Genomic DNA, 113,126 nt, shown 5'->3' on the forward strand with positions numbered 1-113,126 from the left:
CGGTCCGAAAGCGGTGCTGGTCAAGCACCTGGACTATCCAGGCAAATCGGCAGAGGCCTTTGAGATGCTGCTGGTGACGGCCGAGGGCAGCTGGCATTTGCAGCGCCCGTTGCTGGCGTTCCCCCGTCAGCCGGTGGGCGTGGGCGATCTGACGTCCGGTCTGTTCCTGGCGCGTGTGCTGTTGGGCGACAGCCTGGTGGCCGCTTTCGAGTTCACGGCGTCGGCGGTGCATGAAGTGCTGCTGGAAACCCAGGCCTGTGCCAGCTACGAGTTGGAACTGGTACGGGCTCAGGACCGGATTGCCCATCCGCGGGTGCGGTTCGAAGCTACACCAATCAGTCTCTGATTCAGCGCTGCCCCCATCGCGAGCAGGCTCGCTCCCACAAGGTTAATGCTGTACCTGTGGGAGCGAGCCTGCTCGCGATAGCGGTCCGAAGATCGCGCAAGAGCGACCGGCCTTAGGCGTCGCCCTTGATGTCCTGATAACGCTTTTCCAGCTCCTGACGAATCTGCCGGCGCTGCTGGGCCTGCATGTAACGACGCTTGTCTTCGCTATTCTGCGGTTGCAACGGTGGTACGGAGGCGGGTTTACGCTGGTCATCCACCGCGACCATGGTGAAGAAGCAGCTATTGGTGTGACGCACCGAGCGTTCGCGGATGTTCTCGGTCACCACTTTGATGCCGACCTCCATGGAGGTGTTGCCGGTGTAGTTGACCGAGGCGAGAAAGGTCACCAGTTCGCCGACATGGATCGGCTCACGGAAAATGACCTGATCCACCGACAGGGTCACCACATAGCGGCCGGCATAACGGCTGGCGCAGGCATAGGCCACTTCGTCGAGGTATTTGAGCAGGGTGCCGCCGTGGACATTGCCAGAGAAGTTGGCCATGTCGGGGGTCATCAATACCGTCATCGACAGCTGGGCGTTTCCGGGTTCCATAGCATTCTCACGGGTCAAGGCCAGGTTTGAGGGATGCACCTCTGCGGGTGCCTCGGCGGTTTTTTCAAACCAACAGTTATCGGGACGCCGGGTGCGGGGTCGCCGTCACGCCGGATCGATCTGTTTCCATATATTGCACCGCCTTTCTGCCAGAAGTCGCGGTGTTACCCTGCAAAAAGCCCAGCCTCAAGGGCATTTCCTACGTGCAATTCCGATTTTTGTTCTGCTTGATCAGGCTTTTCCTGCGTCCGGGGATCGAGCAATGCCATCCAGGGAGTCTCACGCCATGCATGCCATCAGTTTCATTCAGGATCTGGCAGTGATCATGTTGATCGCAGGTGTGGTCACCGTGGTTTTCCATCGCCTGAAACAACCGGTGGTGCTGGGATACATCGTCGCCGGATTCATCATTGGTCCGCACACCCCGCCGTTCGGCCTGATCCACGACGAAGAAACCATCAAGACCCTGGCCGAGCTCGGTGTGATATTCCTGATGTTCTGCCTGGGCCTGGAATTCAGCCTGCGCAAGTTGTTCAAGGTCGGTGCCACGGCATTCATCGCGGCATTCCTGGAAATCGTGCTGATGATCTGGATCGGCTACGAGATTGGTCGCTGGTTCGACTGGAACACCATGGATTCACTGTTCCTCGGCGCGATCCTGGCGATTTCCTCGACCACCATCATCGTCAAGGCGCTCAACGATCTGAAGTTGAAGAACGAGCGATTTGCCCAGTTGATATTCGGTGTGCTGATCGTCGAAGACATTCTGGGCATCGGCATCATCGCGCTACTGTCCAGCATCGCGGTCAGCGGTACGGTCAGCTCCGGCGAAGTGTTTTCCACGGTCGGCAAACTGTCGCTGTTCATGATCGTCGCGTTGGTCATCGGCATCCTGATGGTGCCGCGGCTGCTGGCCTACGTCGCCAGATTCGAAAGCAACGAAATGCTGCTGATCACGGTGCTGGGCCTGTGTTTTGGCTTCTGCCTGCTGGTGGTCAAGCTTGAATACAGCATGGTCCTCGGGGCATTCCTGATCGGCGCGATCATGGCTGAGTCCCGGCAACTGCTGAAAATTGAACAACTGATTGAACCGGTTCGCGATCTTTTCAGTGCGATTTTCTTTGTGGCCATCGGGCTGATGCTCGATCCGGCGATCCTGCTTCAGTACGCCTGGCCAATCGCCGTAATCACCGTAGCCGTGGTGCTCGGCAAGATGTTGTCCTGCGGCCTTGGCGCATTTATCGCCGGCAATGACGGACGTACCTCGCTGCGGGTCGGGATGGGTCTTTCACAGATTGGCGAATTCTCTTTCATCATCGCGGCACTGGGCATGACGTTGCAGGTCACCAGTAACTTTTTATACCCCGTGGCTGTGGCGGTTTCGGTGATCACGACCTTGCTGACGCCTTATCTGATCCGTGCGGCTGATCCATTGTCGATAAAGCTCGCCGGCGCCATGCCAGAACGCCTGGGACGGGTGTTGAGGATGTACGGCGAATGGCTGCGCAGCATCCAGCCTCAGGGTGAGGGCGCGTTACTGGCATCCATGATTCGCAGGATTTTGCTGCAGGTGGGAGTCAATCTGGCGCTCGTGATCGCAATCTTCTTCTCGGGCGCGTACTTCGCCGAACGCATGTCGGCTTACCTGCAAGGCTGGATCAGCGATCCGAGCTGGCAAAAGGCATTGATCTGGGGTGGGGCGCTTTTGTTGTCGCTGCCTTTTTTGATTGCGGCGTACCGCAAGCTAAAGGCACTGTCGATGTTGCTGGCGGAAATGGGCGTGAAGCCGGAGATGGCCGGGCGCCACACGCAGCGAGTGCGCCGGGTGATCGCCGAAGTGATCCCGATCCTGTCGCTACTGGTGATCTTTTTGCTGCTGGCAGCCTTGTCGGCCAGTATTCTGCCGACCAACAAGTTGCTGGTGCTGATCGCCGTGGTCGCGGCCGCCGTGGCGGCGCTGCTGTGGCGCTGGTTCATTCGTGTGCATACGCGGATGCAGGTGGCGTTGCTGGAAACCCTCGACAATCACAAGGAGTCGTCCGGGCATTGACCACCCCCGTGGCGTCGACTGGATCAGCTTTCCAGCCAGACGTCCCGCGCCCAGTGCCATACCGACTCCCAGGTTTCTTCGGCGATCAGCTCCTCTTCGGCCTGCCAAAGCACCACGGTGCCGTCTTCTTCGACCAGATAGTAGTCGTCACCGACCTGGCAGATCGGGATCAGGCTGCGATCGACGCCGGCATCCCAGGCGTTGGCGGCAACGTCGGGCAGGTAGGTGTGGGATTGCGGGTCGGTCACGGTGACCGGTTCCAGGCTGCCGTAGACCACGTCGCTGACGGTCAGCAGAAACTCTCTGAAGACGAAGGGTATGTCGATGAACAGTTGTTCTTCGATTTCGACCAGCAGGTCTTCGTCGGGCAATTCCAAGGGGACCGGTACCGGTTCGTTGGCTTCACGCAGTTGTTCGATGATTTCTTCCACGTCCGGGATCCTCTTGCTTGTATGGCGCGGTTTATATGGGGCGGTTTATACAGTAGCTTGCTATAGATGCAACCGCGAAATAGAAAACCCCAGCCAGGGCTGGGGTTTTGTTTACAGCAGGTGAAGTTCTACGCGGGATCAGCCGTTCTGGCGGATACCTGCCACCAGCCAAGGCTGGTTTTCGCCCTGTGCACGTTCCATGTTCCAGCTTTCGCTGAAGACTTCGCCTTGGTCGAAACGCGAGGTTTTCGACACGCCAGTGAAGGTCAGGGTGGCGATGGTCTTGTCGGCGCGATCGTCCACACCGTCCAGCTGTACATTGAGGTTATCGATGTAGGTGGACTGGAAACCGTCGCCCAGGTCAGCACGCTCACGCTTGAGGAACTCCAGCATTTGCGGGGTCACGAACTCGGCGATCTTGTCCATTTCGTTGGCGTCCCAGTGCTGTTGCAGGGACTGGAAGTGATTGCGCGCCGCTTCGACGAAGTTACTTTCGTTGAACCAGACTGGCGCGTTGATCACTGGACGAGCGGCAACAGGCGCTGGCGAACCACCGAAGATCGAACCGCCGGCAGGCTTTTGTTCGAACGCCTCACGTTGCATCGGCGCGTGGCCGGCCGGAGCGTAGTGCTCCTGCTGCTTGCGACGACGGGCGGCGATAAAGCGGAAGACCAGGAACGCAATGACGGCCATGATCAGGATGTCGAAGATCTGCATGCCCTGGAAGCCGTCACCCATGAACATGGAGGCCAGCAGGCCACCGGCCGCGATACCGGCCAGTGGGCCGAGCCAGCGCGAAGCGCCACCGGCCTTGGCAGCGGCGCCAGCGGCACCGGCAGCACCAGCGGTCGCCGCAGCGCCGCCCATGCCTGGAGAAGAAGGAGCCATCTGGCTGGTCTGGTGAGTCGGCGCAGCGCCTGCGCTTTTGCCACCACCGAAGCGCTTGGCGGCATTGACGTCGAGACTCATCGTCAGGCCGATGCACAACGCCATGGCGATGCTAAGAAAACGTTTCATAAAGGGAATTCCCATTTGTGGAAGGCACGCGCGCCATGTTGCACAGCTGAAGTGTTACTGGCTAGCGGCAGAGTGTTTCGGGCTTTTGCCTGACAGGTCGTGTTCAGCTTCAGTCAGTGCAAGAAGGCCTTTTGACTTTGATCTGTCAGATGAGTGGACAGGGTTTGTAGGACGGTCACCTAGCGTCGCAGAGCCAGCATGACCACCCCGGCCGTGATCAGGCCGATTCCGCCCCATTGGCGCAGGTCGAGTTTTTCACCCAGCAGGACAACGCCAAGAACAGCCACCAGCACCACGCTGAGCTTGTCCACTGGAGCGACCAGTGACGCCGGGCCGACTTTGAGTGCACGGAAATAACAAATCCACGATGCACCGGTGGCAAGGCCCGACAACAGCAGGAAAAGATAGCTCTTCGCAGAGATCGATCCCAAAGACTGATATTGGCCCGTTGCGTACAAAATCAAGGCCAGGCTGACCAATACCACTATCGTACGTAGCAGGGTGGCGAAGTCGGAGTTGACGTTTTCGATGCCGACTTTCGCGAAAATGGCGGTCATTGCCGCGAATGCCGCCGATAACAGGGCCCAGAATGTCCAGGAGGAAAAGAAACCTGAGCCCATGCTTTTTGCACCTTATTCAGAACAATTTCTGTAAGTCCACACGGAACCCTGTGGGAGCGGGCTTGCTCGCGAATGGGCGCATCGCGGTCATTCAGTCATACCGCGTTATCGTTTTTCGCGAGCAAGCCCGCTCCCACAGAAAGGCTAGATCGCTTCCAGCTTGGCGTAACCCAACATCAGCCACTTGCTGCCTTCGCTGAAGTTCACCTGTACCCGAGCCTGAGCCCCGGCGCCTTCGAAGTTGAGGATCACGCCATCGCCGAACACCGAGTGCCGTACGGTCTGGCCGAGGCTGAAGCCGGTCTGCGGAATCTCGCTGCCGCTGAACAGGTTGCTGCCACTCATCGATTGGTTGCCACCAAACGGACGGCTGACACTGTTGGACAGCCGCACCTCCTGAATCAGGCCTTTCGGAACTTCGCGTACGAAGCGCGACACCTTGTTGTAGGTCTCGCTGCCATAAAGGCGTCGGGTTTCGGCATAGGTCATTACCAGATTCTGCATGGCCCGGGTGATGCCTACGTAGGCCAGACGCCTCTCTTCCTCAAGGCGGCCGGGTTCTTCCAGGCTCATCTTGTGCGGGAACAGGCCTTCTTCCATGCCCACCAGGAACACGTAAGGGAACTCCAGGCCTTTGGCGCTGTGCAGGGTCATCAGTTGAATGCTGTCTTCGTGCTCGTCGGCCTGCGTATCACCGGCCTCCAGCGACGCGTGACCGAGGAATGCTGCCAATGGCGTCAGGTCTTCGTCTTCTTCGCTGTTTTCGAAGTTGCGCGCGGCGCTGACCAGTTCCTCAAGGTTTTCTACCCGTGCCTGGCCTTTCTCGCCTTTTTCCGCTTCGTGATAGGCGATCAGCCCCGACTGCTCGATGACGGTCTGGGTCATCAAGTGCAGTGGCATTTCCATGCACTTGGCGGCGAGGTTCTCGATCAACTCGATAAACGCGCCAAGGGCACCGGCCGCACGCCCGGTCAGGCCTTTGTTGGCCACCAGTTGGCGCATCGCTTCCCACATCGACACATCGCTGTGGCGCGCATGGTCGCGGATCGCTTCGACGGTTTTCTCGCCGATGCCACGGGCCGGCACGTTGATCACCCGCTCAAGCGCGGCATCGTTACCGCGGCCTTCGAGCAACCGCAGGTAAGCCATGGCGTTCTTGATTTCGGCGCGTTCGAAGAAGCGCTGACCGCCATAGATGCGGTAGGGAATGCGTTCGCGCAGCAAGGCTTCTTCCAGAACCCGCGATTGGGCGTTGGAGCGGTACAGAATCGCGATATCGCTGCGAGATAAGCCGGTTTTCAGCGCACTTTCGATGGTTTCGACAACGTAGCGTGCTTCGTCGTGCTCGTTGAAGGCGGCGTACAGGTTGATCGCTTCGCCGTCGCCGCCGTCTGTCCACAGCTCTTTGCCCAGGCGCCCGGTGTTGTTGGCGATCAAGGCGTTGGCAGCCTTCAGGATGCCGGCGGTGGAGCGATAGTTCTGCTCCAGGCGAATGGTTTCGGCGTCCGGGAAGTCTTCGGAATACTGGTAGATGTTCTCGATTTTCGCGCCGCGCCAGCCGTAGATCGACTGGTCATCGTCGCCTACGACCATCAGGCTGTCGCCACCCTTGGCCAGCAGGCGCAACCAGGCGTATTGCACGGCGTTGGTGTCCTGGAACTCGTCCACCAGGATGTGCCGGAAGCGCTTTTGATAGTGAGCGAGCAGGCCAGGGTGATCGCGCCACAGATCGAGGGCGCGCAGCAGCAATTCGGAGAAGTCGATGACGCCCGCACGCAGGCAGGCGGCCTCGTAGGCTTCATAGATGCCGCGCATGGTCGCCAGGAACAGGTCACCGCTGGCTTGAATGTGTTGCGGGCGCAGACCTTCGTCTTTCTGGCCGTTGATGAACCATTGGGCCTGACGGGCCGGCCAGCGCTGTTCGTCCAGGCCGAGTTCGCGGATCACCCGCTTGACTAACCGCTGCTGGTCATCGCTGTCGAGAATCTGGAAGGTCTGGCTTAAGCCCGCTTCCTGCCAGTGTGCCCGCAGAAGGCGGTGTGCCAGGCCGTGGAAGGTACCGACCCACATGCCGGCCGGGTTGATCCCCATCAGCTGCTCGATACGCTGGCGCATTTCGGCAGCGGCCTTGTTGGTGAAAGTCACCGACAGGATGGAGTGGGGCGAGGCGTTTTCGACCTGGATCAGCCAGGCGATACGGTGCACCAGCACTCGGGTTTTACCGGAACCAGCACCGGCCAGGACCAACTGACGACCCACGGGGGCTGCTACAGCCTGGCGTTGGGCATCGTTGAGGGAGTTCAGCAGAAGGGAGAGATCATCGCGCATCGGGGCATTCTAGGGGGCCGCGTCACACCGGGCAAACCCCGCTTTGCTTTAACCGATGAAAGTTATGCGAAGGACGACCGGTCAGTCATCGGCTGCGGGCGTTGGCGGGGCGTGCCTCTCGCGTTTTCGGGGGCATCGACGGCTGAAATATTTGGCGATTTATTGATCAGCAGCAGTTTGGTCCGGGCAATTGCTTGTGTATGCTCCGAGCAGTTTCGGGCACATGCTCATCATTATAAGAACAAGAACATCGCCTATGACCCTCAGCTTCGACCTGTCGGGCCCCACTGTGGAGCCCCGGGAGATCCGTAAACATTACGCCATGGAAATGGCGGTCGAACGCACGCGCCTGTTGTATCAAGGCTCGCTGCTGCCCACGTTGTTCATGCTGATCAATGGCCTGGTCTGTGCCGGTTTGCTCTGGAGTCCGCAGCGTTATTTCCTGGTCAGTGTCTGGCTGGTGTGGTTGTTGTCATTGGTGGCATTGCGGGTGATTCAGGTCGCAGCCTTCGATTCGGCCATTCCCAATCGTCAGGCCCATCCCATTTGGCGGCGGATGTTTTTGCTGGGCTCCGGCCTCACCGGTCTGACCCTGGCAGGTGCCGGCATCGCCCTGGTTCCTGCCGATAACTTCATTCAGCAAGCCTGGGTCTTCGGCCTCATCGGTGCCGCGGCGCTCTCGGCCAGCGTGGCTTATGCGGTCAGTTTGCCGGCCTTTTTGTCATTCACCTTGCCCTGCCTGTTGCCGGCCATCGCCTATATGTTTTGGGGAGCTGACGAACAGCAGCAAGGTTGGGGTTGGTTCGGGCTGATCCTGCTCGGTGCATTGAGCGTGGTTGCCTGGCAAGTCAATCGATTGATCGATCGGGGCTTGATGCGACGCTTTCAGAATCAGGCATTGATCGAGCATCTACAGCAAGCGCAAAGCTGCAGTGATCAGCTCAATCAGAAGCTGGCCAAGGAGATTGAACAGCGCCGGCGAGCCGAAACCGAATTGCGAGAAATCCAGATCGACCTGGAAAACCGTGTTGCTCAGCGCAGCCTGGAACTGGATGCCGCCAACCAGGCACTGAGCAAGAGTGAGGCGCGTCTGGCGCTGGCATTGAAGGCCAGCGAGTTGGGGTTGTGGGACTGGAATCTGCAAACCGACGAAGTCCATCACACGCAGATTCAGGAATTGTTCGGCCTGGAGCCGGAACAGGTCACGGCGATATTGCGTCACCTCAAGCCGCGCCTTCACCCCGAGGATCTTCCTGCGCTGAAAAGGGCGCTGGTCGAGCATTTGAAGGGCCGCACCGAGGACTATCAAATCGAGTATCGCGTGCGGCATGGCGACGGGCACTGGGTCTGGATCGAGGACCGCGGGCGGGCGGTCGAGCGCGCCAAGAACGGTCGGGTGATTCGCATGGTCGGCACTCGCCGCGACATCAGCGCCAGCAAAGGCCTGGAAGAGCAGCGGCAACTGGCGGCGACCGTGTTCGAGGCGGCCAGCGAAGGGATCGTGATTTTCGATCCGAACTACGTCCTGATCGCGATCAATCAGGCCTTCAGTCGGGTGACCGGCTATGACATCGAGGACATGATCGGGCGCAATGTCATTGAGTTGCCTTGCAGTCGCGATGCGCGTCGGCATTACGCCGCAATACATCAGGCGCTGGAGCAGCAAGGCAGCTGGCAGGGCGAATTGGTGGAAACCCGCAAGAACGGCGAGATGTATCCGCAATGGCTGCAACTGAATGCCGTGCGCGATCCCCGGGGAAATGTGAGCCATATTGTGGGCTTTTTCGCTGATCTCTCGGCCCGCCGAGAATCCGAAGAGCGCATGCGCTATCTGACTCATTACGATGAACTTACCGGTCTAGCCAACCGCTCGATGTTCCGCGAACGACTCAGCGAGGCTCATCAACGAGTGCGACAGGGCGGTTATCGCAGCCTGGCGTTGCTGCACATCAATCTCGATCGGTTCAAGCAACTAAACGACAGCCTGGGGCATGAAGTCGCCGACCAGTTGTTGCAGAAAATGTCCCGGCGACTGGTGAATGCGTTGCCTGAAGCAGACACCATCGCGCGCCTTTCTGGTGATGAGTTTGCCGTGCTGTTCAACTCATACGGCAACCTTTCGAGCCTGGCCCGGGTGGCGACTCGTCTGGCGAACAAGTTGCGTCTGCCGGTTACCATTGAGGGGCATGAGCTGGTGGTCAGCGTGTCGATGGGCATCAGCTTGTTGCCGGACAGCGCCCGGGAAATTTCTGCACTGGTCAGTCAGTCGAACATGGCGATGCAGCACGCCAAACACCTGGGTGGTAATAATTTCCAGTTTTACACCGACAGTTTGCAAGCCAGCACGCTGGAGCGTTTACAGCTGGAAAACCACTTGCGCAAAGCCATCGAAGACAGGCAACTGAAGGTGTTTTACCAACCGAAACTGTGCCTGGCCACTGGCAAATTGAATGCCGCCGAAGCCTTGGTGCGTTGGGATCATCCGACCATGGGCCGCGTGCCGCCGGGGGATTTCATCGGCCTGGCTGAAGAAACCGGATTGATCGGCCCGATCGGTGAGTTCGTACTGCGTCAGGCCTGCTGGCAAGCCTGTGAGTGGCAACGGCAGGGGCTCGAAGCGATTCGGGTGTCGGTCAATCTGTCGGTGCATCAATTGCGCCAGGGCAAATTGGTCAGCCTGGTGCGGCAGGTGCTGGAAGAGACCGGGCTGGCGCCGCAACTGCTGGAGCTGGAACTCACCGAAAGCCAGTTGCTGGACAGCGTCGAACACATCATCGCGACGTTCCAGCAGTTGCGTGATCTCGGGGTGAAACTGGCCATTGACGATTTTGGCACCGGTTACTCATCCCTGAGCTATCTCAAGCGCATCCCGGTGGATTACGTGAAGATTGATCAGGCGTTTATCCGTGGCTTGGGAGAGGGTACCGAGGATGCGGCGATCACACGGGCGATCATTGCCATGGCCCATGGTTTGTCATTGAAGGTAGTGGCTGAAGGTGTGGAGCGAAGCGAACAACTTGAGTTTCTCAAGAATGAGCACTGCGATGAGGTTCAGGGCTACCTGATCAGTCGGCCGGTGGAGGCACAAGGCTTGGCAGGTCTGCTAAGAGAGCAGAGCATCGAATGAATTGTTATCGCAATGTCGTGCCTCCCGACGGTAATAGTTGCCCGGCGGGAGGCCCGGTAATACGTAAGGATTACAAGTTATTAGTCGGTTATTAGAATTTCATCAATGTGGTGCAATAATCCGCCGTCGTAAAAGATGCCAACACTGGTTATGGCGTGGTTTCCAGGTATTTTATATTCTACAACTTTGTCTGTTAAAACCGGCAGTGAAACACCATCGGCAGGTTCAAGAACCAGCTCCAGAGGCAAGAAGGGAGTGTCTTGAATCTGGCTTGGCACCAGCTTGGGCGTAATGCCGGAGTTTGCAACAGTTACTGTACCAAACACTCGGAAAGAAGCGGCGCCTGGCATGCGGTCAATTTGTACGGTCCAGTTTTTTGTTTGAATGCTCATTGTATTTAATTCCTTTTGGCTAAGTTGTTTTGCTCCTGCGCAATTAATTTAGCAACGTTGACTTTGTTGTTGGTGATATTTATCGGTGAACTATGTAAGTTTGTATGTTTGATGTTATTTGTTATTTGATTGTTGTCTGAGCTTCCAGTGGCTGGATCGGAGACTGTCGTTTTTTGTGGGCTGTTCGATCACGGGTTTACATCTGTCAACGAGGGCTACATGTGGTGCTCGCACCTGAAATCGAGGGATTCGGTAACGCATTGAGCAGGCAAAAAGCCGATTCATGTAGTATAACTACAAGCGTGCTACATCCCCGGCGCCTGCCAATAACAAAGAGTCCAGCCCCTTGAATCTGCTGCAACACATCGCCCAGTCTCGCCACCTGTTACGCAAGTCGGAGCTCAAGGTCGCCGACCACGTGCTGCTTGATCCTGCGGCCGTGATGCACAGCTCCATGGCCGACCTGGCCCACAGCGTGGGCATCAGCGAACCGACCATCGTGCGTTTTTGCCGTGCCATCGGTTGTTCCGGCTTTCAGGACCTGAAGTTGAAGCTGGCCCAGAGCCTGGCGGCAGGTGCGAGTTTCGGCCAGTTTGCGATCCATGAGGATGATTCGGTCGCCGACTACAGCTTGAAAATCTTCGACACCACCCTGCATACGCTGATGGAGGTTCGCGAGAAGCTCGATCCGCTGGAATTGCAGCGGGCGGTGACATTGATGTCCCAGGCCCAGCGTGTCGAGTTCTACGGCTTCGGCGCCTCGGGTGCGGTCGCAGCGGACGCCCAGCACAAGTTCTTCCGCTTGCTGCTCACTGCTGCGGCGTATTCCGACCCGCACATGCAGGCAATGTCGGCTGTGACGCTAAAGCCAACCGACGTGGCGATCTGCATTTCCCAGTCCGGGCGTTCCAAGGACCTGCTGATCACCGCCAACCTGGTGCGCGAAAGCGGTGCCTCGTTGATCACCTTGTGCCCGAGCCAGACGCCGTTGGCCGAGTTGTCTACGGTCAATCTGGCGATCGATGTGCATGAAGACACTGAAATCTATACACCGCTGACTTCGCGTATCGCCCACCTGGTGGTGATCGACGTGCTGGCGATGGGCGTGGCCATGGCGCGTGGCCCGAGCCTGGTCAACCACCTCAAGAGCGTCAAGCGCAGCCTGCGCAGCTTGCGGTTGTCGCCCAAGTCGGTGAAAGCGCTGGATGATTGATCTGTAGGCCAACCCGGACTCTGTGGCGATCCGACAAGCCCCCGCGCCACAGGTGCAGTGGGCACCCAACCAACATTCATCGGTCTGTAACCATCGAGCCGCCAAACCGTCATCCCCCGCGCCTATCTTGAAACTCCCGTACTCGCCTTGGGAGACTCGAAATGGCCATGCCCTACGAAGAACGCAACAGCGCTGTCAAAACCCGTCGTCAGCAAGAAGATCAGCGCCGCATGGAATTCCGCCGCGCCATCGAAGATCGCTGCGAACGCCGTCAGCTTCTGGCCGAAATCGGTGATTTTCCAGAATTGGAACTCAACTTCTGGCAGGCATCTCCCTCGGCGTCCCGTCGAAACGCTCAACCAGCGCGCTGATCTGAAGCCGTTCGCTACGGATAAACGCCAGGAAGGCGTGAGCCACCGGTGACAGGCGTTTCGCCTTGGCCTGCACCAGGCACCAACTGCGAAACAGTGGCAGCTCTTCGACCGGTAGCTCGATCAGCCCACCGGTTGCCAGCTCAAGGCTCAGGGCGTGGCGCGTCAACAGCGCAACGCCCAGGCCTGCCAGTACACATTCACGCTGAGCTTCGGCAGACGAGACCTCCTGGGTCTGGTTGAAGTGCACGCGCTTCTCTTTGAAGTATTCTTCGCACGCCAGCCGCGTCCCTGAGCCCGGCTCACGCAGCAGCAGTGTGTAAGGCTCGAGATCCTGCAGGCGCAGCGGCCCCATATGACACAGCGGGTGATCCGGTGGCGCCACGGCGACGATTGGGTTGTTCAGGAACGGCAGGAATTCCAGGCCCATGTCCTGAGGCACCATGGACATGATCACCAGGTCGTCGCGGTTGTCCGACAGGCGCCGAATGACCTGGCCGCGATTGACCACCGTCAGTTGCAGGTTCACTTCCGGGTGCTGGCGTTTGAACGCGGCAAACAGATGCGGCACGAAGTATTTGGCGCTGGATTCAATCGCCAGTTTCAGTTGCCCCTGCAACGAGCCCTGCATGTCCGACAGTTGCATGTCGAGGTTTTCCAGGCGCCCGAAAATATCCCGACTGGCCCGCTGTAACGCTTCAGCCGCTTCGGTCATGTAGAGTTTTTTGCCGACGTAATCGAACAAAGGCTGGCCAATCAGCTCTTCAAGTTGACGAATCTGTAGGCTGACGGCAGGTTGTGTGAGCGACATTTCCTCGGCCGCGCGGCTGTAGGAGCGCAAATCACAGACCTCATTGAAGATCTGCAGTTGACGCAAAGTCATACGCATCAATGACTTACGCATTATATGGTCGCTCTCGTCGCTGGCTGGTGAATCAACTATAAGTCTTTACTTATGCGTGACCCAATAATTATTCATTTTTGTTAATCCCTTGTGGGCGCTAGTGTGGACCTGCGACCAAACTGAAACATTTGGTCACTCGTCGACCTGGTCTAGCAGGTCGTGGGTACCACCGGCTCAAGGGAAACTCCAAGTGATAACAAAGATCCTGATCGCCAACCGTGGTGAGATTGCCGTACGAATCGTACGTGCCTGCGCCGAAATGGGCATTCGCTCGGTCGCGATCTACTCCGATGCCGACCGTCATGCCTTGCACGTCAAGCGTGCGGACGAGGCCCACAGCATTGGTGCCGAACCTCTGGCCGGTTACCTGAACCCGCGCAAGCTGGTGAACCTGGCTGTGGAAACCGGTTGCGATGCACTGCACCCCGGCTATGGCTTCCTTTCGGAAAACGCCGAACTGGCGGAGATCTGCGCCGAACGCGGGATCAAATTCATCGGCCCGTCGGCTGAAGTCATTCGCCGCATGGGCGACAAGACCGAAGCTCGCCGCAGCATGATCAAGGCCGGCGTACCGGTGACCCCGGGCACTGAAGGCAACGTGTCGGGCATCGAAGAAGCCCTGACCGAAGGCGATCGCATCGGCTACCCGGTGATGCTCAAGGCCACTTCCGGTGGTGGCGGCCGCGGTATTCGTCGCTGCAACAGCCGCGAAGAACTCGAACAGGCTTTCCCGCGCGTCATTTCCGAAGCCACCAAGGCTTTTGGGTCGGCGGAAGTGTTCCTGGAAAAATGCATCGTCAATCCGAAGCACATCGAAGCGCAGATTCTTGGCGACAGCTTCGGCAATGTGGTGCACCTGTTCGAGCGTGACTGCTCGATCCAGCGCCGCAACCAGAAGCTGATCGAGATCGCCCCGAGCCCGCAACTGACCCCGGAACAGCGCGCCTACATCGGCGACCTGTCAGTGCGCGCAGCCAAGGCCGTGGGTTACGAGAATGCCGGCACGGTGGAGTTCCTGCTCGCCGAGGGCGAGGTGTACTTCATGGAGATGAACACCCGGGTGCAGGTGGAACACACCATCACCGAAGAAATCACCGGCATCGACATTGTCCGTGAGCAGATTCGCATTGCCTCCGGCCTGCCGCTTTCGGTGAAACAGGAAGACATCCAGCACCGTGGTTTCGCCCTGCAGTTCCGGATCAACGCCGAAGACCCGAAGAACAACTTCCTGCCGAGCTTCGGCAAGATCACGCGTTACTACGCTCCCGGCGGCCCCGGCGTGCGGACCGACACGGCGATCTACACCGGCTACACCATCCCGCCGTACTACGACTCCATGTGCCTGAAACTGGTGGTGTGGGCGTTGACCTGGGAAGAGGCGATGGACCGTGGCTTGCGCGCCCTGGACGACATGCGTCTGCAAGGGGTCAAGACCACCGCCGCGTACTACCAGGAAATCCTGCGTAACCCGGAATTCCGTAGCGGCCAGTTCAACACCAGCTTCGTTGAAAGCCACCCTGAACTGACCAACTACTCGATCAAGCGCAAACCCGAAGAGCTGGCCCTGGCCATCGCCGCCGCCATCGCCGCCCACGCAGGCCTGTGAGGAATAGAACAATGAGCAAACAAATCCACGTTACCGACACGATCCTGCGCGACGCCCACCAATCGCTGCTCGCGACCCGCATGCGCACCGAAGACATGCTGCCGATCTGCGACAAGCTCGACAAAGTCGGCTACTGGTCGCTGGAGTGCTGGGGCGGCGCGACGTTCGACGCCTGCGTACGTTTCCTGAAAGAAGATCCGTGGGAGCGTCTGCGCCAGTTGCGCGCCGCGCTGCCTAATACCCGCCTGCAAATGCTGTTGCGCGGCCAGAACCTGCTGGGCTACCGCCACTACAGCGACGACGTGGTCAAGGCCTTCGTCGCCAAGGCCGCGGTCAACGGCATCGACGTGTTCCGCATCTTCGACGCCATGAACGACGTGCGTAACCTGCGCGTGGCCATCGAGGCGGTGAAAGCCTCCGGCAAACACGCCCAGGGCACCATCGCCTACACCACCAGCCCGGTGCACACCATCGAGGCCTTCGTGAACCAGGCCAAGCAAATGGAAGCCATGGGTTGCGACTCGGTGGCGATCAAGGACATGGCCGGCCTGCTGACCCCGTACGCCACCGGCGAACTGGTCAAGGCATTGAAAGCCGAGCAATCGCTGCCAGTATTCATTCACTCCCACGACACCGCTGGCCTGGCCGCGATGTGCCAAATGAAGGCCATCGAAAACGGCGCCGATCACATCGACACCGCGATCTCCAGCTTTGCCTGGGGCACCAGCCACCCGGGCACCGAGTCGATGGTCGCCGCCCTTAAAGGCAGCGAGTTCGACACCGGCCTGAACCTGGAGCTGCTGCAGGAGATCGGTCTGTACTTCTACGCCGTGCGCAAGAAGTACCACCAGTTCGAAAGCGAGTTCACCGCCGTCGACACCCGTGTTCAAGTCAACCAGGTACCGGGCGGGATGATTTCCAACCTGGCCAACCAGTTGAAAGAGCAGGGCGCACTGAATCGCATGAGCGAAGTGCTGGCCGAAATTCCGCGGGTTCGTGAAGACCTCGGCTTCCCGCCGCTGGTGACCCCGACTTCGCAGATCGTCGGCACCCAGGCGTTCTTCAACGTGCTGGCCGGCGAGCGCTACAAGACCATCACCAACGAAGTGAAGCTGTACCTGCAAGGCGGCTACGGCAAGGCGCCGGGCACCGTGAACGAACAACTGCGTCGCCAGGCCATCGGCAGCGAAGAAGTGATCGACGTTCGCCCGGCTGACCTGCTCAAGCCGGAAATGGCCAAGCTGCGTGCCGATATCGGTGCACTGGCCAAGTCTGAAGAAGACGTACTGACCTTCGCCATGTTCCCGGACATCGGTCGCAAGTTCCTCGAAGAACGTGCTGCCGGGACTCTGACACCTGAAGTGTTGCTGCCGATTCCTGAAGCCGGCGGCGTCACTTCTGTTGGTGGGGAAGGCGTGCCGACCGAGTTCGTCATTGACGTTCACGGCGAAACCTACCGCGTCGACATCACCGGTGTCGGTGTCAAGGCCGAAGGCAAGCGTCACTTCTACCTGTCCATCGACGGCATGCCGGAAGAGGTGGTGTTCGAGCCACTCAACGAATTCGTTGGCGGCGGCAGCAGCAAGCGCAAGCAAGCCACTGCGCCGGGTCATGTCAGCACCACCATGCCGGGCAACATCGTCGACGTGCTGATCAAGGAGGGCGACACCGTCAAGGCAGGCCAGGCCGTGTTGATCACCGAAGCGATGAAGATGGAAACCGAAGTCCAGGCGGCCATCGCCGGTAAAGTCACCGCCATTCACGTGGCCAAGGGCGACCGGGTGAACCCGGGCGAGATCCTGATCGAGATCGAAGGCTGAGTTAACAGCCGCGATACAACGCTTTATACCTCGGGGGAGCATGTGCTCCCCTTTTTTTCGCCCAGCGTTTGATGGTTAGAAGGTCATCCGCCACTGCGCTGTCGCGCCATGGTTTCGGCTGTCGGTGCCCATCTCGCCATTTATGCCGACGCCCAGCGTGTGCTGCGCCGAAAGCCCCAGCTCCAGACCCGCATCCACCATCAGACTGTCGCGATCCAGCGGCGCACCGGAAACGGTGTCTTTACCGCCACCGGTGATCAGCCGTTGGCGGGTTTCCGTGGCGATCTCCCCGTAGGTATGTTTCCAGCTGGCACTGAACCGTGGCGTCAGTTGCATGCCGTTATCCAGCGTATTGATCTTCGCCAGTCGCAGGCCAAAAGTGCTGTTGAGATTGTTCTGCTCCTGGCCCTCGACCTTTAACGCCGCAGCGCCTCCTTTTTCCGTGAAGCCATCGCGCTGATAACGTTGGTAGCCAAGGCCGGCGAATGGCTCGATGTTGATGTTGGCGCGGCCGAGGTTGTATCCGACTTCGGCAAACGCCTGTTGGGTGTTGGCGTCGTACCTGCCTTTGGGGCGGTCACTGAAACCATTGAAGGCCACCTGGCGTTGAGTGCTGCCGTCGTGATTGCTGTAGCTGGCGCCAAGGCGCAAAGACATGGAGCCGCTCTGGCGCAGGGCATAAGCCCCCAAATGCCAGCTATCGAGATCGCCGTCGAGGTCACGGCTGTCCAGGCGAGTCTGTGATTTACCCCCCATCATGCCGATGCGCCATTCTTCGTCAACTGGCCAATCCGCCCCCAGAACCAGACCTTGGGTCGAGTACTTCAAGGCATCGTAGTCGCGATCCAGTGTGCCGCCGTACCCCAATGCCTGTAGCCAGACTCGGCTAGCGCTATTGTCGGCCGCTGCCGGGCGCGATGCTCTCTTTTGACTGCTGAAACCTGAGGCACTGCCTGACTGGCGCATCGCCGAGAGCATCGCGGCGCTCACGGAGCGGTCACTGTTCAACGTCGCGTTGGCCAGGTTGGCGATAGTACCTGCGGCCAGTTGCTCGATGGCGTCAGACGCGTTCTCTGGGCTGGGTGGCGCCGGTTGTTGGGCGGATGCAACGTCAGCGCAACCCAGGACAAGTGCAATCGCCAAGGTGAGTTGTTGGGGTCGGTATTTGTGTTGAACAGGCATCGAGTTTGGCCTCTTTGTCAGAAGACCAAACTCTAAAAGGAAGGCTATCGGTACCGATGTCAGGCGGTTCCTGCGGTGGTGCGGGGAGTCTCAGATTGTCATGTAGTCAATGGCTGACTGTTCGACGGAGACAGTTTTTGCCCCTTCGAACTGACGTCTTTTCTTACAAGAAGTCGGGACATGGCCGGCTATCGCGATGCCTGGAAGCACTTTACGCGCGACACTCTACCAACCCTTTAACCTGCCCCGAAGCCGTCTGGTTCTCATCGCTCAGCCACTTCTCGAACCCCGCGCCAATCTCCGGCCATTCCGAGTCCAGGATCGAGTACCACGCGGTGTCCCGATTTTGCCCTTTGACCACCATGTGCTGACGGAACACACCTTCAAAACTGAAGCCCAGGCGCTCGGCCGCGTATTTGGAGCGGGCGTTGGCGTTATTGCATTTCCATTCCAGGCGGCGGTAGCCCAGGGCAAAGGATTCCTTGGCCAACAGGTAAACCGCCTCGGTGCTTTTCGGCGAGCGCTGCATCGGCGCGCCGAAGGTGACGTGGCCGATTTCGATGCGGCCCTGGGCCGGGACGATGGACATCAGGCTGAGAAGGCCCTGGACCTCGCCGCTGGCGCGGTCGATCACGCTGAAGAAATACGGGTCGCTGCTGGCCGCGTGGTTGTTCAGCCAGTCGTTGAAGACGCTGCGCTCCGGGAAGGGGCCGTAAGGCAGATAGTCCCAGAGTTTCGGGTCGGCGCCGGGGCCTTGCAGGGCGTTGAACAGGTCGTCGCCGTGGCGCGCCGGGTCGAGTTTTTCCAGGCGGATGTAACGCCCTTCGATCAATTGAGTCGTGGGGGCCGGGACGCCTTTCCAGTCGGTGAGTGAAATCGACATGTTGTTCTCCTTGAACCTAGGGGGCTTTCTCAATTAGTTTTCACGACGGGAAAACTAATTGAGAACGCCCCCTATGGCTTTGCGAAACTGGATGAAACCGGGGCGTTCGGCGATGCGCTCGTAGAGCTGGATCGCGGTGGCGTTGGTTTCGTGGGTCAGCCAGTGGACCTTGTTGCAGCCGTCAGCCTTGGCCGTGGTGTAGACGAATTCGATCAACTGCCGGCCGACGCCGGTGCCGCGGGTTTCCGGTGCTACCAACAAGTCTTGCAGGTAGCAGGAGTTTTCGATGGCCCAGTTCGAACGATGGTAGATGAAATGCACCATGCCCACCGCTTTGCCGTCGGCCCAGGCGAGGGCGGCGTGGGTTGGTTCGCTCGGGTCGAGCATGCGCTGCCAAGTGCTATGGGTAACGGCCTCCGGTAATTCGGTTTTGTAGAAGCGCAGGTAGGCCTGCCACAGCGGCAACCAGGCCGCGTGATCACCGGCGGTGACTTGGCGAATGTCGATTTGACTCATGGTGACTTCCTTAGCGCATTAATTGGGCGAGAGTTTGGTCGTTGACGTCGGGGCTGGCGGCCAGGCCTTTGCGCACGCCGGCGATGTCGGCGGGGCTGCGGTTCTGGCTGAGCTTGCGCTTGCCTTCCAGACGGTCGATGGGAATGGCGAAACCGACAATGGCCTTGAGCATGCCGTCGATGTAATCGGCGGGGGCATCGGCCACTGACCACGGTTGGGCGCGGCCAGCTTCATGACGATCGGTGAGGGTGCTGACGATGTCGAGCAGCCGCCCGCCATCGCTGAAGGTTTCGGCTCGGCCATAGGCGTGTACGGCGACGTAGTTCCAGGTTGGCACGACTTTGCCGTGTTCGGCCTTGCTCGGGTAGAAGCCAGGGCTGACGTAGGCGTCGGCACCGGCAAAAATCAGCAGGGCTTCGGCGCCGTCGCGCAGGTCTTTCCACTGTGGATTGGCTTTGGCCAGATGCCCGTACAACGTGCCGTTCGAGCCTTGTTCGCAATGCAGCAGCACTGGTACATGGCTGGCTTGCAGGCCGCTTTCACCGTGGGTCACCAATATGGCGAGACGGGTGGCTAGGATCAGTTCATGCAGTTGGGACAACTCGTCGATGGCAAAAGCACGTGGCGTGTACATGGAGATATTTTCCTTGGCGAATGTCTGCATCCTAGGCAGGCTATTGGTCTGTTGTAAGAGCCATTAATGACCAATTTCATGGGTCCATTGCGATGACTAGCGAACCACTGTCCCTGACCTTCAACCCGGCGGGTATCGAACTTGATCGTCGCCAGGGGCTGAGTCGTCAGCTCTACCAGGCATTGCGTACGCGTGTGTTGGACGGGCGACTGGCCAGCGGTACGCGTCTGCCTGCCAGTCGTGATCTGGCAGCAGCGCTGGCGATTTCCCGCAACAGTGTGGTGCGTGCCTACGATCAGCTGTACGCCGAAGGGTTTATCGAAGGGCGGGTAGGCGACGGGACTTATGTCGCGCAATTGCCCCAGGCAACCATACCGGCGAAAAAACTATCCACAAAAGTATCCACAGGCTTTTCAACAGGGTTACCCACAGCCTTATCCACAAATTGGCTCGATTTACCTGTGGATTCATCCAGCAAAGTTATCCACAACGACCCGTTGACTCGGGTCAAAAACAACCATTTGGCCACTCCGCCGAGCGGTCCGCCCCGGGCATTTCGGGTCGGTGTTCCGGCGTTCGATCTGTTTCCATTCGAGGTCTGGGCCAAGCTGAATGCGGCTTTCTGGCGCAAGCCGGATTTTCAACAGCTGTGCTACGGCGATCCGGCAGGCGATGCACGCTTACGCGGGATGATCGCCGCGTATTTACGCAGTTCCCGTGGCATGCAGTGCACAGCTGAACAAATTCTGATCACCAGTGGCGCGCAGCAGGGAATCAGCCTTTGTGCACAGTTGCTGGTGGAGCCCGGTGACGGGGTGGCGATTGAAAATCCGGGGTATCGGGCGGCAGGTCATGCCTTCGCTGTGGCGGGCGCGCGGCTGCACGGGGTGGCGGTGGACAGCGAGGGCATCAATTGCAGCGAACTGTCGGCACTCGATGATTGTCGGCTGACCTACGTCACGCCGTCACACCAGTATCCCACCGGCGTGGTCATGAGCCTGGCGCGACGCCTGGAGCTGCTGGCCTGGGCCGAGCGCACTCAGGGCTGGATCGTCGAGGATGACTATGATGGCGAGTACCGATACAGCGGCGCGCCACTGGCGCCTTTGGCAGCGCTCGATCGTCACGGACGGGTGTTGTATGTCGGCACGTTCGGCAAGGTCGCGTTTCCGGCGTTGCGTCTTGGTTATCTGGTGCTGCCGCCGGGGCTGGTGCAGGCCTTTGCGCAGCGACGTGCGGTGGACGTGCGGCACTCCGAAGTCAGCACCCAGGCGGTGATGGCCGAGTTCATGGCGGCCGGGCATTTCCAGCGTCACATCCGGCGTATGCGACGTGCGGCGCTGAGTCGGCGCAATACTTTGCTCAATGGTTGGCCACTGGATATTCCAGGCATCGGCAAGCTGCCCACCGTCGCCGCGGGATTGCACATGACGGTGCCGGTCGACAGCGTGGCCCGTGAACGCGAGCTGATTGAGTTGGCGAGCAGTGTCGATGTCGAGGTCAACGGCTTGAGCAGTTATTGGCTGCCGGAGTCCGCAACCCCGATGGATCAACGCGCCGGTCTGGTACTGGGTTTTGCCGCAGTGCCCGAAAAGGCAATCGAGGCGGCGCTGCAACGGTTACGGGCAGTGTGGCGTATTGGCTGAAGCGCGCGGATTGGCAGTCCGCGCTTACGGGCTTCCCGGTGTTGTTCCAGAAGGCCAATTGGCGCTCCGGGTTTACGAGAAGAACAGCGCACGTGCCAGTTGCGGGCTGATCTCGCTGCGATAGATTGCAATCACTTGCGGGTTGGTGGTGGCCGAGCGCAGGTCGAATGCACCCGCCAGCAGTCGTTGATCCCGCAGTTTCAGATGGGCAACGGTGAAGGCGTCGACCGGCGCATCCTGGCTGGCATAGTGGAAATGCGCATACCACAGCACTTGCTGGTTTCGGCGCTCGCGAATTTCATATTCCTGCATGTAATCCTTGCGCGGGCCCTTGAGCCGGCGTCGATCACCGCTGCGCACGATGTCGATTTCATTTTTGCTTCGCAGCCACTGGACGCGGGCGGCCGTGGGTGGCTGCTGTTTGGTCATATCGATGCGTATCCGTTGACCCTCGGCGTACAGTCGATCACGCGCCTCGTTCAACTCTGCGCCCAGTTCCGTCGCGGTAACTGTGGGTCCATCGATGCTGTTAGAGTTGATCAGGGATTGCTCAAGGGTCCTGGCACTCTGGTCGAAATGGTCGGCTTTTTGCTGGAACAGTTCCTCGATTTCCACCGGGATGCGGCCGGGCTTTTTTGCGCTCGCTTCGGTTTGCTGGATAAAGCTTTCCAGGCCATCGAGCAGTGTCCGGCCATGGGCAATTTGCGTGTCGAGTGCCGGTGCTGGAACCGTCGGACGGCGACGTCTGGCCGGAACCCGTTCAAGCCAGACCCCGGGTGTTTTTTCGTGAAAGGTGGCGATGACTTTGCCGGTCATGGGTGCGCGCACATCAAGCAGAACCGGCTCTCCCGGTGCAGCGGAACGTACTTCGCCCACGACTGTGCCATTGAAGCGTGTTTTCACCACTCGTTTGCGCGATGCCGGTACAGACCTGGAAGGTCCTGGGCGGAGTTCTTTGGGTAGTTCCTCTCGTAGCAACTGTGCCAGGTAACCCTCGGTGTCCTGCTGGAATTCGTTGACCCGTTTGCGCAAGTGCTTGAGCGGTTGTTCCTGTACTGCATCCTTGTGGTTGACGGCGAAGTCCTCGAAGGATTGTTCAATGGCCACGAACTGTTCGAGCATGCCACTGAGTGCTTCGATGCGTTCACCTGCCCCCCAGGCGCTTTCTTGCAGCATCAGCTCTTGCGAGGTCTGGATAACCAGATTGGTCGTGTCGAGCAGGCGTGCGAATTCGCTTCGTGCTTCATTCAGGGCAACGCTGTCACCCTCATTGAGGCAAACCTCGCGGGCCAGGGAAACCTGGAGCGCCTTGAGATCGTTCAGGCTGTAAGCCGGCAGTTTGGCTTTGTAGGTGCTGACCATCTCCGCAGCACTTCTACCCAGTCGACTCAACTCCTGGAAACGTGAATGAGCAAACTCGATTTTGCCGATCATGCCCTCGGTCAGGCCGATCATTTTTTGATAGGTCGTACGGTCGCCAGCCCCGCCTGCCGTTTCTTCAGCTTCCAGCAGCGTCAGGGTCTCCTGCAGGGTTTCGGTGAAGGCTGGACTTTTTTGATCGAGCCATGTCTGGTTGAAAAACAGCTGGGTGCCGAGCATCTCGACCATGTCGGTGCGGAAACTGGAAACCGTTTCGAGCAGGTTCAATGATTTCAATTGTTCAATGGGAGCCGCGTATTGGCTGGTGCGCTGGTCGAGTTTATCGAGGAACTGCTGTTGAATGGCAGGCCGTATCTCGTCGCTGGCGACTTTCATTTTGTTGAATGCATCCGTCAGCTCTGTGCGTGCGCTTTCACGTTGGTTATTGAATTCGGCCAACTGCTGTTTGAGCTCGGTGACGCGCTGTCGATTTTGTTGTTTCAACGCCTTGCGTCGACTCGACAAACCACCGCCCCGCAGACGCAGGCGCGTATCGACAAACCAATCACCCCGTTGATTGCTGATCAATGCAGGGCCGCTGCGTAGGGGCTGTTGCCGTGAGTCGATAATCGATACCTCACCGGTTTCCTCAACGGCCACTTCGAACCAGCGCTCACCGACCGGGGCGTAGTACCGGGTCCCGTGGCGATAGAGGTGGCGGTAGACACCGTTGTTGCTGTCGGGTGGGGTGAGTGGTTCGGGTCTGGTGATGTTGAAGCGGTCCAGGGTTTTCGCCAGGCTCAGGGCGGCACCTGTCAGCACGGATATTCGATGCTGTGAAGAGGCAGGCTCGCCGACGGTATCGGGCAACTGAACAACCACAACAGGGGGGGATGCCGGTTTCTCCTCAACTTCGGTCGCTACCGTTGGCGAGGGCCTTTCCTCAATTCTGCGGGCAGTCGCATGGCGCGTGCTGGCGTGATGGGCGAGCACCATGGCCAGGGTCAGCAACAGGTCGGTCATTGCGGTTTTCTGTTGTTGTCGGTCACCGGTCTCGTCGGCGTCCACGGTTTGTTGCAGGTCATCCAGTACCTGCCAGATCCAGGCGGCCGTTCCGACGGTGCGGCCAAGAAAGGGCAGCGCCGCGTTTAGAATCATCCACGCCGCTTGCTTGAAGGTCGCCCAGCGATTCTGTGCATTGGACACCGATTGCTGTTGCGCCAGCTCGACCAGCGCGTTGACGTTGGCCTTGAACAAGTTGGCCAGATAATCAGCGGCGACGACCCCGGTACCCAGGGAAAGCGTACCGCCCATTTGCAGCGGGGTCAGTGGGTCAGCCAGGAGTTGCGAGAGGGACCAGACCGAAGGTCGGTCGCCGGTGAACACGTAGTTCGCGTAATTGGCGCGCACTCTGTCCGGCAACCAGGCGAGCACCGATTGACGCAATTTCGGCGTGTGTTTGATGGCATAGACCAGGTTGGCCGTTGTCGGGTACTGGCTCAATGGCTGATCGAGCAGGGGTCGGTAGAGCAGGCAGGGGCCTTTGTCCATCTGCCGTGGGCCGATCACGAACATGTTGGCCACTTCGTCCGCAGTGGCACTCAGGCGCCAGCCGGGATTGAGCGCCAGTGGGCGAATGACAATTTCCTGGCCATCCACCCAGCGGTTGGCATCAAGCGCTTGAACCACGGCCGCGACATAGCGGTAACCCCGTTCATCAATCCCGCCCTGTGCGCGAATCTTTTGCTGCAACGCCAGGAGCGGCAGCTCGACCCGCAAGTGGCTGGTGAACAAATTCTGGCGCCGCAGGCTCTCAAGGGGATCGTCGAGCAGTTTGCTTTTGATCAGCGTCGGATAGGTCTTGCCGATGTCGACGCTGGTGATCAGCGCCTCCAGGTAACTCACCGTCAACCATGCCGGCAGTGCTGTGGCGCTGGTGCTGCGCACGGTTTTGTCGCCCAGCGGCAGGGCAATCAGGTTTTGCAGTGCCAGGTCGACCAGGCTCAGCGTGGTGCGCTCGGGCTTGACCAGCGGCACGAAGGCGCCCCAGACCACCACGCTATCGACCACGATCTCGATGTCCGCCAGATTCAGTTGTGCGGCATCGGCGTGCTCTTTGAGCATGGCATCGCGCAGTTGATCCAGGGTGAACTCGCGGATTGGCTTGATCCCGTCTTGAAACGACTGACCGGCGTTCTGATTCTGTATTTGTGCCAGATCCATCAGGTGACGGCTGTAAGCGGTGAGATCGCTGGCTGAAGCGCTGGCCATCCAGTCCGGCAATACTTGCTCGACCCGATTGAATCGAGAGGGTTTTTGCTTGTCCTTTGGGTAGAGTTCGTTCGTTGAACGGCTGATGTGCGGTGCCAGGTCGGGATTCACCGCGCCGGTATCGTTCGCCAGGGCGCCAATCGAGTCCGCTTGCAGGGCAATCAGGTTGCACGCCAGATGGTCGAAGTAATTGCCCTCCGGCTCGATCAGGCGCCATTGCAAGGTGCTGCCGGTTGCCTGCCCATCTGAATACGTCAGCAAGGATTCTCCCAGTCCCTGTAACGAGTCGTAGGCCTGAAAGCCGCGGGTAATGGTGTGAGTAATGATGAGGCTGCGGGTGCCTTGGGTTCCGATCAGTACCGCCATGTCGAGGATGTTGAGGTGAGTCGAGACGCCCTCGCTCAAGCCGTCGAGGTCGATCAGGCATGCCCGCGAATGATAGGGGTCGTGAGGCTCGCGCGTGCTTTTTTCCGGGTAAGCGAACAGATTGCGGGCCATGGCGTAACGGTCGGTGTCCCAGTTCGAGTTCGAGTTCGATTCGATGTTCCACAGTTCGCGTAGCGAGTTGGACAGGCTTTTCCACCGTGGCGCGGACGCTCGGGTGTACTGGTTCCAGTAGTCGACCTGTTGCTCTTGAAACGCAACAAACAGCAGCGGCGCCAGCTCGTTGAGCAGTCGCCCGATGGCATCGATTCTGACGGGCAGTTGCGCCGGAGTGGATTTCAGCGGTTGCAGCGTGAGGTAGTGCTCGCCATCGAGGTAGACCACGGGGGTGGCCGCTACACCATGGCGTACCAGCGCGTCGGTCAACGATTCAAAGCGGCGTGGTCCTGGGACGACACGCTGTTCGTGAAGGGTCCAGGTCGGGGTAACCACCATGGCCAGGCGCGGGTCGATGTGCAGGTCCGGGTACAGCGCTTTCAGGGCCGGTTGCAATGCATGGGTGGCGACCTCCCTGATCGAGGGGCCGGCCACCAATTGGGTAAGCAAGGCGTCTTGATCAGCTGAGAGATCGGGAGCGGAAAGGGAGGTGGAAGTTTCGGGCATGGGTCACATCCTTTGTGGGGGCTGGCACCGTTGAACGTTCGGTGTGCGATCCCCGCAAGGTAGTGACGGGCAAGACGGCATTGGCGGTAAATAATTATTGCGGGCAAAAAAAGACCTGCGCAAAACGCAGGTCTTGATGGCGACGGGAACGACGCGGTTATCAGGTACCGGACTTGATCTTGGTCCAGGCCCGGGTTCGTGCACGTTCGGCATCGCGCGGCAGCGGTTGCAGGGTGTAGAGCGTGCCCATCGCCGCGTCAGTTGGGTACAGGTTGGGATTGTTGCGGATCGCCGGGTCGACCAGTTCCGTGGCGTCCTTGTTCGGGTTCGGATAACCCACGAAGTCGCTGACCGGTGCAATCACTTGCGGCTGCAGCAGGTAGTTGATGAAGGTGTAGGCGTCTTCGGGGTTTTTCGCCCCTTTCGGAATCGCCAGCATGTCGAACCAGATCGGCGCGCCTTCCTTCGGCAAACGCATGTCGACGACCACACCGTTCTTGGCTTCCTTGGCGCGGTTGGCGGCTTGCGAGAAGCTGCCGGAATAGCCGACCGCGACGCAGATGTCACCGTTGGCGATATCGGCCATGTACTTGGACGAGTGGAAGTAGGTGATATACGGACGGATCTTCATCAGCAGTGCTTCAGCCTTGTCGTAGTCCGCAGGCTTCTTGCTGTTGGGGTCCAGGCCGAGGTGTTGCAGAGCCAGTGGCAGTATCTCCGAGGGCGAGTCGAGCAGGGCGACGCCGCACTGCTTGAGCTTGCTGATGTTTTCTTCCTTGAAGATCAGGTCCCAGCTATCCACGGGTGCGTTGTCGCCGAGCGCGGCCTTGACCTTGTCCGGGTTGAAGCCGATCAGGATGGTCCCGTACATGTACGGCACGGCGAACCTGTTGCCCGGGTCGTTGGCTTCGATCAGCTTCATCAGCTTGGGATCGAGGTGGTTCCAGTTCGGCAGCTTGCTGCGGTCCAGGGGCTGGAACACCCCGGCTTCGATTTGCTTGGCGAGGAACACGTTGGACGGCACCACCACGTCGTAGCCGGAGTTGCCGGTCAGCAGCTTGGCCTCCAGCGCTTCGTTGGTGTCGAAGATGTCATAGACCAGTTTGGTCTGGGTGTTCTGGGTCTTGAAGTCTTCCAGGGCCTTGGGCGTGATGTAGTCGAACCAGTTGTAGACGCGCAACGTTCGCTCTTCAGCGTGTGCAGTGCCGCTGAGCAGCATGGCGCACAGGGCTGGAAAAATAAAACGCTTAAGACTTTTCATTCTTCTACTTCCTCATTAAGCGCTTTCAAAGCCTTCGAGAACGTTTACGGCATTGATGCCGATTTCTTCCACGGCATAGCCGCCTTCCATGACAAACAGCGTGGGTTTGCCGAGCGCTGCGATGCGCTTGCCCATGGCCAGGTAATCCGGGCTGTCGAGTTTGAATTGCGAGATTGGATCGTCCTTGAAGGTGTCGACGCCCAGGGACACCACGACGATGTCGGCGCCGTAGCTTTCGATCTCTTTACAGGCCTGTTCCAGCCCTGCGCTCCAGGTGTCCCAGCCTGAACCGGCGGCCAACGGATAGTTGAAGTTGAACCCTTCGCCGGCGCCTTCGCCGCGTTCATCTTCATAGCCGAGGAAGAACGGGAACTCGGCTTCCGGGTGGCCGTGGATCGAGGTGAACAGCACGTCGCTGCGTTCATAGAAAATCGACTGGGTGCCGTTGCCGTGGTGGTAGTCGACGTCGAGGATCGCGACCTTTTCATGGCCTTGATCGAGGAACGCCTGGGCGGCGATGGCAGCGTTGTTGAGGTAGCAATAACCACCCATCAAATCGCTGGCGGCGTGGTGTCCCGGTGGACGGCACAGGGCGAAAGCAGAACGGGCGCCGCGCTGGATTTCAGCTTGGGCGGTGAGGGCAACTTGTGCTGCGCTGTACGCCGCTTGCCAGGTGCCGGCGGTGATCGGGGCGCCGCCATCGAAGCTGTAGTAACCGAGTTCACCATGCAAGCTGGAGGGTTTGATGCGGCGCAGGGTGCGGGCTGGCCAAGTGTAGGGCAGCAAGTCACCGTCGGTGTTGTACTCGGTCCAGCGTGCCCAGGCGTCCTTGAAGAAGTCGAGGTAGTCTCGGCTGTGAATGCGCTCGATCGGCCCGAGGCCGAAATCCTTTGGCGCTTCGACAGGGCCCAGATTTTGATTTTGCACCCGTGCCAGCACGTGGTCGGCACGCGAAGGCATTTCGAAGCAGGGCTTGAGTTGCCCGTCTATCAATTCGCAACGGCCGTGGTGCAGGTGGTGATCATCCGAGTAGATTGTCAGCATTTCTTGTTCTCCGCAGGCTGGTTCGGTTGCACACAGTCTTGCGGCGCAGACGATTTTGGAGAACGGCAGGAAAGGCCAAAAGGGGATCGATACGGCCAAAACATTTGACCGAAATTCGCCCCTTGCTCGTACCGCCGCTCCCACAGGGTTATCCGTGTGGCCGAAACTGGCTGGGCGCCACACCACTCCAGCGCACAAACGCATGGCGAAAACTCGCGGTCTCGCTGAAGCCCAGGGCTTCGGCAATCTGATAGATCGGCAATTGATCCTCGCAAAGCATTTGCTTTGCCTGCTCGAAGCGCAGTTCGTCGAGCAGTTCCTGATAGCTGCAACCCATGTCCTTGAGATGCCGGCGCAAGGTCCGCGCCGAACAGTTCATTTGCTCGGCCAGCCCCTCCAGCCCGGGCGCGGCATTCAGTTGCGCGCTGAGCAATTGGCGGATCCGTCCCAGCCACGCCTGTCGCCCGGTGAACTCGATGTTCTGTTTGCGGCAGCGTTCGGCCATGGCTTGATGGGTGATGACATCGGCCAGCGGCAGTGGCTGGTCGAGCCAGCGCTTGTCGAAGGCGAAGGCATTGTTCCGCGCGCTGAAGTGCACTGGGCAGTTGAAGTGTTCGGCGTAGGTCGCTTCGTAGTCGGGCGCGGCATGTTCGAAGCGTGCGCCGAGCAAGGGCAGGGAATGGCCGAGCAGGTCGTCGCAGGTGACTTTCAGCGACACCAGGCAGAACTCGGCGTTGAACACCGCCATGGCCGGGCTCTCGCGGTAATCGGCGGCGGCGAACCAGATGCGCTCGCCATCGTCTTCAAGGCTCAGTTCGAAAAGTGTTCCCAGCAGCGCCGGATAGCGCATCGCCAGACGCAAAGCGTCACCGAAGGTGGCACTGGTGAGCAGGGCGTAACCGAGCATGCCATAGCAGGAAACGTGCATCCGCCGGCCCAGCTCCAGGCCGATGTCACGCTTGAGGGCAACGGCGTTGGCGCAGACCTGCATTTCCTGATTGGTGGTGATGCGCGTGTCGGTACGGTTCAGATCCGCCGCACAGATGCCGCTGCCGGCCAGCAGCGCTTCGCTGGACAAGCCTTGTGCCTTGAAGGCATCGAGTACCAGGGAGACCGCGTTGAGCGTGGTGAGGTGGGAGTGGAGCATGAGGACTTCCAGCCTTGGGATAGCTGGAGCGCAGCAAGTTGTATGCCGGGTGATGTCCCCTGTGGGAGCGAGCCTGCTCGCGATAGCGGTCTACCATTCACATTGATGTGACTAATCCACCGTCATCGCGAGCAGGCACGCTCCCACAAGGGTGATGTGGTGTCAGCTTAGTTCGCCGCACAGGTCGAGTTCGACGAGCCGACGGACTTCGCCCGCCTCAAGCCCCGCCCCCAACAACCCATGCAACTTACCGAACGCCGCCTCACGGGTCATGCCGCCACCGGACAACACGCCCACACCGCGCAAGCGACTGCCGGCTTCATAGACGTCCAGTTCAACTCCGCCTTCGTGGCATTGCGTGACTGCTACCACGACCACGCCGTTGTCCCGCGCACGTGCGAGGCTGGCGAGAAACCCGGGGTTGTCGCTCGGACCGGTGCCGCTGCCGTAGCACTCCAGCACCAGGCCCTGAATGCCGCTGTCGAGCAAACCATCCAGCACCTCGGCGCCGATGCCGGGAAACAGCGGCAGCACCGCGACGTTCGCCAATTGTTTGGGCTGGTTGTAATTCAGCTGCGACGGAACCGAAGTCGCCTTCACACCGCCGCCCTGACGCTCCAGTCGCTTGAACGGATGACGGCCGAAACTGCGTACCTTGGCGCAACGGGTCGGGTCCAGCCGTTCGCCATGGAAGTACAGATGCACGCCCGGCGCCAAGCCCTGGCCCAGTGCAACCAGCGCACCGCCGAGGTTTTCCCAGGCGTCGCTGTCAGTCACACCGGCCGGCAGCATCGAGCCGGTGAAGCACACGCGGGCATGCAGTCCGAGCAACTGGAAACTCATGGCCGCCGCGCTGTAGGCCAAGGTGTCGGTGCCGTGCAGGATCAGCACGCTGTCGCAGGCCTGAACATCCACCGCATCGACCACGGCTTCACGCAGCTGCTGCCAATACGTCGGGGTCATGTTGGCGCTGTCGATCAGCGGCGACATTTCACGGAAGCGCCACTGCGGCACCACCAGCTCAGGCTGGCTGTGCAGGTAGTCACGCATCCGCGCTTCGAAACCGGACGCCGGGGCCAGGCCATGGGCGCTGGCCTGCATGCCGATGGTGCCGCCGGTGTAGAGCACCATGACGTGCTGGGCGGCAGGGTAGTTATTGGCAACCATGGAGTTGTCTCCGCAAGAGATGACCTGTGGGAGCGAGCCTGCTCGCGATAGCGTGCTGTCAGTCACATCGCTTTCGGATGTGCCGCAATCATCGCGAGCAGGCTCGCTCCCACCCGTTATGCACTTTAACTGACGGGCGCAGAGGATGCGCCCGTCGTCTACCGATCAGCGTTGCGCTGCGGGTACACCTTGCGGCTCAACTTCAGCCTTGCCGACAGCGGCAGGCGGATTGGCCGGCCACGCCTGGCGATCCAGATCCAGGTCCGGGAACTTGGCAGAGTCGAACACCGGCGTCTTGATGCCAGAGGCGCGCTGGTCATCGTAGTCACGCAGGATGCGCATGCCGACCTTGAACAGCAGGAACAGCGCGATCAGGTTGACGAACGCGAGCATGGTCATGGTGATGTCGGCGAAGGCAAATACGGTGCCGAGGTTTTCGATGGCGCCCCAGAAAATCAGCACCAGTACCAGCGCGCGATAGCCCATCAGCGCCTTGCGGTTTTCACCGATCAAAAAGCGCAGGTTGCTCTCGCCCAGGTAGTAGTTGTAGAGGATCGAGGTGAACACGAACAAGGCCAGGGCCACGGAGATGAACATCCTGCCCCAGTCACCGACCACGGCGGCCAGCGAGTTCTGGGTCAGGGCAATGCCGTCGCCTTCGAAGCCCGGGGTGTAGAAGCCGGAGAGCAGGATCAGCAGCGCAGTGCAGGTGCAGATCACGAAGGTATCGAGGAACACACTGAACGCCTGAACCACGCCTTGCGCCACCGGGTGCTCGACCGCCGCAACCGCCGCCACGTTCGGCGCACTGCCCAGGCCTGCTTCGTTGGCGAACACGCCACGCTTCACGCCCATGACAATGGCGCTGCCGATCAGACCGCCGAAGGCCTGGTCCAGACCGAAGGCGCTCTTGACGATGGTCATCAGCATGCCCGGCACATGGTCGAACTGCAGCACGATCACGTAGAGGGTCACGCCGATGTACACCAGGGTTTTCACCGGCACCAACAGGTCGGCGACCTTGGCGATGCGCTTGATCCCGCCGATGAACACCAGGCCCAGCAGCACGGCCAGGCCGATGCCGGTGTAAGTGGTATCGAGACCGAACGCGTTGTTCAACGAGTGCGTCACGGCATGGGCTTGCAGGCCATTGAAGGCGAAGCCGAAGGTCACCAGCAACAGGAACGCCATCACCATGCCAAGCCAGCGTTTTTGCAGGCCGTGCTGGATGTAATAGGACGGGCCGCCACGGAAGGTGCCGTCGGAGTCGCAGCGCTTGTAGAGCTGGCCGAGGGAGCATTCGAAGAAGCTGCTGGACATGCCGACCAGCGCGGTCACCCACATCCAGAACACGGCACCGGGGCCACCGAGGGTCACGGCAATGCCGACACCGGCGATGTTGCCGGCTCCGACGCGGCCGGCGAGGCTGAGCATCAGGGCCTGGAACGAACTGAGTTGCCCGGCGCTGCTTTTGAGGCTGTCGCGGAACACCGCGAACATGTGGAAGAAGTGACGCAATTGAACGAAACGCGAGCGGATCGTGAAGTAGCTACCGAGCCCGACTATGAGCACGATCAGTACTTTCCCTGAGAGGAAGTCGTTAATGACTTCGAGCATGGATTATTCCTCGCTGTTTTTTGTGTAGGCAACAATGCTGGCCGGACAGACACATCGAGTTACACCGCTTGGCGCACGGCACAATGGGCGGTTCGAAGTTCGTCCCGGTTTCATATCGCGGGTTTGTTATTAGTTCGGGTTTCGCATGGGTTGTGGCCTCGCTACCGACGACCGCTCACGCGAAGAGGGGCGGCACTATACCGATGACGGTGCCGTCCGTCTGCACGGTTGTGGTGCATGCGGTGAAGCGAAGCCTTTGAAACACCTGACATTTTTGCTGTCAGGCTCTTGTGGGTGCGAGCCTGCTCGCCCCCCACAGAAGACGTTTGTCCTTTCAAACAGTTAAAAAAAAGGGCCTGGAGATTGATCTCCAAGCCCTCAAAAGGTGAGAGGTGTCTAGTCCCTCGACCTGGTGAGCGGTGCTACAAGTAACGCGTCGGGTTATGCCTTCAGAGGCACCAGACGCGGAGCAATCATGTTTTCCGGGCGCAGGATGTCGGCGAGCATGGCTTCGTCTAGCAAACCTTCTTCGCGCACCAGTTCCAGCACGCCGCGGCCGCTTTCAAGGGCGAGGCCGGCGATGCGGGTGGCATTTTTGTAGCCGATGTACGGGTTCAGCGCGGTGACCAGGCCGATCGAGTGCTCGACCAGTTCACGGCAGCGGGCTTCGTTGGCGGTGATGCCGACGATGCAGTGCTCGCGCAGCATGTCCATGGCGCGTTGCAGCAGGCGGATCGAGTCGAAGATCTTGAAGGCGATCAGCGGCTCCATCACGTTCAGTTGCAGCTGGCCGCCTTCGGCCGCGATGGTCAGGGCCAGGTCGTTGCCGATGATCTGGAACGCCACCTGGTTGACCGCTTCCGGAATAACCGGGTTGACCTTGCCTGGCATGATGGAGCTGCCTGGCTGACGTGCCGGCAGGTTGATCTCGTTGATGCCGGTACGTGGGCCGCTGGACAGCAGGCGCAGGTCGTTGCAGATCTTCGACAGCTTGACCGCGGTGCGCTTGAGCATGCCGGAGAACAGCACGAAGGCGCCCATGTCGGAGGTGGCTTCGATCAGGTCGGCGGCCGGTACCAGTGGTTGACCGCTGATCACGGCCAGACGCTGAACGGCCAGGTGCTGGTAACGCGGGTCGGCGTTGATGCCGGTGCCGATCGCGGTGCCGCCCAGGTTCACTTCGGTCAGTACTTCCGGAGCCAGAGTCTTCAGGCGTGCCAGGTCTTCGCCCAGGGTGGTGGCGAACGCACGGAATTCCTGACCCAGGGTCATCGGAACGGCGTCTTGCAGCTGGGTACGACCCATCTTCAGGACGTGGTTGAATTCTTCACCCTTGGCCGCGAACGCCTGAATCAGGCTGTCGAGGCTGGCGAGCAGGGCGTCGTGACCGAGCAACAGACCCAGACGGATTGCCGTCGGGTAGGCATCGTTGGTCGACTGCGCCATGTTCACGTCATCGTTCGGGTGCAGGTACTGGTACTCGCCTTTCTGGTGACCCATGGCCTCCAGTGCGATGTTGGCGATGACTTCGTTGGCATTCATGTTGGTCGAAGTGCCAGCGCCGCCTTGAATCATGTCCACCACGAACTCTTCGTGGAAGTCACCGCGGATCAAACGTGCACAGGCTTCGCTGATGGCGGCGTGCTTGGCTTCGCTCAGGTGACCCAACTCACGGTTGGCGTCAGCAGCGGCCTGTTTAACCATGGCCAAGCCGACAACCAGTTTCGGGTAGTGCGAAATCGGAACGCCCGAAAGGCGGAAGTTATTCACCGCTCGCAGGGTCTGGATACCGTAATACGCTTGAGCCGGTACTTCGAGGGCGCCAAGCAGGTCATTTTCTGTGCGGAATGATGCAGCGGAGGACATGATAGAAATCATCTCAATATGGACCCGGTCTGTGCCGGAACGCTGCGAATGCTAGGCCTGTGGAGAATTTTGGGCCAATGCTGTTAAACACTAGGCTATGCATATTCGGCATAATGCCCGTGTGACGCCGGCTTGACGGCGAACGTGTGACCTAAATTGGTGCGTGTCCGGGAGGACGTGATGAATCTGGAAAGCAAATGGCTGGAGGACTTCAGTGCCCTGGCCGCCACCCGCAGTTTCTCCCAGGCCGCCGAGCGGCGTTTCGTGACGCAGCCAGCGTTCAGCCGGCGAATCCGCAGCCTTGAGGCCGCGTTGGGGCTAACCTTGGTCAACCGTTCGCGCACGCCGGTGGAACTGACGGCGGCGGGGCAATTGTTTCTGGTCACCGCGCGCACCGTGGTCGAACAGCTCGGCGAAGTGCTGCGCCATCTGCATCACCTGGAAGGCGGGCAGGGCGAAGTGATGCAAGTTGCTGCCGCGCACTCCCTGGCGCTCGGTTTCTTTCCGCGCTGGATCGCGCAGTTGCGCAACGAAGGCCTGAACATCGCCACGCGGCTGGTGGCGACCAACGTCGGCGACGCGGTGCATGCCTTGCGCGAAGGCGGCTGCGATCTGATGCTGGCGTTCTACGACCCGGACGCCGCCATGCAGATGGACCCGGAAATCTTCCCGTCGCTGCACCTTGGCCACACCGAGATGTTGCCGGTGTGTGCCGCCGACGCCGACGGCAAACCGCTGTTCGATCTGGAAGGCGAAGGCAGCGTGCCGCTACTGGCGTACAGCGCCGGAGCGTTTCTCGGCCGGTCGGTGAACATGCTGCTGCGTCAACGGGCGCTACGCTTCACCACCATCTACGAAACAGCCATGGCCGACAGCCTGAAAAGCATGGCCCTTGAAGGCCTGGGCATCGCCTGGGTGCCGCAACTGAGCGTGCGCGCCGAGCTGGCGCGGGGTGAGCTGGTGGTCTGCGGTGGGCCGCAATGGCATGTGCCGCTGGAGATTCGGTTGTATCGCTGCGCTCTGGTACGCAAGGCCAACGTGCGGTTGCTTTGGCGCAAGCTTGAGGGTGGCGCGGCGAGTTCTGCTGCTTGAAGGCAAAATGTGATCAAGGCCGACGGAGTTGGCCTTGATCCGCTGAAAGGGTGTCGTTCACTGTTAGCCATACCGTTTGAGGTAGTTGCGAATATTCTCCTGATTTTTACTGCTGAAGCTGAACGCAGCAGTTTTCTCTGTAGTTGCATACATGACCGACTTGGCGTGACCCCAGTAAGTTCTAACGTCGCCACTGTCTTGATGCGTTGCATTGAACATGTGACCGAACTCGTGGGCTGCAGTGGATTTCGGATCGAACGAGGCGATTCCCAAGTTGCCCGGGGTATAGGCAACACCTAAAGTTGTTTTATTAATGCTGTCGCGCGTTAAGAGTAAACATTTGTAAATGCTGTTGTCGTGAATAGCGGATTTTGCGCTGTTAATGTATTTCAAAAGTCCAGCCTCTAGCGACACAAACAGGTCGTCCAGATCTTCGGTTTTATAGTCCAGGCTGCTCAAGGCCGGTGCATCTGAAGGTTGCACGAAGGTAACGTCGGTGATACGGCCTGAAATTCGTGCAATTTCATCTGCCAGCCAATCGAAGTGGTCTTGGTAGAGCAGGTCTTCGTTAGTTCCTTCCAAGTCATTGTGTATGAATACGATCAGCATAATTGGTCGCTTTGCCATAGGTGGTTCCTTTTAAAATGCGTGATTTTTAGTCTTGATCAAGTTGTGTGGGAATGTAAAATCTTGAATGCCGATCATTGGAGAAATTTCGCTTTTGTTCGATAGGCTTTCAACTCGATGGTGTTGAGAGCTTATATATAATTGATATTTTGTTTGAATGTTTGGTAGTGTTTTAAAAGTTGTTGCTGTGCACTTTTAGAGATTAATTTTTTTAGATGGATTTGGTGTTTGAGTAGAGCCATTGGTGCGGGAATTTTCTTGATCCTTAAGTCAATAAAATTGCCGATTTGCATCCGATGACAGATGGTCGCAACAGGGGCTGTTTATCTGCCTCATTGAGGTATACTGCGCGGCCTTCGGCCGGTTACGACCGGCCATAATTCGTACAATCAAGCCACGCATCCTGCGTGGCTTGTTGTTTTTTGACGCGCCTGCGGGCGCCCAGAGAGAAGAGGCACGACGATGAGTGCACTGGTTGGCGTGATCATGGGCTCCAAGTCCGATTGGTCCACCCTTAGCCACACCGCCGATATGCTGGAAAAGCTCGGCATCCCTTACGAGGTGAAAGTGGTCTCTGCCCACCGTACCCCGGACCTGCTGTTCCAGTACGCTGAAGAAGCCGAGGCGCGTGGCATCGAGGTGATCATCGCCGGTGCCGGTGGCGCGGCCCACTTGCCAGGCATGTGTGCGGCCAAGACCCACCTGCCGGTGCTGGGCGTACCAGTACAATCCGCAATGCTGTCGGGCGTTGATTCGCTGCTTTCCATTGTGCAGATGCCAGCGGGCATTCCGGTCGCCACCCTGGCCATCGGCAAGGCGGGCGCGATCAACGCAGCCCTGCTGTCGGCGAGTATCCTTGGCGCCAAGCACCCGCAGTTCCATACGGTGCTGAAAACCTTCCGTGCTGAGCAGACAGACAGCGTCCTGGACAATCCAGACCCACGCATCGCCTGAGGTTGTTGACGATGAAGATCGGTGTAATCGGTGGCGGCCAGTTGGGTCGCATGTTGGCACTGGCGGGCACTCCGCTGGGCATGAACTTCGCTTTCCTGGACCCGGCGCCGGATGCTTGCGCAGCCGCGTTGGGCGAACACCTGCGAGCCGATTACGGCGATCAGGATCACCTGCGTCAGTTGGCCGATGAAGTCGATCTGGTGACCTTCGAGTTCGAAAGCGTTCCGGCCGAGACCGTGGCCTTCCTGTCGCAATTCGTTCCGGTCTATCCGAGCGCCGAAGCCCTGCGCATCGCCCGCGATCGCTGGTTCGAGAAGAGCATGTTCAAGGACCTGGGGATTCCTACCCCGGCGTTCGCCGACATTCAGTCCCAGGCTGATCTGGACGCTGCCGTGGCTTCCATCGGTCTGCCGGCGGTGCTGAAGACCCGTACTCTGGGTTACGACGGCAAGGGTCAGAAAGTCCTGCGCACCCCTGAAGATTTGGCTGGCACTTTTGCCGAGCTGGGCAGCGTGACCTGTCTGCTGGAAGGCTTCGTGCCGTTCACCGGTGAAGTCTCGCTGATCGCCGTGCGTGCCCGCGATGGTGAAACCCGCTTCTATCCGCTGGTACATAACACCCACGAAAGCGGCATCCTCAAGCTGTCCGTGGCGAGCACCGATCACCCGTTGCAAGCCCTGGCCGAAGACTACTCCAGCCGTGTGCTCAAGCAGCTGGATTACGTCGGCGTGATGGCGTTCGAGTTCTTTGAAGTCGACGGTGGCCTCAAGGCCAACGAAATTGCCCCGCGGGTGCACAACTCAGGGCACTGGACCACCGAAGGCGCCGAGTGCAGCCAATTCGAAAACCACCTGCGGGCCGTTGCCGGTCTGCCGTTGGGTTCGACGGCCAAAGTTGGCGAGAGCGCGATGCTCAACTTCATCGGCAAAGTGCCGGACACCGAGAAGGTCGTGGCCATCGCCGATTGCCATCTGCATCACTACGGCAAGGCCTTCAAGGTCGGCCGCAAGGTCGGTCACGCCAACCTGCGTTGTGCAGATCGCGAAACGCTGACCGCGCAGATCCTCAAGGTCGAAGCGCTGATCGCCGAATAGTTTCATGTGGCTGCGGCGGAACCATTCAGGGACCGCCGTTCTCTCATGGCAGGATGCCAAAGTCTGACTAGGCTTTGGCTAGGTGTCCTGTCTCACCAATACTGTTCCTTTTTGACGGTGTCTGTTGCCGTCATGCTGCGTTGCCGCTCCTCGCCATAGCCAGCTATGACTCGTCGCGGCGCCTTGCCTGACAACAACAGTCACTCGTCAAAAGAGGAACATTATTGGTGAGACAGGACACATCTACCAAATCAGAGGGAAATGCCATGGGAATCATCGGAACCATCTTTATCGGCTTGATTGTCGGCCTGCTGGCGCGGTTCCTCAAACCGGGCGATGACAGCATGGGCTGGATCATGACCATCCTGCTCGGTATCGGCGGTTCGCTGGCGGCCACTTACGGCGGTCAAGCCCTGGGCATCTATCAGGCTGGCCAGGGCGCAGGCTTCATCGGTGCACTGGTAGGCGCCGTTGTGTTGCTGGTGATCTACGGACTGATCAAAAAGAACTGAACCAAGTGACAAAGTCCTCTCGGCCGCACAAGCCGGGAGGGCTAGAATGCTCGGCGTTTCCTGATCCTTCCTATACCGAGCTCCTTCATGCGCCGTCTTCTGCTGACTCTACTTTTATTGGGAACGGGCCTTGCCCATGCCGGCGAACTGCCGGAAACCGACTGGCTCGAACTGATGCCCAAGTCGGACCAGAAGGCCCTCGAGGCCATGCCTGAAATCGACCACAACTCCCCTGAAGCCAATGGCACTTTCACCGACAAGGGTGGGATGAAGCAGGCCAAAGGCTTGCCGGCGGTGATGTACTCGACCAAGACCGTTGCGTCGATGAACGACAAGAATATCCGCATTGGCGGTTACCCGGTGCCGCTGGAGTCCGACGCCAAGGGCCGCAGTACGTTGTTCTTCCTGGTGCCGTACCCGGGCGCCTGCATCCACGTGCCACCACCGCCACCCAATCAACTGGTGCTGGTGCGCTATCCCAAGGGCCTGAAGCTGAACGATATCTACACGCCGCTGTGGGTTACTGGCACGCTGAAAGTCGAGAAGGTCAGCAATGACTTGGCCGATGCGGCGTATGCGCTGGATGCGCAGACGGTGCGGGTAGTGAAAGAGTCGGATCTTTAAGGACAGCACCAAACCAATGTGGGAGCGAGCTCGCTCCCACAGGGATTTATTGCGTTTGTTAGAGCGGCTTGCTACCGACGCTCACACCCAGGGTGTGGCTTGCCCCTGGTTTCAGGTTCACCACATCGCCCATCACGTTCGCCGTCTCGATGCACAGAATGTGCTGCCAGCCATCGTCGGCCATGTCGCTGAACGCGGCGGCGCGGTCGATCCATGGGTTCCAGATCACCGCGGTGCGCGAGCCAATGCTGGTCAGTTCGATGCGTCGCTCCCAAGCTGGATCGACGATGCTCAACTGCGACGGGACGTCCAGGTAGATGCGATCTGTCTCGCCGGTAAAACGCAAATCACCGGTCTGGGTAACGGTTTTCCAGTTGTCCAGCGTTTCGATGTAGCTCAGGCCATCCACACCTTCGACATGCACTTCGCGCACATCGCTGACGGCAAAGTAACTGTGCAGCGCCTGACTGATGCTGACGGTTTGAGCGCCCCGGTTGTGGCTGATCAGATGGATGTGCAATTGCTCGTCGAGGCGAATGCTCAGCGTCAAATCCACCTGGTGCGGCCAGCCGGGAAAGCCGCCTTCGGGGTAGGGCAGGAGGAATTCGACCTTCAGGCTTTCGCCTTCGGCTTCGATGCCGCCCAGTTCCCAATCCATCGCTCGCACGAAGCCGTGAGCCGACGGCGCTTCATTGCTGGTGCGCATCGCCTGCACGCTTTGCGGGTTGCGTTCAAAGTTGCCGAACCACGGCCAGCACACAGGGACGCCGGCACGGATGCTTTTCCCGGTCTTGAACACAGCCTCGTCGTTGAGCCAGATCAGCGGCGGCTGGCCGGCCAGTTGATAGCTGAGGATGTGCGCGCCTTGCTGGGCCACCAGTAATTCGGCCTGACCGTGACGGATGCGCCAGCAGTTCAGTTCATCCAGCTTTACGGCTTCAACATTGGGCGTGCTCATGGGACAGCTCTCGATCAGTAACGTGGACGACTATCGACCGCAAAACGGCTGCTAGGTTTAGAAGCTCTTTCAGCGAGCCCGAGGCGGAACCGAACGGGTGCGGCCGCTGCCGTCGATGGCAACGAACACAAACACCGCTTCGGTTACTTTACGCCACTCGCTGGACAGTGGATCGTCGCTCCAGACCTCGACCATCATCTTGATCGAGCTGCGACCGATTTCCAGGGCCTGGGTATAAAAGGAGAGCTGAGCGCCCACCGCCACCGGAACCAGAAAGGCCATGCGGTCGATTGCAACGGTGGCAACGCGTCCACCGGCGACCTTGCTGGCCATCGCGGTACCTGCCAAATCCATCTGCGCCACCAGCCAGCCACCGAAGATATCGCCAAAGCCGTTGGTTTCGCGAGGAAGCGCGGTGATTTGCAGGGCCAGGTCGCCTTGCGGGATCGGATCTTCTTGTTCGAGCTCTATCATTCCGGGGGTGCCTCTGACCCGTGACTCTTCGTTGGTATTGCTGGTGGTAGCCGTCTTCGGGAAAAACGATTCAGCACCGAACATACTACGTTCGTCACGTTTTCCATAAGGCGCCTAAAGGGAAACTCTGCGAAATCGCCTATGAACCTGACAGGCGTTTTCGCACAGCAACCCCTCAAAAACCGGAGCAAGGTTTGAGTATATCGGTCGGTAGACTCCGCGACGACCGTCCGGTTCTCATTTTGACTGTCAAAAACGCACCTCTATGTGCTTTTTCGAACAATTTGCTATCGTGCCGGACCTGCCCAAACCTCAGCCAGCGTTGTTGAGGTTGCAGATCCGACTATAAGAGAAGCCCTTGCCATGACCACAGCGCCCTCGAGCATCGCGCAGCCAGACCAACCCGCACGTCCGCTGACCCGCAACGACTACAAGACTCTATCGCTGTCGGCCCTGGGCGGCGCGCTGGAGTTCTACGATTTCATCATCTTCGTGTTCTTCGCCACGGTGGTGGGCAAGTTGTTCTTTCCGGCGGACATGCCTGAATGGCTACGCCTGATGCAAACCTTCGGCATCTTCGCCGCAGGCTACCTGGCACGGCCGCTGGGCGGCATCGTAATGGCGCACTTCGGCGACCTGCTGGGCCGCAAGAAAATGTTCACCCTGAGCATTTTCATGATGGCGGTGCCGACCCTGATCATGGGTTTGCTGCCGACTTATGCGCAGATCGGCATGTGGGCGCCGATCCTGTTGCTGCTGATGCGGGTGATCCAGGGCGCGGCCATTGGCGGTGAAGTGCCGGGGGCGTGGGTCTTCGTTTCCGAACACGTTCCGCAGCGGCATGTCGGCTACGCCTGCGGCACCCTGACCAGCGGCCTGACGGCGGGCATCTTGCTCGGTTCGCTGGTGGCCACGGCGATCAACAGCCTCTATACCTCGGTGGAAGTAGCGGATTACGCCTGGCGCATTCCGTTCCTGCTGGGGGGCGTGTTCGGTCTGTTCTCGGTGTACCTGCGTCGCTGGCTGCACGAAACCCCGGTGTTCGCCGAGCTGCAACAGCGCAAGGCCCTGGCCGAGGAAGTGCCGTTGCGCGCGGTGCTGCGTGACCATCGTGGTGCCATCGCCATTTCGATGCTGCTGACCTGGCTGCTGTCGGCCGCCATCGTGGTGTTGATCCTGATGACCCCGACCGTTTTGCAGACGGTCTATCACTTCTCGCCAACCACGTCCCTGCAGGCGAACAGCGTGGCGATCGTGTTCCTGAGTTTTGGTTGCATCATTGCCGGCGCACTGGCCGACCGCTTCGGTGCGGGACGAGTCTTCGTGATCGGCTGTACCGCGTTGCTGGCCAGTTCCTGGACCTTCTACCACAGCCTGGCAGATCATCCCGACTGGCTGTTCCCGATGTATGCCGTGACCGGTCTGCTGGTCGGCACCATCGGCGCGGTGCCGTATGTGATGGTCAAGGCCTTCCCGCCGGTGGTGCGTTTCAGCGGCTTGTCGTTCTCGTACAACGTGGCCTACGCGATTTTCGGTGGTCTGACGCCGATGATCGTCAGCCTGTTGCTTAAGGAAAGTGCGATGGGGCCTGCTTATTATGTGGCGGTGCTGTGTGGGGTGGGGATTCTGGTCGGCGCCTGGCTATGGAAGAAAGGCCGTTGATCCGTTAGTAGTGGCAACGGTTGCGCGCTGCGTTCCCGGCTAAATCCCGCCAATTCCTACATTTACAGTTACAACTGAAAGGCCAGCCTTCCGAGTGGAATACTGGCCTTTCATCCAATTGTCATATTTCAGCCATAGAGTGTTCACACGGCCTGCTGATACTTGGCCCCGAATAACACACCCTATCTGCTAGGAGTAAGGCATGAAACTGAAGCGTTTGATGGCGGCAATGACTTTTGTCGCTGCTGGCGTTGCGACTGCCAACGCGGTTGCCGCTGTTGACCCTGCTATCCCGAGCTACACCAAGACCACTGGTGTGTCGGGCAACCTGTCCAGCGTTGGTTCCGATACCCTGGCCAACCTCATGACCCTCTGGGCTGAGAACTACAAAAAAGAATACCCGAACGTAAACATCCAGATTCAGGCCGCTGGCTCCGCCACTGCGCCACCTGCGCTGACTGAAGGCACCTCCAACCTGGGCCCGATGAGCCGCAAGATGAAGGACACCGAACTGGCTGCCTTCGAGCAGAAGTACGGCTACAAGCCAACCGCTATCCCGGTTGCCGTGGACGCCCTGGCTGTATTCGTACACAAGGACAACCCGATCCAGCACCTGACCATGGAACAGGTCGACGCGATTTTCTCGTCCACTCGTCTGTGCGGCGCTAAAACCGAAGTCAAAACCTGGGGTGACCTGGGCGTGACCGGCGACCTGGCCAACAAGCCGGTTCAACTGTTCGGTCGTAACTCGGTATCCGGCACTTATGGCTACTTCAAAGAAGAAGCCCTGTGCAAAGGCGACTACAAGCCAAACGTGAACGAGCAACCAGGTTCGGCTTCGGTCGTGCAGTCGATCAGTTCCTCGCTGAACGGCATCGGTTACTCGGGCATCGGTTACAAGACCGCTAGCGTGAAAACCGTTGCTCTGTCCAAGAAGGGCAGCACCGAGTTCATCGAAGACACCGAAGAAAACGCCCTGAACGGCAAGTACCCGCTGTCCCGCTTCCTGTACGTATACGTGAACAAAGCCCCGAACAAGCCTCTGGCCCCGCTGGAAGCCGAGTTCGTGAAACTGGTTCTGTCGAAACAGGGTCAGGAAGTTGTAGTGAAAGACGGTTACATCCCACTGCCGGCCAAAGTAGCTGCCAAAGCTCTGGCTGACCTGGGCCTCGCGGAAGGTGGCGCTGAAGTCGCAAAAAAGTAACAAATTGAGTCTAGAGTGAACCCCTCTGGACTCACATGGGGGCGGCAGGAGCCGCCCCCATACACCTCAAATTCTCTATCCGCTGCTGGTTACCGCTAGCGGCGGATTTGTTGCGTCACTGCATTGTCATCTTTCTGTCATACAGGATCGCTAGGGTGTGCGCATGAATGATCTGGCCAATTCCAACATGACTACTAATCCCCCCAAGCGAATTGACTTCAATACGCCTGAGCTCCAACGCAAGCGCCGCATTCGCGCGCTCAAAGATCGCCTGACCCGCTGGTACGTCCTCGTTGGCGGCCTCGCTGTACTGGGCGCGATCACCTTGATCTTCTTCTTCCTTGCCTACGTCGTCGCGCCCCTGTTCCAGGGTGCCAGCCTGACCGCCAAGGACGCCATCACGCCAGCCTGGATGCAAGAAGCCGGCAAACCGCTGATGATCTCCCTGGAAGAACAGAACCAGGTTGCGATGCGGGTTTCCGACAAGGGCCAGGCATTGTTCTTCGACATCGACAGTGGCGCCGAACTCAAGCGCGTCGATTTGTTGATCCCGGCCGGCACCACCGTGACCTCCATCGCTGAAGACCAGCCAGGTCACCCGCTGGTGGCAGTGGGTCTGTCCAACGGCCAGGCCCTGGTGTTCCGCCACACCTATAAAGTCAGCTACCCGGAAGGCAAGAAAACCATCACCCCGGCCATCGAGTACCCGTACGGCGAAGCGCCAATCGCGGTCAACGAAGCCGGCGGTGCGCTGGAGCACGTCAGCCTCAACGCCAACGACTCGACCCTGATGCTGGTTGGCGCCACCGGTTCACAACTCAATGTTCTGTCGCTGACCAGCGAAGAGAACATGATGACCGGCGAAGTCACCAACGAGCAGAAACGCATCGAACTGCCGCAGATGAACGAGCCGGTGAAGAACATCTTCGTCGACCCGCGGCAGCAGTGGCTGTACGTGATCAACGGTCGTGCCCAGGCCGACGTGTTCAGCCTGCGCGACAAGAGCCTCAACGGTCGCTACAAACTGCTTGATGACGGTGAAGCGCAAGTCACCGCCAGCACCCAACTGGTGGGCGGCATCTCGCTGATCATCGGTGACTCCAAAGGTGGTCTGGCCCAGTGGTTCATGGCGCGCGACCCCGATGGCGAGCAACGCCTGAAGCAGATCCGCACCTTCCAGATGGGCACCACGCCTATCGTTGAAATCACTGCCGAAGAACGCCGCAAGGGCTTCGTTGCCCTCGACGCTTCCGGCAAGCTTGGCGTGTTCCACAGCACTGCCCACCGCACCTTGCTGGTGGAGCCGGTTGCTGAAGGCCAGGGCGTTTTCGGTCTGTCGCCTCGCGCCAACCGCGTGATCGTGGAAGCCAGCGGCAAGTTGCACCCGCTGCTGCTCGACAACCCGCACCCGGAAGTCTCGTGGAGCGCACTGTGGAGCAAGGTCTGGTACGAAAACTACGACGAGCCTAAATACGTCTGGCAATCGACCGCGGCCAACACCGACTTCGAACCGAAACTGAGCCTGTCGCCGCTGACCTTCGGTACCTTGAAAGCCGCGTTCTACGCCATGCTGCTGGCCGCACCCCTGGCCGTCGCCGCTGCAATCTACACCGCGTACTTCATGGCCCCGGGCATGCGCCGCAAGGTCAAGCCGGTGATCGAGCTGATGGAAGCGATGCCGACGGTGATCCTTGGTTTCTTCGCCGGTCTGTTCCTCGCACCTTATGTCGAAGGGCACTTGCCGGGGATCTTCAGCCTGCTGATGTTGTTGCCGATCGGCATCCTGGTCGCCGGTTTCACCTTCAGCCGCCTGCCTGAGTCAATCCGCCTGAAAGTCCCGGATGGCTGGGAAAGTGCGCTGCTGATTCCGGTGATCCTGTTTGTGGGCTGGCTGTCGCTGTACATGAGCCCGTTCATGGAGAACTGGTTCTTCGGTGGTGACATGCGCATGTGGATCTCCCACGACCTGGGCATCACCTACGACCAGCGCAACGCCCTGGTGGTCGGCCTGGCCATGGGCTTCGCGGTCATCCCGAACATCTACTCCATCGCCGAAGACGCCGTGTTCAGCGTGCCTCGCGGCCTGACCCTGGGCTCCCTGGCCCTCGGTGCCACGCCATGGCAGACCATGACCCGCGTGGTGATCCTCACCGCGAGCCCGGGCATCTTCTCGGCGCTGATGATCGGCATGGGTCGTGCGGTCGGTGAAACCATGATCGTGTTGATGGCCACCGGTAACACCCCGGTCATGGAAATGAACCTGTTCGAAGGCTTGCGCACCCTGGCAGCCAACGTTGCAGTGGAAATGCCCGAATCGGAAGTCGGCGGCAGCCACTACCGCGTGCTGTTCCTCTCGGCGCTGGTGCTGCTGTTGTTCACCTTCGTCATGAACACCCTCGCAGAACTGATCCGTCAGCGTCTGCGCAAGAAATACTCGTCGCTTTAAGAAAGGTAGAAGTCTGTGAAACAGAACTCCCTGAATGGATGGTTCAAGAGCGGCGCCCCCGGCGTCTGGATCAGCGGTGGCGCGGTGTCCATCGCGGTCATCATGACCATTGGCCTGCTGGCAGTGATTGCCGTGCGCGGCCTGGGTCACTTCTGGCCGGCGGATCTGATCCACGCCAGCTACGACGTACCGGGCCAGGGCCAGCACCTGGTCATCGGTGAAGTGGTACAGAAGGAAGAAGTACCCCGTGCCCGTCTGAAGAGCGCTGGTCTGCCAGTGCCTGACGAAGGCCCGGAGTTCATGACCCGCGAGCTGATCAAGGTCGGCAACCGTGACCTGAACGGCAACGACTTCACCTGGATCGTCGGCGAGTGGCTGACCAACCAGACGACGCCGCCGGAGCTGATGGCCATTGAGCGTCGCGAGTGGGGCAACTTCTACGGTTACCTGGTCAACGTCAAACAGGATGGCAAAGTCATTGCTGAAGGCGAAGCCGCATGGCCTGAGTTGCAGGCCCGTGTCGACCGCGTCAACAAGCTGGCTGCACAGCTCAAGAACCTGGAAAAAACCGACATCGGCGCGATCAACGCCGGTCTCGAGCGCATCCGTTTGCACGGTCGCAAGCTTGAACTGGATGGCAAACTCGACACCACTGCACAAGCGGATATGGAATCCGAGCGCGCCGAACTCAATGCTCGCTATCAGGATGTTGAAGCGCGCCTGAGCGATCTGCATGCGCAGTTCAACCGCGACAGCCTGACCGCCCGTGATGCGAACGGCAAGGAAATCGAAATAGGCATCGGCAAAGTGGTTCACGCCTATCAGCCGAACGCCATGAGCACGACGACCAAGATCGGTTTCTACTTCAGCAAGGTTTGGGAGTTCCTGAGCGACGACCCGCGTGAGGCGAACACCGAAGGCGGGATCTTCCCGGCCATCTTCGGCACCGTGATGATGACCCTGATCATGGCGATGATCGTGACCCCGTTCGGCGTGCTGGCGGCGGTGTACCTGCGTGAATACGCCAAGCAGAACGCGCTGACCCGGGTGATCCGCATCGCGGTGAACAACCTGGCCGGTGTTCCGGCCATCGTTTACGGCGTGTTCGGCCTGGGCTTCTTCGTCTACGTGCTGGGTGGCTCGCTTGACCGTCTGTTCTTCCCTGAAGCACTGCCGGCGCCGACTTTCGGCACACCGGGTCTGCTCTGGGCTTCGTTGACCCTGGCGCTGCTGGCGGTGCCGGTGGTGATTGTGGCCACCGAAGAAGGTCTGGCGCGGATTCCTCGCACCGTGCGCGAAGGCTCGTTGGCCCTCGGCGCGACCAAGGCTGAAACCTTGTGGAAGATCGTGCTGCCGATGGCCAGCCCGGCGATGATGACCGGCATGATCCTCGCCGTGGCGCGCGCCGCGGGTGAAGTGGCGCCGCTGATGCTGGTGGGTGTGGTGAAGCTGGCGCCGTCGCTGCCGGTGGACGGTAACTACCCGTACCTGCACCTGGACCAGAAGATCATGCACCTGGGCTTCCACATCTACGACGTCGGCTTCCAGAGCCCGAACGTCGAAGCCGCACGACCGCTGGTGTACGCCACGGCGCTGTTGCTGGTGCTGGTGATCGCCACGTTGAACCTGTCGGCGGTGTACATCCGTAACCACCTGCGCGAGAAGTACAAGGCGCTGGATAGTTAATTGGTCGGCGCGGACCTTGTGGGAGCGGGCTTGCTCGCGAAGCTTTTGGCGGCCGGGATGGCCACTTCGCGGGCAAGCCCGCTCCCACAGTAGAACGCGTCCAGCCGGACATTATTGGGCATGCCGCGAAGCGGCGTTCCGAACCGAATTTGTTAGCACAGGGAGCCTCCCATGCAGCACGAAGCACATACCCACGGCATCAACATGTCGGCGCTGGGTCGCGACAAGCAGAGTCTGAACCTCGAGCAGGAAACCGTAGCCATCGAAGTGCCGGGCCTGAGCCTGTTCTACGGCGAAAAACAAGCGCTGTACGACGTCAGCATGAACATCCCGAAACAGCGCGTGACCGCCTTCATCGGCCCGTCCGGCTGTGGCAAGTCGACGCTGCTGCGTACCTTCAACCGCATGAACGACCTGGTTGACGGCTGCCGCGTTGAAGGCGAAATCAACCTGTACGGCAGCAACATCTACCGCAAGGGCGAAGACGTGGCCGAGCTGCGTCGTCGCGTCGGCATGGTGTTCCAGAAGCCCAACCCGTTCCCGAAAACCATCTACGAAAACGTGGTCTACGGTCTGCGCATCCAGGGCATTAACAAGAAGCGCGTCCTCGACGAAGCCGTTGAGTGGGCGTTGAAAGGCGCGGCACTGTGGGACGAGGTCAAGGACCGTCTGCACGAGTCGGCACTGGGCCTGTCCGGTGGTCAGCAGCAGCGTCTGGTGATCGCCCGTACCATCGCCGTTGAACCGGAAGTGCTGCTGCTCGACGAACCGTGCTCGGCACTCGACCCGATCTCCACGCTGAAAGTCGAAGAGCTGATCTACGAACTGAAATCCAAGTTCACCATCGTGATCGTGACCCACAACATGCAACAGGCGGCGCGGGTGTCCGATTACACCGCGTTCATGTACATGGGCAAGCTGGTCGAGTTCGGCGACACCGATACCCTGTTCACCAATCCGGCGAAGAAGCAGACCGAAGACTACATCACCGGTCGCTATGGCTAGCAGCAGCCACGAGCCGCAAGCTTCAAGCGGCAAGTCAGAGCGGTTCGGGTACGACACACATCAGCTTGCAGCTTGTAGCTTGCAGCTCACAGCTTTTGCGGAGCAGACAACATGATTTCTAAGGAAGGCCTTACACACCACATCTCCCAGCAGTTCAACGCCGAACTGGAGGAAGTGCGCAGCCACCTCCTGGCCATGGGCGGGCTGGTTGAGAAGCAGGTCAACGACGCGGTGACCGCGCTGATCGAGGCCGACTCCGGCCTGGCCCAGCAGGTGCGCGAGATTGACGACCAGATCAACCAGATGGAACGCAACATCGACGAGGAATGCCTGCGCATTCTGGCCCGTCGTCAGCCGGCAGCGTCCGACCTGCGCCTGATCATCAGCATTTCCAAGTCGGTGATCGACCTGGAGCGCATCGGTGACGAAGCGACCAAGATCGCTCGTCGCGCCATCCAGCTGTGCGAAGAAGGCGAAGCGCCGCGTGGTTATGTGGAAGTGCGCCACATCGGTGACCAGGTGCGCAACATGGTCCGCGATGCACTGGACGCCTTCGCCCGTTTCGACGCCGAACTGGCTTTGTCGGTGGCGCAGTACGACAAGATCATCGACCGCGAATACAAGACCGCCCTGCGTGAACTGGCCACCTACATGATGGAAGATCCGCGTTCCATTTCGCGGGTTCTGAGCATTATCTGGGTGCTGCGTTCGCTGGAGCGTATCGGCGACCACGCGCGCAATATCTCGGAGCTGGTGATCTACCTGGTACGCGGCACCGACGTGCGGCACCTGGGGCTCAAGCGCATGAAGGAAGAAGTCGAAGGAACCAGTGGCGAAAGCGCTAATGTTCCGGGCAAAACTGACGATAAGTAAGGTTGCCCAAGTAAAGCGCCCGGCCTTTTGGCCGGGCGTTTTTGTTTGCGGCTTACGAATTCGAAAAGCAGCGCCCGCGAACGAAAAGTCCGGCGTGACTGAAGGTTTTTTGGCAATGTGCCATCAGCAAGGCGGTATGCTGGCCGGGATTTTTTAAAGGGGTGGTGGATGAGTAAGGTCAGTGTGTTGGTCGTGGACGACGCGTCGTTCATTCGTGACTTGGTGAAAAAGTGCCTGCGCAATTATTTCCCGGGTATGCGGATCGAAGACGCGATCAACGGCAGAAAGGCCCAGGCCATGCTGGCCAAGGAAGCCTTCGACCTGGTCCTGTGCGACTGGGAAATGCCGGAAATGTCTGGCCTGGAACTGCTGACCTGGTGCCGCGAGCAAGACAACCTCAAAACCATGCCCTTCGTGATGGTGACCAGCCGTGGCGACAAGGAGAACGTCGTCCAGGCGATCCAGGCCGGAGTTTCCGGTTACGTCAGCAAGCCGTTCACCAACGAGCAACTGCTCACCAAGGTCAAGCAGGCGCTGCACAAGGTCGGCAAACTCGATGCCTTGATCAACGTAGCCGCGACCAAAACGAGTCCGGCATTCGGTAACGACTCCCTCGCCGCCTTGACCAGTGGCAAGGCGCCCGTCGCCACGCCAACGGCCGCACCCGCACCCGCACCGTCCAAAGGCTTGCTCAACAACCCGCCGGTCAAGGCGCCTGCGGCCTCTTCGGCACCCACCAGTGGCCGTGGACAGGGTCAACTGCGTTTGCCGAACGGCATCGCGCAATGCGTGATCAAGGCCTTGAGTCTCAAGGAAGCCCTGTTGGTGGTCAAGCGTACCGAGACCCTGCCGCAGATCCTCGACAGCGCCGTGCTGGATCTGGAGCAGGGCGACAACGCCGAAGTCGCCCGCCTCAACGGCTATCTACACGCCGTCGTGGCCCACGAACCGAAGCCCGACAGCGACTGGCTGCAACTGACCTTCCGCTTTGTCGATCAGGACGCGCAGAAGCTCGATTACATTTCCCGCCTGATTGCGCGGGGTACGGCGCAGAAGCATTTCATTCCGGGCGCTTAATGTTGCAGGCCAGATAGTCCGCCATCGCGAGCAGGTCGGATCGCCGCACCGTCGCTCCCACATTGGAATACGTTTCCTTGTGGGAGCGGGCCTGCTCCGGGCGGCGATCCGACGAAGGGGCCATCACTGCTACCGCACATCTGCTGAACACCCTTTCTGAAACATCTGCCGACTACCCGGGTCCATTGCAGCTGCTAGGCTCAATCCCGGGCCTCACTCGACAGAATCCTTGCTCATGTTCACGCGCCTGCTGCTTTTATGTGGCCTGTTCATGGTCGCCACCTCGGCCGTGGCCATGACCATCTACAAATCCAAAGACGTCTATGGCGTGGTTTCCTACAGCGACCGCCCAAGCAAAGGCGCCCATGTGTTCGTTTTTCGCGATGGCATGGTCGAGCACCTTGAGCGTCAGGTGCGCCTCATCATCATGAAGAAGAACGGCGTGCACAGCGTGTACGTGCGCAATGACCTGTATGCGCCGGTAGAGGTCGAATTGAGTTTTGCCGGGGTGAAGAACGCCAGTGGTGTGCCGGGCGGGACGATTCGGCGCGTGATACCGCTACGCAGCAGCGTTCGCCTGGCGCAGCTTACGGCGACTAAAGGTGGGAGGCCCCTCGCGTACGTCCCGAAGTTCAAATACTCCCTGGGCGACCCCTCAGGGCCCACGGTGGGCTATCGGTACCCGTTGCCCTGGCGTGGTGGACCGTTCCGGATAAGCCAGGGCGCCAATGGCCCCTACAGCCACTTCGGGCCCAAGAGCCGATACGCCATAGACATCGCGATGCCTGAGGGCACGCCGATCATTGCCGCGCGAGGCGGGGTGGTGGTGAAAACCGAGAACAAACAGAGCGGGCGCGGCACCGACGCATCCGGCAATTTCGTGCGGGTGCTGCACGATGACGGGACCATGGGCGTTTACCTGCACCTGAAGAAAGGCTCGGTCTGCGTTCGGGAAGGTCAGCAGGTAAGGGTAGGCAGTGCGCTGGCCTTGTCCGGCAACACCGGCAACAGCACCGGGCCGCATTTGCACTTCGTGGTGCAGCGCAATACCGGGCTGGGGCTGGTATCGATTCCGTACCAGTTCAACCAGCCGGTCAGCGCGCTGCCCAACTTTGCGTTGGGCAAGCAGTGAAGTTTTCGGTGATCAATTGTGGCGAGGGGGCTTGCCCCCGTTCGACTGCGCAGCAGTCGTAAAACTACTCGCGTGATCCAACAGAAAAAACTCGCTTGTCGATTTAAGGGCCGCTTCGCAGCCCAACGGGGCGGTGCGGCGTTCCGACAAGCCCCCTCGCCACAAAAGGCCCTTTAGCCGCAGATCAATCGAGCATCAACACCTTGGCCAGAACAATCTTCGGCCCTTTCATCTTCTTGATGATGATCCGCAGGCCTTCGACTTCCAGCACTTCTTCCTCTTCCGGAACCCGCTTCAGGCTTTCATAGACCAGCCCGGCAAGGGTTTCGGCTTCGACGTGGTCGAGGTCGATGCCCAGCAGCCGTTCAACCTTGAACAGCGGCGTATCGCCCCGCACCAGCAGTTTGCCCGGCTGATACGCGAGGATCCCGCGTTCGGCCTTGCGGTGTTCGTCCTGGATGTCGCCCACCAGCACTTCCAGCACGTCTTCCATGGTCAGGTAGCCGATGATGTTGCCGTCGGCCTCTTCGACCACGGCGAAGTGCGAGCCGCCCTTGCGGAACTGTTCCAGCAACTGCGACAGCGGCATGTGCCGCGACACGCGCTCCAGCGGGCGGGTCAGTTCGGCCAGGTTGAACGACTCGGGAATGTGGTCCAGCGCCGCCAGTTCCAGCAGCAGATCCTTGATGTGCAGCAGGCCGACGAACTCCTGGCGCTCGCTGTCGTATACCGGGTAGCGGCTGAACTTGTGGCGACGGAACATCGCCAGGATCTGCTTGAGCGGCGCGTTGAACTCCAGGGTCACCAGGTCTTCGCGGGAGTTGGCCCAGTCGACCACTTCCAGTTCACCCATTTCCACCGCCGAGGCCAATACACGCATGCCTTGGTCGCTCGGGTCCTGGCCACGGCTGGAGTGCAGGATCAGTTTCAGTTCTTCACGGCTGTAGTGATGCTCGTGATGCGGGCCGGGCTCACCTTGCCCCGCAATGCGCAGGATGGTGTTGGCGCTGGCGTTGAGTAGGTAGATGGCCGGGTACATGGCCCAATAGAACAGGTACAGCGGCACGGCGGTCCACAGCGACAGCAATTCGGGTTTGCGGATCGCCCAGGATTTCGGGGCCAGTTCGCCGACCACGATGTGCAGGTACGAAATGATGAAAAAGGCGGTGAAGAACGATATGCCTTTGACCACTTCGTCCGATTGGACGCCCACCGCGCTGAGCAGCGGTTCGAGAATGAGTGCGAACGCCGGCTCACCAACCCAGCCAAGGCCCAGGGAGGCGAGGGTGATACCCAGTTGGCAGGCGGACAGGTATGCGTCGAGCTTGCTGTGTACGGTGCGCAGGATGTGCCCGCGCCAGCCGTGTTTATCAGCGATGGCCTCGACCCGGGTCGAGCGCAACTTGACCATGGCAAATTCCGCCGCAACGAAAAATCCGTTGAGCAAAACCAGGATCAGAGCAAAAAGAATCATGCCGAAGTCGGCGAAAATTGTAGCGAGGGTCAAGCCAGGGGAAGGGTCCATGATGGAGTTTTGCGGGTTCCGTGAATTCGAGAAGGAAAGAAAAAACTGCGCCTGAAAAGCAGGCGCAAGTCAGCCAATGTAGCGGCTGACTTGGCGATTGCCTAGTGGCTCGTGCTGGCCGGTATCAATCGGCGGTGCTGATAACCCGTGATTTGGTGACCTGAGCCGGGGCAAAGTGGCAGGTAAAGGTGCTGCCGTGGCCCGGTACGCTGCTGATTTCCATCCGTGCCCGATGACGTAACAAAACGTGTTTGACGATCGCCAGCCCCAGGCCAGTGCCGCCGGTGTTGGAGTTGCGGCTGGAGTCGACGCGATAGAAGCGTTCGGTCAGGCGCGGCAGGTGTTTGGCATCGATGCCGATCCCGGAATCCTGCACGCTCAGGTGCGCCCCCTGGTCATCGCCCCACCAGCGAATGCGGATATTGCCTTCGGCCGGAGTGTATTTCACCGCGTTGAACACCAGGTTGGAAAACGCGCTGCGCAACTCCGCTTCGCTGCCCTTGAGCAGAATTGTCGGGTCGGCTTCCAGGGTGATTTTCTGGTTTTTCTGGCCGGACAACTGCTGCGCGTCGCTCTTGATCGATTGGAGCAAGCCGTCGATCGGCACCGGCTGGTTGTCCGACGGATAATCGGTGGCTTCCAGCTTGGCCAGCAACAACAGGTCATTGAGCAGGGTCTGCATGCGTCCGCCTTGTTGCTGCATCTGCTGCAAGGCACGGCCCCAGCGCGGGTTCACCTCGTCGACGTTGTCGAGCAAGGTTTCCAGGTAGCCGCAGATCACCGTCAACGGTGTGCGCAGTTCATGGGAAACGTTGGCGATGAAGTCTTTGCGCATTTGCTCAAGCTGATGGATGCGCGTCACATCGCGCACCAGCATCAAGTGTTCGTTGTTGCCGTAACGGGTGATGTACAGCTGGATGCGCACGCGGTCGTTGGTTGGCGAGGGGATTTCCAGCGGCTCGGCGTAGCTGTCTTGCTCGAAGTATTCCTTGAAGCGCGGATGGCGCACCAGGTTGGTCACCGGTTGGCCGCTGTCCTGTGGCGTCTTGAGGCCCAGCAGGGTTTCAGCGGCGCGGTTCCACCACTCCAGATTGCCGTCGGTGTCGAGCATGATCACCGCATCCTTGAGTGCGGCGGTGGACTCCTGAACCCGGTCGATCACCGCTTGCAGGCGCCCGCGTACCCGTTGGTCGCGGCGTTGCAGGTGGTAGATGCTGTCGAACACCTCGCCCCACAGGCCGTAGCCGTCGGGTGGCGCTTCATCGGGTTTGTGCAGGCGCAGCCACTCGTGCAGACGCAGCAATTGCTTGAGGGTCCAGGCCAGGTAAAGACCCAGGCCTGCGGCGAGGCTCCAGCCGTAATAGCCGGTGATCAGGCCGATCACCAGGCAGGCGGTGACCAGCAGCAGCATGTGGCGAATCAGGGTGCCATGCCAGTTTTGGTTCACGAAAAAAATACGTCCTTGAATAGAAGCAGTTTTGAGCTTCAAGCCTCAAGCTGCAAGTTTGAGGCGGTTTGGCTTTTAGCTTGCCGCTTGTAGCTTAAAGCTTGCAGCTGTTGTTATCAGGCCTTGGTTGAGAACCGATAGCCAGTGCCGCGCACGGTTTGTACCAGATTTTCGTAAGCATCGCCGAGGGCTTTGCGCAGGCGGCGAATGTGCACGTCAACCGTACGCTCTTCGACGTAGACGTTGCCGCCCCAGACCTGATCCAGCAACTGGCCACGAGTGTAGGCGCGCTCCTGGTGGGTCATGAAGAATTGCAGCAGGCGGTATTCGGTCGGGCCCATCTCGGCAGGACGGCCGTCGATGGTCACGCGGTGGCTGATCGGGTCCAGCAGCAGGCCGCCGACTTCGATCGGTGCTTCGCCATCGGTCGGGCCCGCGCGACGCAGCACGGCCTTCAGGCGCGCTACCAGCTCACGGGGGGAAAACGGTTTGGTGATGTAGTCGTCAGCGCCGACTTCCAGGCCCTGGATCTTGTTGTCCTCTTCACCCTTGGCGGTGAGCATGATGATCGGGATGTCCCCGGTCAGTTCATCACGCTTGAGACGACGGGCCAGTTCGATGCCGGACGTGCCGGGCAGCATCCAGTCGAGCAGGATCAGGTCCGGTTTGCGGTCGACGATAATGGCGTGGGCCTGCTGGGAGTTTTCAGCCTCCAGGCAGTCATAGCCGGCCATTTCCAATGCAACGGCGATCATTTCGCGAATAGGCGCTTCGTCGTCGACGATCAGAATGCTCCTGCCAACCATGCCCTTAATCCTCTTGTCATTTAACTGTCTTGCGCCGCATTAGATAACGGAATTATTGCAGTCGTGTGACAGTATTTTAGTTGCCCTGCGATTGTAGCGAACCTGGACTAAGCTCTAATTCCGAATCCTGACAACCACAAAAGGAAGGTTTCCATGAACTACATTGCTCAATCCTGGAAGGCTTTGCTGGTCACTGCTGCGTTAACGCTGCCGACACTGGCCTTTGCCGCCGACCCGGCGATGATGAAAGACGGCATGATGGTCGATCACAAGGGCATGACTGTGTACACGTACGACAAGGACAAGGATGGCAAGTCGATGTGCAGCGGTGAGTGCGCCGAATACTGGCCGCCAATGATGGCGCCGGCGGGTGCCAAGGCTGAAGGTAAGTGGACAGCCGTCAAGCGTGACGATGGCACAATGCAATGGTCCTACGGCGGCAAGCCGCTGTACTACTACAAGGACGACAAGGCACCCGGAGAAATGAAGGGTGACAAGAAGAAAGACGTCTGGCACGTCGTTCACGAGCATATGTAACGGTTGTAGCCTGCCGCACCAGATCGCTGCCTACGTTGCTCTGCAGGAGCTGCTGAAGGCGGCGATCTTTTTGACGCTTCAACGTAGCGCGTAATCCAGCACAATCCCGACGAAAATCGCCAAACCCGCCCAGTGATTGTGCAAAAACGCCTTGAAGCAGCGCATCCGGTCCTTGTCGCGGGTGTACCAGAACTCCCACGCAAAGCAGCCAGCTGCCACCAGTAATCCGAGGTGGAACCAGCCACCAAGGTCGAACTTCGAACCCGCCAACAACAGGCAACCCAGCGCCAGCCCTTGCAGGGTCAGGATGATCACCCGGTCCGCGTCGCCGAACAGAATCGCCGTGGATTTCACGCCAATCTTCAGGTCGTCATCGCGGTCGGTCATCGCGTAATACGTGTCGTAGCCCACGGTCCACATCAGGTTGGCGATCCACAGCAGCCACGCGGTAGCCGGCAATTCACCGGTTTCTGCGGTGAACGCCATCGGCATCCCCCACGAAAATGCGGCGCCCAGCACCACTTGCGGGTAATAGGTGTAGCGCTTCATGAACGGGTAACTGAACGCCAGCGCCAGGCCGCCCAATGACAGCCAAACGGTCGCGGCATTGGTGCACAGCACCAGCAGGAAGCTCACGCCCATCAGCAATGCAAAGAACACCAGCGCCTCTTTGGAGCTGATCTTGCCGCTCACCAGCGGCCGCTGCTCGGTACGCTTCACATGACCATCGACCTTGCGGTCCGCCCAGTCGTTGATCACGCAGCCGCCAGCGCGGGTTAGCACCACGCCGAGGACGAAAATCACAATGTTGGCCAGGGACGGCGACCCCTTGCCGGCAATCCACAGCGCCCACAGCGTTGGCCACAGCAGCAGGTAAATGCCGATCGGCTTGTCCATGCGGGTCAGCTGAATGAAATCCCAGGCCCGAGGGTTCAAGCGGTTCAAGGACTTGAGCAGGCTTTGGTACATCAACGGTTCTCCGATTGGGCGCAGGCGGCGTCCCACAGGGAAGGCAGGAATATTTCGGCCACCAAAACGCTCAAGGCACCGCGGTCGAAGCGCGAACGGCGGCCCCACAGCCCAGGCGATTGCACCTCGGCGGGCAGCCACGCTTGCGGATAATGGCAAACCTCGATGGCCCGGCGCTGGAAGGCCTGATCGCAAAACAGCAATTCGCCCAGCGAGCGGCTGCCCAGTTCGTCCATGTGCAAGCCGTCGCCTTGCAATGCACTGCGTGACGCCACGCTGCGCGCAAACACCCACGCCTGGCCATGACCGCGCAAATACACCTCGCGCACCCAGCCCTCACTGCCATCGGCCAGGTCCAGCGCTGCGCATTCGTCGGCACGCAGGGGTTGCCAGCCTTCGAACATCGGCGAGACGCTGAAGGCATCATTCGACAGATGAATCAGACGTCTGGTTAGCGAGCCTTCGTCGAACAGCCAGTCGAGGGTGGAGGCGTCGGGGAGGGGTGCCAGTTCGCTGCGCGAGAGCCAGAGAGGAGCTGGAGAGGGGAATTCTGTGTGATGCACAATGAGTCATTATTGGCAGCAAATGAGGCGGCGAGCTTAACATGTCAGCCACCGATATCGATTGAATTGGCCTGCCGTTACGCCGAACAGACTTGCATCTAAAGGCCCCGATCAGTACAAAACGCGCTGAGTTGGACGGCAGTGCTACAACCATCGACCGTCCGGCCGGCAAAACGCCTGAACCCTGAGGAAGTACCTGATGAAAAAGTGGCAATGTATCGTCTGCGGCCTGATCTACAACGAAGCCGACGGTTGGCCGGATGACGGCATTGCGCCGGGCACCCGTTGGGAAGACGTCCCGGCAGACTGGCTGTGCCCGGACTGCGGTGTGGGCAAAATGGATTTTGAAATGATCGAAATCGCTGCCTGAATAATTGAGGAGTAAGGAATGAACGCACCTGTCGTAATCATTGGCACCGGCCTGGCGGGCTACAACGTGGCCCGCGAGTTTCGCAAACTCGATAGCGAAACCCCGCTGCTGCTGATTACCGCCGATGACGGGCGCTCCTACTCCAAGCCGATGCTCTCCACCGGCTTCGGCAAAAACAAGGATGCCGACGGCCTGAGCATGGCCGAACCCGGCGCCATGGCCGAGCAACTCAAGGCCGAAATACGCACCCACACGCGCATCAGCGGCATCGACCCGGGCCACAAGCGCCTGTGGATCGGTGAAGAAGCGGTGATCTACCGCGACCTGATCCTGGCCTGGGGCGCCGAAACCGTGCGCGTGCCCATTGAAGGCGATGCGGCGGATTGCGTATTCCCGATCAACGACTTGGAAGACTACGCACGCTTCCGTGCGGCGGCGGCCGGCAAGCGCCGCGTGCTGCTGCTCGGTGCCGGTCTGATCGGCTGCGAGTTCGCCAACGACCTGACCCTGGGTGGCTACGAAGTGCAACTGGTTGCGCCGTGCGAACAAGTCATGCCGACCCTGCTGCACCCGGCGGCCGCCGCTGCGGTGCAGGCTGGCCTCGAAAGCCTCGGCGCGCGCTTCCACCTCGGGCCGGTGCTCAATCGCCTGCAACGCGTGGCTGACGGCCTGGAAGCACACCTGTCCGATGGCCAGGTGATCCCGTGCGACGTGGTGGTCTCGGCCATTGGCCTGCGCCCACGCGTCGACCTGGCGGCAGCGGCCGGTTTGCAGGTTAACCGTGGCGTCATGGTCGACCGGCACTTGAAAACCTCCCACGCCAACATCTACGCCCTGGGCGACTGTGCCGAGGTCGATGGGCTGAATCTGCTGTACGTCATGCCCCTGATGAGCTGTGCGAGGGCGCTGGCACAAACCCTGGCTGGCAACCCGACCGCCGTCACCTATGGCCCGATGCCAATCACCGTCAAAACCCCGGTCTGCCCGCTGGTAGTGTCCCCGCCACCACGGGGCGCAGAGGGCATTTGGACAGTCGAAGGGCAGGGCGCCGACATCAAGGTTTTATGCCGCGATGCCGCGGGCAAGCTGCTCGGCTATGCGCTCACCGGTGCCGCCGTGATGGAAAAACTGGCCCTGAACAAAGAGCTTCCGGCTCTGTTGGCGTAAATACCGGTCGTTCTGTCGGAATCACCCCCCTTTTGCCCTAACAATGGCCGCGCCGATACTGGCGCGGGGCCTCACTGCGTGCCATCCTCACTCCCGTCTGCCGCAGAGTAGAGCACCTGCGGCGCTTTTGGCGCTGCTCCGCAGAGAGCAGCACGGACATAACAACAACAAACCGTCAAAGGGGCTTCACTCACATGCGTAAACCAGACCTCGCTGCAGCCATTGCTGAAAAAGCAGACCTCACCAAAGAACAAGCCAACCGCGTTCTCAACGCCGTTCTTGAAGAAATCACCGGTGCCCTGCACCGCAAAGACAGCGTGACGCTGGTGGGCTTCGGCACCTTCCTGCAACGCCATCGCGGTGCCCGCACCGGCAAAAACCCGCAAACCGGTGAACCCGTCAAAATCAAGGCCAGCAACACCGTTGCGTTCAAGCCAGGCAAATCGTTGAAAGACAGCGTTAATCCGTAATCCGTTTTCACCTCCCGCGCAGCGGGGGAGTGGAATAAAAAATGGGCACGCCAACCAGGGTTGGGTGCCCATTTTTTGTGGGCGGCGAATCAGCCGAGCCCGCTTTGTTGCTTGGCGAGAATCGCCGCCATTTCCGGTTCATCCAGATGATCCAGCGCCCGCTCTACCAGCAAATGCGCCCCCTCAGCCACGCGACTGATCGCCAGGGCTACTGAGCGGCGCGAGCCGTCTACATCATCGGCCAGGTCAGCGGCGATGGCGCTGATGGACAGCAGGTCTTCCGAGGCGTTGGCCAGGAGTGCTTCGGTATTGATGTCCTGGCAGACACTGAAAAGTTGGCCGCTGCGTTTCGTTGGTGTCTGTTTTGGTGGGGCGAGATAGTGATCGAGGGCGCGTTCGGCGGCTTCGTGGAGTTTTTTGGAATCGAGGGATTCGTAGGGGGATGTGGCCGGATCTTCTGGCGGATTAGGTGTTGGTTTGAGCATTTGAATCACCGAGTTATGGAGCTCACACAGTTTCGCTTGCTTCGAAAAAGGTGGCAGCTGTGTATAGGTGTGCAAGACCGGACTCGGTTGCCGGCAGACCCGAAGGACTCCCACACACAGCCGCCATAACGATTCGCGAGGATAAAAAAACACCCGGTGAATAGCCATAACCGATTGCATGACGAGTCCGGACTTGCACGTCCGAGTCACCAACTTTGCAGTGACTGGGAGAGGTTATCGGTGCCGGCCAAGTACGCCTAGTTCATGTATAGCCCAGCGTATTGAAGGAAATGTCCGATAGGTTTGCGGGGTTGAAGATCAAAAAATCGCAGCCTCCGGCAGCTCCTACAGAATGTGTTTCGTTTGGTGTAGGAGTGGTGTGTGGAGTGGTCTTGAAGGAAGTTTTGATAATTGTGACTTGGTGGTCATCGTGAGGGTAATGGTTCTGATCTTCTTCTAACGCAAGCAGATACTGGTGTTATCGCCTGAAGCCGTTAAACTGCCCCAGCCGTTCATTTTTCTCTTGAGGCTGTGCGCATGAAATTTCGTTTTCTGCTGTGGATGCTGGGTTTGTTGATGGGTAAGGCCAGCCGGACCAATCCGGCGTTTCAGCAGCAACTGGGTGACAAGGACCTGGTGTTTCAGCTGCAGACCCTGGACGGGAAAGTGGCGCGGCAATTCCGCGTGAAGGACCAGCGCATCACCAGCCAATCGGGTGTGCATGCCGAGCCTGCGTTTGCGATTGCCTTCAAAGACGCCGCGTACGGCTTTGCCACGATGCAGGCGAAGAACAAGCAACTGGCGTTCATGATGGGGATTCAGGACAAGTCGATTCAGATCAAGGGCAATCCGGCGCTGGTGATCTGGTTCCAGGGGTTGACCAAGTATTTGAAGCCGAAGAAGGCCAAGCCCAAGGCTTGAGGTCTTTCAGGTAGACCGAGTGATATTCATCGCGAGCAGGCTCGCACACAGGGATCACCTGAATCCTGTGGGAGCGAGCCTGCTCGCGATAGCTTTTCAGCCTTGAGTGAATTGCGAAGCCAGTTCGCGCAGCAGCACTTCGGCCTCGAGGACTTTGCTGACCACGTCGTTGGCTTTTTCGCGGCTCAGGCCAAGGCGTTCGAGCAGGGCGTCGGGGATGTCTTCGTCGGGGCCAGAGCCGATGCCACGGCTGCGAAGCAGGCGCACCGACAGGCACACCAGGTTCGGGTACTCAGCGAAGTCGCCGTCGTAGTGAGGATCGTGCTGGAAGCGCAGGGCGGTGGCCAGTTCTTCAGGCATGTCCCAGTAGCGCATCAGCCACGAGCCGATCTGTTCCCGGCTGATGCCCAGCAGGTGTTGTTCCACGAAGCTGTGGCACAGGTGCGGGTTGACCTCCAGGTGGCGGCAGATCAGCGAGAAGTGCGGTGGGAACACGTGGGCCAGCAGCAGGTAACCGAAGTTGTGCAGCAGGCCAGCCAGGTAGGTCAGGCCGGCTTCCGGGCGCTGGGCGCGCGGCATGGCGCGGGTCAGGCCTTCGATGACGGCGGCGGTGTAGATCGATTGCTGCCAGTACGGCGTGGAGTGTTGCGGGTGGTCCTTGGGCAGGCTCAGGGTTTTGCCCAGGGCCAGACCCAGTGCCAGGTTGATCACCAAATCGAAGCCCAGCACCCGGACGATGGCGTCTTCCACCGAGCGGATCTTGCCCGGCGAGGCGTAGTAGGGCGATGCCGCCCAGCTCACGACTTGTGCGGCCAGCGCCGGGTCGGTTTCGACCACGCCGGTGATGTCGTCGATGGTGGCGTTGGGGTCGACGCGCAGCTTGATGATTTTTTGCGCGGTTTCGGCCAGCGGCGGAATTTCGATGGTCGCTTCCAGACGCTGCTGGATGCGCCGCGCGGTGAACGCCTGGACGGCCTGGGTGATTTCCTCGCGGTCGTCATCGGGGCGGTTGAGGTTCGGACGGATGCTGGTCAGGTTTTCGCCGAAGTTGGCGGCGCTGGCCTTGGTCAGTATGGTCGTCTTGAAGTCTTCGCTGGAAATTTCCAGTAGCACGCCCGGCTCACCGGAGTTGAACAGCAACTTCGGCTCGCGCAGCAGGCTTGCGTCGTACAGGCACGGTGAACTGGTTAGCGCCGGCAGGCCCGGCAGCAAGCTGAGGTTGTGCTTGCCGAGCATTTTTGTCAGGCGTTCGGTCGGTACGGCGGCGAGGCGGCGACCGGTGAGTTCAGTGAGGCGATTGAGGTCCAGCAATTGGCTCTGCGGGAACAGCACCATCAGCACGCCAACGCTGTCATCCAGCAGAACGGCCTGCACTTTGCGCGCGGCATTCAGGCCGTGATGGTCCAGCACTTCTTCGTAGGCAATGCCCAACTTGCCCAGCATCAGCCGAATAACCGACGGAGCGTGCGGGGTGTCGGGTGCGAAGGCAACTTCGGTCATGGTCTGTATCCGGACTAAAACAATTGCAGGAGTATAACCAGCTTGCTTGGGGCCACGCCTCAGAAACCGTGACGGTTGTCACACTTGGCCGTATTGTTGGCCATGACGCAGCCAGCGGTCGAGTAGCGGGCTGACGTGGGTCGGCCAGCGCTCGAGCAATGCCTGGGCGGCATCCCGCACGGCGGGCAGCAAATCGGCATCGCGCATCAGGTCGGCGACCTTGAATTGCAGCAAACCTGTCTGCCGGGTGCCGAGCATTTCGCCGGGGCCGCGCAGTTCCAGATCCTTTTCGGCGATGACAAAACCGTCGTTGGTTTCGCGCATGATGCCCAGGCGCTGGCGGCCGATCTGCGACAGCGGCGGATGGTAGAGCAGCACGCAGTGGCTGACGGCGCTGCCCCGGCCGACGCGGCCACGCAACTGGTGCAATTGCGCCAGACCCAGGCGTTCAGGGTTCTCGATGATCATCAGGCTGGCGTTGGGTACGTCGACGCCCACTTCGATCACCGTGGTCGCGACCAGCAATTGCAGGTTGCCGGCCTTGAATTCGGCCATCACCGCGGCTTTTTCCACAGGCTTCATGCGGCCGTGGATCAGCCCGACTTTCAATTCGCCGAGAGCGGCGGTGAGGTCCTCAAAGGTGGTTTCGGCGGCCTGGCAGGTCAGCTCTTCCGACTCTTCGATCAGCGTGCACACCCAATAGGCCTGGCGCCCTTCGGCGCAAGCGCTGCGCACCCGTTCGATGACTTCGACCCGCCGAGTGTCGGTGATCAGCACGGTGTTGACCGGGGTTCGGCCGGGGGGCAGTTCGTCGAGGATCGAGGTGTCGAGGTCGGCGTAGGCGCTCATGGCCAGCGTGCGCGGAATCGGCGTGGCGGTCATGATCAACTGGTGCGGGCACATGCGCCCGCCAACGCCTTTCTGCCGCAAGGCCAGACGCTGCTGTACGCCGAAACGGTGCTGTTCGTCGATGATCACCAGCGCCAGATTCTTGAATTGCACTTCGTCCTGGAACAGCGCGTGGGTGCCGACCACCATCGGCGTGCCGCTGGCGATTTGCTCCAGGGCGGCGACGCGGTTCTTGCCCTTGAGCTTGCCGGCCAGCCACGCGACTTCAATGCCCAGCGGTTCGAGCCAGCGCTTGAAGGTGATGAAGTGCTGCTCGGCGAGAATCTCGGTGGGGGCCATCAGTGCAACCTGATAACCGGCCTCCAGCGCTTGCAGCGCAGCGAGGGCGGCGACCACGGTTTTGCCGGCGCCGACGTCGCCCTGGATCAGCCGCAGCATCGGTTCGTGCTGGCTGAGGTCATAGGCGATTTCGTTGCCGACCCGTTGCTGGGCGCCGGTTGGGTTGAAGCCGAGGTTGGCCAGGTACTTGGCCGGCAGTTGCGTGGCTTTGGGCATCGCTGGCGCACGCAGGGAGCGCATGCTTTCGCGCAGGCGTTGTTGCGACAGTTGATGGGTCAGCAGTTCTTCGAAGGCCAGACGGTGCTGCGCCCAGTGGTGACCGAGGGCCAGTTCATCGACGTCGGCATCGGCGGGCGGGTTGTGCAGGTAGCGGATCGCATCGGCCAGCGGCGCCAATTGGTAGTCGCGGGCCAGTTCGTTCGGCAGCCAGTCGGGCAGGCTGCTGGGGCCGAGCAGGGTGAGGGTCTGCATGCACAACTGGCGCAAGCGCTGTTGGGTCAGGCCTTCGGTAAGCGGGTAAACCGGGGTCAGGGTTTCATCCACCGGCGGCGGTTCGTCGCCAGTGATGGCGCGGTATTCCGGGTGGTAGATCTCAAGCCCCGAAGCACCGGGCCGTGCCTCGCCGTAGCAGCGAATCCGCGTACCGCGTTTGAGGCCTTCCTTTTGTGCGTTGCTGAAATGGTAGAACCGCAGGCTTAAGCCACCGGTGCCATCCTGCAGCCGAACCACCAGGCTGCGCCGCCGGCCCATGACCACATCAGCACCGCTGACAGTGCCTTCGATGACCGCATCTTGCCCGGGCCGCAGTGCGCCGATCGGCACGACACGGGTGCGATCCTGATAGCGTAACGGCAGGTGAAACAACACGTCCTGGAGGTTTTCCAGGCCGACCTTGGCCAGTTTCTCGGCCATGGCTTCACCGACACCTTTGAGTGCAGTCACCGACACTTGCGACAACTCGCTCATGACCGTTGCTTAGCCCGCAGCGACTTGCGTCGCTGGCTTGGCCACCGAGCACAGGCGAATGGAGTCAGCGAGGATTTCAATCGCTTTCGGGCGCGGGAAGCTGGCGCGCCAGGCAATGGCCACGGTGCGGAACGGTACGGGTGCCGACAACGGGCGCACTTCGATCACGCCGGGGGCGTAGTGATGGCTGTCGACCGCCGACAACGGCAGGATCGAAATCCCCAGGCCCGAGGCGACCATGTGGCGAATGGTTTCAAGGGAGCTGGATTCCACCGTGGTGTGCTTGGCGCCGTCGTTGCCCTTGGTCAGGGTCGGGCAGGCTTCCAGTACCTGATCGCGGAAGCAGTGGCCTTCGCCGAGCAGCAGCAGGCTCTTGTCGTTGAGCAGGCTGGCGTCGATGGATTCTTTTTGCGTCCACGGGTGCTGCGCTGGCATCAGCACGTAGAATGGCTCGTCGTAGAGTTGCAGGGTCAGCACGTCGGCTTCATTGAATGGCAGGGCGATGATGATCGCGTCGAGCTCGCCGTTGCGCAGTTTGTCGCGCAGCACGTGGGTGAAGTTTTCTTCGATGTACAACGGCATCTGCGGGGCGACCCGGTGCAGTTGTGGAATCAGGTGCGGAAACAGGTACGGCCCGACGGTGTAGATCGCGCCGACCTTGAGTGGGGCGGTCAGCTGGTTCTTGCCGGCCTGGGCCAGTTCGCGGATGCCCTGGGCCTGTTCCAATACCTTTTGTGCCTGGGCCACGATGCCTTCGCCGACCGGCGTCAGGCGCACGGCGCTCTTGCTGCGCTCGAAAATCAGCACACCGAGTTCGTCTTCAAGCTTTTTCACGCCCACCGACAGGGTCGGCTGGCTGACGTGGCAGCGCTCGGCCGCGTGGCCGAAGTGCTGCTCTTGGGCGAGGGTAACGATGTAGCGTAATTCTGTGAGGGTCATAGCAAGCGTCCATGTAGTTGCGGGCCAAGCATACCGGCTGCAATCGATAGACGCACGTTATCAGACTGAGTGTGTCGAGTGACACCGGACAATGCCGGATTGCCGCTGGCAGATATGCAAAAGGCACCTTTCGGTGCCTTTTGGCTGGATTTACGAACTTGTAGGAGCGAGCCTGCTCGCGAAAGCGGTGTGCCAGTCAACATTGATGTTGAATGTGACGGTCTCTTCGCGAGCAGGCTCGCTCCTACAGGGGCTGGTGTTATCAGCGGCGGCGTTTCTCCAGCGAATACACAAACGGTGCAACGATTTCGATGGAGCCATTGGTCAGCATGTCGGCCGGTGGCTTGGGCAGCGGTTGGGCGCGGCGGATCATTTCCAGGGTGGCACGGTCCAGATCGGCAGTGCCCGAGGCGCCTACCAGTTCAAACGACAACACATTGCCTTCGGCATCCACGACGAAACGCAGACGGTTCATGCCTTCCTTGCCTCGCGCCTGTGCACTGGCCGGGTACTTCTTGTACTTCTGCAAATGCGCCAGCAAGGTGCCTTGCCAACTGGCCTTGGCCGCCATTTGAGCAGGCGACGGACCCGGCGCAGGCTGGGCGGATTTCTCCGTCGGTACCTGAGTCTGCTGGGTTTCGGCCGGTTTTTCTTCGGCCGGCTTTTCCTTCGGCGGCTCGGGTTTCTTCTCTACCGGCTTGGGCGGCTGCGGCTTCGGCTTGGGTTTGACCGGCTTGGGCACGGCAATTTCAGCTTTCGGCGCTTCGGCGAGCTTGGGTATCGGCAGTTCTTCAACCGGAGCCGGTGGCTGCGGCGGGGTGACGACCTTCGGCGGAGCAGGCGGTGGCGGGGCAGGGACCGGTGCCAGTTCGACCATCATTGCCTGAGGGGGCAATTCGATGGGCGGACGGGCGGACCAGTTCAGCGCCAGCGCGATGGCCAGCGCATGAACACCCAGCACCACAGCCAGGCTACCGCTGTAACGCGTCAGCTTATGGCGCGTCGTGATCATTTCTTGGCTGCCGTCTCGAGCCCGACCAGACCTACCTTCAGGTAACCGGCAGAACGCAGGTTGTCCATCACGCTCATCAGGTCGCCGTAATCCACGCCTTTGTCGGCCTGGAAGAAGATTGTCGTGTCTTTCTTGCCCTGGGTCCTGGCGTCGAGGGTGGCGCCGAGTGCTTCGGCCTTCACTTCGTCTTCGCCGAGGAACAGTCGCTGGTCAGCCTTGACGCTGAGGAACACCGGTTTCTCTGGCCGCGGCGCCGGCTTGGCGGTCGAGGCGGGCAGGTCGACCTTGATGTCCACGGTGGCCAGCGGGGCCGCCACCATGAAGATGATCAACAGTACCAACATCACGTCGATGAACGGCGTTACGTTGATTTCGTGGTTTTCGGACAGATCGTCGTCTGCCCCTTCTTTCAAATGCAGGCCCATGGCTGATTACCCCACTTTCACCATGTGCGGTTGCGAGCTGCGCTCAGGCTGGTGGTCGAGGTCGCGGCTGACCAGCAGCAGGACCTGTGCCGACGCGTCGGACACCTGAGCCTTGTAACCGGCGATGGAGCGGGCAAAGACGTTGTAGATCACGACCGCAGGGATCGCTGCAACCAGGCCCAGCGCGGTAGCCAGCAGGGCCTCGGCGATGCCCGGAGCCACGACGGCGAGGTTGGTGGTCTGGGTCTTGGCGATGCCGATGAAGCTGTTCATGATGCCCCACACGGTACCGAACAGGCCGACGAACGGCGCGGTGGAGCCGATGGTGGCCAGCACGCCGGTGCCGCTGCTCATGTTGCGACCGCAGGCCGCGACCAGGCGCTCAAGACGGAAGCTGACGCGTTCCTTGATGCCTTCTTTCTCGCGGCTGTTGACCGACAGGCGCATCTCTTCAAGGGCGTCATGTACCAGCAGGTTGGCCAGGGTGCCTTCCTTCGCGGCGGTGGCGCTGGCTTCCTTGAGGGAGGCGGACTTTTTCAGTTGGGCGATTTCACCGCGCAGACGACGCTTGGCGCCCATCAGCTCAAGACCCTTGGCGATCCAGATGGTCCAGGTGATGATCGAGGCGATGGCCAGGCCGATCATCACGATTTTCACGATGATGTCGGCATTCTTGTACATGCCCCACGGCGACAGGTCATGGGCCATGCCCAGGGTGTTGTCGGCTTCGAGGACCTCAGGGACGTCTTCACCCAGCGCTTCTGCCGGTGCTGCCTGGGCAGGATCGGTCGCAACCGGAGCAACGGCCGGGGCAGCGTGATCGGCCGGAGCCGGCGCGGTGGCGGCCGGTGTGGCTGGCGCCTGGGCATCGGCGAAAGCGGCGACTGGCGCGAGCATCAGGCTGAGGAGCAGGGCGGCCACCGCGCTCCAGGCGCGAGGTCGTTTGGTTGGCGAAGCGGAGAATTGATTGCGTGTCATGCTGGCCGGACCTGAGAGAAAAAACGGGTGATGTTCTTCCTGGCCTCGAAGGCCGAGAACAAAAGTGGGGAGGCATTATTGCAATTAATTCTTGTTAACAAAAGTAATAGCGTCTCTTTTTTTCCTGCATTGCTAGCCGCTTGTCTATTGCCGGCGCTAGTCTGTGGCTTTCCGATGGGAGTTTTCTGATGTCTGCGCCTACTGTTTTGATCGCCGGCTGCGGTGATGTCGGCAGCCGCCTGGCCACACAATTGCTGGCGGCGGGGTGGGAGGTCCATGGCCTGCGACGCGACGTTTCACGCCTGCCCAAGGGCGTCATCGGTGTTGCCGGTGACCTGTTCAACAAAGACTGCCCGGCTACCTGGCCAATCGGCGCCGTGGATTACCTGGTGTATTGCGCGGCGGCCACCGATCACGACGAAGCCGGCTACCGCGCTGCGTATGTCCAGGGCCTGGAGCATGTGCTGGAATGGCTGAACGACTACGGGCAGATGCCCAATCGCCTATTGTTCGTTTCCAGTAGCAGTGTTTACGGTCAACAGAATGGCGAATGGGTCGACGAGTCTTCACCGGCCGTGGCGGCGGGCTATTCCGGGCGTGTGATGCTCGAAGCCGAGCAACTTGCCCTCAAAAGCGGCATTCCGGCCAGCATCCTGCGCTTGACCGGCATTTACGGCCCCGGCCGTGAATGGCTGCTGACCCAGGTGCGCCGGGGTTATCGCGTGGCGGTCGAGCCACCGTTGTATGCCAATCGGATTCATGCCGACGATGCCGCTGGGTTGATCGCGTGCCTGCTTGAGGCGGATCGGCGTGGCGTGGCGCTGGATGATGTCTACATCGGCGTAGACGATGCGCCGGCAGCGCTGGCCGATGTGGTGGGCTGGTTGCGTGAGTATCTGGGTGTGACCGAATGGGCTGACGACGATAGCGTGCGACGCACTGGCAGCAAGCGCTGTAGTAATGCGCGGGCCAAGGCGTTGGGCTGGACGCCGAAGTATCCGAGTTTTCGCGAGGGGTATGCGGCGATCATTGAAGGGCGCGGCTGACTTTCAGTCACAGTAACCCAAATGTGGGAGCGGCGGTGCGACGATTCGACTTGCTCACGAAGGGGTCGTAACATTCAACATCTCTGTTGGCTGTTATACCGCTTTCGCGAGCAAGCCCGCTCCCACAGGGGGTAATGCGTTGCTTACTGCTTTTCCAGCAACCACTTGCGCTCACCCGGGGTGAACGAGGGCATCTCGTCCGCCTGAGCCGTGTTCACGGTCTGGAAAATCTCCAGCTCCTTGCCCTTGCGCGCAAAGATCCAGGCGTTGCCTTGGCCATTGAGTTGCAGCCACATGTTGTCATTGCCGCCGCTCATGGATGCGCAATCACCGGCCAGGCACAACGCATAGCGGTCGCTGCCTGGCAGGCCGGTCACCTGGCCGTCGGCCTGGAATTGAACCGTATTGCCTTCGCCTGGGCCGTTGACGATTGTCCAGCCGCCGCCCATGTAGGCTGAATACAGCGCACGTTCGAAGCTGGCACCTATCGGTGCGCCATCCGGTACCTGGATCTGTACGCGGTCGAAGACTTGCTCAGGCTCATTGTCGCTGGCGGACTGGCTCAGTTGCTTGCCGTCACGCTGCAGCTCACTGGCCGAGCTGCCATAAAAGTCGACTTTCCAGGCGCCGGATTCTTCACCCAGCAGCTTGCCATCGACATTTTCAAAACCGTTGGTGTAGCGGGCCTGACCGGCCTTGGTGTTGATGTCCCATTCCAGGTTCGGGCCATAGGCCTGGAGCGCTTCACGCAGGGGGACGCCTTTGGCGGCAGCATCGATCGCCACCTGGTTGATCCAGGTGCCGCTGATGTCACGGTCGGCAGGGTTGCTGGCACATCCGCCCAGGAACAGGGCGAGCAGCGAGAGAGCAAGCGCGTTGCGCATGGGTGGAATCCTTTCAAGCATTCTTTACAGCAGAGCAGTCGGCGCAGCCCGAGGCTGCGCCGCACGCATTACTCGATGACCAGGATGGCATCCATTTCAACCTGCGAACCCTTTGGCAGGGCTGCTACGCCGATGGCGGCGCGGGCAGGGTAAGGCTGGTCGAAGTACTTGCCCATGATCTCGTTGACCTTGGCGAAGTGGCTCAGGTCGGTGAGGAAGATGTTCAGCTTGACGATGTCCTTGAACGAACCGCCAGCGGCTTCAGCCACGGCCTTGAGGTTCTCGAACACCTGGACGGTCTGGGCCTCGAAGCCTTCAACCAGTTCCATGGTTTTTGGGTCCAGGGGAATCTGACCCGACATGTAAACGGTGTTGCCAGCCTTGATCGCCTGGGAGTAAGTACCGATGGCGGCCGGGGCCTTGTCGCTGGTGATAACAGTCTTGGTCATGTAGGACTCCTTGTAATTAGGGGCTTAGGCGCGCATGCGGGTGATGCGAGTCACCCCGGTCAAGGCGCGCAGTTTCTTGATCACGCGGGCCAGGTGCACGCGGTCGTGCACGCTGACCACCAACTGGACCACGCTGATGCGACCATCGCGTTCGTCCATGCTGATTTTCTCGATGTTACCGTCGGCGGCGTTGACGCTGCTGGCCAGCAGGGCGATAAGGCCGCGCTGGTGCTCCAGCTCGACGCGCAGCTCAACGTTGAATTCGCCGGTGACATCCTTGGCCCACGAGAGCTGGATGCATTTTTCCGGGTTGTGGCGGATTTCGCTGATATTGCGGCAGTTGTCCAGGTGCACGACCATGCCTTTGCCGGCGGACAAGTGGCCGACAATCGGGTCGCCCGGGATCGGCGTGCAACACTTGGCGTAGCTGAGCACCAGGCCTTCGGTGCCGCGAATCGCCAGTGGGCCTTCCGGACTTGGCAACTGTTCGCCTTCGCCCAGCAACCGGCGGGCCACCACATAGGCCATGCGATTACCCAGGCCTATGTCTTCCAGCAAATCCTCGATCAGTTCGAGGCGGTACTCGACGAGCATGGCCTTGACGCGCTCGGCCGGGATTTTCTCCAGCGAGCTGTCGAAACCATTGAGGACCTTGTTCAGCAGGCGCTCGCCCAGGCTGATGGATTCGGAGCGACGTTGCAGTTTCAGGGCATGGCGGATGTGCGTGCGCGCCTTGCCGGTGACCACGAAGTTGAGCCAGGCCGGGTTCGGCCGCGCGCCAGGGGCGCTGACAATCTCGACCGTGGAGCCGCTTTGCAGCGGTTCGGACAGCGGCGCGAGACGACGATTGATCCGGCAGGCGATGCAGCTATTGCCCACGTCGGTGTGTACCGCGTAGGCGAAGTCGACCGCCGTGGAGCCCTTGGGCAGTTCCATGATCCGGCCTTTGGGCGTGAACACGTAGACCTCGTCCGGGAACAGGTCGATCTTCACGCTTTCGATGAATTCCAGCGAATTGCCGGCGCGTTGCTGCATTTCCAGCACGCCCTTGACCCACTGGCGGGCTCGGGCATGGGTGCCTTTCGGCTGCTCGTCATCGCTGGATTTGTACAGCCAATGGGCGGCGATGCCATTGTTGGCCATCTCTTCCATTTCACGGGTGCGGATCTGGATCTCGATCGGAACACCGTGCATGCCGAACAGCGTGGTGTGCAGCGACTGATAGCCGTTGGCCTTGGGGATCGCGATGTAATCCTTGAAGCGCCCCGGCAATGGTTTATATAAGTTATGTACAGCACCCAGCACGCGGTAGCAGGTATCGACCTTGTCGACGATGATCCGGAATGCATAGACGTCCATGATCTCGTTGAAGGCCCGACGCTTGCCGCGCATTTTCGTGTAGATGCCGTAGAGGTGTTTCTGGCGACCGCTGACCTCGCCCTGGATGCCATCGATGGCCAGGCAGTGGCTTAAGGATTCTTCGATCTTGTTGACGATTTCCTTGCGGTTGCCCCGGGCGCGTTTGACCGCCTGGTAGATCCGCGCGGAACGCATCGGGTGCATGGCCTTGAAACCGAGGTCTTCGAACTCTATGCGGATGGCGTGCATGCCCAGCCGGTTAGCGATGGGCGCATAGATTTCCAGGGTTTCCTTGGCGATGCGCCGGCGTTTTTCGCCGGACAGCACTTCCAGCGTGCGCATGTTGTGCAGGCGATCGGCCAGCTTGACCAGGATCACGCGAATGTCGCGGGCCATGGCCATGGCCATTTTCTGGAAGTTTTCGGCTTGCGCCTCGGCCTTGGTCTCGAAGTTCATCTGGGTCAGTTTGCTGACCCCGTCGACCAGTTCGGCCACAGTTTCGCCGAACTGCGCTTGCAGCGCTTCCTTGGCAATACCGGTGTCTTCGATCACGTCATGCAGCATCGCAGCCATCAGACTCTGATGGTCCATGTGCATGTCGGCAAGAATATTCGCAACCGCGAGTGGGTGCGTGACGTACGCCTCGCCGCTACGGCGGCGTTGGCCGTCGTGGGCTTGTTCGGCGTAGAAATACGCTCGGCGGACCAGATTGACCTGGTCCTTGCCGAGGTAGGTCGATAAGCGATCGGCGAGGGCGTCTATGCTCGGCATGATGTCTCCTGCCGTAAGCTTTTATCCCGCGCCGTGCTACGTCGACCAGGCATAGGCTTAGACGGCCTCGTTGGACTCGTCCTCGAATGCAGCAAAAAGCGGTTCATCTTCAACGATTTCGGCTTCGGCGATAGCTGCGTAGTCGATCAGGCCTTCAGCGATTTCACGCAGGGCGACAACGGTAGGCTTGTCGTTTTCCCATGCTACTTTCGGCTCTTTGCCGCCGGTGGCCAGTTGACGGGCACGCTTGGTAGAGAGCATGACCAGCTCAAAGCGGTTATCCACGTGTTCTAGGCAGTCTTCAACGGTTACGCGGGCCATGGTCTTCCTCGTAGCAAATGCAATATGCGCGCTGCCCGGATGGGCGAGCGGACTCAACAGTTTAAAAAATCACCAGCGTTTAGGGAAGCGCTGATTTTTTGACCAAGCCCTTCAACGCGCTGCAAGTACCAATGTAAAGCCCTTGCAGCGGTTTTGGGAAGAGCTGATTAACCGAGCAATTCAGCCAGCAATTTGCCGTGACGCTGCTGCTGACGCTTCTGAATCAGCTGATTGGCGCGGAAAATCGCCTTCAGGTCGTGCAGCGCGTGGGCGAAATCGTCGTTGATGATCAGGTAGTCGTAGTCGACGTAGTGGCTCATTTCGCTGACGGCTTCGCGCATCCGGCCGTCAATGACTTCGTCACTGTCCTGGCCGCGATTGGTCAGGCGCTGGTGCAGGGCCTGCAATGACGGCGGCAGAATGAAGATCGAGCGGGCCTGAGGCATCAGCTTGCGCACTTGCTCGGCACCTTGCCAGTCGATTTCCAGAATCAGGTCGTGGCCTTCGTCCAGGGTCTGCTGCAGGTGGCTTTGCGAAGTGCCGTAGAGATTGCCGAACACTTCGGCGCGCTCGAGGAAATCCCCGTGTTCGATCATCTTCACGAACTCGCTGCGGTCGACGAAGTGATAGTTCACGCCATTCACTTCACCGGGGCGCATGGCGCGGGTGGTGTGGGAGACCGAGACGCGGATCTCCGGATTGGCGTCGGTCAGGGCCTTGACCAGACTGCTCTTGCCCGCGCCCGAAGGGGCGGAAATGATGTACAGGGTGCCGGTGCTGTGTGTCATGTCGGGGTAGCCTTACTCAATATTCTGCACTTGTTCGCGCATCTGCTCGATCAACACCTTGAGGTTGACCGCAGCCTGGGTGCTGCGCGGGTCGAAGGCTTTGGAGCCCAGTGTGTTGGCTTCGCGGTTGAGTTCCTGCATCAGGAAGTCCAGGCGCCGACCGGCGGCACCGCCGGATTTGAGCACCCGGCGAACTTCGATGATGTGAGTGCTCAGGCGATCCAGTTCTTCGGCGACGTCGCTTTTTTGCGCGAGCATGACCATTTCCTGCTCCAGGCGCTGCGGATCCATCTCGGCCTTCATGTCGGCGAAGCGGTCGAGGACTTTCTGGCGCTGGGTGGCGAGCATTTGCGGGACCAGTTCGCGCAAGGTCACCACGTCTTCTTCGATGGAGCTCAGGCGCTCGTTGATCAGCCGCGCCAGCTCCGCGCCTTCGCGCTCGCGGCCGGCCTTCAGTTCCTTGAGGCCCTGATTGAACAGTGCCAGCGCTTCGGCGTTCAAGGCTTGCGGGTCAGTGGCGTCGCCTACCAGTACGCCGGGCCAGGCCAGGACTTCCAGCGGGTTCAGCGCTGCCGGGTTCTTGATCAGGCTGGCGATGGTCTCGGCGGCGGCGACCAGTTGCGCGGCGCGCTCCTGATCGATTTGCAGTGCTTTGCCGGTGTTTTCTTCGGTGAAGCGCAGGGTGCATTCGAGCTTGCCCCGGGATACTCCCTGGCGCAGGGCTTCACGAACAGCGCCCTCGAGGTCGCGGAAGGATTCCGGCAGGCGCAGGTGGGGTTCCAGGTAGCGGCTGTTGACCGACCGCAGTTCCCAGCTCAGGGTGCCCTGGACGCCGGCTTTCTCGACGCGGGCGAAGGCGGTCATGCTGTGCACCATGGAGGTACCTCGCAAGGCAGATCGGCACAGAACCGAGGTTCCGGGAATCCGATATCAATGAATTAAAGCCGACTGGCAGCAAAGGCGCAGGATTGTAGCGCAGTGACGCGGATGCGCCCAAACACACGGTGTGACAAAGAGCGGCAGGCCTGCACCGACGCGCGGTGCAGAGCCCTCGGTCGTCGGCGGATTTTTTTAGAAGTGCCCAGTGGCGGCCGTCGGCTCTATAATGCTCCGCAGTTTTCCGTCCCCAGTACAGGTACTCCCTATGATACGTCCAAGTGGTCGCGCTGCCGATCAGCTCCGCTCGATCCGCATCACCCGCAACTACACCAAACACGCCGAGGGTTCTGTGCTGGTCGAGTTCGGCGATACCAAGGTCATCTGCACCGTCAGCGTTGAACCGGGCGTACCGCGTTTCCTGAAAGGCCAGGGCCAGGGTTGGCTGACCGCCGAGTACGGCATGCTGCCGCGCGCTACCGGCGAGCGTAACCAGCGTGAAGCCAGCCGTGGCAAGCAAGGCGGCCGCACCCTGGAAATCCAGCGTCTGATCGGTCGTTCCCTGCGCGCTGCGCTGGACATGTCCAAGTTGGGTGACGTCACCCTGTACGTCGACTGCGACGTGATCCAGGCCGATGGCGGCACCCGCACGGCGTCGATCACCGGCTCCATGGTTGCACTGATCGATGCCTTGAAAGTCATCAAGAAGCGTGGTGGCCTGAAGGGCGGCGACCCGGTCAAGCAGATGATCGCTGCGGTTTCCGTGGGCATGTACAAGGGTGAGCCTGTGCTCGACCTCGATTACCTGGAAGACTCGGCCGCCGAGACTGACCTGAACGTGGTGATGACCAGCGCTGGCGGTTTCATCGAAGTCCAGGGCACTGCCGAAGGCGCGCCGTTCCAGCCTGAAGAGCTGAACGCCATGCTTGAACTGGCGAAGAAAGGCATGAACGAGATCTTCGAATTGCAAAAGGCCGCATTGGCCGACTGACCGGACTGCTCCAGACAAGGAGGACGCCATGAGTGACGAGCAACTGCCACTGCCCTCGCCGAGCCAAGAGGTGCGTCAGTGGGCGATGTTTTGCCACTTGTCCGCCTTGCTGGGGATCTGGATTCCGTTTGGCACGATCATCGGCCCGCTGATTCTCTGGCAGATGAAGCGCGAGATGGACCCGTTCATCGATGCCCAGGGCAAGGAAGCACTGAACTTCCAGATCACCGTCGCCATTGCCTCGGCTATCTGCTTCTTGCTGATGGTGGTGATTATCGGGTTCTTCCTGTTTGGCCTGATCGCGATCGGTGCGCTGGTGCTGACGATCATTGCCGGGGTGAAGGCTAATGAGGGGCAGCCTTATCGGTATCCGTTCACCTGGCGGTTGATCAAATAACGATCAACGAAGATCCCCTGTAGGAGCGAGCCTGCTCGCGATGAGGCTCACACATTCAGCATTGATGTGACTGAAAGACCGCTATCGCGAGCAAGCTCGCTCCCACAAAGAGCAAGAATCTGCGCCCACAAAAAAGCCGACATTGCTGTCGGCTTTTTTGTGTCTGCGAAACGACGCTTAAATGGTCAGCGTCCAGTCGTAGTCCACGATCAGCGGAGCGTGTTGCGAGAACCGCGGCTGGCGTGGCAGGCGTGCACTGCGTACGAAGCGGCGCAGGCCCGGGGTCAGCAGTTGATAGTCGAAGCGCCAACCGAGGTTGAGCATCTCCGCCTGTTCGTTGTCCGGCCACCAGCTGTACTGGTCGCCTTCACGGCTGACTTCACGCAGGGCGTCGACATAACCCATGTTGCCGACAATCTCGTCCATCCAGGCACGTTCAGGTGCCAGGAAGCCCGGAGATTGCTGGCTGTCGCGCCAGTTCTTGATATCCAGCTTCTGTTGCGCCACGTACAGCGAGCCGCAATAAATGTACTCACGACGCTTGCGTCGCTGTTTATCCAGGTACTTGCCGAAGTCGTCCATGAGCTTGAACTTCTGGTTCAAGTCCTCATCGCCGTTCATCCCCGAAGGAAGCAGCAAGGTGGCAATACTCACTTTGTCGAAATCTGCTTGCAGGTAGCGCCCGTAGCGGTCGGCCGTCTCGAAACCGAGACCGCTGATGACAGCCTTCGGTTGCAACCGCGAATACAAAGCCACGCCGCCTTGGGCAGGGACTTCAGCATCGCAGGCATAAAGGAAGTAGCCATCCAGTTGGAAGGCTGGGTCATCCAGTTCAAAGGCGGAGGCACGGGTGTCCTGCAGGCAGATGACGTCGGCATTCTGTGCTTGCAGCCAACTGAGCAAACCACGCTCGACTGCAGCCTGAATACCATTGACGTTCACACTGATGATCCGCATAAATGGCCCCAAAAATCGCGTGCGTGTATGATACACGGCGTCAAGCTAATTAGCTAAATCCGTGGTATTTGGGGTTTTTTTCATGCAGGCGTATCAGCGCGATTTCATCCGTTTTGCCATCGATCGCGGCGTTTTGCGCTTCGGTGAGTTCACCCTGAAGTCCGGGCGTACCAGTCCTTACTTCTTCAACGCCGGCTTGTTCAACTCGGGTTCGGCCCTGGCGCAACTGGGGCGTTTCTACGCCGCAGCCATCGCTGAAAGCGGCATTTCCTTCGACGTGCTGTTTGGCCCAGCCTACAAAGGCATCCCTTTGGCGGCGACCACTGCCGTGGCCCTGGCCGAGCATCACAACCGTGACCTGCCGTGGTGCTTCAACCGCAAGGAAGCCAAGGCCCACGGCGAAGGCGGCAGCCTCGTTGGAGCACCGCTGACCGGCGACGTTCTGATCATCGACGACGTGATCACCGCCGGCACCGCAATCCGTGAAGTGATGCAAATCATCGCTTCCCAGGACGGCGCCAAGGCAGCCGGCGTGCTGATCGCCCTGAACCGTCAGGAGCGTGGCAACGGCGAGTTGTCGGCGATCCAGGAAGTCGAGCGTGACTTCGGTATCCCGGTGATCAGCATCGTTTCGCTGAACCAGGTGCTGGAATTCCTCGCGGACGATCCGCAGCTCAAGCAGCACTTGCCAGCCGTGGAAGCGTACCGCGCGCAGTTCGGCGTTTAATCGTTATTCCCTGTAGGGAGCTTGTGTGGCGAGGGAGCTTGCTCCCGCTGGGCTGCGTAGCAGACCCAAGAATGTTGTGAGTGCTGTGCACTCAAGCGGGAGCAAGCTCCCTCGCCACAAAAAAGCAGCTTTCCATAGGGAAAACGGTGCAAAAAAAGACCCCGCTCAGCCAGGCCGAGCGGGGTCTTTTTGTTTGCGCGATCGCTTAGGGACGCTTGCGATTGCTGATCAGGGTGCCCACGCCGGTATCGGTGAAGATTTCCAGCAGGATCGCGTTCGGCACGCGACCGTCGATGATCAGCGAGCTGCCCACGCCGCCCTGGACCGCTTCCAGTGCGCAACGGATCTTCGGCAGCATGCCGCCGTAGATGGTGCCGTCGGCGATCAGGTCGTCGACTTGCTGGGTTGTCAGGCCGGTCAGGACCGTGCCCGACTTGTCCATCAGGCCGGCGATGTTGGTCAGCAGCATCAGCTTCTCGGCTTTCAACGCTTCGGCGACTTTACCGGCCACCAGGTCAGCGTTGATGTTGTACGACTCGCCGTTGGCGCCGACGCCGATGGGCGCGATCACCGGAATAAAATCGCCTTTGACCAGCAGGTTCAGCAGGTCGGTGTTGATCCCGACCACTTCGCCCACATGGCCGATGTCGATGATTTCCGGGGTGGTCATTTCCGGCGTCTGACGGGTAACGGTAAGCTTCTTCGCGCGAATCAACTCGGCGTCTTTACCGGTCAGGCCGATGGCGCTGCCGCCATGACGGTTGATCAGGTTGACGATGTCCTTGTTGACCTGGCCGCCGAGGACCATTTCCACCACGTCCATGGTCGCGGCGTCGGTGACGCGCATGCCGTCGACGAAATGGCTCTCGATCGACAGGCGCTTGAGCAGGTCACCGATTTGCGGGCCGCCACCGTGAACCACCACCGGGTTGATGCCCACGGCCTTCATCAGCACGATGTCGCGGGCGAAGCCGGTTTTCAGCTCCTCGCTTTCCATCGCGTTGCCGCCGTATTTGATCACCAGTGTCTTGCCGACATAACGGCGGATGTAAGGCAGCGCTTCGGACAGGACCTTGGCGGTGTTGGCGGCGGCTTCGCGTTCGAGGGTCATTCAGGGCTCCGGGTGAATCAGAACGGTAGTTGGAGATCAGGTGCAACACGATTGAGCTGGATGCGGAACACATCCTTGATGCGTTGCAGTTCAGCCTCGTCATCGGCCTCGAAACGCAGCACCAGCACCGGTGTGGTGTTGGATGCGCGTACCAGGCCCCAGCCTTTGGCATAGTCGACTCGCACGCCGTCAATGGTGGTCAGGTCGGCGCCTTCGCCCCACTGCGCATCGTGCAATGCATCAATGATGCTGAATTTGCTCTCTTCGGTCACATGGATATTGATTTCCGGCGTAGAAATATCGTTCGGGAAGGTCGCGAACAGCTCTTCGGCCGAGGATTTTTCCTTGCTGAGGATCTCCAGCAAGCGTGCGGCGCTGTAGATGCCGTCGTCGAAACCGAACCAGCGCTCCTTGAAGAAGATGTGCCCGCTCATTTCGCCAGCCAGCAGGGCGCCGGATTGTTTCATTTTCTTTTTGATCAGCGAGTGACCGGTCTTCCACATTAACGACCGGCCGCCGTATTCCTTGATCAGCGGAAACAGGCGGCGGGTGCATTTGACGTCGAAAATGATCTCGGCGCCCGGGTTGCGCGCCACGACGTCGCGGGCGAACAGCATCAGCAGGCGGTCCGGGTAGACGATGCTGCCGGTGTTGGTCACCACGCCGACGCGGTCGCCATCGCCATCGAAGGCCAGGCCGATATCGGCCTTGGTTTCCTTGACCTTGTTGATCAGGTCTACGAGGTTTTCAGGCTTGCCCGGGTCCGGGTGGTGGTTCGGGAAGTTGCCGTCCACTTCGCAGAACAGCGGGATGACTTCGCAGTTCAGCGCTTCGATCAGTTGTGGGGCGATCACGCCAGCCGCACCGTTGCCGCAGTCGACGACCACTTTCAGGCGCCGGGCCAGCTTGATGTCCTGGACGATTTCGGTGGTGTAGCGGTCGAGGATCTCGACCTGGGTGATGCTGCCCTGGCCGCTGCTCAGGTCGTTGGTCTTGAGGCGGTCGTGCAGAGCCTGGATCTGTTCGTTGGCCAGGGTGTCGCCGGCAATGACGATCTTGAAGCCGTTGTAGTTCGACGGGTTGTGGCTGCCGGTGAGCATAACGCCGGATTTGCCGGCCAATACGTTGGCGGCGTAGTAGAGCGCCGGAGTCGGGACCAGGCCTACATCACTGACGTGGCAGCCGCTGTCGGCGATGCCTTTGATCAGTTGCGCGACCAGTTCCGGGCCGGACAAGCGGCCGTCACGACCGACGGACACGTTCGGTTCGCCCTGGGCCAGGCTCTGGGAGCCGATGGCGCGGCCGATCCAGTATGCGGTTTCAGCGTTCAGGAATTCCGGGACGGTGCCGCGAATGTCGTAGGCGCGGAAGATGCTGTCGGGGAATTTTGGTGCGATTTTGGCCGGGGTGCTCATCTGCGGAAATGCTCCATTTCGGAAGTGGCTGGACAAACCACCGAATCATTCGGTGGCAGGTTCAAACTGTAGGGTATGACGGCGTTTTCCACAGAGAGTTCGTGGTATGAAAGGGCCATGACACCCCTGACGGCAAGGGTTTGATCGGGCAATGCCTTGATTTTCGGAGCTAAACCTTGAAGATGACAATTTGAATTTTGTGGCGAGCTCCCTCGCCACAATGGATCTCTATCGAATCAACGGGTACCGGTATGGCCGAAACCGCCAGTGCCGCGTTCGGTTTCAACAAACTCTTCAACCATCTCGAAGTGAGCCTGCACCACCGGCACCAGCACCAGTTGTGCCAGACGCTCGCCGACCGGCATGGTGAATTCGGTCTGGCCACGGTTCCAGCAGGAGACCATCAATGGGCCTTGGTAGTCGGAGTCGATCAGCCCCACCAGGTTGCCCAGCACGATGCCGTGCTTATGGCCCATTCCCGAGCGCGGTAGAATCAGCGCCGCCAGGTTCGGGTCACCGATATAGACCGACAGGCCGGTGGGGATCAGCACGGTTTCACCCGGCTTGATCACGGTGTCCTGTTCCAGCATGGCGCGCAGGTCGAGGCCGGCGGAGCCCGGTGTGGCGTATTGCGGCAGCGGGAATTCGGTACCGATGCGGGGGTCGAGGATCTTGGCTTGCAAAGCGTGCATGTAAATTAAACCTGGTTCAGACGTTCGGCGATAAAAGTGATCAGCTGGCGAGCAATCTTGCTCTTGCTGGTCTGGGCGAAAAGTGTGGCATGAAGCTCGCGGTCGATGACGCTGCAGGCGTTTTCTTCGCTGTTGAAACCAATGCTCGGGTTGGCGACGTCGTTGGCGACGATCAGATCGAGGTTCTTGTCTTTCAGCTTGCGCGCAGCGTAATCGAGCAGGTGTTCGGTCTCGGCGGCGAAACCGACACTGAACGGGCGGTCGGGGCGGGTGGCGATAGTGGCCAGGATGTCCGGGTTACGCACCATCTGTAGTAACAGGCCGTCGCCGTTCGTAGGATCTTTCTTGAGTTTCTGTGGGGCAACGACTTCCGGGCGGTAGTCCGCGACTGCTGCCGAGGCGATGAACAGGTCGCAAGGGATCGCCGCTTCACACGCGGCGAGCATGTCACGGGCGCTGACCACGTCGATGCGGGTGACACGATCCGGAGTCGGCAGGTGCACGGGACCGGTGATCAGGGTTACGCGGGCACCGGCTTCCACGGCGGCTTCAGCCAGGGCAAAGCCCATTTTCCCGGAGCTGTGGTTGGTGATGTAGCGCACCGGGTCGATGTTTTCCTGGGTCGGGCCGGCGGTGATCAGTACGTGCTTGCCGGTCAGCGCCTGACGCTGAAAGCAGTCGGCGGCGCACTGGGCCAGTTCAAGGGCTTCGAGCATGCGCCCCAGGCCGACGTCGCCGCAGGCCTGGCTGCCGGAGGCCGGGCCGAAGACCTTGATGTCGCGACTTTCTAGGGTTTGCAGGTTGGCCTGGGTCGCCGGATCGCGCCACATCGCCTGGTTCATTGCCGGTGCAACGGCGACCACTGCGTCGGTGGCCAGCACCAGCGTGGTCAGCAGGTCATTGGCAATGCCTTGGGCCAGGCGGGCGATCAGGTCCGCGGTGCCGGGAGCGATCAGCACCAGATCGGCCCATTTGGCCAGTTCGATGTGGCCCATGGCCGCTTCGGCCGCCGGGTCCAGCAGGTCCAGGTGGACCGGGTGCCCGGACAGGGCCTGCATGGTCAGCGGGGTGATGAACTCTGCGCCGCCACGAGTCATGACCACGCGCACTTCGGCGCCCTGATCGATCAGGCGGCGAACCAGGTCGGCGCTCTTGTAGGCAGCGATACCGCCGCCGACGCCCAGAACAATGCGTTTCCGATACAGCCGCTGCATAGGCCTGCCTTTCAATTCGTTGGTGACATACGTGGCGAAACCCCCTCCCCAGGATGAATTCGCCCGCAAAAAAGATGGGCTACGATATCACAGCGACCGCTACGGAACAGCGGTGCCCACAGACAGGGAGGTGCTATGAGTATTCGCGATTGGCCGGCGGCGGAACGGCCGCGGGAGAGGTTGCTTGAACAGGGCGCGGGAAGCCTTTCGGACGCCGAGTTGCTGGCGATCTTTTTACGTACAGGCGTGGTAGGTAAAAGCGCCGTAGATTTGGCGCGACACCTGTTGAGTCAGTTTGGCAGCCTGCGTTTGCTGCTTGAGGCCGATCAGGAAACGTTCAGCAAGCAGTTGGGACTTGGGCCGGCGAAATTTGCACAGTTGCAGGCTGCGCAAGAAATGAGCAGGCGTCATCTGGCCGAGCGTGCGCGCCAAAAATCGGCACTGGAGAATCCTCACGCGGTTCGCGAGTACCTGAAATCGATGCTGCGCCACGAGCCACACGAGGTGTTTGGTTGCTTGTTTCTCGACTCAAGGCATCAGGTACTGGCGTTCGAGACACTGTTCCGCGGCTCCATCGACAACACCAGCGTTCATCCGCGAGAGGTGGTCAAGCGCGCCTTGGCCAACAACGCAGCGGCATTGATCCTCTGCCACAACCATCCTTCGGGCAACACCGACCCCAGTCAGTCCGACCGGGTGCTGACCAAGCGCCTGCAAAAGGCGCTGGAGTTGATTGACGTGCGGGTGCTCGACCATTTCATCATCGGAGACGGCGATCCACTGTCGATGGCGGAGTATGGGTGGATGTAGGGGCTGTGAAGTTAGCGAAACCCATGTGGGAGCGGGCTTGCTCCGGGCGGCGTTCCGACGAAAGCGGTGTATCAGTCAGCATTGATGGCGACTGACACTCCCTCTTCGCGAGCAAGCCCGCTCCCACAAGGTTTTGTGTTGAGGCGAGTTACTTGAAGTTGACCTTCGAATAATCCTGCCGCCCGAACGGGCTGACCGAGTACCCCTCGACATCCTTGCGTGTCAGCGCGAAAGCCGTCGGGTGGGCCAGGGGCAACCACAGCGCCTGCTGCTGGATCTGCGCCTGGGCCTGTTCGTAGAGCTTGCTGCGCACACCTTGCTCGCCGGTGGTCTTGCCGGCGCTGATCAGCTTGTCCAGGTCCGCGTTGCAGTAGCGGGCGAAGTTGGTACCGGACTTGACCGCGGCGCAGGAAAACTGCGGCGTGAGGAAGTTGTCCGGGTCACCGTTGTCACCGGCCCAGCCCATGAACAGCAAGTCGTGTTCACCGGCCTTGGCGCGGCGGATCAGTTCGCCCCATTCGATCACGCGGATTTCAGCCTGAATGCCGATTTCCGCAAGGTCAGACTGAAGCAGTTGAGCGCCAAGGCTTGGGTTGGGGTTAAGCAGGCTGCCGGAAGGGCGGGTCCAGATGGTGGTCTGGAAGCCGTCCTTGAGTCCGGCCTTGGCCATCAAGGCTTTGGCCTTGGCGATGTCGTGAGGGTAACCCGGCAGGCCTTTCGCGTAGCTCCAGGTGTTGGGTGGATACGGACCGTTGGCCGCCTCGGCAGTGTCTTCGAACACGGCTTTGACATAGTTGGCCTTGTCGAAGGCAAGGTTGATGGCCTGGCGGATTTCAGGCTTGTCCAGTGGCGGATGCTGACTGTTGATGCCGACGAATGCGGTCATGAACGCGTCAGTCTTTTCGACTTTCAGCGTCGGCTCTTTCAGCGCTTCCTGTACGTCCAGAGGCTTGGGTGACAGGGCGATCTGGCATTCGTTACGGCGCAATTTCTGCAGGCGCACGTTGGCGTCCGGCGTGATGGCGAAGATCAGCGGATCTACAGAGGGCTTGCCACCGAAGTATTCGGGGTTGGCTTTGTAGCGAACCGAGGCGTCCTTCTGGAAGCGGGTGAACACGAACGGCCCGGTGCCGATCGGCTGGCTGTTGAGCTTCTCGGGCGTGCCGGCCTTCATCAGTTTGTCGGCGTATTCGGCCGAATAGATCGAGGCGAAACCCATGCTCAGGGTCGCCAGGAAGGTCGAATCCGGGTGGTCGAGGGTGAAGCGCACGGTCTGCGGATCGAGGGCGTCGATCTTCTTGATCAATGCAGGCAACTGCATCGATTGCGCATGCGGGAAGCCGCTCTGGGCGACTTTGTGCCACGCATTGGCCGGGTCGAGCATGCGGTCGAAGCTGAAAATCACGTCTTCGGCATTCAGGTCACGCGTTGGGGTGAAGTACTCGGTGCGATGGAATTTCACCTGCGGGTGCAACTTGAAGACGTAGGTCAGGCCGTCGGGGCTGATTTCCCAACTGTCGGCGAGGCTGGCGACCACTTTGCCACTGGCCGTGTCGAAGTCCACCAGGCGATTCATCAACACATCGGCCGAGGCATTGGTGGTGGTCAGCGAGTTGTACTGCACCACGTCGAACCCTTCAGGGCTGGCCTCGGTGCAGACGCTCAGGGCGGCGGCAAAGGCCTGTGGACTCAGCAGAAGCGGGGCGAGCAACAGCGGTAGGGCAGCAAGGCGCATGGTCGGCTTCCTTTACAGATCGAAGGCCCATCTGCAAGTGCAGTCTGGAAAAGGCTTACCCTAGTGGGCTCTTTTGTAAATGACTATCCCCTTTTTCATTTTGGGGGGACTATAGGCGCCAGATTTTGCTGTGCAGCGGTTGAGCAAAACCCCAGGTTGGCTCGATGAGCGATTCTCTGCGACGAGCGGTCGCCATCAACGATAGCCTTTGTCCAAGGCACTCGGAGCCCGGAAAACGGGGTTTTTGTGAATTCTACGCACACTGAATGTTGTTGCTCTCCAGTCTTTCTGGTATAAAGCAGCGCTCTTTTCTAGGGGCCCGGTTCCTTCACTGTAGGTGTAGCCGGTAAGACCTCTAAAGAAACGCGGCGCCTGGCGCCAAATGACTGAGAGATTAAGCGGCCAACCCATGCCGGGTTGGGCATGTGGTTTTAGAGGGCTGAGGCATGTCTAGAGTATGTCAAGTTACCGGTAAGGGTCCGGTAACCGGGAATAACATTTCCCACGCAAACAACAAAACCCGTCGTCGTTTCCTGCCGAACCTGCAGCATCACCGCTTCTGGGTTGAAGAAGAGAAACGTTTTGTGCGTCTGCGCGTATCTGCCAAAGGCATGCGTATCATCGACAAGCGTGGCATCACTGTCGTGCTGGCCGAACTTCGCCGCGATGGCAAGGTTTAAGGGAGCTAATCATGCGTGAATTGATTCGTTTGATTTCGAGCGCCGGTACTGGTCACTTCTACACTACCGACAAGAACAAGCGTACTACCCCGGACAAAATCGAGATCAAGAAATATGATCCGGTTGTTCGCAAGCACGTGATCTACAAAGAAGGCAAAATCAAGTAATTGATTTTTCCCTCTTACGAAAAAGGCCCGTATCGCGAGATACGGGCCTTTTTTGTTGCGCGAGAATCAAGTTGTTTCGTCAGTGCCGAAACGAATCAGCCGCAGTTGATGCTGACGATGATTCTGTCGGCATTGGTATGCAGGTTGATGCGTCGTGGGCGCAGGTCCCAGCTCGAAGGGTACTTCGGTCCAGTAGCTCGCACTGGCGCGCCATTGGCCAGGGCACGAACTTCTTCAAGCAGTTGCGGGGTGCATTTCTGGCCGATGGTGTATTGGGCTATGGCGAGATCGCATTGATCGGGTAAGACTGGCATGTTGCCTCCTTGCATGACTGTTGGTTGGGGCGCCTACGTCGCCGGGTGGCAGCACGTCCTGTGCGTTACCGTCCCGACGATGAAATACGAATACGTGGCACCTGTCAGCAAGTCTTACCCGGTGTCGCTGCCTTGGGCCAGCGGCAGAATGTCAGCGACTGTTTCGATGTGGGTTCAAGCCTTCTGTTCAAACGCCACGTAGATCTTGCGGCACGGCTCCAGTACTTCCCAGGTGCCCTTGAAGCCGGCCGGGATTACGAAGCGATCGCCAGCGCGCACGGTTTTGCTGTTGCCGTCGTTGTCGCGCAGCACCGAAACGCCCTGAACGATTTCGCAGTATTCATGCTCGGTGAAGTTCACCAGCCACTGGCCGACGGCACCTTCCCACACGCCTGCGTTCAGCTGGCCGCAGGGGCTATTGTAGTGGTTGTACACTGCTTGTTCCGGGTCGCCCTTGAGGACTTTCGCCGGGTCTGGCCGATAGCGCTCGGGCTGGGTAGTGGCCTGGCTGAAGTCGACGATGTTCTGGATGCTCATTGTTCTAATCCCCCGTCATTGCGGTGCGAGTGGTTGTTAAAGCCAAAGTCTATGTTTATTAAAATGAACATCGCAAGGCCGTTTGCCGGCCTTGTGTCAAATATATTGAAACTTCATGTGCGGCTGGTTTAGGGTGGTGGATGCCTTGGGCCGAAAAGCAGGCTGGCCGGGCAGAATTCCTGACAGCGCCCGCGAAGAACGCGGGTGTCGTATCAATAAGAGGAGGACACTCGCATGACCACCCTGACCCGTGCCGACTGGGAACAACGTGCCCGCGACCTGAAAATCGAAGGCCGCGCCTATATCAATGGCGAATACACCGACGCCGTTTCCGGCGAGACCTTCGAGTGCATCAGTCCGGTCGATGGCCGTCTGCTGGGCAAGATTGCCAGCTGTGACGCCGCCGATGCCCAGCGCGCCGTGGAAAACGCTCGCGCCACTTTCAATTCCGGTGCCTGGTCGCGCCTGGCGCCGACCAAGCGCAAATCCACCATGATCCGTTTCGCCGGCCTGCTCAAGCAGCACGCCGAAGAGCTGGCCCTGCTTGAAACCCTGGACATGGGCAAGCCGATCAGCGATTCCCTGTACATCGACGTTCCCGGCGCGGCGCAAGCCCTGAGCTGGAGCGGCGAAGCCATCGACAAGATCTACGACGAAGTAGCGGCCACCCCGCATGATCAGCTGGGCCTGGTGACTCGCGAGCCAGTGGGCGTGGTTGGCGCCATCGTGCCGTGGAACTTCCCGCTGATGATGGCGTGCTGGAAACTCGGTCCTGCGCTGTCCACCGGTAACTCGGTGATCCTCAAACCGTCCGAAAAATCCCCGCTGACCGCCATCCGCATCGCTGAACTGGCTGTCGAAGCCGGCATCCCGAAAGGCGTGCTGAACGTGCTGCCGGGTTATGGTCACACCGTCGGCAAGGCCCTGGCCCTGCACAACGACGTCGACACCCTGGTGTTCACCGGTTCGACCAAGATCGCCAAGCAGCTGTTGATCTACTCCGGCGAGTCGAACATGAAGCGTGTCTGGCTCGAAGCGGGTGGCAAGAGCCCGAACATCGTGTTTGCCGATGCACCGAACCTGCAGGATGCAGCCGAAGCCGCAGCTGGCGCCATTGCCTTCAACCAGGGCGAAGTCTGCACTGCCGGTTCGCGCCTGCTGGTGGAGCGTTCGATCAAGGACAAATTCCTGCCGTTGGTGATCGAGGCGCTAAAAACCTGGAAGCCGGGCAATCCGCTGGACCCGGCGACCAACGTTGGCGCGCTGGTCGATACCCAACAGATGAATACCGTGCTGTCCTACATCGAGTCCGGTCATGCCGACGGCGCCAAGCTGGTTGCCGGTGGCAAGCGTACGCTCCAGGAAACTGGCGGCACTTACGTTGAACCGACGATTTTCGACGGTGTGAGCAACGCGATGAAAATCGCCCAGGAAGAAATCTTCGGCCCGGTACTGTCGGTCATCGAATTCGACAGCGCCGAAGAAGCCATCGCGATCGCCAACGACACACCGTACGGGCTGGCCGCAGCAGTCTGGACGGCCGACATCTCCAAGGCCCACCTCACTGCCCGCGCACTGCGTGCCGGTAGCGTATGGGTCAACCAGTACGATGGCGGCGACATGACCGCACCGTTCGGTGGCTTCAAGCAGTCCGGTAACGGTCGTGACAAGTCCTTGCACGCGTTCGACAAATACACCGAGCTGAAGGCGACCTGGATCAAGTTGTAAGCCGTTAAGGGAGGCCTGTTGTAGAGCAGGCCTCCCGAACGACACAGATCCCTTGTGGGAGCGGGCTTGCTCGCGAAGGCGGTGTATCAGCCAACGTTGATGTTGGATGTGATGACCTCTTCGCGAGCAAGCCCGCTCCCACAGTGTTTTGTGCCGTCTGTATGAACAATAATTATCCACAGGAGCGTGGAACATGCGTTGGGCGACGTATTTCGCCGTTTTGGCATCTGTCCTGAGTGTTGGCCTGGCCCTGGGTGTCAGCATGCCGCTGGTGTCGTTTCGCTTGGAGAGCTGGGGATACGGCTCGTTTGCCATTGGCGTGATGGCGGCGATGCCGGCCATCGGTGTCCTGTTGGGGGCGAAAATCTCCAGCCATCTGGCGGCGCGATTCGGCACGGCCAATCTGATGCGCCTGTGCCTGTGGGCCGGGGCGGTTTCGATCGGTTTGCTGGCGCTGTTGCCGAGTTATCCGGTCTGGTTGGTCTTGCGGCTGATGATCGGGGTGATCCTGACCCTTGTATTCATCATCGGTGAAAGCTGGATCAATCAACTGGTGGTCGAGCAATGGCGCGGACGGCTGGTGGCGCTGTATGGCAGCAGCTACGCATTGAGTCAGCTGGCAGGGCCGGTGTTGCTGGGCTTCCTCGGTACCGAGCACGACTATGGCTTTTGGGTGGGTGTCGGTTTGCTGATGGCTGCACCGTTCTTGCTGTTGGGACGCAGTGGTGCGCCGAGCAGCGAGGCCAGCAGCGTGACCTTGAGTGATCTGCTTGTTTTCTGTCGTGGCTTGCCGGCGATTGCCTGGGCGGTGTCGTTGTTCGCCGCGTTCGAGGCGATGATTCTGACGTTGTTGCCGATCTACTGCCTGCGCCAGGGCTTCACCACGGAGATCGCCCTGGCGATGGTCAGTACGGTGGTGGTCGGCGATGCGGTGCTGCAATTGCCGATCGGTGCGTTGGCCGATCGCTTGTCGCGACGCGCGTTGTTCACCGGTTGTGCGGTAGTCCTGCTGATGTCGAGCCTGGCAATCCCGCTGCTGATCGACACGCTGCTGATCTGGCCCTTGTGGGTGCTGTTCGGCGCCAGCGCTGGCGGGTTGTTCACCTTGTCGTTGATCCTGATCGGCGAGCGTTATCGCGACGATGCGCTGGTGCGGGCTAACGCGCACATCGCCCAACTGTGGGGGATTGGTTGTCTGGTCGGGCCGCTGCTGGCGGGTGCCGGCAGCCAGTGGATCAACGGCCATGCGTTGCCGTTACTGATGGCGGTGGGGGCCTTGGGTGTGTTGATTGTGGTGTCGCGGCAAGGGGCGTTTGGTGCGGCTGCAGAACCAGCCTGAAGAACAACAACAAGCTGTGGCGAGGGAGCTTGCTCCCGCTTGGGTGCGCAGCGCCCACAGAATCTTTGGGGCCGCTTCGCAGCCCAGCGGGAGCAAGCTCCCTCGCCACAATGAATCATCGGCTGGCTACAACATCTTCTCCAGGCCCACCGTATTGCTCAGCCAGGCATTGAAACGCCGCCACCAACTCCCTGGCTCCTTGGTCAGGGTGTGCATTTTTCCGTCGTCTTCGGTGGTCCAGACGATCTGATCGTTTTCCAGCTCCACCTGATAACTCAGGGCCGGTGCCATACCCTGCAGCGCGAGTTCGCGGACCCGTGCGGCCAATTCCGGACTGTCCACCAGCACGCCGACTTCGGTGTTCCACAGCACCGAGCGCGGATCGAAATTGAACGAGCCGATAAAGGACTTCTGCTGGTCGAAGATCATCGCCTTGCTGTGCAGGCTGGAGTCAGAGCTGTGATAGGCGCTGCTGGAAAACAGATGCGGCCCGCTACCACTGCCGCCTCCCTCGCCGGGTTGGCTACGCAATTCGTAGAGCTTCACGCCGTGCTCCAGCAGCGCCCTGCGATAGGGCGCGTAGCCACCGTGTACGGCGGGAACGTCCGTGGCTTCCAGTGAATTGGTCAGCAAGCTCACGGAGACGCCGGCATCGGCGCGCCCGGTCAGGTATACCAGCCCCGGCTGGCCGGGCACAAAGTAGGCCGAGATCATGATCAGCTCTTTGCTGACGTTATTGAGTTCAGGTGCGAGTTGCGTAGTTAGCAGCAACTGCGAATCGGGCTCGCCCTTGGCCAGTACCTTGCTCGGAGCATCCCACAATGCCTGGTTCCAGGCCCAGATCAGCTCGCGGCGCCAGATGTCCAGGCGTGGGTGGGTAGTAAAGGTCATCAAGTGTTTGTAGAGCGCGTGATTCTGTTTGCGCGTTTCCGTCAGGGACTCTTTCAGTCGGACGCGGGTGTTTTCCAGGTCCAGGGGTGTGGGTTTGCTCGACAGGAATTCGTCGATCGGCTTGCTCAGGGCGCTGTTCCAGTACTGGTCGAAACTGTGCCCGAGTTGCTCGGCGACCGGGCCGACACTGAGCATGTCGATGTCGGTGAAATTCATGTTGGGCTTGGCATCGTAATACTCGTCCCCCAGATTACGCCCGCCGACGATGGCCATGCTGTTGTCCGCCAGCCACAACTTGTTATGCATGCGTCGATGCTGTTGCGACAGATTGAACAGCCGGCCCACAGTGCGCGTCACCCCCGTACTGCGGCCCAGGTTCAGCGGGTTGAACACGCGGATCTGGATGTTCGGATGCGCGGCGAGGGTGGCAATGACCCGGTCCAGGCCGTCGCTGGCGGTGTCGTCGAGCAGCACCCGCACCCGCACGCCCCGGTCGGCGGCCTTGAGCAACTCCTCGATTAACATGCGCGTGCTGATGCCGTCGTGCACGATGTAGTACTGCAAGTCGAGGCTGCTTTGGGCATTGCGGATCAGTTCGGCGCGGGCGGTGAAGGCCTCGGTGCTGTCCGATAGCAGGCGAAAGCCCGATTGTCCCTTGTAAGGTGCGGCCTGCGCCTGGACCGAGCGACCGAATGCGGAGTCTGCAGCCGGTAGCGCCTGGCTCGGCATACGCTGTACGTCGAGGCTGGCGCAACCGCCCAGGAACGCGGCGAGTAGCAGAAGAGCAAGCAGGGGCTGTCTGACGCTCACGCAGGATCGTTCCGTTTGGCGGCGCAGATAGGCATATGGACGCTGATCCCCGAATAAAAGTCAGTCGCTGAGCTGATCGGTTTCCGCCAGCAGTTTGATCGCTGTCGCACCGACCTTGCGCACCGCGTCTTCGATCTGCGGTGTTGGCTTGGCAGCGTAGTTCATGCGCAGGCAATTGCGGTACTTGCCGGAGGCGGAAAAAATACTGCCCACGGCAATCTGTACGCCTTGGTCGTGCAATGCACGATTCAGTTTCAGGGTGTCGAAACCTTCCGGTAGTTCGACCCACAGCATGAAGCTGCCTTGTGGGCGACTCGCGCGGGTGCCGGCCGGGAAATAGCGGGTCACCCAGTCGATCATCATGTCGCGATTACGCTGGTATTGCGTGCGCATCCGCCGCAAATGCGGCTCGAAATGGCCGCCCTTGAGAAATTCGGCGATGGCAATCTGCGGTTGTGGCGCCGTGGATCCGGTGCTGATGTATTTCATGTGCAGCACCCGTTCCAGATAGCGGCCGGGCGCGACCCAGCCGATGCGCAGGCCCGGCGCCAGGGTCTTGGAAAACGAGCTGCACAACAGGACGCGACCGTCCTCGTCGAAGGACTTGATCGTGCGCGGGCGTGGATAGGTGTAGGCCAGTTCGCCATACACATCGTCCTCGATAATCGCCACGTCATAGCGCTGCGCAAGCGTCAACAACGCGCGTTTGCGCGATTCCGGCATGATGTAGCCCAACGGGTTGTTGCAGTTGGGGGTCAACTGTATGACCTTGATCGGCCATTGCTCCAGGGCCAGTTCCAGCGCTTCGAGACTGATCCCGGTCAGCGGATCGGTGGGGATTTCCAGGGCCTTCATGCCCAAGCCCTTGAGGGTCTGCATCGCACCGTGAAAGCTTGGCGAGTCCACCGCGACAATGTCGCCGGGCTCGCAGATCGCGCGAATGCTGGTGGACAGCGCTTCATGGCATCCAGTGGTGACCACCAGTTCGCTGGCGCTCAGCTGGCAGCCGGAATCGAGCATCAGGCGAGCAATTTGTTCGCGCAGTTCGAGGTTGCCGTGGATGTTGTCGTAATACAGACCGGGCATGTCCTGCCGCCGGCTGATTCGCGCCAGGTCACGCAGCAGCGGTTTCATCGTCGGGCTGGTGATGTCCGGCATGCCGCGGCCCAGTTGCACCACGTCTTTGCGCGGCACGGCGCGAATCAATTCCAGCACTTGATCCCATTGGGAAATGTCCACCGGCCGTTGGGCCGGGCGGCCGACTGCCGGCAAATCCGGCAGCTCGCGACTGGCCGGTACGAAGTACCCGGACTTGGGCCGTGGCATGGCCAGCCCGCTGTCTTCCAGCACCCGATAGGCCTGCTGCACCGTGCTCAGGCTGACACCGTGCTCGACGCTCAGCGCCCGTACCGAGGGCAGCCGGTCACCGGGGCGATAGAAGCCCTGTTCGATACGTGTGCCGAGCAACTCGGCGAGGTTGACGTAAAGGGTCATGGTGCAGCCTCGATAGGGGTGATTCGGTTAACCAGTACAGATCGAACGAAAAATCGGGATTCAGTGGCGGAATCGGCAAAACTGTATGGAGTTAATACAGGTGTTTTGAATCTGTAATGCTTTTGTGCGCCCGCGCATCATGGAACCTCTGGCTACCCAAGTAAACAGGAGCATCCAAGATGAACGGTTTGAGCGATGTGCGGCTGACGTTACACAGCCAGGAGCTGGCGGCAGGGCAAACGGACAACGCACGCCATGCGTCTATGGGCAACGCGTCGTCCGGCCTGAGTCACTGGGATCTGTTCTGGCGTCGCCTGCACACGCGCAAGGCGTTGCTGGCGCTGACGACCGACCAGCTCAAGGATATCGGGCTGACGCAGGAGCAGGCGCGGGAGGAGGGGCTGAAGCCTTTCTGGCGGATCTGAAATCCATGGTGATTTTTAGGCCCATTCGCGAGCAAGCCCGCTCCCACATTAGATCTTCAGTGAACACAGATTTTGTGTTCGACACGGATCAACTGTGGGAGCGGGCTTGCCCGCGAAGGCGTCAGAGCTGACACCGACAATCCTTCAGACCAACTCTTTAAGCCGATGCCACAACATCCCCAACGCCAGCAACGGCGAGCGCAAATGCCTGCCGCCGGGGAAAGTGATGTGCGGCACCCTGGCGAACAAATCAAAACCACCACTGTGCTGCCCGCTGATGGCTTCGGCCAGCAGCTTGCCGGCCAGGTGCGTGGCATTCACGCCATGACCGGAATAGGCCTGGGCGTAGTACACGTTCGGCTGGTCCTTGAGTCGCCCGATCTGCGGCAGGCGGTTGGCGCCGATGCCGATCATGCCGCCCCATTGGTAATCGATTTTCACTGCGCTCAGCTGCGGGAAAACCTCGAGCATTTTCGGGCGCATGTACGCGGCGATGTCTTTCGGGTCGCGGCCCGAGTAATGGCAGGCGCCGCCAAATAGCAGGCGCCGGTCCGCCGAGAGCCGGTAGTAATCCAGCGCCACCCGCTGGTCACAGACCGCCATGTTCTGCGGCAGCAGGGTGTGAGCCAGTTCTTCGCTCAACGGTTCGGTGGCGATGATGTAGCTGCCGGCGGGCAGGACTTTACCGCTGAGTTCCGGGTTGAGGTTATTGAGGTAGGCATTGCAACCCAGCACCAGGGTCTTGGCGCGCACCGAGCCATCGGCGGTATGGACCTTGACCTCGGGGCCATAGTCGATGCGGGTCACGGCCGAGTGCTCGAACAACTGGACCCCTAGTCGTTGTGCCGCTGCGGCTTCGCCCAAGGCCAGGTTCAGTGGATGCAGGTGCCCCGAGCCCATGTCGATCAGGCCACCGACGTAACGCGTGGAGCCGACCACGGTGTGCATCTCATTGGCTTGCAGCAAACGGGTCTCGTAGCGGTAGCCGAGGTTGCGCAGTTCTTCGGCATCCTCGGCGAAACTTTCAAGGTCACGGGGCTTGTTGGCGAGGTCGCAGTAACCCCAGGTCAGGTCGCAGGGGATCTGGAAGCGCTCGACCCGTTGCCGGACGATTTCCACGGCTTCCAGGCCCATGAGTTTCATTTGCCGTACACCATCGACACCGATGACGTTGGTGAACTGATCGAGGCCGTGGCCGACGCCGCGAATCAGCTGCCCGCCATTGCGTCCACTGGCGCCCCAGCCGATTTTATGGGCTTCGAGCAACACCACGCTGAGGCCGCGTTCGGCCAGCTCAAGCGCCGTGTTCAACCCCGAGAACCCTCCGCCCACCACACAGACATCCGCCAGCACTTCGCCTTTGAGCGTCGGAAGTTCGGGCTGCGGCAGGCTGCTGGCGGCGTAGTAGGACGCGGCGTGGTTCAGGGCAGGCTGTTGAGCACGGGCATTCATGTGCGAGTTCCTGATTCTTGCGTTTGGAAAGCTTGACGGAGCATAAGCCGGACCTTCCCGGACGGGCAACATTGGTCGGTTGGTGCTGTCTGGATCGGGGCTTTTGCGTCAGAATCGCGCTCTATTCCGCTATTGGTCATCGCTGCAATGAGCTGCAACAGCCAGACAATCCGCACATTGCGACAACAGATTCCCTCGTTCGAGTGCGTGCCCGGCTGCCATGACTGCTGCGGGCCGGTGACCACCTCGCCCGAAGAAATGTCGCGTCTGCCGCGCAAGACCCGCGCCGAGCAGGATGCCGCCATGGAAGAACTCAACTGTGTGCATCTGGGGCCGAATGGTTGCACGGTGTATGAAGAGCGGCCGCTGATCTGCCGGTTGTTCGGCACCACCAAGACCTTGCCGTGCCCCAATGGGCGCGGGCCGGTTGAGCTGATTCATCCACGGGTGGAGAAGCAGGTGTTCGAGTACATGGCTTCGAACCGACAGGTGCTGGTTTAAGAGAGACCGAGTCGCCTGCATTCGCGAGCAGGCTCGCTCCCCCAAGGACACCGCCGTACCTGTGGGAGCGAGCCTGCTCGCGAAAGGCGCGCTGCCATCTTCAATCCGGAATCGGCAATGTCAGGCTCTCTTTCACCTCTTCCATCACGATATAGCTCTTGGACTCCCTCACATGAGGCAGCTTGAGCAGGATGTCGCCCAGCAACTTGCGGTACGAGGCCATCTCGGAAATCCGTGCCTTCACCAGATAGTCGAAATCCCCTGACACCAGATGACACTCCAGCACATGGGGCAATTTCAGCACCGCACGTCGGAACTCTTCGAAAGTATCGCCGGATTTGTAGTCCAGGCTGATCTCGACGAAAACCAGCAGACTACCCTTCAGGTGCTGCGGATTGAGCCTGGCGTTGTAGCCCATGATGATCCCTTCGCGCTCCAGACGCCGGACCCGCTCAGTACAGGGCGTGGTCGAGAGCCCGACCTTTTCTCCAAGCTCCGTAAAGGAAATCCGCCCGTCCGCTTGCAGGATCCGCAGGATGTTGCGGTCGATCTTGTCCAGCTCACGTTTGGTCTGAGTGTTGGTACGCATAGGGGATGCGCCTCCGTGAAAAGGGTTTTTGCCGAGAATTGTCGCCAAATATAGGCGCTTATATAGTGAAAAGCACTGGCAAATCTTTTTTACACTGCGCGCATCTAAAGCTCTGAATAACAAACGTCAGCGGTTAGCCGCGATGAGGGATATGAAAATGCGCGTCATGGTCTTGGGTAGCGGCGTCATCGGTACCACCAGTGCTTATTATCTGGCCCGTGCCGGGTTTGAAGTGGTGGTGGTCGACCGGCAGCCGGCTGCTGCCATGGAGACCAGTTTCGCCAACGCCGGGCAGGTCTCGCCGGGTTATGCCTCGCCGTGGGCCGCGCCGGGTGTGCCGCTCAAGGCCATCAAGTGGCTGTTGCAGCGCCACGCGCCCCTGGCGATCAAGGCCACGGCCGACATCGACCAGTACCTGTGGATGGCACAGATGCTGCGCAACTGCACCGCCAGCCGTTACGCGGTGAACAAGGAGCGCATGGTCCGTCTGTCCGAGTACAGCCGTGACTGCCTTGACGAACTGCGTGCCGAAACCGGCATTGCCTATGAAGGCCGCAGCCTTGGTACAACCCAACTGTTCCGCACCCAGGCTCAACTTGATGGCGCCGCGAAAGACATCGCCGTGCTGAAAGAGTCCGGTGTGCCGTTCGAGCTGCTCGACCGCGACGGCATTGCCCGCGTTGAGCCGGCGCTGGCCAGCGTCACGGACATCCTTGCCGGTGCCCTGCGCCTGCCGAACGACCAGACTGGCGACTGCCAGATGTTCACCACCAAGCTCGCCGAGATGGCCGCGAACCTCGGTGTGCAATTCCGTTTTGACCAGGACATTCAGCGCCTCGACTTCGCCGGTGACCGCATCAACGGCGTGTGGATCGACGGCAAGCTGGAAACCGCCGACCGCTACGTGCTGGCCCTCGGCAGCTACTCGCCGCAACTGCTCAAGCCGCTGGGGATCAAGGCGCCGGTGTACCCGCTCAAGGGCTACTCCCTGACCGTTCCGATCACCAATCCGGCGATGGCTCCGACTTCGACCATTCTCGACGAGACCTACAAGGTCGCGATTACCCGTTTCGACAACCGCATCCGCGTTGGCGGCATGGCCGAGATCGCCGGTTTTGACCTGTCGCTGAACCCGCGTCGCCGCGAAACCCTGGAGATGATCGTCAACGACCTTTATCCTCAGGGCGGCGATCTGGCCCAGGCCGATTTCTGGACCGGCCTGCGTCCGACCACTCCCGACGGCACCCCGATCGTTGGCGCCACCCCGTTCAAGAACCTGTTCCTGAACACCGGTCACGGCACGCTCGGCTGGACCATGGCCTGTGGCTCCGGTCGCTTGCTGGCAGACTTGATGGCGAAGAAAAAGCCGCAGATCAGCGCCGAAGGCCTCGATATTTCCCGTTATGGCAACAAAACCCAGGAGCCTGCAAAGCATGTCAGTCCAGCGCCAGCTCACCAATGAGCGCATGAGTCAGATCGTCACCCATAACGGCACGGTTTACCTTGCCGGACAGGTCGGCGATGACATGAACGCCGGGATTGAACAGCAGACCCGTGAAACCCTCGCCAACATCGAGCGGTTGCTCGATCTGGCCGGCACCGACAAAAATAATTTGCTGTCGGTGACGATTTACCTGAAAGACATCGACGCGCATTTCGAAGGCATGAACGCGGTGTGGGACCAGTGGCTGCCAAAAGGCGTCGCCCCGGCCCGCGCCACAGTCGAATCGAAACTGTGCGAACCGGAAATCCTGGTCGAGCTGTCGGTTGTAGCCGCTCTGCCATAAGCCTGTCAGAAAAGATCCCTCTCCCGGTGCTGTTGGTGGTTCACGCCGTCAGCCAGCGCCGGTTTTTCTTCCCGATAACCCGACCAGAAGTCTGCCGCCATGCGTCCTGCCCGTGCCCTGATCGACCTTCAAGCCCTGCGCAATAACTACCGAATCGCCCGTGAGCTCACGGGGGCCAAGGCCCTCGCGGTGATCAAGGCCGATGCCTATGGCCACGGCGCGGTGCGTTGCGCCCAGGCGCTGGAAGCCGAGGCGGACGGGTTTGCCGTGGCTTGTATCGAAGAGGCTCTGGAACTGCGGGCGGCGGGCATTCGTGCGCCGATCCTGCTGCTGGAAGGTTTTTTTGAAACCGATGAGCTGGCGCTGATTGTCGAGCATGATTTCTGGTGCGTGGTGCATTCACTGTGGCAGCTCGAAGCCATCGAGAAAGCGGCGTTGAGCAAGCCGATCACCGTGTGGCTGAAGCTCGATTCGGGCATGCACCGCGTGGGGCTGCATCCAGCGGACTATCAGGTTGCTTATCAACGGCTGTTGGCCAGCGGCAAAGTCGCGAAAGTGGTGCTGATGAGCCACTTTGCGCGTGCCGATGAACTGCACGAGCAAGCCAGTGTCGATCAGGTGGCGGTATTTGAAGCAGCGCGCAAGGGCTTGTCCGCCGAGGTCAGCCTGCGCAACTCGCCGGCGGTGCTTGGTTGGCCGCAGATTCCGAGCGATTGGGTGCGCCCGGGCATCATGCTCTATGGCGCCACGCCCTTCGAAGAAGCCAACGAAGTGGCATCGCGCCTGCAACCGGTCATGACCCTGGAATCGAAAGTGATCAGCGTGCGCGAGTTGCCGGCTGGCGAGCCCGTCGGTTACGGCGCCAAATTCATCACCCCTAAACCGATGCGCATTGGCGTCGTGGCCATGGGTTACGCCGACGGCTACCCGCGTCTGGCACCGACCGGCACGCCAGTGCTGGTTGCCGGGCAGCGCAGCCAATTGATCGGCCGGGTATCGATGGACATGCTCTGCATCGACCTGACCGACGTACCGCAGGCCGGCCTCGGTTCGACCGTCGAGTTGTGGGGCAAAAACATCCTCGCCAGTGATGTGGCCATGGCTGCCGGCACGATCCCTTACCAGATCTTCTGCAACCTGCGCCGCGTGCCACTGCTCTATTCCGGGGCTTAGTGCGCAGGGCTCCAGACCGGAAGTCGCCTCGCTGAGCAGGATTCAGGTCAAAGTGTTGTAAATACTGAACGCTGTCGCCATGATAACGCTCACTATTCCAACAATCTGAATCCTGGAGGCGCAAGCTTTGGACGTCGGTGAACGACTGCAATCCATCCGTAGGCTCAAAGGCCTTTCCCAGCGTGAGCTCGCCAAACGGGCGGGGGTCACCAACAGCACGATTTCGATGATCGAAAAGAACAGCGTGAGCCCTTCGATCAGTTCGCTGCGCAAGGTGTTGGGCGGGATTCCCATGTCCATGGTCGAGTTCTTTTCCGAAGAAATCCTGCAGGAAAAACCGACTCAGATCGTCTACAAGGCCAACGAGCTGATCGATATTTCCGATGGCGCCGTGACCATGAAACTGGTCGGTCGAGCGCACCCGAGCCGGGCCATCGCATTCCTCAATGAAATCTATCCGCCAGGCGCCGACACCGGTGACGAGATGCTCACCCATGAGGGCGAGGAAACCGGCATCCTGGTCGAAGGAAAACTGGAACTGGTGGTCGGACTCGAAACTTTTGTCCTCGAAGCCGGCGATAGCTACTACTTTGAAAGTACCAAGCCACACCGTTTCCGTAATCCGTTCGATGTGCCGGCGCGACTAATCAGCGCAGCCACACCGGCGAATTTCTAAGAAAAGAGGCGTCCTGCCAGCATCGTAGAGGCGCCCAGGCTGTTTTTCCGTCGCGGCCTAAGACCCTTGCGACTTTGGGGTTGTTTCAGTGCGACGGGCTTACCGCTATACTTGCGCCCGCCTGCGAACCGTGGCCGTAGGCGTGACTAGCCACCATTGAGGGTGAACGCGTGAACCTAATTATGAAAATGCTGGCTGCACCAGCAACCGTATTGGCCCTTTGGGCTGTCAGTGTCAGCGCTCAAGCTGCGACCAACGACGATATCGCTAAACGCCTTGAGCCAGTCGGCCAGGTTTGTGTTCAGGGTAAAGAGTGCAAAGGGATGGAAGTGGCCACTGCCGCTGGCGGCGGTGGCGGTGCAAAAACCCCGGATGAAGTGATTGCAAAACATTGCAACGCTTGCCACGGTTCAGGCCTGTTGGGCGCGCCGAAAATCGGTGATGCCGCCGCTTGGGGCGAGCGCGCCAAGAAAGAAGGTGGTGTTGACGGCCTGCTCGCCAAGGCGATCTCCGGCATCAACTCGATGCCGCCAAAAGGCACCTGTGCCGATTGTGCAGACGCCGAACTCAAAGGCGCTATCCAGAAGATGTCCGGCTTGAAATAAGCCTGAGTCTTGCTGCTAAAAAGCCGCTTTCGAGCGGCTTTTTTGTGCCTGTGATTTGACCCTGATGGCTGTTCATTGCAGCAAAGACCCGGCAAGCTCGGTCCAACCCCAATTCATGGAACGTGAGGGAGGATCCGATGGTGCAGCTGTGTTCTATCGAGCAAGCGGTCGATGACGTACTGGCGCGGTTGCCGGTCCACATTCACATGGGTCTGCCCCTGGGCCTGGGCAAACCCAACCACTTCGTCAATGCGCTGTATCGACGAATCGCACAGTCGCCCGAGCGACGGCTGACGATCTACACCGCGTTGTGTCTGGGGCGCCCGCCCTTGGGCGATGGTTTGCAAAAGCGATTTCTCGAACCCTTTGTCGAGCGGGTGTTCGGCGATTATCCGGAGCTGGAGTTTCTCGCCGACCTGCGCCGCGATGGTCTGCCGGGCAACATCCACATCCAGCAGTTCTTCATGCAGCCCGGCAGCCTGCTCAACAGTGCCACGGCGCAACAGGATTACGTCAGCAGCAATTACAGCCATGCGGCGCGGGACATCAATGCCGCCGGATTGAATCTGGTGGCGCAACTTATGGCCAGCCATGCCGAGCATCCCGACCGCTTGAGCCTGAGCTGCAACCCGGACATCACCCTCGACCTGCTGCCGATGATCGCCAAGCGCCGCGCCGCCGGAGAAACCATCCTGATGGTCGGCCAGGTACACAACGATCTGCCTTACATGCCCGGCGATGCGGAACTCGGCATCGACACCTTTGACCTGCTGATCGATGAGAAGGACAACACCACGCTGTTCTCCACGCCGAATATGCCGGTGGGGTGTCAGGACCATTTCATCGGCCTGCACGCCAGTACCTTGGTGCGTGACGGCGGCACCTTGCAGATCGGCATCGGCTCCATGGGCGATGCGTTGACGGCGGCGCTGCTGGCGCGGCAAGCCGACAACGACGGATACAGCGCTTTGCTGGCAGACGTAAACCTCAGCCACTGGGCGCAACTGATCGAGCGCGAAGGCGGCATCGAACCCTTCGCCAAGGGCCTGTATGGCTGCAGCGAAATGTTCGTCAACGGCTTGCTGGTGCTGGCCGATGCCGGGATCGTGCGGCGCAAGGTTTATCCGGACGTGGCGACCCAACAGCAGGCGAATGCCGGCACCCTCGACGAGGCTGCGCAAGCCGATGGTATCTCGGTGCACGGCGGTTTCTTCCTCGGTCCGCGCAGCTACTACGAACGCTTGCGTGAATTGCCGCAAAACAAGCGGCTTGCATTCAACATGACCCGCATCAGCTACATCAACGAGCTCTACGGCCAGGAAGAACTCAAGCGCTTGCAGCGCCTGGATGCGCGGTTCATCAACACCGCGTTCACCGTGACCTTGCTCGGTGCCGCGGTGGCGGATCAGCTCGAAGACGGACGTGTGCTCAGCGGTGTTGGCGGGCAATACAACTTCGTGGTGCAGGGCCATGCGCTGCAAGGCGCGCGCTCGGTGTTGCTACTGCGCAGCTGGCGCGAGTCCGGCGGCGACGTCAGCTCGAACATTGTCTGGGAGTATGGTCACTGCACGATTCCCCGGCACTTGCGGGACATCGTGGTCAGCGAATACGGCATCGCCGATCTTCGTGGCAAAACCGATGCGGCAGTGATCGAGGCCTTGCTCAATATCAGCGACTCGCGTTTTCAACCGGGATTGATCGAGCAGGCGCAGAAAGTCGGCAAACTACCCAAGGGCTTCCGCCTCGATCCGCGCTTTACCGATAACAGTCCGCAGCGTTTGCAGGCGGTTCAGGCGCGGCATCCGCAGCTGTTTCCAGAGTATCCGCTGGGATGTGATTTCACCGAGGTCGAGTGCGATCTGTTGCGGGCGCTGAACTGGCTCAAGAGCAAGTTCAAGCTGAGCGAGGTGCTGGAGTTGGGCAAGGCAGCGCTGGATGCGCCGGAGCCTGCGTTGTTTCCGGAGCATCTGGAGCGCATGCAACTGGCCAGCCCGGAGGGGATGAAGGAAGATTTGTATCAGCGCCTGCTGCTCACAGGCCTCAAGGCCACTGCGCAATAACAGCCAGCACATAACGAATGTGGGAGCGGGCTTGCTCGCGAATACGTAGTGTCAGTCGACATATGCTTTGACTGATACACAGCATTCGCAAGCAAGCCCGCTCCCACACTGGTTTTGCGGTGTGGCGGCTTATTCGATAAAGGTCACGACACCATCGGCCAGCGACTTCACGCGGGCCAACGACTCTACGCGATAACCCTGCGAATCCAGTTCCGCACGGCCGCCCTGGAACGATTTCTCGATCACGATGCCTAGGCCCGCCACGGTGGCGCCAGCCTGCTTGATGATCGAAATCAGTGCCTGGGACGCCTTACCGTTGGCCAGGAAGTCATCGATGATCAGCACGCGGTCGCTGCTGGTCAGGTGGCGCGGGGAGATGGCCACGGTGCTTTCGGTCTGCTTGGTGAACGAGTACACGGTCGCCGACAGCAGGTTTTCGGTCAGGGTCAGGGACTGGTGCTTGCGGGCGAAGATCACCGGCACGCCGAGGTTCAGACCGGTCATGATCGCCGGGGCGATGCCCGAGGCTTCGATAGTGACGATCTTGGTGATGCCCGAGTCCTTGAACAGCGTGGCGAATTCGTCGCCGATCAGCTTCATCAGAGCCGGGTCGATCTGGTGGTTCAGAAAGGCGTCGACTTTCAGGACTTGGTCGGAAAGCACGATGCCTTCTTCGCGAATTTTCTTGTGCAGTGCTTCCATGAAGCTTTCCTCTACTGGCGCCTTGTGCGCCGAAGGTCATATAAAAGTGGTCAATTCTAGCGCTTTAACATCGCGCGTATATCCGCCAATGCGTTGTTGCCGCGCACGGCTTTGACTTCGGTCGGTGTGTCGTCGTTGCCTTCCCAGGCCAGGTCGTCCGGCGGCAACTCATCGAGGAAGCGGCTCGGCGCGCAATCGATGATCTCGCCGTACTGCTTGCGCTTGGCGGCGAAGGTGAAGGCCAGGGTCTGGCGCGCGCGGGTGATGCCCACGTAGGCCAGGCGACGTTCTTCTTCGATGGTGTCGGCTTCGATGCTGGAACGGTGCGGGAGGATTTCCTCTTCCATGCCCATGATGAACACGTAGGGGAATTCCAGTCCCTTGGATGCATGCAAGGTCATCATCTGCACGCCCTCGGCGCCGTCTTCCTCTTCCTGCTGGCGCTCGAGCATGTCGCGCAGGACGAGTTTGCCGATGGCGTCCTCGACGGTCATCTCGCCTTCTTCGTCTTTTTCCAGGGTGTTCTTCAGCGCCTCGATCAGGAACCAGACGTTACCCATGCGGTAGTCGGCGGCCTTGTCGCTGGAGCTGTTGGTGCGCAGCCAGTTCTCGTAGTCGATGTCCATGACCATGCTGCGCAGGGCCGAGATCGGGTCTTCGCCGGCGCACTGCTCGCGCACCCTGTCCATGAAGCGCTTGAAGCGCGACAGGCGATCGGTGAAGCGGCTGTCCAGATGCTCGCCCAAACCCATCTCGTCGGTGGCGGCGTACATCGAGATCTTGCGCTCGGTCGCATAGTTGCCCAGCTTCTCCAGCGTGGTCGAGCCGATCTCGCGGCGCGGCACGTTGATCACCCGCAGGAACGCGTTGTCGTCGTCCGGGTTCACGATCAGGCGGAAGTAGGCCATCAGGTCTTTTACTTCCTGACGCCCGAAAAAGCTGTTGCCGCCGGACAGGCGATACGGCACCTGGTGATGCTGCAACTTCAGTTCGATCAGCTTGGCCTGGTAGTTGCCGCGATACAGGATCGCGAAATCGCTGTACGGGCGGTCGGTGCGCAAGTGCAGGCTGAGGATTTCCATGGCCACGCGCTCGGCCTCGGCGTCCTCGTTGCGGCAACGGATCACGCGGATCTCGTCGCCGTGGCCCATTTCACTCCACAGCTGCTTTTCGAATTCGTGTGGGTTGTTCGAAATCAGCACGTTGGCGCAGCGCAGGATGCGGCTGGTGGAGCGGTAATTCTGCTCCAGCATCACCACTTTCAAGGACGGGTAGTCGTCCTTGAGCAGCATCAGGTTTTCCGGGCGAGCACCGCGCCAGGCGTAGATCGACTGGTCGTCGTCGCCTACCACGGTGAACTGGTTGCGTTTGCCGATGAGCATTTTCACCAGCAAATACTGGCTGGCGTTGGTGTCCTGGTATTCGTCTACCAGCAGGTAACGCACCTTGTTCTGCCACTTTTCCAGGATGTCGGCATGCTCTTCGAACAGCTTCACCGGCAGCAGGATCAGGTCGTCGAAGTCCACCGCGTTGAACGCCTTGAGCGTGCGTTGATAGTGGGTGTAGACGATGGCGGCGGTCTGCTCCTTGGGGTTGCGCGCGTTTTCCAGGGCCTGGGCCGGCAGGATCAGGTCGTTTTTCCAGGCGCCGATCATGTTCTTGATCTCGTCGACGCCGTCGTCGCCCGAGTATTCCTTCTGCATGATGTCGGTCATCAAGGCCTTGACGTCGGTCTCGTCGAAGATCGAGAAGCCCGGCTTGTAACCCAGCCGCACGTGCTCTTTGCGGATGATGTTCAGGCCCAGGTTGTGGAACGTGCAGACCGTCAGCCCGCGACCTTCACCGGCACGCAGCAGGGTGCCGACCCGTTCCTTCATTTCGCGGGCGGCCTTGTTGGTAAAGGTCATGGCGACGATGTACTGGGCGCGAATGCCGCAGTTCTGGATCAGGTGCGCGATTTTGCGCGTGATCACGCTGGTCTTGCCGGAGCCTGCACCGGCGAGCACCAAAAGAGGGCCGCCGACGTAGCTCACGGCTTCTTGCTGCCGGGGATTGAGTCGGGACATAGGTAAATTCAGGAGTCAGTCACAAAATGGGCCGGCATTTTAACAGGCTCAGCGAATTGTGCTGCTCTGTCCGACTTGTGACGTACCGCGCTATCTGTAATCGCCGGTTTTGTTACCTTCACGCAGGATGCGCAACGAATTTGCGGCTAATGTTCGTAATTCCGGATACAAAGGGCTCGTTTTGCCAACTGATGTCATTGTCATTGGTCATCGGAACGGCATAATGCCCGTCGCCTACATTTTTGCAGAGTCTAGGGAGCTAGCTTGTCTACGCCTGTCGAACCCTTGCGTTTGCTGCTACTGGCTGAAGAGCCAGCGTGGGCAGCGTTGTTGCGCGAGTGTCTGGTTCCTATGGGGAGCTCGGCCGTTCTCATCAGCGCGCCGAGTTGGGAGTCGGTCAGCAGCCTGTTCGATGACAACCGCAGCGCGGTGTTATTGACCATCCCGCAACTTCAACCGGCGCCGGGCCGTTGCAGCCTGCCGACGGTGTTGCTGCTCGACCATGAGCCGCTGACCCCGCCCGACGGTGTGAGTGACTGGCTGGTGCGCGATCTGCTCGATTCCGGCATGTTGCGCCGTTGCCTGCGCCACGTGCGCGAGCGGGGCGTCCTGGAAAACACCCTGCAACGCCTGGCCGAGCAAGATCCGCTGACCGGCATCGCCAACCGCCAGGGTTTCCAGACCCTGCTGACGGCGCGTCTGGCGGAAAACGGCGGTCGTGGCCTGGCCCTCGGTCATCTCGACCTCGACAATTTCCGCTACGCCAACGATGCCCTCGGCCATCAGGCCGGTGACCGCCTGATCTTGCAAGTGGTGGCGCGGCTCAAGAGCCAGCTTGAGGCCGGCGATCAACTGGCGCGCCTGGGCAGTGATGAATTCGCTCTGCTGATCGACACCCGTCGCGCTCCCCAGCGTGCCGAGTGGATGGCCGAGCGCATCAGCGAAGCGCTGGCCGAGCCTTATTGGGTCGATGGCGAAAGCCTGCTGATCGGTTCCAGCCTGGGCATCGCCTACGCCCGGGCCCAGACTGGTGCGGATCCGCTGATGTGGCATGCACACATCGCCATGCAGCAGGCCAAAAGCACCCAGGGTTGTACCTTTCACATTTTCAACGAACGCATCAATCGCAATGCCCGCAGCATCGCCGACCTCGAAACCGAGCTGCGTCGGGCACTGCGTCGCGATGAGCTGGAATTGCACTACCAGCCACGCCTGAACCTCGAAGACGGGCAGATCGTCGGTCTCGAAGCTTTGGTGCGCTGGCGGCATGCCGAGCGCGGCTTGCTGTCACCGAGCGAATTCGTGCCGCTGGCTGAGCAAAGCGGCCTGATTGTTCCGCTGGGTTACTGGGTGATTTCCCGGGCCTTGCGCGACATGCAGGCATTGCTTCAACTCGGATTGCCGCCGTTGCACATGGCGATCAACCTGTCGTTCCGACAGTTCCAGGACAGCCAGTTGCTGTCGACCCTGAGTCGCCTGATTGCCGAGCGCGGTGTCGAGGCGCAGTGGCTGGAGTTCGAGCTGACCGAAACCGCCGTGATGCGCCGCAGCGATCTGGTCAAGCAGACCATGGACGCCCTCGGGCGCCTCGGAGTGCGCTTCTCCCTCGACGACTTCGGCACCGGGTTCTCGTCGTTCGTACACCTCAACAGCCTGCCGATCACCTTGCTGAAGATCGACAAGAGCTTTGTCGGCGGCATGGAACAGCGTGAGGAAAACCGCAAACTGGTCCACGCGATGATCAACCTGGCGCACAACCTCAACCTTGAGGTAGTCGCAGAAGGCGTGGAAACGCCGGAGCAACTGGATCTGCTGCGTGGGTTTGAATGCGATCAGGTGCAGGGATATTTGATCAGCATGCCATTGCCGCTGGCCGAGTTGGTGGAGTATCTGACGTTTGGCTCCAGTCAGCAGCCGGTGCTGGAAGTCGTGAACTGACCGCGATTTTTCAGTTGGCACAAAACCTGTGGGAGCGAGCTTGCTCGCGATGGCGGTGTATCAGTCGACATGGATGTTGATTGACCTGGCCTCATCGTCGGAACGCCGCCCGGACCAAGCTCGCTCCCACAGGGGATCTCAGTCTGGCTGAGCGGCTGTGAAACCGTTCCGTTGCGCTGGCTCCCGCCGAATCATCCGTTTCATCTTCCACTCAAACCCCAGGGTCAGGCTCACCGCCGCACACGCCAGCCCCAGCGCCAGGCCCCACCAGACACCTGTTGGCCCCCAGTTCAGATGGAACGCCATCCACCACGCCGCCGGTGCGCCAATCAGCCAGTAGCAACCCAAGCCGACGAGGAAAGTGGTCTTGGCATCCTTGAGTCCGCGAATGCAGCCCATGGCAATGGTTTGCGTGCCGTCGAACAGCTCGAACCATGCTGCCACCGCCAGCAGGCTCACGGCAAGGTTGATGACATCGCGAAACGCCGGGTCGTTGTGGTCGAGAAACAAACCGACCAACTGGTTTGGTAATAGCCAGAAGACCATGGCGAAACACAGCATCGCCGCCGCCCCGAACGCAATGCCGACCCGTCCGGCCAGCCGCGCATCCAGCAGTTGCCCGGCGCCGTAGTGCTGGCCGATGCGCATGGTGATTGCGTAGGAAATACCCGCCGGGACCATGAACGCCACCGAGACGATTTGCAGGGCGATCTGGTGTGCGCCCAGTTGCGTACTGCCCATGGTGCCCATGCACAGCGCGGCGAAGGCAAACAGCCCGACTTCCACCGCGTAGGTACCGCCAATCGGCAGGCCCAGGCGCCACAGCTCCTTCAGGTACTGGCGGTTCAGCCGCGACAGGCCCTGGCGCAGCGGATAGGCCTCATAAGCCGGATGCCGACGAATGTGCCACGCCAGCGCAAGTGCCATCAGGTTGGCGACAATCGCCGTGACCAGCCCGATGCCCGTCAGCCCCAGTTTCGGCAGGCCGAACATCCCGGTAATCAGCGCATAGTTGAGCAAGAAGTTGGCGACCGTACCGCCGAGGCTGATGACCATCACCGGCGTCGCACGGCCAATGGCGCTGGTGAACCCGCGCAGGGCCATGAAGCTCAGGTAGCCGGGTAGGGCGAACGGCAGGAAGATCAAGAACTGCCCGGCTGCATTGACGTTGCTTTCGGTCTGGCCGAACAGCAGCAGCACCGGTTTGAGGTTCCACAGCAGCAAACCGGCGACCAGCGCCATCAGCCATGCCAGCCACAACCCGGCCTGGGTCAGCCGGGTAGCCCCGACAATATCGCCGGCCCCCTGACGGATCGCCACCAGCGTACCTACCGCCGCGATCACACCGATGCAGAAAATCGACACGAACGAATAGGTCGCCGCACCGAGCCCGCCACCGGCCAGTGCCTCGGGACTCAGGCGCGCCATCATCAGGGTGTCGGTGAGGACCATCAGCATGTGCGCCAACTGCGAGGCAATCAGCGGCCCCGCCAGCCGCAGGATGGCCCAGAGTTCAGTACGTGCTGGATGCTGCATGATCATCACGCTCGATTATTAAAGGGAACAGGAAAGCACCAATTCTCGGCGCTCTGCGCGGTTTGCACAAAGGGATAAAAAGGATGGATGGCATGATTCAAACTCATGCTGGAGAGTTTCTGCTAGGGTGGGCGAACCCCGCAGTAGGAGCTTTCCACATGTCCCGTCGTCTTCCTCCCTTGTATGCCCTGCGCGCATTCGAAGCGGCGGCACGGCACAGCTCGTTTACCCGCGCGGCCGAAGAGCTGTCGATTACCCAAAGTGCGGTCAGCCGACATATTCGTACGCTCGAAGAGCATTTTGCCTGTCGCTTGTTTCACCGCAGTGGCCGCAACCTGCAACTGACCGAGTCGGCGCGACTGATCCTGCCCGGCATTCGCGAAGGCTTCACTGCCCTTGAGCGAGCCTGCAACACCTTGCGCGCCGAGGACGACATCCTGCGCATGAAAGCCCCGTCGACCCTGACCATGCGTTGGCTGTTGGCGCGGCTCAGTCGTTTTCGCCACCTGCAGCCGGGGAACGAGGTGCAATTGACCAGCGCCTGGATGGACATCGATACGGTGGACTTCAATCACGAACCCTTCGACTGTGCCGTCATCCTCAGCAACGGGCATTTTCCACCGGACTGGGAGGCGACTTTCCTATTCCCCGAAGAGCTGATTCCGGTGGGCGCACCGAATCTTCTGAAGGATCAACCGTGGGACGTTGCGCGCCTGGCCAGCACCGAGCTGCTGCACCCGACGCCGGACCGCCGTGACTGGCGCAACTGGCTGGAGCGCATGGGCCTGACCGATCAAGTCTCGCTCAAGGGCGGGCAGGTGTTCGACACCCTGGAACTGGGCATGATCGCTGCCGCCCGAGGCTACGGCGTGTCCATGGGCGATTTGCTGATGGTGGCGGAGGATGTTGCGCAGGGACGTCTGAGTTTGCCGTGGCCGACAGCCGTCGCCAGCGGTGAGAATTATTACCTGGTCTGGCCGAAAACCCGCCCCGGAGGTGAGCGTTTGCGCCGCCTCAGCGTTTTCCTCTTGGGTGAGGTTCGGGCCATGGAGTTACCGGCGGTCGAGCACCTGAGCTGAATCAATATAGCATTGTGCTATCTCCCGATTAATTACTCAAGTATTGAACTTGGCCGTGACTGCCAGGGGGCTGGAAAGCCTGGCGGCGGACTTGCGGCATGATGTTGACCGGTTTCGTTGAGCCGCCTCTGAGATAGCCATCGCGAGCAGGCTCCAACACTGTATTTGTGATCGACACAAACCCTGTGGGAGCGAGCCTGCTCGCGAATGGGGTCAGCTCAATTCAGCATTTTTCCCAAGCTAATCGCACTTGGCATTGCTGGATAATTCCTTGCTTGCCTGTTTCAACTGGTTGCCCAGTTCAGCCGCGTTGGTGCTGTTGTAAACCCGGCCACCGGTGTTTTCAGCGATGCAACGTGACGGGCCGCCAACACCGATTTTCACCACGTTGACCCGCAGGCGCGGTTGTTCCTTGGCGATTCGACGGGATACCGCGCAAACGTCCTGCCCGCAACCGTCTTCTCCGTCGACAAACATCACGATAACCGCATCGTTATTGCGCCCGTCGACGGTACTCGCCGCGTGGGCCAGGCTGTCGGCCAGCGGTGTGCCATCGTCGGGAACCAGACCTCGAATCCCGTTGATCAGCCGCGGGCGGTCGCCGAACTTGAACACACCCCGGTCCGGTGTTCTTTCGCAGCCGGCGAAGGTGATCAGGCGTGTGTCGATCTTCGGGTCCAGCCCGTTGATCATGCTGGCCAGCGAGTCCTTGGCGACGTCCATGCGGCTGGGTCTGGCGGTGAGCCGCATGGTGCGGTTCGGGTCCAGGAGCTTGTTGAGGTCATTACCGAAGAACCAGTCCTCGTCGGCTTTCACTGACTTGATGTTCAAATCCATCGAACCCGAGGTGTCGAGCACCACCACGAATTGCGGGACCTCTGCGTTCGGCGCTGTTTTGCGGCATGCGAAGTTGTCCAGCGTCGGGGCTGGTGGCGGGGCAGCCACTACCGGTTTGGGTGGTGGAACCGGTTTGGGTGGCGGGGTCGGCTTGGGTGCTGGTTTTGGTGGCGGGACCGGCTTGGGTTCCGGTACCGGTTCTGGCGCGGGTTCTGGTACCGGAGCAGGTTTCGGTTCCGGTTCCACGACAGGCTCGGGGGCAGGCTCAACCGGTTTCTCAACCGGCGTCACCACTGGCGCCACTGGCGCGACAGGCGGAACTACAACAACCGGCTCACGGTGCAGGAACCACCAGAGCCAGAGCGCCAGAAGCAGCAGCAACAACGCGAGCAAGGCCGCCGCGATCCACCAGCCTCGACGCGATGGCGGCACGACCGGAACGAGAGGTACCACCGGCAGCACGATCGGTTTGGGCGGGCGCTGGTTCCAGCGCACCACCAAAGGCTCACCGTTGAGGCTGTAGAGTTTGTCCAGCTCAGGCGTGCCGAGCAGGCTGCGCAGGTCATCCGCTACCGTCGGTTGACCGCGTTTTTGCAGTTCGTCCGCCAGCTGTCCAAGGGACGTCTGTCGCACTTCATAGGTTTCCAGCAAACGTCGTTGCGCGTCCTCGTTGAGGTCGCCATAGGGCGTGGGTTGGCCGCCCAGTTCGGTCCACCATTCCAGCACGTCGCCGCTGCCCATCCGCGGGATAGCAAACAGACTGGCGACGGTCGGCGGAAAGTGTTTCTGGATGAGGGCGACTTTGGCTTGCAGCGCACTCATCCCCTCCGATGTGGCTTGCGCATCCCTGATGACCCGCTGCATGACGACGATTCCTGAAAAAGTGCAGGCATCCATCGGGATGCCCTGCGGGGTGAAAAGTTACTCTTCGTAGCCGAGGCTGAATTGCAGCTGATTAACCTTCTTCTGCAACGTTTTCAGCTCTTGCTGCTTGGCCGCCAGCGTCGCTGGCGTTGATTTGGTCGTTGGTGCCGCTTGCGAAGCCTTGAGCTGTTTCTCGAGGTCGGCAATCTGCTTCTGCACTTGGGCTTCATTGCCATGCCGGGCCTTGAGCGAGTTCAGCAGTTGCGTCAGCGACTGATTCAGCGCCGCCTGGGATTTCTGCTGGCTGGCCAGATCGGTCTTGGTGCTGAGTTGCTGGGCCTGAATGTTCTCGTACACCTGACGGAACATTGCGTTTTGCTGCCGGGACTCGCTCAGGGCCAGTTCCTTCTGCTTGACCTGATCGCTGTAACCACCGGAGTAGTCGCAATTCATCTTGGTCAGCATGCTGCTGTCGCGATTGGTCGGATCGCATTCGCCGGGCTGAGTCGCGCAACCGCTCAGGGCCAGGACGGCAGTGAAGACCATCAGTTGTCGTAGCGTCATGTGTCAGCCCAGTGTGATTGCGGAGCGTTGGCTGTACAGAGCGTCGACTTCCTTCTGCAGGCTGACGACTTTCTGATTCATTCTCTGAATGTTCATGTCCACCTGCCTGATCTCGGCGCTGGTGCCTTGTGAGCGCTCGGCGTCTGCCACTTTGCTGTACTCGGTGACTTTGGTACGCATGTTGGCCAGGTCCTTACGCAGGCGCGCGATGTCCGAATCGATCCCGGCGATTTGCGCCTGAGCCCTGCTCTTGTCGACTTTCTTGTTGGCGATGTCCTTTTTGATCTGGGCGATTTGTGCCTGATCATCATTGATCACTTGCTGAGCGGTCGCGGTACGGGCGATCACGTTCTGCGTGTCTTGTTCGACGTCGCTGTTCATCTTCGCCAAACGGGTGGTGGTGTCGGCGTATTCGGCGCGACGTTGATCCAGGTAATAGTTAGCGCCCATGGCCACGCCACATGCGGTAATACCGGCGGCGATGACGCACACGGTTTTGTTGTTGCTGTTGGACAGCGCGCAAGCGAGGATGCCGACACCGGCGCCGACGGCGCAGGCCTGGTATCCGGACTTGCTGAAGAACTCTGCGTCATTGCCCTGGGTCAGGCGCGGGTCGGCACCGTCGCCTTCGCCTTCGCCGAGCATAGAGCTGCCGGTGTTGGCGCAACCGGTCATTAGCAGGCTGCCGGCAACAACGAAAGCGATCTGTAGCTTGAAGCGAGTCCAAAGGCTGCGCGACATGGTGAAACTCCTAGGTAACGGTGTTGACGCGTTGTTATTGAGTGACGGTTTTGCAACTGGTCAGCCAGGCTTCAGTGTCGATCTTCTGCTTTTGCAGGAACGCCTTCTGATTGGCCCAGTGGGTGCGCAAGTAAGGTTTGAGGTCTTGCAGCTGTTTGTTGCGGGTCATGATTTCTTCCATCACCGGGACTTGCGTTTCAAGCAGTGGCTGGCCGTACAAGGTAGCCGACTCCACCAGGCTGCTGGCGTAGTAACGGCTGAGTTTGTGCAGGCGATCCTTTTGCTCCTCGAGCTTGCCTTTACGCATGTCGCAACTGGCGTCTTTGTCTGCGCTTTCGCAGTTGAGCTTGTAGTTCTTTTGCAGGAAGTCCACGTATTGGCCGTCGTCGAGCATCTTGGTGCACAGGAACGCACCCAGGTTGAGGCTGGCGCGGATCGCCTGGTCGCGGGTTTCTTCCTGCTGCTGGTTGCTGGCACGCAGCTGGTTTTCCAGGGCCTGGAGTTTTTCCTTGAGCGCTTTGTCTTCGACGCCCGAGGCGAGGCTGTTCAGGGATTGTACGGTGCCTTTGTCGGCGGATTCGGCTTCCTTGCTGCCGGTGCCGAGTTTCTTCCAGCTGCTTTCGATGCTGGCGACCCGTTCGCGAGAGGTGAGGGTCGGTGAGACCATGACCAAGCGCAGGCCGGTGGTCTTGTTTTTCACCTGGCCTTCGGCGTTGTAATAAGGCTCTTCCTGGCGCAATGCCGTACGCAGGTCGGCCTGCGCGGTCAGGTAGTTGCCGCCACGGACGACGTAGCCGCCGGCCTGACCGTGCTGGCGGTCGAGTTTGTTCAGGCGAAACGGCTCGAACATCATTTCGTCGACGTTACCGAGCATGTCATG

Annotated in this window: 101 protein-coding genes and 2 pseudogenes (2 of these 103 cut by a window edge); 45 read left to right on the forward strand and 58 right to left on the reverse strand. The window is 60.1% G+C overall.

The features are described from left to right. On the forward strand, positions 1-346 hold the 3' portion of the coding sequence (pdxY, locus tag KGA85_RS13490; RefSeq protein WP_223455235.1) for a pyridoxal kinase PdxY. 527 nt of this gene lie to the left of the window's left edge; 346 of the gene's 873 nt are visible here — the last part of the coding sequence; its start codon lies beyond the left edge, outside the window; its stop codon occupies positions 344-346. A 112-nt stretch (positions 347-458) separates the two neighbouring features. On the opposite strand, the gene KGA85_RS13495 is transcribed toward pdxY, so the two are convergent. After that, a complete protein-coding gene (locus KGA85_RS13495) occupies positions 459-941 on the reverse strand; it encodes an acyl-CoA thioesterase (protein ID WP_030132502.1) in 483 nt (160 codons plus the stop codon). Positions 942-1,227: 286 nt separating this feature from the next. Between KGA85_RS13495 and KGA85_RS13500 the strand changes: the two genes are divergently transcribed. Further along, positions 1,228-2,991 carry a cation:proton antiporter gene (locus tag KGA85_RS13500; protein WP_223455236.1) on the forward strand — a complete coding sequence of 588 codons (1,764 nt, stop codon included), beginning with the start codon at positions 1,228-1,230 and terminating at the stop codon, positions 2,989-2,991. A gap of 23 nt (positions 2,992-3,014) precedes the next feature. Here the strand turns inward: KGA85_RS13500 and KGA85_RS13505 are convergent, their stop codons facing one another. The 4 genes from KGA85_RS13505 to uvrD all read right to left on the reverse strand — a co-directional run bounded on the left by KGA85_RS13505 (position 3,015) and on the right by uvrD (position 7,387). Continuing rightward, entirely contained in the window at positions 3,015-3,422 is a 408-nt protein-coding gene (locus KGA85_RS13505; RefSeq protein ID WP_223455238.1) for an SMI1/KNR4 family protein, read from the reverse strand. 138 nt (positions 3,423-3,560) lie between these two features. Further along, positions 3,561-4,439 (reverse strand): Tim44 domain-containing protein, encoded by an 879-nt coding sequence (locus tag KGA85_RS13510; RefSeq protein ID WP_223455240.1) that lies wholly within the window; start codon positions 4,437-4,439, stop codon positions 3,561-3,563. A 179-nt stretch (positions 4,440-4,618) separates the two neighbouring features. After that, positions 4,619-5,059 (reverse strand): EamA family transporter, encoded by a 441-nt coding sequence (locus tag KGA85_RS13515; RefSeq protein ID WP_007971691.1) that lies wholly within the window; start codon positions 5,057-5,059, stop codon positions 4,619-4,621. Positions 5,060-5,203: 144 nt separating this feature from the next. Further along, positions 5,204-7,387, reverse strand: coding sequence for a DNA helicase II (uvrD, locus tag KGA85_RS13520; protein ID WP_223531997.1), 2,184 nt, complete (start codon positions 7,385-7,387; stop codon positions 5,204-5,206). 256 nt (positions 7,388-7,643) lie between these two features. Here uvrD and KGA85_RS13525 point away from each other — a divergent pair, with 256 nt between their 5' ends. Further along, entirely contained in the window at positions 7,644-10,514 is a 2,871-nt protein-coding gene (locus KGA85_RS13525) for an EAL domain-containing protein (RefSeq protein ID WP_223531999.1), read from the forward strand. Positions 10,515-10,594: 80 nt separating this feature from the next. Here the strand turns inward: KGA85_RS13525 and KGA85_RS13530 are convergent, their stop codons facing one another. Then, on the reverse strand, positions 10,595-10,906 hold the full coding sequence (locus tag KGA85_RS13530) for a hypothetical protein (RefSeq protein ID WP_223455246.1): 312 nt from the start codon (positions 10,904-10,906) through the stop codon (positions 10,595-10,597). Between the two features lie 346 nt (positions 10,907-11,252). Between KGA85_RS13530 and hexR the strand changes: the two genes are divergently transcribed. Next, positions 11,253-12,119 carry a transcriptional regulator HexR gene (gene hexR / locus KGA85_RS13535; protein ID WP_007954250.1) on the forward strand — a complete coding sequence of 289 codons (867 nt, stop codon included), beginning with the start codon at positions 11,253-11,255 and terminating at the stop codon, positions 12,117-12,119. A gap of 161 nt (positions 12,120-12,280) precedes the next feature. Further along, positions 12,281-12,490, forward strand: a complete 210-nt coding sequence (locus tag KGA85_RS13540; protein ID WP_046038865.1) for a PA3496 family putative envelope integrity protein — start codon at positions 12,281-12,283, stop codon at positions 12,488-12,490. Here the strand turns inward: KGA85_RS13540 and KGA85_RS13545 are convergent. Continuing rightward, positions 12,432-13,394: a LysR family transcriptional regulator gene (locus tag KGA85_RS13545; RefSeq protein WP_095943442.1), complete on the reverse strand. Its 963-nt coding sequence runs from the start codon at positions 13,392-13,394 to the stop codon at positions 12,432-12,434. The genes KGA85_RS13540 and KGA85_RS13545 overlap by 59 nt on opposite strands. Positions 13,395-13,584: 190 nt before the next feature. Here KGA85_RS13545 and KGA85_RS13550 point away from each other — a divergent pair, with 190 nt between their 5' ends. Beyond that, positions 13,585-15,000: an acetyl-CoA carboxylase biotin carboxylase subunit gene (locus KGA85_RS13550; RefSeq protein WP_046038868.1), complete on the forward strand. Its 1,416-nt coding sequence runs from the start codon at positions 13,585-13,587 to the stop codon at positions 14,998-15,000. A gap of 11 nt (positions 15,001-15,011) precedes the next feature. Continuing rightward, a complete protein-coding gene (gene oadA, locus KGA85_RS13555) occupies positions 15,012-16,820 on the forward strand; it encodes a sodium-extruding oxaloacetate decarboxylase subunit alpha (RefSeq protein ID WP_223455251.1) in 1,809 nt (602 codons plus the stop codon). A 75-nt stretch (positions 16,821-16,895) separates the two neighbouring features. Here oadA and KGA85_RS13560 read toward each other — a convergent pair. From KGA85_RS13560 to KGA85_RS13575, 4 genes and pseudogenes are all read right to left on the reverse strand, one after another. Then, a pseudogene (locus KGA85_RS13560) lies at positions 16,896-17,912 on the reverse strand (autotransporter domain-containing protein); the annotation flags it as partial. Between the two features lie 301 nt (positions 17,913-18,213). After that, positions 18,214-18,885 carry a GNAT family N-acetyltransferase gene (locus KGA85_RS13565; protein ID WP_223455253.1) on the reverse strand — a complete coding sequence of 224 codons (672 nt, stop codon included), beginning with the start codon at positions 18,883-18,885 and terminating at the stop codon, positions 18,214-18,216. Between the two features lie 54 nt (positions 18,886-18,939). Continuing rightward, positions 18,940-19,401: a GNAT family N-acetyltransferase gene (locus KGA85_RS13570; protein WP_223455255.1), complete on the reverse strand. Its 462-nt coding sequence runs from the start codon at positions 19,399-19,401 to the stop codon at positions 18,940-18,942. A 10-nt stretch (positions 19,402-19,411) separates the two neighbouring features. Beyond that, positions 19,412-20,035, reverse strand: coding sequence for an FMN-binding negative transcriptional regulator (locus KGA85_RS13575; RefSeq protein ID WP_057712705.1), 624 nt, complete (start codon positions 20,033-20,035; stop codon positions 19,412-19,414). A 92-nt stretch (positions 20,036-20,127) separates the two neighbouring features. Between KGA85_RS13575 and KGA85_RS13580 the strand changes: the two genes are divergently transcribed. After that, a complete protein-coding gene (locus KGA85_RS13580; protein ID WP_223543166.1) occupies positions 20,128-21,681 on the forward strand; it encodes a PLP-dependent aminotransferase family protein in 1,554 nt (517 codons plus the stop codon). A 72-nt stretch (positions 21,682-21,753) separates the two neighbouring features. Here KGA85_RS13580 and KGA85_RS13585 read toward each other — a convergent pair whose 3' ends face one another. The 7 genes from KGA85_RS13585 to KGA85_RS13615 all read right to left on the reverse strand — a co-directional run bounded on the left by KGA85_RS13585 (position 21,754) and on the right by KGA85_RS13615 (position 34,460). Continuing rightward, positions 21,754-26,358, reverse strand: a complete 4,605-nt coding sequence (locus KGA85_RS13585; RefSeq protein WP_223543167.1) for a dermonecrotic toxin domain-containing protein — start codon at positions 26,356-26,358, stop codon at positions 21,754-21,756. Between the two features lie 160 nt (positions 26,359-26,518). After that, the gene (locus tag KGA85_RS13590) at positions 26,519-27,619 is read right to left on the reverse strand and encodes a polyamine ABC transporter substrate-binding protein (RefSeq protein ID WP_223543168.1); all 1,101 of its coding nucleotides are present in this window, start codon (positions 27,617-27,619) and stop codon (positions 26,519-26,521) included. Between the two features lie 15 nt (positions 27,620-27,634). After that, a complete protein-coding gene (locus tag KGA85_RS13595; protein WP_223543169.1) occupies positions 27,635-28,663 on the reverse strand; it encodes a histone deacetylase family protein in 1,029 nt (342 codons plus the stop codon). Positions 28,664-28,811: 148 nt separating this feature from the next. After that, complete coding sequence (locus tag KGA85_RS13600; protein WP_223455264.1) at positions 28,812-29,810, reverse strand: AraC family transcriptional regulator; 999 nt, start codon at positions 29,808-29,810, stop codon at positions 28,812-28,814. Between the two features lie 162 nt (positions 29,811-29,972). After that, complete coding sequence (locus KGA85_RS13605) at positions 29,973-30,977, reverse strand: asparaginase (RefSeq protein ID WP_223543170.1); 1,005 nt, start codon at positions 30,975-30,977, stop codon at positions 29,973-29,975. A gap of 165 nt (positions 30,978-31,142) precedes the next feature. Continuing rightward, positions 31,143-32,594, reverse strand: a complete 1,452-nt coding sequence (locus tag KGA85_RS13610; protein WP_223455268.1) for an alanine/glycine:cation symporter family protein — start codon at positions 32,592-32,594, stop codon at positions 31,143-31,145. A gap of 441 nt (positions 32,595-33,035) precedes the next feature. Continuing rightward, positions 33,036-34,460, reverse strand: a complete 1,425-nt coding sequence (locus tag KGA85_RS13615) for an aspartate ammonia-lyase (RefSeq protein WP_046038891.1) — start codon at positions 34,458-34,460, stop codon at positions 33,036-33,038. A gap of 180 nt (positions 34,461-34,640) precedes the next feature. Between KGA85_RS13615 and KGA85_RS13620 the strand changes: the two genes are divergently transcribed. Continuing rightward, a complete protein-coding gene (locus tag KGA85_RS13620; RefSeq protein WP_223455270.1) occupies positions 34,641-35,552 on the forward strand; it encodes a LysR substrate-binding domain-containing protein in 912 nt (303 codons plus the stop codon). A 63-nt stretch (positions 35,553-35,615) separates the two neighbouring features. Here KGA85_RS13620 and KGA85_RS13625 read toward each other — a convergent pair whose 3' ends face one another. Next, positions 35,616-36,179 carry a hypothetical protein gene (locus tag KGA85_RS13625; protein ID WP_223455271.1) on the reverse strand — a complete coding sequence of 188 codons (564 nt, stop codon included), beginning with the start codon at positions 36,177-36,179 and terminating at the stop codon, positions 35,616-35,618. A 462-nt stretch (positions 36,180-36,641) separates the two neighbouring features. Here KGA85_RS13625 and purE point away from each other — a divergent pair, with 462 nt between their 5' ends. The 4 genes from purE (at position 36,642) to KGA85_RS13645 (ending at position 39,363) form a co-directional block, all read left to right on the forward strand. Next, on the forward strand, positions 36,642-37,133 hold the full coding sequence (gene purE / locus KGA85_RS13630; RefSeq protein WP_223455273.1) for a 5-(carboxyamino)imidazole ribonucleotide mutase: 492 nt from the start codon (positions 36,642-36,644) through the stop codon (positions 37,131-37,133). An 11-nt stretch (positions 37,134-37,144) separates the two neighbouring features. Then, on the forward strand, positions 37,145-38,227 hold the full coding sequence (locus KGA85_RS13635; RefSeq protein ID WP_223455275.1) for a 5-(carboxyamino)imidazole ribonucleotide synthase: 1,083 nt from the start codon (positions 37,145-37,147) through the stop codon (positions 38,225-38,227). Positions 38,228-38,493: 266 nt separating this feature from the next. Beyond that, entirely contained in the window at positions 38,494-38,739 is a 246-nt protein-coding gene (locus tag KGA85_RS13640; protein WP_008030708.1) for a GlsB/YeaQ/YmgE family stress response membrane protein, read from the forward strand. 87 nt (positions 38,740-38,826) lie between these two features. Continuing rightward, positions 38,827-39,363, forward strand: a complete 537-nt coding sequence (locus KGA85_RS13645; RefSeq protein WP_223455277.1) for a DUF3299 domain-containing protein — start codon at positions 38,827-38,829, stop codon at positions 39,361-39,363. Between the two features lie 58 nt (positions 39,364-39,421). Here the strand turns inward: KGA85_RS13645 and KGA85_RS13650 are convergent, their stop codons facing one another. Next, on the reverse strand, positions 39,422-40,321 hold the full coding sequence (locus KGA85_RS13650) for a D-hexose-6-phosphate mutarotase (protein WP_223455279.1): 900 nt from the start codon (positions 40,319-40,321) through the stop codon (positions 39,422-39,424). A 69-nt stretch (positions 40,322-40,390) separates the two neighbouring features. Continuing rightward, the gene (locus KGA85_RS13655) at positions 40,391-40,795 is read right to left on the reverse strand and encodes an acyl-CoA thioesterase (RefSeq protein WP_007942704.1); all 405 of its coding nucleotides are present in this window, start codon (positions 40,793-40,795) and stop codon (positions 40,391-40,393) included. A gap of 363 nt (positions 40,796-41,158) precedes the next feature. Here KGA85_RS13655 and KGA85_RS13660 point away from each other — a divergent pair, with 363 nt between their 5' ends. From KGA85_RS13660 to KGA85_RS13695, 8 genes are all read left to right on the forward strand, one after another. Beyond that, on the forward strand, positions 41,159-42,457 hold the full coding sequence (locus KGA85_RS13660; RefSeq protein WP_223455280.1) for an MFS transporter: 1,299 nt from the start codon (positions 41,159-41,161) through the stop codon (positions 42,455-42,457). A gap of 202 nt (positions 42,458-42,659) precedes the next feature. Beyond that, entirely contained in the window at positions 42,660-43,661 is a 1,002-nt protein-coding gene (locus KGA85_RS13665) for a phosphate ABC transporter substrate-binding protein PstS (RefSeq protein WP_007992839.1), read from the forward strand. A 412-nt stretch (positions 43,662-44,073) separates the two neighbouring features. Beyond that, complete coding sequence (locus KGA85_RS13670; RefSeq protein WP_223455497.1) at positions 44,074-46,107, forward strand: ABC transporter permease subunit; 2,034 nt, start codon at positions 44,074-44,076, stop codon at positions 46,105-46,107. Positions 46,108-46,122: 15 nt separating this feature from the next. Further along, positions 46,123-47,793, forward strand: coding sequence for a phosphate ABC transporter permease PstA (gene pstA / locus KGA85_RS13675; protein WP_223543171.1), 1,671 nt, complete (start codon positions 46,123-46,125; stop codon positions 47,791-47,793). Positions 47,794-47,964: 171 nt separating this feature from the next. Further along, positions 47,965-48,798, forward strand: coding sequence for a phosphate ABC transporter ATP-binding protein PstB (gene pstB / locus KGA85_RS13680; RefSeq protein WP_007995399.1), 834 nt, complete (start codon positions 47,965-47,967; stop codon positions 48,796-48,798). Between the two features lie 111 nt (positions 48,799-48,909). Then, the gene (gene phoU / locus KGA85_RS13685; protein WP_046038908.1) at positions 48,910-49,671 is read left to right on the forward strand and encodes a phosphate signaling complex protein PhoU; all 762 of its coding nucleotides are present in this window, start codon (positions 48,910-48,912) and stop codon (positions 49,669-49,671) included. Between the two features lie 168 nt (positions 49,672-49,839). Further along, positions 49,840-50,748, forward strand: coding sequence for a response regulator (locus KGA85_RS13690; protein WP_223543172.1), 909 nt, complete (start codon positions 49,840-49,842; stop codon positions 50,746-50,748). Between the two features lie 235 nt (positions 50,749-50,983). Next, positions 50,984-51,880, forward strand: a complete 897-nt coding sequence (locus tag KGA85_RS13695; protein ID WP_223455286.1) for a peptidoglycan DD-metalloendopeptidase family protein — start codon at positions 50,984-50,986, stop codon at positions 51,878-51,880. Positions 51,881-52,064: 184 nt separating this feature from the next. Here the strand turns inward: KGA85_RS13695 and KGA85_RS13700 are convergent, their stop codons facing one another. The 3 genes from KGA85_RS13700 to phoB all read right to left on the reverse strand — a co-directional run bounded on the left by KGA85_RS13700 (position 52,065) and on the right by phoB (position 55,658). Beyond that, a complete protein-coding gene (locus KGA85_RS13700; RefSeq protein ID WP_046038913.1) occupies positions 52,065-53,405 on the reverse strand; it encodes a hemolysin family protein in 1,341 nt (446 codons plus the stop codon). 124 nt (positions 53,406-53,529) lie between these two features. Further along, complete coding sequence (gene phoR, locus KGA85_RS13705) at positions 53,530-54,816, reverse strand: phosphate regulon sensor histidine kinase PhoR (protein WP_259674430.1); 1,287 nt, start codon at positions 54,814-54,816, stop codon at positions 53,530-53,532. A 152-nt stretch (positions 54,817-54,968) separates the two neighbouring features. Further along, positions 54,969-55,658, reverse strand: coding sequence for a phosphate regulon transcriptional regulator PhoB (phoB, locus tag KGA85_RS13710; RefSeq protein WP_003229608.1), 690 nt, complete (start codon positions 55,656-55,658; stop codon positions 54,969-54,971). Between the two features lie 153 nt (positions 55,659-55,811). Here phoB and KGA85_RS13715 point away from each other — a divergent pair, with 153 nt between their 5' ends. After that, positions 55,812-56,195, forward strand: coding sequence for a hypothetical protein (locus tag KGA85_RS13715; protein WP_223455288.1), 384 nt, complete (start codon positions 55,812-55,814; stop codon positions 56,193-56,195). A gap of 78 nt (positions 56,196-56,273) precedes the next feature. Here KGA85_RS13715 and ubiA read toward each other — a convergent pair whose 3' ends face one another. Continuing rightward, on the reverse strand, positions 56,274-57,164 hold the full coding sequence (ubiA, locus tag KGA85_RS13720) for a 4-hydroxybenzoate octaprenyltransferase (protein ID WP_223532304.1): 891 nt from the start codon (positions 57,162-57,164) through the stop codon (positions 56,274-56,276). Further along, positions 57,164-57,727 carry a chorismate--pyruvate lyase family protein gene (locus KGA85_RS13725; RefSeq protein ID WP_223455292.1) on the reverse strand — a complete coding sequence of 188 codons (564 nt, stop codon included), beginning with the start codon at positions 57,725-57,727 and terminating at the stop codon, positions 57,164-57,166. The genes ubiA and KGA85_RS13725 overlap by 1 nt, the downstream gene beginning before the upstream one ends. A 199-nt stretch (positions 57,728-57,926) precedes the next feature. Between KGA85_RS13725 and KGA85_RS13730 the strand changes: the two genes are divergently transcribed. The 3 genes from KGA85_RS13730 (at position 57,927) to KGA85_RS13740 (ending at position 59,734) form a co-directional block, all read left to right on the forward strand. After that, positions 57,927-58,097, forward strand: a complete 171-nt coding sequence (locus tag KGA85_RS13730; RefSeq protein WP_007995385.1) for a rubredoxin — start codon at positions 57,927-57,929, stop codon at positions 58,095-58,097. A gap of 18 nt (positions 58,098-58,115) precedes the next feature. Continuing rightward, positions 58,116-59,264 (forward strand): NAD(P)/FAD-dependent oxidoreductase, encoded by a 1,149-nt coding sequence (locus KGA85_RS13735; protein WP_085716194.1) that lies wholly within the window; start codon positions 58,116-58,118, stop codon positions 59,262-59,264. Between the two features lie 194 nt (positions 59,265-59,458). After that, positions 59,459-59,734: an HU family DNA-binding protein gene (locus KGA85_RS13740; RefSeq protein WP_003195589.1), complete on the forward strand. Its 276-nt coding sequence runs from the start codon at positions 59,459-59,461 to the stop codon at positions 59,732-59,734. A gap of 89 nt (positions 59,735-59,823) precedes the next feature. Here the strand turns inward: KGA85_RS13740 and KGA85_RS13745 are convergent, their stop codons facing one another. After that, positions 59,824-60,219, reverse strand: a complete 396-nt coding sequence (locus tag KGA85_RS13745) for a DUF6124 family protein (RefSeq protein WP_223543173.1) — start codon at positions 60,217-60,219, stop codon at positions 59,824-59,826. Positions 60,220-60,756: 537 nt separating this feature from the next. Between KGA85_RS13745 and KGA85_RS13750 the strand changes: the two genes are divergently transcribed. After that, positions 60,757-61,140, forward strand: coding sequence for a helicase (locus KGA85_RS13750; protein WP_223543174.1), 384 nt, complete (start codon positions 60,757-60,759; stop codon positions 61,138-61,140). A gap of 96 nt (positions 61,141-61,236) precedes the next feature. On the opposite strand, the gene KGA85_RS13755 is transcribed toward KGA85_RS13750, so the two are convergent. From KGA85_RS13755 to exbB, 6 genes are all read right to left on the reverse strand, one after another. Then, a complete protein-coding gene (locus KGA85_RS13755) occupies positions 61,237-62,640 on the reverse strand; it encodes an aminoacyl-tRNA deacylase and HDOD domain-containing protein (protein ID WP_223543175.1) in 1,404 nt (467 codons plus the stop codon). Positions 62,641-62,718: 78 nt separating this feature from the next. Further along, positions 62,719-64,794, reverse strand: coding sequence for an ATP-dependent DNA helicase RecG (recG, locus tag KGA85_RS13760; protein WP_223455300.1), 2,076 nt, complete (start codon positions 64,792-64,794; stop codon positions 62,719-62,721). 9 nt (positions 64,795-64,803) lie between these two features. After that, a complete protein-coding gene (locus tag KGA85_RS13765; RefSeq protein ID WP_008000272.1) occupies positions 64,804-65,733 on the reverse strand; it encodes a hydrogen peroxide-inducible genes activator in 930 nt (309 codons plus the stop codon). A gap of 262 nt (positions 65,734-65,995) precedes the next feature. Beyond that, on the reverse strand, positions 65,996-66,745 hold the full coding sequence (locus tag KGA85_RS13770) for an energy transducer TonB (RefSeq protein ID WP_046038935.1): 750 nt from the start codon (positions 66,743-66,745) through the stop codon (positions 65,996-65,998). After that, positions 66,742-67,170 carry a TonB system transport protein ExbD gene (gene exbD, locus KGA85_RS13775; RefSeq protein WP_007975187.1) on the reverse strand — a complete coding sequence of 143 codons (429 nt, stop codon included), beginning with the start codon at positions 67,168-67,170 and terminating at the stop codon, positions 66,742-66,744. The genes KGA85_RS13770 and exbD overlap by 4 nt, the downstream gene beginning before the upstream one ends. Before the next feature lie 6 nt (positions 67,171-67,176). Further along, positions 67,177-68,148: a tonB-system energizer ExbB gene (gene exbB, locus KGA85_RS13780; RefSeq protein WP_223455302.1), complete on the reverse strand. Its 972-nt coding sequence runs from the start codon at positions 68,146-68,148 to the stop codon at positions 67,177-67,179. Positions 68,149-68,336: 188 nt separating this feature from the next. On the opposite strand from exbB, the gene KGA85_RS13785 reads away from it, so the two are divergent. After that, the gene (locus KGA85_RS13785) at positions 68,337-69,194 is read left to right on the forward strand and encodes an SDR family oxidoreductase (RefSeq protein WP_223455304.1); all 858 of its coding nucleotides are present in this window, start codon (positions 68,337-68,339) and stop codon (positions 69,192-69,194) included. Positions 69,195-69,337: 143 nt separating this feature from the next. Here KGA85_RS13785 and KGA85_RS13790 read toward each other — a convergent pair whose 3' ends face one another. The 6 genes from KGA85_RS13790 to KGA85_RS13815 all read right to left on the reverse strand — a co-directional run bounded on the left by KGA85_RS13790 (position 69,338) and on the right by KGA85_RS13815 (position 74,642). Then, on the reverse strand, positions 69,338-70,078 hold the full coding sequence (locus KGA85_RS13790) for a hypothetical protein (RefSeq protein WP_223455306.1): 741 nt from the start codon (positions 70,076-70,078) through the stop codon (positions 69,338-69,340). A gap of 68 nt (positions 70,079-70,146) precedes the next feature. Further along, positions 70,147-70,527 carry a RidA family protein gene (locus tag KGA85_RS13795; protein ID WP_003229509.1) on the reverse strand — a complete coding sequence of 127 codons (381 nt, stop codon included), beginning with the start codon at positions 70,525-70,527 and terminating at the stop codon, positions 70,147-70,149. 24 nt (positions 70,528-70,551) lie between these two features. Beyond that, positions 70,552-72,657 (reverse strand): bifunctional GTP diphosphokinase/guanosine-3',5'-bis pyrophosphate 3'-pyrophosphohydrolase, encoded by a 2,106-nt coding sequence (gene spoT, locus KGA85_RS13800; RefSeq protein ID WP_223455308.1) that lies wholly within the window; start codon positions 72,655-72,657, stop codon positions 70,552-70,554. Between the two features lie 57 nt (positions 72,658-72,714). Continuing rightward, complete coding sequence (gene rpoZ, locus KGA85_RS13805; protein WP_007921129.1) at positions 72,715-72,978, reverse strand: DNA-directed RNA polymerase subunit omega; 264 nt, start codon at positions 72,976-72,978, stop codon at positions 72,715-72,717. Positions 72,979-73,145: 167 nt separating this feature from the next. Next, entirely contained in the window at positions 73,146-73,766 is a 621-nt protein-coding gene (gmk, locus tag KGA85_RS13810) for a guanylate kinase (protein WP_046038947.1), read from the reverse strand. A 12-nt stretch (positions 73,767-73,778) separates the two neighbouring features. After that, a complete protein-coding gene (locus KGA85_RS13815) occupies positions 73,779-74,642 on the reverse strand; it encodes a YicC/YloC family endoribonuclease (RefSeq protein WP_008047081.1) in 864 nt (287 codons plus the stop codon). Positions 74,643-74,910: 268 nt separating this feature from the next. Here KGA85_RS13815 and rph point away from each other — a divergent pair, with 268 nt between their 5' ends. Together rph and KGA85_RS13825 are read left to right on the forward strand one after the other, a co-directional pair. Continuing rightward, complete coding sequence (gene rph / locus KGA85_RS13820; protein ID WP_007989575.1) at positions 74,911-75,633, forward strand: ribonuclease PH; 723 nt, start codon at positions 74,911-74,913, stop codon at positions 75,631-75,633. A 28-nt stretch (positions 75,634-75,661) separates the two neighbouring features. After that, positions 75,662-76,030 carry a DUF4870 domain-containing protein gene (locus tag KGA85_RS13825; RefSeq protein ID WP_223455310.1) on the forward strand — a complete coding sequence of 123 codons (369 nt, stop codon included), beginning with the start codon at positions 75,662-75,664 and terminating at the stop codon, positions 76,028-76,030. A gap of 177 nt (positions 76,031-76,207) precedes the next feature. Here the strand turns inward: KGA85_RS13825 and KGA85_RS13830 are convergent, their stop codons facing one another. Continuing rightward, a complete protein-coding gene (locus KGA85_RS13830; protein WP_003229491.1) occupies positions 76,208-76,987 on the reverse strand; it encodes an exodeoxyribonuclease III in 780 nt (259 codons plus the stop codon). A gap of 82 nt (positions 76,988-77,069) precedes the next feature. Between KGA85_RS13830 and pyrE the strand changes: the two genes are divergently transcribed. Beyond that, positions 77,070-77,714 (forward strand): orotate phosphoribosyltransferase, encoded by a 645-nt coding sequence (gene pyrE / locus KGA85_RS13835; protein ID WP_095057652.1) that lies wholly within the window; start codon positions 77,070-77,072, stop codon positions 77,712-77,714. Positions 77,715-77,919: 205 nt separating this feature from the next. Here the strand turns inward: pyrE and argB are convergent, their stop codons facing one another. The 4 genes and pseudogenes from argB to coaBC all read right to left on the reverse strand — a co-directional run bounded on the left by argB (position 77,920) and on the right by coaBC (position 82,146). Next, positions 77,920-78,825: an acetylglutamate kinase gene (gene argB, locus KGA85_RS13840; RefSeq protein WP_008047078.1), complete on the reverse strand. Its 906-nt coding sequence runs from the start codon at positions 78,823-78,825 to the stop codon at positions 77,920-77,922. 17 nt (positions 78,826-78,842) lie between these two features. Further along, positions 78,843-80,246: pseudogene (locus KGA85_RS13845) on the reverse strand (phosphomannomutase/phosphoglucomutase); the annotation flags it as partial. Positions 80,247-80,476: 230 nt separating this feature from the next. Beyond that, positions 80,477-80,932: a dUTP diphosphatase gene (gene dut / locus KGA85_RS13850; protein WP_007975171.1), complete on the reverse strand. Its 456-nt coding sequence runs from the start codon at positions 80,930-80,932 to the stop codon at positions 80,477-80,479. Positions 80,933-80,937: 5 nt separating this feature from the next. After that, positions 80,938-82,146, reverse strand: a complete 1,209-nt coding sequence (gene coaBC, locus KGA85_RS13855) for a bifunctional phosphopantothenoylcysteine decarboxylase/phosphopantothenate--cysteine ligase CoaBC (protein WP_007989564.1) — start codon at positions 82,144-82,146, stop codon at positions 80,938-80,940. Between the two features lie 135 nt (positions 82,147-82,281). Between coaBC and radC the strand changes: the two genes are divergently transcribed. Beyond that, positions 82,282-82,956, forward strand: a complete 675-nt coding sequence (gene radC / locus KGA85_RS13860; protein WP_223455312.1) for a RadC family protein — start codon at positions 82,282-82,284, stop codon at positions 82,954-82,956. 148 nt (positions 82,957-83,104) lie between these two features. Here the strand turns inward: radC and KGA85_RS13865 are convergent, their stop codons facing one another. Further along, positions 83,105-84,691 carry an ABC transporter substrate-binding protein gene (locus KGA85_RS13865; protein WP_223455314.1) on the reverse strand — a complete coding sequence of 529 codons (1,587 nt, stop codon included), beginning with the start codon at positions 84,689-84,691 and terminating at the stop codon, positions 83,105-83,107. 446 nt (positions 84,692-85,137) lie between these two features. Between KGA85_RS13865 and rpmB the strand changes: the two genes are divergently transcribed. Continuing rightward, positions 85,138-85,371, forward strand: coding sequence for a 50S ribosomal protein L28 (gene rpmB / locus KGA85_RS13870; RefSeq protein WP_007975166.1), 234 nt, complete (start codon positions 85,138-85,140; stop codon positions 85,369-85,371). An 11-nt stretch (positions 85,372-85,382) separates the two neighbouring features. Continuing rightward, positions 85,383-85,538, forward strand: coding sequence for a 50S ribosomal protein L33 (rpmG, locus tag KGA85_RS13875; RefSeq protein ID WP_003177274.1), 156 nt, complete (start codon positions 85,383-85,385; stop codon positions 85,536-85,538). A gap of 95 nt (positions 85,539-85,633) precedes the next feature. Here rpmG and KGA85_RS13880 read toward each other — a convergent pair whose 3' ends face one another. Together KGA85_RS13880 and KGA85_RS13885 are read right to left on the reverse strand one after the other, a co-directional pair. Next, complete coding sequence (locus KGA85_RS13880; protein ID WP_150753847.1) at positions 85,634-85,852, reverse strand: peptidase inhibitor; 219 nt, start codon at positions 85,850-85,852, stop codon at positions 85,634-85,636. A 174-nt stretch (positions 85,853-86,026) separates the two neighbouring features. After that, positions 86,027-86,389: a cupin domain-containing protein gene (locus KGA85_RS13885; RefSeq protein WP_150724895.1), complete on the reverse strand. Its 363-nt coding sequence runs from the start codon at positions 86,387-86,389 to the stop codon at positions 86,027-86,029. A gap of 234 nt (positions 86,390-86,623) precedes the next feature. On the opposite strand from KGA85_RS13885, the gene KGA85_RS13890 reads away from it, so the two are divergent. Further along, positions 86,624-88,117 (forward strand): aldehyde dehydrogenase, encoded by a 1,494-nt coding sequence (locus KGA85_RS13890; protein WP_223532314.1) that lies wholly within the window; start codon positions 86,624-86,626, stop codon positions 88,115-88,117. A 193-nt stretch (positions 88,118-88,310) separates the two neighbouring features. Continuing rightward, positions 88,311-89,456 carry an MFS transporter gene (locus KGA85_RS13895; protein ID WP_223455318.1) on the forward strand — a complete coding sequence of 382 codons (1,146 nt, stop codon included), beginning with the start codon at positions 88,311-88,313 and terminating at the stop codon, positions 89,454-89,456. 126 nt (positions 89,457-89,582) lie between these two features. Here KGA85_RS13895 and KGA85_RS13900 read toward each other — a convergent pair whose 3' ends face one another. Both KGA85_RS13900 and KGA85_RS13905 read right to left on the reverse strand, forming a co-directional pair. Then, positions 89,583-91,157, reverse strand: a complete 1,575-nt coding sequence (locus tag KGA85_RS13900; RefSeq protein WP_223543176.1) for a phospholipase D family protein — start codon at positions 91,155-91,157, stop codon at positions 89,583-89,585. Positions 91,158-91,217: 60 nt separating this feature from the next. After that, a complete protein-coding gene (locus tag KGA85_RS13905; protein ID WP_223455322.1) occupies positions 91,218-92,651 on the reverse strand; it encodes a PLP-dependent aminotransferase family protein in 1,434 nt (477 codons plus the stop codon). 179 nt (positions 92,652-92,830) lie between these two features. On the opposite strand from KGA85_RS13905, the gene KGA85_RS13910 reads away from it, so the two are divergent. Further along, positions 92,831-93,076, forward strand: coding sequence for a DUF1127 domain-containing protein (locus KGA85_RS13910; protein ID WP_223455324.1), 246 nt, complete (start codon positions 92,831-92,833; stop codon positions 93,074-93,076). A 144-nt stretch (positions 93,077-93,220) separates the two neighbouring features. Here the strand turns inward: KGA85_RS13910 and KGA85_RS13915 are convergent, their stop codons facing one another. Continuing rightward, a complete protein-coding gene (locus tag KGA85_RS13915; protein ID WP_223543177.1) occupies positions 93,221-94,528 on the reverse strand; it encodes an NAD(P)/FAD-dependent oxidoreductase in 1,308 nt (435 codons plus the stop codon). 147 nt (positions 94,529-94,675) lie between these two features. Here KGA85_RS13915 and KGA85_RS13920 point away from each other — a divergent pair, with 147 nt between their 5' ends. Then, complete coding sequence (locus tag KGA85_RS13920) at positions 94,676-95,029, forward strand: YkgJ family cysteine cluster protein (protein WP_223455327.1); 354 nt, start codon at positions 94,676-94,678, stop codon at positions 95,027-95,029. Between the two features lie 100 nt (positions 95,030-95,129). On the opposite strand, the gene KGA85_RS13925 is transcribed toward KGA85_RS13920, so the two are convergent. Beyond that, positions 95,130-95,618, reverse strand: coding sequence for an Lrp/AsnC ligand binding domain-containing protein (locus tag KGA85_RS13925; protein WP_007975155.1), 489 nt, complete (start codon positions 95,616-95,618; stop codon positions 95,130-95,132). Between the two features lie 157 nt (positions 95,619-95,775). Here KGA85_RS13925 and dadA point away from each other — a divergent pair, with 157 nt between their 5' ends. The 6 genes from dadA to KGA85_RS13955 all read left to right on the forward strand — a co-directional run bounded on the left by dadA (position 95,776) and on the right by KGA85_RS13955 (position 101,919). Continuing rightward, positions 95,776-97,080 (forward strand): D-amino acid dehydrogenase, encoded by a 1,305-nt coding sequence (dadA, locus tag KGA85_RS13930; RefSeq protein WP_223455329.1) that lies wholly within the window; start codon positions 95,776-95,778, stop codon positions 97,078-97,080. After that, positions 97,052-97,405, forward strand: coding sequence for a RidA family protein (locus KGA85_RS13935; protein ID WP_223455331.1), 354 nt, complete (start codon positions 97,052-97,054; stop codon positions 97,403-97,405). Before dadA ends, KGA85_RS13935 begins: the two co-directional genes overlap by 29 nt. A gap of 99 nt (positions 97,406-97,504) precedes the next feature. Beyond that, positions 97,505-98,578: an alanine racemase gene (gene alr / locus KGA85_RS13940; RefSeq protein WP_223543178.1), complete on the forward strand. Its 1,074-nt coding sequence runs from the start codon at positions 97,505-97,507 to the stop codon at positions 98,576-98,578. A gap of 127 nt (positions 98,579-98,705) precedes the next feature. Next, a complete protein-coding gene (locus KGA85_RS13945) occupies positions 98,706-99,254 on the forward strand; it encodes a cupin domain-containing protein (RefSeq protein WP_008023455.1) in 549 nt (182 codons plus the stop codon). Positions 99,255-99,436: 182 nt separating this feature from the next. After that, entirely contained in the window at positions 99,437-99,859 is a 423-nt protein-coding gene (locus tag KGA85_RS13950) for a c-type cytochrome (protein ID WP_223455498.1), read from the forward strand. A 137-nt stretch (positions 99,860-99,996) separates the two neighbouring features. Then, positions 99,997-101,919, forward strand: a complete 1,923-nt coding sequence (locus KGA85_RS13955; RefSeq protein ID WP_223543179.1) for an acetyl-CoA hydrolase/transferase C-terminal domain-containing protein — start codon at positions 99,997-99,999, stop codon at positions 101,917-101,919. A 129-nt stretch (positions 101,920-102,048) separates the two neighbouring features. On the opposite strand, the gene KGA85_RS13960 is transcribed toward KGA85_RS13955, so the two are convergent. Together KGA85_RS13960 and rep are read right to left on the reverse strand one after the other, a co-directional pair. Beyond that, positions 102,049-102,621 (reverse strand): xanthine phosphoribosyltransferase, encoded by a 573-nt coding sequence (locus KGA85_RS13960; RefSeq protein WP_046038985.1) that lies wholly within the window; start codon positions 102,619-102,621, stop codon positions 102,049-102,051. 56 nt (positions 102,622-102,677) lie between these two features. Beyond that, positions 102,678-104,687, reverse strand: coding sequence for a DNA helicase Rep (gene rep / locus KGA85_RS13965; protein ID WP_150724906.1), 2,010 nt, complete (start codon positions 104,685-104,687; stop codon positions 102,678-102,680). Between the two features lie 264 nt (positions 104,688-104,951). Here rep and KGA85_RS13970 point away from each other — a divergent pair, with 264 nt between their 5' ends. Next, a complete protein-coding gene (locus KGA85_RS13970; RefSeq protein ID WP_223455336.1) occupies positions 104,952-106,625 on the forward strand; it encodes a putative bifunctional diguanylate cyclase/phosphodiesterase in 1,674 nt (557 codons plus the stop codon). Positions 106,626-106,763: 138 nt separating this feature from the next. Here the strand turns inward: KGA85_RS13970 and KGA85_RS13975 are convergent, their stop codons facing one another. Further along, positions 106,764-108,161, reverse strand: coding sequence for a NorM family multidrug efflux MATE transporter (locus KGA85_RS13975; RefSeq protein ID WP_223455338.1), 1,398 nt, complete (start codon positions 108,159-108,161; stop codon positions 106,764-106,766). A 158-nt stretch (positions 108,162-108,319) separates the two neighbouring features. Between KGA85_RS13975 and KGA85_RS13980 the strand changes: the two genes are divergently transcribed. Continuing rightward, complete coding sequence (locus KGA85_RS13980; RefSeq protein ID WP_223455340.1) at positions 108,320-109,240, forward strand: LysR substrate-binding domain-containing protein; 921 nt, start codon at positions 108,320-108,322, stop codon at positions 109,238-109,240. Between the two features lie 240 nt (positions 109,241-109,480). Here the strand turns inward: KGA85_RS13980 and KGA85_RS13985 are convergent, their stop codons facing one another. The 4 genes in view from KGA85_RS13985 to KGA85_RS14000 are tightly spaced (at most 57 nt apart) and all read right to left on the reverse strand, a layout consistent with a single transcriptional unit that may run on beyond the window. Next, complete coding sequence (locus KGA85_RS13985; protein ID WP_223543180.1) at positions 109,481-110,941, reverse strand: vWA domain-containing protein; 1,461 nt, start codon at positions 110,939-110,941, stop codon at positions 109,481-109,483. Between the two features lie 57 nt (positions 110,942-110,998). Then, positions 110,999-111,505, reverse strand: a complete 507-nt coding sequence (locus KGA85_RS13990; protein ID WP_223455343.1) for a hypothetical protein — start codon at positions 111,503-111,505, stop codon at positions 110,999-111,001. 3 nt (positions 111,506-111,508) lie between these two features. Next, positions 111,509-112,246 (reverse strand): hypothetical protein, encoded by a 738-nt coding sequence (locus tag KGA85_RS13995; RefSeq protein WP_223455345.1) that lies wholly within the window; start codon positions 112,244-112,246, stop codon positions 111,509-111,511. Positions 112,247-112,280: 34 nt separating this feature from the next. Continuing rightward, positions 112,281-113,126 carry the 3' portion of an SUMF1/EgtB/PvdO family nonheme iron enzyme gene (locus tag KGA85_RS14000; RefSeq protein WP_223455347.1) on the reverse strand. The gene runs 699 nt beyond the window's last position, so 846 of the gene's 1,545 nt are visible here — the last part of the coding sequence; its start codon lies beyond the right edge, outside the window; its stop codon occupies positions 112,281-112,283.

Source organism: Pseudomonas sp. GL-B-12, from assembly GCF_019955895.1.
Lineage (GTDB): Bacteria > Pseudomonadota > Gammaproteobacteria > Pseudomonadales > Pseudomonadaceae > Aquipseudomonas.

Excerpts from the sequence above, each read along its gene's own strand:
- KGA85_RS13495 (WP_030132502.1), bottom strand. The coding sequence starts at position 941 with ATGGAACCCGGAAACGCCCAGCTGTCGATGACGGTATTGATGACCCCC.
- KGA85_RS13500 (WP_223455236.1), top strand. The coding sequence starts at position 1,228 with ATGCATGCCATCAGTTTCATTCAGGATCTGGCAGTGATCATGTTGATC.
- KGA85_RS13510 (WP_223455240.1), bottom strand. The coding sequence starts at position 4,439 with ATGAAACGTTTTCTTAGCATCGCCATGGCGTTGTGCATCGGCCTGACG.
- KGA85_RS13515 (WP_007971691.1), bottom strand. The coding sequence starts at position 5,059 with ATGGGCTCAGGTTTCTTTTCCTCCTGGACATTCTGGGCCCTGTTATCG.
- uvrD (WP_223531997.1), bottom strand. The coding sequence starts at position 7,387 with ATGCGCGATGATCTCTCCCTTCTGCTGAACTCCCTCAACGATGCCCAA.
- KGA85_RS13525 (WP_223531999.1), top strand. The coding sequence starts at position 7,644 with ATGACCCTCAGCTTCGACCTGTCGGGCCCCACTGTGGAGCCCCGGGAG.
- KGA85_RS13530 (WP_223455246.1), bottom strand. The coding sequence starts at position 10,906 with ATGAGCATTCAAACAAAAAACTGGACCGTACAAATTGACCGCATGCCA.
- KGA85_RS13540 (WP_046038865.1), top strand. The coding sequence starts at position 12,281 with ATGGCCATGCCCTACGAAGAACGCAACAGCGCTGTCAAAACCCGTCGT.
- KGA85_RS13545 (WP_095943442.1), bottom strand. The coding sequence starts at position 13,394 with ATGCGTAAGTCATTGATGCGTATGACTTTGCGTCAACTGCAGATCTTC.
- oadA (WP_223455251.1), top strand. The coding sequence starts at position 15,012 with ATGAGCAAACAAATCCACGTTACCGACACGATCCTGCGCGACGCCCAC.
- KGA85_RS13565 (WP_223455253.1), bottom strand. The coding sequence starts at position 18,885 with ATGTCGATTTCACTCACCGACTGGAAAGGCGTCCCGGCCCCCACGACT.
- KGA85_RS13570 (WP_223455255.1), bottom strand. The coding sequence starts at position 19,401 with ATGAGTCAAATCGACATTCGCCAAGTCACCGCCGGTGATCACGCGGCC.
- KGA85_RS13575 (WP_057712705.1), bottom strand. The coding sequence starts at position 20,035 with ATGTACACGCCACGTGCTTTTGCCATCGACGAGTTGTCCCAACTGCAT.
- KGA85_RS13580 (WP_223543166.1), top strand. The coding sequence starts at position 20,128 with ATGACTAGCGAACCACTGTCCCTGACCTTCAACCCGGCGGGTATCGAA.
- KGA85_RS13585 (WP_223543167.1), bottom strand. The coding sequence starts at position 26,358 with ATGCCCGAAACTTCCACCTCCCTTTCCGCTCCCGATCTCTCAGCTGAT.
- KGA85_RS13590 (WP_223543168.1), bottom strand. The coding sequence starts at position 27,619 with ATGAAAAGTCTTAAGCGTTTTATTTTTCCAGCCCTGTGCGCCATGCTG.
- KGA85_RS13595 (WP_223543169.1), bottom strand. The coding sequence starts at position 28,663 with ATGCTGACAATCTACTCGGATGATCACCACCTGCACCACGGCCGTTGC.
- KGA85_RS13600 (WP_223455264.1), bottom strand. The coding sequence starts at position 29,810 with ATGCTCCACTCCCACCTCACCACGCTCAACGCGGTCTCCCTGGTACTC.
- KGA85_RS13605 (WP_223543170.1), bottom strand. The coding sequence starts at position 30,977 with ATGGTTGCCAATAACTACCCTGCCGCCCAGCACGTCATGGTGCTCTAC.
- KGA85_RS13610 (WP_223455268.1), bottom strand. The coding sequence starts at position 32,594 with ATGCTCGAAGTCATTAACGACTTCCTCTCAGGGAAAGTACTGATCGTG.
- KGA85_RS13615 (WP_046038891.1), bottom strand. The coding sequence starts at position 34,460 with ATGTCCTCCGCTGCATCATTCCGCACAGAAAATGACCTGCTTGGCGCC.
- KGA85_RS13620 (WP_223455270.1), top strand. The coding sequence starts at position 34,641 with ATGAATCTGGAAAGCAAATGGCTGGAGGACTTCAGTGCCCTGGCCGCC.
- KGA85_RS13625 (WP_223455271.1), bottom strand. The coding sequence starts at position 36,179 with ATGGCAAAGCGACCAATTATGCTGATCGTATTCATACACAATGACTTG.
- purE (WP_223455273.1), top strand. The coding sequence starts at position 36,642 with ATGAGTGCACTGGTTGGCGTGATCATGGGCTCCAAGTCCGATTGGTCC.
- KGA85_RS13635 (WP_223455275.1), top strand. The coding sequence starts at position 37,145 with ATGAAGATCGGTGTAATCGGTGGCGGCCAGTTGGGTCGCATGTTGGCA.
- KGA85_RS13640 (WP_008030708.1), top strand. The coding sequence starts at position 38,494 with ATGGGAATCATCGGAACCATCTTTATCGGCTTGATTGTCGGCCTGCTG.
- KGA85_RS13645 (WP_223455277.1), top strand. The coding sequence starts at position 38,827 with ATGCGCCGTCTTCTGCTGACTCTACTTTTATTGGGAACGGGCCTTGCC.
- KGA85_RS13650 (WP_223455279.1), bottom strand. The coding sequence starts at position 40,321 with ATGAGCACGCCCAATGTTGAAGCCGTAAAGCTGGATGAACTGAACTGC.
- KGA85_RS13655 (WP_007942704.1), bottom strand. The coding sequence starts at position 40,795 with ATGATAGAGCTCGAACAAGAAGATCCGATCCCGCAAGGCGACCTGGCC.
- KGA85_RS13660 (WP_223455280.1), top strand. The coding sequence starts at position 41,159 with ATGACCACAGCGCCCTCGAGCATCGCGCAGCCAGACCAACCCGCACGT.
- KGA85_RS13665 (WP_007992839.1), top strand. The coding sequence starts at position 42,660 with ATGAAACTGAAGCGTTTGATGGCGGCAATGACTTTTGTCGCTGCTGGC.
- KGA85_RS13670 (WP_223455497.1), top strand. The coding sequence starts at position 44,074 with ATGCAAGAAGCCGGCAAACCGCTGATGATCTCCCTGGAAGAACAGAAC.
- pstB (WP_007995399.1), top strand. The coding sequence starts at position 47,965 with ATGCAGCACGAAGCACATACCCACGGCATCAACATGTCGGCGCTGGGT.
- phoU (WP_046038908.1), top strand. The coding sequence starts at position 48,910 with ATGATTTCTAAGGAAGGCCTTACACACCACATCTCCCAGCAGTTCAAC.
- KGA85_RS13690 (WP_223543172.1), top strand. The coding sequence starts at position 49,840 with ATGAGTAAGGTCAGTGTGTTGGTCGTGGACGACGCGTCGTTCATTCGT.
- KGA85_RS13695 (WP_223455286.1), top strand. The coding sequence starts at position 50,984 with ATGTTCACGCGCCTGCTGCTTTTATGTGGCCTGTTCATGGTCGCCACC.
- KGA85_RS13700 (WP_046038913.1), bottom strand. The coding sequence starts at position 53,405 with ATGGACCCTTCCCCTGGCTTGACCCTCGCTACAATTTTCGCCGACTTC.
- phoR (WP_259674430.1), bottom strand. The coding sequence starts at position 54,816 with ATGCTGCTGCTGGTCACCGCCTGCCTGGTGATCGGCCTGATCACCGGC.
- phoB (WP_003229608.1), bottom strand. The coding sequence starts at position 55,658 with ATGGTTGGCAGGAGCATTCTGATCGTCGACGACGAAGCGCCTATTCGC.
- KGA85_RS13715 (WP_223455288.1), top strand. The coding sequence starts at position 55,812 with ATGAACTACATTGCTCAATCCTGGAAGGCTTTGCTGGTCACTGCTGCG.
- ubiA (WP_223532304.1), bottom strand. The coding sequence starts at position 57,164 with ATGTACCAAAGCCTGCTCAAGTCCTTGAACCGCTTGAACCCTCGGGCC.
- KGA85_RS13730 (WP_007995385.1), top strand. The coding sequence starts at position 57,927 with ATGAAAAAGTGGCAATGTATCGTCTGCGGCCTGATCTACAACGAAGCC.
- KGA85_RS13735 (WP_085716194.1), top strand. The coding sequence starts at position 58,116 with ATGAACGCACCTGTCGTAATCATTGGCACCGGCCTGGCGGGCTACAAC.
- KGA85_RS13740 (WP_003195589.1), top strand. The coding sequence starts at position 59,459 with ATGCGTAAACCAGACCTCGCTGCAGCCATTGCTGAAAAAGCAGACCTC.
- KGA85_RS13745 (WP_223543173.1), bottom strand. The coding sequence starts at position 60,219 with ATGCTCAAACCAACACCTAATCCGCCAGAAGATCCGGCCACATCCCCC.
- KGA85_RS13750 (WP_223543174.1), top strand. The coding sequence starts at position 60,757 with ATGAAATTTCGTTTTCTGCTGTGGATGCTGGGTTTGTTGATGGGTAAG.
- KGA85_RS13755 (WP_223543175.1), bottom strand. The coding sequence starts at position 62,640 with ATGACCGAAGTTGCCTTCGCACCCGACACCCCGCACGCTCCGTCGGTT.
- recG (WP_223455300.1), bottom strand. The coding sequence starts at position 64,794 with ATGAGCGAGTTGTCGCAAGTGTCGGTGACTGCACTCAAAGGTGTCGGT.
- KGA85_RS13765 (WP_008000272.1), bottom strand. The coding sequence starts at position 65,733 with ATGACCCTCACAGAATTACGCTACATCGTTACCCTCGCCCAAGAGCAG.
- KGA85_RS13770 (WP_046038935.1), bottom strand. The coding sequence starts at position 66,745 with ATGATCACGACGCGCCATAAGCTGACGCGTTACAGCGGTAGCCTGGCT.
- exbD (WP_007975187.1), bottom strand. The coding sequence starts at position 67,170 with ATGGGCCTGCATTTGAAAGAAGGGGCAGACGACGATCTGTCCGAAAAC.
- exbB (WP_223455302.1), bottom strand. The coding sequence starts at position 68,148 with ATGACACGCAATCAATTCTCCGCTTCGCCAACCAAACGACCTCGCGCC.
- KGA85_RS13785 (WP_223455304.1), top strand. The coding sequence starts at position 68,337 with ATGTCTGCGCCTACTGTTTTGATCGCCGGCTGCGGTGATGTCGGCAGC.
- KGA85_RS13790 (WP_223455306.1), bottom strand. The coding sequence starts at position 70,078 with ATGCGCAACGCGCTTGCTCTCTCGCTGCTCGCCCTGTTCCTGGGCGGA.
- KGA85_RS13795 (WP_003229509.1), bottom strand. The coding sequence starts at position 70,527 with ATGACCAAGACTGTTATCACCAGCGACAAGGCCCCGGCCGCCATCGGT.
- spoT (WP_223455308.1), bottom strand. The coding sequence starts at position 72,657 with ATGCCGAGCATAGACGCCCTCGCCGATCGCTTATCGACCTACCTCGGC.
- rpoZ (WP_007921129.1), bottom strand. The coding sequence starts at position 72,978 with ATGGCCCGCGTAACCGTTGAAGACTGCCTAGAACACGTGGATAACCGC.
- gmk (WP_046038947.1), bottom strand. The coding sequence starts at position 73,766 with ATGACACACAGCACCGGCACCCTGTACATCATTTCCGCCCCTTCGGGC.
- KGA85_RS13815 (WP_008047081.1), bottom strand. The coding sequence starts at position 74,642 with ATGGTGCACAGCATGACCGCCTTCGCCCGCGTCGAGAAAGCCGGCGTC.
- rph (WP_007989575.1), top strand. The coding sequence starts at position 74,911 with ATGATACGTCCAAGTGGTCGCGCTGCCGATCAGCTCCGCTCGATCCGC.
- KGA85_RS13825 (WP_223455310.1), top strand. The coding sequence starts at position 75,662 with ATGAGTGACGAGCAACTGCCACTGCCCTCGCCGAGCCAAGAGGTGCGT.
- KGA85_RS13830 (WP_003229491.1), bottom strand. The coding sequence starts at position 76,987 with ATGCGGATCATCAGTGTGAACGTCAATGGTATTCAGGCTGCAGTCGAG.
- pyrE (WP_095057652.1), top strand. The coding sequence starts at position 77,070 with ATGCAGGCGTATCAGCGCGATTTCATCCGTTTTGCCATCGATCGCGGC.
- argB (WP_008047078.1), bottom strand. The coding sequence starts at position 78,825 with ATGACCCTCGAACGCGAAGCCGCCGCCAACACCGCCAAGGTCCTGTCC.
- dut (WP_007975171.1), bottom strand. The coding sequence starts at position 80,932 with ATGCACGCTTTGCAAGCCAAGATCCTCGACCCCCGCATCGGTACCGAA.
- coaBC (WP_007989564.1), bottom strand. The coding sequence starts at position 82,146 with ATGCAGCGGCTGTATCGGAAACGCATTGTTCTGGGCGTCGGCGGCGGT.
- radC (WP_223455312.1), top strand. The coding sequence starts at position 82,282 with ATGAGTATTCGCGATTGGCCGGCGGCGGAACGGCCGCGGGAGAGGTTG.
- KGA85_RS13865 (WP_223455314.1), bottom strand. The coding sequence starts at position 84,691 with ATGCGCCTTGCTGCCCTACCGCTGTTGCTCGCCCCGCTTCTGCTGAGT.
- rpmB (WP_007975166.1), top strand. The coding sequence starts at position 85,138 with ATGTCTAGAGTATGTCAAGTTACCGGTAAGGGTCCGGTAACCGGGAAT.
- rpmG (WP_003177274.1), top strand. The coding sequence starts at position 85,383 with ATGCGTGAATTGATTCGTTTGATTTCGAGCGCCGGTACTGGTCACTTC.
- KGA85_RS13880 (WP_150753847.1), bottom strand. The coding sequence starts at position 85,852 with ATGCCAGTCTTACCCGATCAATGCGATCTCGCCATAGCCCAATACACC.
- KGA85_RS13885 (WP_150724895.1), bottom strand. The coding sequence starts at position 86,389 with ATGAGCATCCAGAACATCGTCGACTTCAGCCAGGCCACTACCCAGCCC.
- KGA85_RS13890 (WP_223532314.1), top strand. The coding sequence starts at position 86,624 with ATGACCACCCTGACCCGTGCCGACTGGGAACAACGTGCCCGCGACCTG.
- KGA85_RS13895 (WP_223455318.1), top strand. The coding sequence starts at position 88,311 with ATGCGTTGGGCGACGTATTTCGCCGTTTTGGCATCTGTCCTGAGTGTT.
- KGA85_RS13905 (WP_223455322.1), bottom strand. The coding sequence starts at position 92,651 with ATGACCCTTTACGTCAACCTCGCCGAGTTGCTCGGCACACGTATCGAA.
- KGA85_RS13910 (WP_223455324.1), top strand. The coding sequence starts at position 92,831 with ATGAACGGTTTGAGCGATGTGCGGCTGACGTTACACAGCCAGGAGCTG.
- KGA85_RS13915 (WP_223543177.1), bottom strand. The coding sequence starts at position 94,528 with ATGAATGCCCGTGCTCAACAGCCTGCCCTGAACCACGCCGCGTCCTAC.
- KGA85_RS13920 (WP_223455327.1), top strand. The coding sequence starts at position 94,676 with ATGAGCTGCAACAGCCAGACAATCCGCACATTGCGACAACAGATTCCC.
- KGA85_RS13925 (WP_007975155.1), bottom strand. The coding sequence starts at position 95,618 with ATGCGTACCAACACTCAGACCAAACGTGAGCTGGACAAGATCGACCGC.
- dadA (WP_223455329.1), top strand. The coding sequence starts at position 95,776 with ATGCGCGTCATGGTCTTGGGTAGCGGCGTCATCGGTACCACCAGTGCT.
- KGA85_RS13935 (WP_223455331.1), top strand. The coding sequence starts at position 97,052 with ATGTCAGTCCAGCGCCAGCTCACCAATGAGCGCATGAGTCAGATCGTC.
- alr (WP_223543178.1), top strand. The coding sequence starts at position 97,505 with ATGCGTCCTGCCCGTGCCCTGATCGACCTTCAAGCCCTGCGCAATAAC.
- KGA85_RS13950 (WP_223455498.1), top strand. The coding sequence starts at position 99,437 with ATGAAAATGCTGGCTGCACCAGCAACCGTATTGGCCCTTTGGGCTGTC.
- KGA85_RS13955 (WP_223543179.1), top strand. The coding sequence starts at position 99,997 with ATGGTGCAGCTGTGTTCTATCGAGCAAGCGGTCGATGACGTACTGGCG.
- KGA85_RS13960 (WP_046038985.1), bottom strand. The coding sequence starts at position 102,621 with ATGGAAGCACTGCACAAGAAAATTCGCGAAGAAGGCATCGTGCTTTCC.
- rep (WP_150724906.1), bottom strand. The coding sequence starts at position 104,687 with ATGTCCCGACTCAATCCCCGGCAGCAAGAAGCCGTGAGCTACGTCGGC.
- KGA85_RS13975 (WP_223455338.1), bottom strand. The coding sequence starts at position 108,161 with ATGCAGCATCCAGCACGTACTGAACTCTGGGCCATCCTGCGGCTGGCG.
- KGA85_RS13980 (WP_223455340.1), top strand. The coding sequence starts at position 108,320 with ATGTCCCGTCGTCTTCCTCCCTTGTATGCCCTGCGCGCATTCGAAGCG.
- KGA85_RS13985 (WP_223543180.1), bottom strand. The coding sequence starts at position 110,941 with ATGCAGCGGGTCATCAGGGATGCGCAAGCCACATCGGAGGGGATGAGT.
- KGA85_RS13990 (WP_223455343.1), bottom strand. The coding sequence starts at position 111,505 with ATGACGCTACGACAACTGATGGTCTTCACTGCCGTCCTGGCCCTGAGC.
- KGA85_RS13995 (WP_223455345.1), bottom strand. The coding sequence starts at position 112,246 with ATGTCGCGCAGCCTTTGGACTCGCTTCAAGCTACAGATCGCTTTCGTT.